Source organism: Aeribacillus sp. FSL K6-8210, from assembly GCF_037963925.1.
In the GTDB taxonomy this organism is placed as follows: domain Bacteria; phylum Bacillota; class Bacilli; order Bacillales; family Aeribacillaceae; genus Aeribacillus; species Aeribacillus composti.
Map to the genome: position 1 here is coordinate 1,606,102 of NZ_CP150172.1, position 115,343 is coordinate 1,721,444.

Genomic DNA, 115,343 nt, shown 5'->3' on the forward strand with positions numbered 1-115,343 from the left:
TGTTGAATAAAGCTAAGGTGGTAACATATGAACAAAAAAAGATCGGCATTAGATCAGCTGGAATTAAATTTTGATAACGGTTACATTTATATGGGGAAGTCCCGCTCGATGATTGTGGCGACAAATGCGCTCGGATTATTGCGCAGAGATTTAATTCGCGACATGGGATTTGAACGGATGAAAGGTTTTTTGTTTCGGTATGGATGGAATCTAGGTAGACAAGACGCGAAAGAATTGATGAATCATGCAAACTGTACAGTAGAGGAGTACATTCAAGATGGCCCAAAGCTGCATACGATGAAAGGTCATGTGAAAGCGAGATGTACTTTTTTAGAAGTCAGAAGGGAAAATGGAAAATATCAAGTCAGAATGGAAGGATATTGGTGTCATTCCTATGAAGCAGAAGAACATGTGCGCCATTTTGAGACATCATCCATCCCAGTTTGCTTTACCCTTTCTGGTTATGCCAGCGGTTTCGTTTCAGAAATTGTCGGAGAAAAGACGATTTTCAAAGAAATTGCTTGTCAAGGTATGGGAAAAGAAGAATGCCATTGGATCGGCCAAACGGTGGATCGATAGGGAGAAGAAGCGGAACAAGAGCTGTGCTATCTTGAAGAGTCCCCAATCGTAGAAGAGCTGGCGGCAACATACGAAAAACTTTTAGAAGAACGGAATAATTTAAAATTTGTGACGGATGTTCATAAGAAGCTCACTGAGGAAATCATTAAAGGAAACAATTTAGACTCCGTAGTTCGTCAAGTGTTTCAATCGACGAATATCCCAGTTTTAATTGAGAACCTGCACCTTCATCCGATGGCCTATGCTGGGATTACTTCCAATGAATTAGAACAATATAAAAACGAACTTATTGACTATGTAGGAAAAAATCCTTTTTGCCAGCCTCAAGCCATCGTCACATCAACACAACTTCTTCATTTGCGCCATCATGATCGCCTGATGACACCAATATTTTTGCAAAACAAAATTGTAGGATATTGTTCGTTTGTTTATCGCGATTTGCATCAATATAACGCCTCAATTTCTCCTATGATTTTAGAGCGGCTGGCCTCTGTCAGCTCGGTATGCTTGCTCAATGAAAAAGCAAAGCTAGAATCGTATGAACGGATTAAAGGATTTTTTTTAGAGGAAATCATTAATGCGGGACAACAAAGCAATGATCACGACTTAATCATGAAAGCTAGTTTAATAGGAGTGGATTTATCCAAGCCTTTTTATATCTGTGTGCTGGATTGCCGGTTTCAAGAAGATGATTTATCGAAAGAGCTGGAAATGCAAAAAGAAGTTTTAAGTTTTCTTTCCGCTTACGACAAAGATCAAAAACAAAACATGTTGATTGGCCAGCGTGCAAAACATCTTATTTTGCTGGTAACAGAAGATCAAGTTGCCAAAACAGGTATACAAACATGGCTGTCAAAAATCGTTGATTTACTATCTTCACAATTCTCTACTATTAAATTTTACGGGGGAATCAGCTCCAAAGTAAACAATGTGTCAAATGCCGGGGAAGCATATAAAGAAGCACTTACAGCGGTCAGGGTATCATCGAAGCACCAACAAATCATTTCGTTTGAATCGTTAGGGGTTGTTGGTGTGCTGATTAATGAAAAGAATGAACAAGAGGTAAAAAAAATGGCCAAAGCTTGCCTTGGAAACTTAAAACTGGATGATCCAAAAAATATCGAGTTCTTGCGAACATTGTACATCTTTCTAGTCAATGGAGGCAATTTGGAACAGACAGCGGCAGATTTGGCGTTATCCATCAGCGGATTGCGTTACAGGGTGAGCAAAATCGAAAGCATTATTCAGCAGGAACTGCGAAATCCTATGATTCATCATCAACTTCTTTTATCGATCCAGTCATTAATGATGATTGGAGAGATCGATATCGGCATTAAATAATGAAGGCACTAAAGGTACGGACATTTTCCTGCATGGGAATGGCACCGGTTGTGCTTTTGTATTCATAATAAAAGTTTCATATGGAAATTCTAAAATTTGCAGGAATCAAGTGCAAATTTTGAGTTAAATTCCATTTGGTATCCCCTACTCAGGTAGACAAAAAAAACAGATGCATTTCATATGATGTGTAAAGAGTCTGCCTGGGATGGGGGTTTTTAATGGCAAAGAAAAAACAAAACCTCAAATCAGGAACCTTTCATTTGAAGGAAAAGATTAAAGACACTTATATGAAGCACACCCCGAAACGATCGAACAGGTTCTCATTTTTTTAGCCTTAGCCGCTTTAAAAAATGCCTGTCCTGCGATCGAATCATTGTCCCGGCATAGTATTCCCTATTTTCATTGTTTTACTTGACAGAATATATGCACGACTAGATCTTTGTTAAATGAAAAATAAATAAAGAAAACTGGCGATTTGCCAGTTTAAAGTTCCGGATCCATCTCTGAAAGACAAGGCGCATATAAGATGTTTTTACAATTTAATCAATTCGGCAGTAGGAAACGGGGCAATTTTCACAATTGATTTCATCTTTTAAATATTGAAGATCATGAATGGTGATTTTTTTATTTTGAAAAGAAATTACGCCTTTTTTCCGCAAATTGCTCAACATTCGATTGATGCTTTCTCTAGTCGCTCCGCAAAAATTCGCAAGCTCCTGATTGGTCATGTCGATATTGATGAGAATGCCATTTTCAGTTTCTACTCCATAGGTGTTCGCCATTCGTATGAGTGTGGAGTATAAGGCACCTTTCTTCCCGTTTAAAATCAAATCGCGGAATTTTGTTTGAGTAATTTGATATTGCTCGCTCATCCATTTTAGGAACGAAAGGCTAAGATGCGGATTTTCAAACAGTTTGCATTCTAATCGTTCTTTTTTTATGAAATAAATAGAACTGTTTTCCAAAACTTTTGCGTTAAATATGTGCTTCGGGTCATTTGAAAAAATAGAAAATTCACCAATAAGGTCGCCTTTTTTGCAGATCTTTAGCGCCAATTCTCTTCCATCTGAAGTTGTTTTGCTTATTTGCACCAAGCCGGATTGGATGCAATATAATTCATGAACCTCCATGCCTTCTTGAAAAAGATATGTCCCTTCCCTCACGTTTATGATTCCGTCGAAATATTCATGCAAAGCACTCAATGGATCGGTTAAGAATGGATCCGCCACTTGTTTGACCATTATAAAACCTCCTTTCAAGAAGGAAACCATCTATATACCAATATTTTACCAGAACCTAGGAATCTTGATTGTGAAAAAATGGTGAATTGTGATGTAAAGCACATTTTTTTATGAATAAAAATTAGGTGATTACAAAAAAATAAAATGAATTTAAATGATAAGGAGGGAAAAAGAGTGCCGCAACGCATTCAATCGTATGTAAATCAAGCGCAGCAAGCATTGCAGCAGATTCAACAAATTGCCAAAGTACTGAAACAGCAAGAACAGCAAAACGCTAATCAAGCATTTAGCTCAAATCAATTTACAGCACAACAGACACAAGCATTTGGACAAAAGGAACAAAATGCGGTGCAAAATTTGCAGCAAATTGAAAATTTGGCTCAGTCGCTTCATAGTCAAGCACAGCAGCTGCAAAATTATCAACCGAAAAACCAGTATCAAGCAGTATACCAAGCTCAACAACCGCAAAATCAATATCAAAGTCAAGCATCCGGCTTCAGCTTCAATCCGTTAAGCGGACAAGCGAGCCAAACGAACATCAATGAAGTGCGCCAGCAAAATCAGCAATCAGCACAGCAAATACCGAACCAGTATCAATCGCAGCAATCATCCGGCTTCAGCTTTAATCCGTTAAGCGGACAAGCGAGCCAAACGAACATCAATGAAGTGCGCCAGCAAAATCAGCAATCAGCACAGCAAATACCGAATCAGTATCAATCGCAGCAATCATCCGGCTTCAGCTTCAATCCGTTAAGCGGACAAGCAAGCCAAACGAATGTCAATGAAGTGCGCCAGCAAAACCAGCAATCAGCACAGCAAATACCGAACCAATATCAAACGCAGCAATCATCCGGCTTCAGCTTCAATCCGTTAAGCGGACAAGCGAACCAAACAAACGTTAATGAAGTGCGTCAGCAAAATCAGCAATCAGCACAGCAAACCCAAACTCCGTTTTAAAAAAACGCGGCAAGCAGGAGCAAATTAGAGCTAAACAACATGCGGACAAAATGATAACCAAAGAGTTAATAACCTGTAAAAGACCGTAGAATGTATTTCTGCGGTCTTTTCATCATGTTAAGGGAAGTTTTTCAAAATATTTGTAAGAAATTCAAAAAATGTGAAACTTCATTCTTATCAATCTCGTAAAATAAATTGAAAATAATCATTATAATGGAGGAGATGACTTTAATGAGTGAGCAACTGAACATTCAGCATTCAAATGAAAAAGTGGATAAACCGTCGTTGTTAGGGATTGTGACAAGTCCGATTGAGACGCTTGAGCGGATCAAACAACAGCCAAAAGTATTGCTTCCATTAATTATTGTCATTATTATTTCATCTTTGGCAGCTTACCTTTCAGTGTTATCAGTCGACTATAGCATCGTGGAAGAGGAATTAGGTGCAGAAGGAGCAGCTTACGTCGGCGCATTTACAACAGTCGGTGCACTTGTGTCTGGTATCATTGGCGGACTTATTACACTATTGATTTCGGCACTCATTCTTTTTGCCATTGTAAAAATTGCCGGAAAACAAATTCGTTTTAAACAAATGTTTTCAATGACCGTTTTTATTTCTCTTGTTACTTCAATAGGAACACTGTTAAATGCGATTATTTTATATTTTGTCGGTGGAGGAGACATCACTAATCAAGTATTTACTAGTTTAAACAGTATTGTAGGAGCTGAAGGGGCGCTTGGATCATTTTTGTCATCTATCGAAATTTTTGGAATTTGGGGAACAATATTGACCGCTTTTGGGCTTCATCATGTAGGTCAACTGTCAAAAGGTGCATCATGGACTATTTCAATCGTTTTATTCATTCTTGGTAGTCTGCTATTGACATTATCTGGAGCAACACAATCATTAGTGGGGGCATAGTAATAGTATGAGAAAGAAAGTTTTGATCGGTGTAGGAGTAGCAGTTATCATCGCTTTATTTGTTGGGATCAGTATTTTTCGTGCTGCATCGAAGGAAAATCCGACTGTAGAAACAGTCAAATTGGAGCAAAAAGAAATTACCGGGAATGTTATGATTCCCGGTACTCTTCAATTAATGAATGAACAAAAAATTTATTATGATGCTGAAAGAGGAAAGATCAAAAAAATCCTTGTCAAAGAAGGGGACAAAATAAAAAAAGGAGCACCTCTCGTCATTTATGAAAACGAACAATTAGAGCTTGAAAAGGAACAGGCCAAGCTTTCGATTGAACAAAGCTATATCAAACTAGATCAAATCAATGAGCAGTTGGATGATCTGAAGAAAAAAGAAGAAGAATTGAAGAAACAAGTCGGTAAAGAAGAAGCAGAAAAGCAAATAGAAAATGAAAAAAATCAGCTGCAAATGGATAAAAAGATGACAAATCTTGAGCTTAAACAACAGAAGATTCAAAAGGAAACAGTAGAAAAGAAAATTTCAGAACTTGAAGTAAAAAGCGAAGTTGATGGAATTGTGATTACCGTAGATGAAGATGCATCAGTAGCAATGGGCGAAAATGTGAAACCGCTCATACATATTGGCAGTTTAAACAAAATGAAAGTGGAAGGGGTCATTTCTGAATACGATTCTTTAAAAATTAAAGAAGGTCAGTCTGTAGTTTTAAAATCTGATGTTGTACCTGATGCAAAATGGAAAGGGAAAGTATTGAAAATTGGCATTTTGCCTCAACAAAGCAGTGAGATGACAGAAACAGGAAATGAGGCTGTCCAGTATCCAGTGGAAGTTCTTGTCGAAGATCAGAACATCCCTGTGAAACCTGGCTTTAAATTGATTATGGAAATTGAAACGGAAAGAAAAAAAGCGAATGTTATTCCTCTTACCGCTGTTCAACAAGATGATGATCAACAATATGTTTATGTAGTGAAAAACGGAATAATAACAAGAAAAGAAATTAAAACCGGTACTTCAACCGATGAATATATTGAGGTAACGAGCGGTTTAACAAAGGATGACGAAATTGTTCGTGAGCCATCTGATGAAATTAAAGCCGGTGTGGAAGTGACAATCAAATGATCAAGCTGGAAGATGTGACGAAATCTTATAGAAACGGTAAAGAAACGATGGATGTGCTCAAAAGCATCAATCTAGAAATTCGGCAGGGGGAATTTGTGGCCATTATGGGGCCATCCGGTTCCGGAAAATCAACTCTCATGAATATTATTGGCTGTTTGGACCGGCCGACATCAGGAGCTTACTATTTTGAAGGTAAAGATATTTCGTCCCTTAATGACCAAGAACTTGCGAAAATACGTAACAAGAAAATCGGTTTTGTTTTTCAGCAGTTTCATCTCCTGCCTCGGTTGAGCGCCTTAAAAAATGTTGAACTGCCAATGATATACGCCGGTATTGGAAAAAAACAGCGGGATGAACTCGCTAAACAGGCTTTAATAAAGGTGGGGCTTGGCGATAGAATTCAGCATATGCCAAACGAATTATCGGGAGGCCAAAAACAACGGGTGGCAATAGCTCGAGCCATTGTGAATAATCCAAAGCTCATATTGGCAGATGAACCGACTGGAGCATTGGATACGAAAACAAGCGAAGCAATTATGGAACAATTTACAATGTTAAATAAAGAAGGGACAACCATCATTGTCGTAACGCATGAACATGAAGTGGCTCAATTTGCTAAGCGTACGATTGTAGTAAGAGATGGAGAAATTTTACAAGAAGATTTGGGACGGGGGAGCACATTATGAATTTGATGGAAAATTTTCGGATGGCGTTTTCCTCCATCCTTGCCCATAAGCTCCGTTCAATTTTGACAATGCTAGGAATAATTATCGGAGTCGGATCTGTTATTCTAGTTGTAGCAATCGGCCAAGGGGGCGAACAAGCCTTAAAAGCCCAAATTGCAGGCAGCAGCAATACGATAGAAGTGTATTATCAACCAAGTGAAGAAGAGTTGAAAGCAAATCCGAACGCAATGCTAGTGGATCCGTTTACACAAGAAGATGTTGAAGCGCTGAAGGGGATTCCTGAAGTCAAACAGGTTGTTGCTTCCACGACAAGTTCTTATCAAACAAGGTATAGAGAAGAAACAATCGATGCCACGGTTTATGGGATCAATGCGGCATATATGGATGTCAATCAATTAAACATTCATAAAGGCCGCCTGTTTACGGAAGCGGATTTTTTAGGCGGCAGGCGTGTTGCGATTATTAGCGACCAACTAGCAAAAGATTTATTTAAAAGTCAAAATCCGATTGGCGAGGTCGTTTGGGTATCGAATCAGCCGTTTGAAATTATCGGCATACTTGAAAAACCGACAGGAATTTTTGCCTTTGGCATGTCGGAAATTTACACTCCATGGACGGCCTATCGAAATGCTTTCGGCCAAACGAATTATACGCAAGTAACGCTTGAAGCAGTTAGTGCAGACGAAATCAAAGCTGCAGGGGAAAAAGCTGAGCAATTGCTAAACGACATGCATCAAACAGAAGATTCGTATCAAGTGGTGAATTTTGAAGAAATTGCAGAATCCATCGGCCAAATTACCCGTATTATGACCATGATTATCGGAAGCATAGCCGGAATTTCCCTCGTAGTTGGCGGCATCGGTGTCATGAACATCATGCTCGTCTCCGTCACCGAGAGAACGAGGGAAATCGGGATCCGTAAAGCGCTAGGGGCAACAAGAAGCCAAATTTTGCTGCAATTTTTAATTGAATCGATGACATTAACATTAATTGGGGGAACTTTAGGGATTTTATTAGGTGCAGGAATTGCATCCATTATTTCCATTTTTGCCGGTTGGCCATCATTAGTATCATGGCAGGTTGTCGTCGGCGGACTGTTGTTCTCCATGTTTATTGGGATTCTCTTTGGACTATTGCCGGCAAACAAGGCGGCAAGATTGGATCCAATCGAATCGTTAAGATATGAGTGATACAGAAAGCTGCTGGCTCTGCCTTCCATAGGCGAGAAAAATTCATGCTAATACAAACTGTTTTTTAAACAAAACAAAAAAGGTGTCCAACTTTATTGGACACCTATTCTTTTGAAAACATAGATACACGATGGTGCCATCGGATACTGAAAATCAATCCGATCGCCATCATGCTGCCAATAAGGGAGCTTCCTCCATAGCTGATAAAAGGAAGCGGTATACCTGTAATCGGCAGAAGGCCAATCGTCATGCCGACATTTTGAAATACATGGAAGACAAACAAGCTGATGACGCCAGTACAAAGATAGCTGTTAAACGGTTCAGTTGTTTCAATTGACACTTTAATGATGTGATAGATTAATAAGAAAAATAAACTAATGACAATACTAGTGCCGATAAATCCAAATTGCTCCCCAATCACACTGAATATAAAGTCGGTGTGGTTTTCAGGGATATATACTTGTCCATGCCCAACCCCTTTTCCGAAAATTTGTCCAGATCCGATAGCTTTTAGAGAATTGAGCAAATGATAGCCTTCAGCGCTTTTATATCCTTCGGGATTTAACCATGCATAAATCCGGCCGAACTGATATTGCTTGACACCTAAATATTTGGCAAGAAATTCAGGCATTCGCAATACAAGATAAAAAATTGTTGCAGCAAAGAGGGTTACGATGAGAAACCCTAATGTAAGAATCCGCCAAGATATACCTGAAACAAGAATAAGGCCGGCTAAAATGGCAAACATGACAAGCGCAGTCCCAAAGTCAGGCTGCAGTATAACGAACAATACCGGTACTGCTGTCGTCACACCCATTTTACATAACAAAATGAGATCGGTTTGAATGGTTCGATGCAAATACTTTTGATGATGCTTGCAAATAATATGGCTCAAAGCAATGATTAAGAAAACTTTCATGATTTCTGAAGGTTGAAACGAAAAACCGGGAAGAGTAAACCATGCTTTAGCGCCATTTATTTCTTTAGCAATTTTTGCCGGTGAAATCATTAACAAAAATAGAAGAAATATCCCAAAACCGTATAAATACCATGTCATTTTTTGAATTTGTTCTGAATCGAACAGCATGACAACTCCGGCAATAAGACAGCTGGCTGCATAGAAGGCAATTTGCTTAAAAATAAAGTTTACCGCATATTGCCCTGAAGTCATTTGCGCTCCGTAAATGGCCACGCAGCTCGCGCAAAATAGTAGAAATATAATAAATGCTAATTGATAATCAAACCGCGATTGCGCCTTTTTGTTAGAATCCATGAAGCCCACCAACTTTATGAAAATGATTTTTTTAGAAGAGTAGAATTTCCTTATGTTAGACGAATGGTAAAAGCGAAAGGTTTCAAGCGCAAGTACGTTTATTATAGTAGCACACTTTCATTTGTTTGCACACATTTTATTCATCTATTTAAGATACCTTTGCTTCATTATTTCGTCTAATCCATAAACTGTCATTAACTGGAGATGATGAAAATGAAGAAAGTCTTGATTGGTTTGTTGCTGCTCTTCTTGGTCGCCTGCAGCAATTCAGAACAAAAATCATCCGTAGAAAGTGCTAAAATGGATCAGACCATGATAGAGAAAAAAATTGAAAAAAAAGGAGAAATGGAAACAGTTGAAGCGAAATCAGCTGCCAGCACATACTCAAACGAACGAAAAGTTATGTACACTGCGAATATAACGGCAGAAGTGGTAAGCTATGATGAAACGATTGCAAACTTAACAAAGAAGGCCGAAAGCAGAGGGGGCTATATCATTCAATCAAATGCAGTGGAACAGGATGGAAAGATCGAGGCATATGTAACGTTCCGCATTCCTCAAAATGAACTTCAACGATTTATAGAGGAAGTGAAAAAGGCAAGCAAATCAGTCAAATCGGAGCAAATGACTGGTGAAGATCAAACAGAAGAATATGTCGATTTAAACTCTCGATTGAAATCGAAGCAAGCGGTTGAAGCTCGGCTCCTTAAATTTATGGAATCGGCTGAGAAAACAGAAGACTTGTTGAAAATTTCGGAAGATTTGGCAGCTGTCCAAGAAGAAATCGAACAATTAAAGGGCAGAATAAAATATATTGAAAATAGAACAGACTATGCAACAGTTGAACTGCAATTAACAGAAATAAAATCTCATGAAAATTTTTCAAAGGATTTTAATACGTGGGAAAAAACGAAAGAACAATTTTTGACAAGCATTCATTGGATTGTTCAGGCGGCATCTTGGATTGTTGTGCTCGTTGTAGGGAATTTACCAATTGTTTTATTGGCGCTTATTATATTTTTCTTCGTCTATCGAACATTTAAAAAGAAACAGGAGAAGACTGAGTAATCTTTTTTACTTATGGATCGAGCTGTTAAAATGATGAAGACCGCACAATTTATTAATGAAATTGTGCGGTCTTTTTCAATTTGAATTTTTTAACTCCGTCTTCAAAGAAGCTTGCGAGCCAAGGCATGTTTTTTTAGGGGTATCTTTAATTCGTTTTTTCGCATAATAGAGGCCCTCATTATTGTTTTAGAAACGTTGATATATTGAGGATTTCGCTTTCCGGAAAGCCCTGGAAATACCGATTGCAGCGCTTTTGCTTTCGTCATCGTTTGTTTATTATGGGCAGTTTCGGACTTCACGTACTAAAAATGTGAAGTCTCTTTGTTATGAATTCGCTGCGTTTATTCTGCATTTAATTAACTAAGTAGTATAAAATATATCCGCAAATGATCGATAAAAAAAGATGCTGAAGAAACCGCTGCAAACGATGTTCAAAAAATGTTTTTATTTGTAGAGCCGGCTTAGTTTTTTCTGCGTTCACCATGTTCACCTCTCATTTGTACAAATATATGCGAATTAGAAGGTTAAAATGAATAAACACCTTCAAATGATTGGAATGATAATTATTCAGCTTGACGATTTTGTTTTTTGGGAGAAGGATGATAGGAAGAATTCAGTTATTTAGGAGGACAAATGGATTAATAAACGTAGAATTATAGCAGACAAAAGAAGCTGTAAAAAGAATGAGTTTGGACGGCTTTAAAACATGTTGAAAAAATCGATCTTACTGCCTTAAGAAAAAATAGTGCGGGAAAGTAATGATGTTGATTCGGTCATTCATCTTCTAAACAAATGAAGTAGGGGGCAGAGTAAAAAAACTAGAGCGAAAAAAATTTCGCTCCTGACGTTCCCCCTCATTGTATCTACTAAATTTTTGTAAAAAGCAGCTTTCCGCCAAGAACTGCAAATAAAATAGATTTGCCGTAATGAATAGCAGAAACTGTTTTTTTAGATTGAAACAGAATTTTTATTTTGCCAGCTAATGCTGAAAATAAGGAAAACAATACCAATGCCTGTACAATGAAAATAAGACCTAGCACAAACATGTCGAGCTGAACATGGCCGCTGTTTGTTGATACAAACTGCGGCAAGAAAGCTAAAAAGAACAATGACACCTTCGGATTTAACAGGTTCATCAAGATGCCTCTTTTATATAAAGAAAAGAGTGAAAGACTTTTTACATTTGCTATTTTACCGGAAACTGCTGATTTCCCTTCCTTATAAGATTCCCATGCTAAATATAACAGATAGATCGCACCGACAGATTTAATAGCTGTAAAAATAACAGTAGATTGATAGAGTATGGCTGACAGTCCGAGAGATGCGATTAAAGTATGTCCGATAAGTCCGGTGCAAAGTCCGAGAGAAGTGATGAACCCCGCTCGAAAGCCGTAAGACATGCTTTGTGCAATGACAAATAAATTATCGGGTCCTGGTGCAACGGTTAATAAAATAGAAGCTGCAAGAAAACTTAAAATGATGGACAATTCCATTTTTTACGTTCTCCTTTTCGCATAGTGGATCATTATAAAGTTTGGCTGTTTTTTTCTTTGAATAAGAATGAAAAGGGCAAAGTCAAATGACCGCCCATTAGCATGATAAAGTACGATTCGATTCAAAGAAGACAAATACTATGATGATGTTGATGCAGCAAATAAGCAAAACGAGAAATATAGAGCTTTTACTGACTTGCCTGAAACAAACGTCAAGGATGTACGGTACAGTTTCAGATAAGTGTTGTGCAATATTTAAGCAAGGCTTTCATGAGAAACGATCAGCCGGTCCTTTTTTAAAACGCCCAATTTCCTTTTCGGAAGATTGGTTCACGTGTGCCGTCCGGAAGAATGCCGTCGATGTCCATTTCTGCACTTCCGATCATAAAATCAACATGTGTAATGCTTGTGTTGAGACCATGCTGTTTCAATTCATCCTCTGTCATCGTTTTTCCGCCTTCTAAGCAAAACGCATAGGCACTGCCGATCGCTAAATGGTTTGAAGCATTTTCGTCAAACAACGTGTTATAAAATAAAAGATTTGACTTTGAGATCGGTGAGTTATGAGGTACTAAAGCAATTTCACCTAAATAATGAGAGCCTTCATCTGTTTCGACTAATTGCTTCAAAATTTCTTTGCCTTTTTCGGCTGTTACATTTGTAATGCGTCCTTGTTCAAATGTGATGACAAAATTTTCGATTAAATTTCCGCCGTAGCTTAACGGTTTTGTGCTAGTCACATAACCATTTACCCCATCTTTTTTCGGAGCTGTGAACACTTCTTCTGTAGGCATGTTTGCCATGAAAGAAACGCCTTTTTCATTAACGCTTCCTGCTCCCACCCATAGGTGCTTTTCAGGCAGTTCAATAGTTAAATCCGTTCCAGGAGCTTGATAATGGAGCTTTCTATATTTTTTCGCATTTAAATAATCGACTTTTTGATGAAGGTTTTCATTATGTTTTTTCCATGCAGAAACCGGATCTTCCTCATTAATACGTGTTGCTTGAAAAATAGCATTCCATAATTTTTCAACTCGAAGCGATTTTTCTTCATTTGGAAAAACTTTCTCCGCCCATTCTTCGCTTGCGGCAGCGATAACCGTCCAGCTGACTTTATCCGATTGTATGTATCTGCGAAACGTATTTAAAGCCGTTCCAGACGCTTTCTGGAAATTAGCGATTCTCTCAGGCTGAATGCCTTTTAATAAATCAGGGCTTTGGGACACAATAGAAATAAAAGCTGCATTTCTTTCTGCTAGGGCAGTTCTTTCGAGAGACTTCCATTCAGGATATTCTAAAAACACGTCATCAGGAGCCTTTTCATATTTTAATCTTGTTAAAACATCATCTTGCCAGTCGATATGAATATTCCTTGCACCAACCTCATAAGCTTTTTCCGCAATAAATCGGACGAGTTCTTTTGCATCTATGCTTGCAGAAATGAACAATTCTTGTCCTTTTTGAACATTGACTCCGACCTTGACGGCAAGTTCTGCATATTTTTCAAGCTGCTGTTTGAAAGTTGTCATCATCATTCTCCTTTATTTCCTACATATTTTTTTCTGTATTTTACCAAAAAAATTAAAATAAAACCAATTGGATTGCTTAACGAAAATGAATAATAGAGCTACAATAGAGATAGAAAAGAAAGAAAAAGAAACAGGTGTGTGAAGAATATGAATTTTTTAGATGAAATGGTTATTGTCAACAAATCGCATCGAGAATTAAGAGAAAAAGCCGAAAAACTTGCGGAGAAGTTCGCGGAGCGAGCAGCGAAAAATGATCAGGAATCTTCGTTTCCATTTGAAAACTTTTCAGATTTAAAAACGGAAGGATTTCTGAAATTAACTGTGCCAAAAAAATATGGAGGAAATGAAATTTCTTTATATGAATTTCTGCTTGTGCAAGAAAAAATTGCAGAAGGAGATGGCGCAACAGGTTTATCGTTAGGGTGGCATAATGGAATCGTAATGGATTTATCCGAATCAAAAAAATGGGATGAACGCACGTTTGAGCGCATTTGCGAAGAAATTGTCGCTGAAGGAAAATTAATCAATAGCTGTGCATCAGAACCGGCTGCCGGAAGTCCTGCAAGAGGCGGAAAACCAAAAACAACGGCAAGAAAAGAAGGAAGCAGCTGGATTATTAATGGCCATAAATCGTTCACATCACTGGCCCCGATTCTAGATTATTTTATTGTAACCGCAACAATTGAAGAAACAGGTGAGGTTGGCGAATATTTAGTCCCAAAAGGAGCAGAGGGGCTTTCCATAAAAGAAACATGGGATACAATCGGCATGCGCTCGACAAGAAGCGACGATTTATTACTGCACAACGTAAAGGTCGAAAAAGACGCTCTCGTTTCGATCAGACAAGCTACATTCAGTCCTTCCACTCCGAAAGGATGGCTTTTACATATTCCTGCCTGCTACCTCGGGATCGCTATCGCCGCAAGAAACTTTGCTGTCAAATATGCAAAAGAGTATCAACCTGCCAGTCTTTCTCATCCAATTTCAGAACTTTCGGAAGTGCGGCGAAAAACAGCTGAAATGGATCTGGAGCTTACAAGCGCACGGCATTTTATGTACAGTGTGGCGAAAAAATGGGATGAACAGCCGCATTTACACGAACAAATGGGGCATGAGCTGGCTGCCGTAAAATATGTTGCCACAAACAGTGCGATCAAAGTCGTTGACCTAGCCATGCGAATTGCAGGCGGACAAAGCTTAAGAAAAGAATACCCATTGGAGCGCTACTATCGGGATGTCAGATGCGGTCTTCATAATCCTCCAGCAGATGATATAACGTTAAAAATTTTCGGTGACCGTGCTTTTCAAGAATAAAAGAACACAAAAGGCGTTTTCTCAGGCTGAAAAGTTGATGGACAGCCGAAAAACGCCTTTTATTATTTCTGTGTTCATTCGTTCCTTAGTACAAATAAAAGCTTTCATTTATTACATTTGAACAAAAAATTGTTCATTGGTTTTAACTTCATTCAATCTTTTTTTATTGTCAAAACAACTTTGTCTTTTGTTTCACATCAATTGAAAAGTAGCTGCTGTCTTGTAAAAATGTTAAGATGTCCATTCTTTCAGCTTTTGATCGGAAGGTAAAAGCATGGAGAGCATGCCGATAAATGGAAGAAAGCCGCACGCGATCATAACTGGCTTTAAGCCGAATAAGTCCGCGAGAGCACCGAGCACGACTGATCCTAAAGCGCCTAAACCGAAGGCAAGACCGACCATTAAGCCTGATGCAGTTCCGATTTTTCCAGGCATTAGCTCTTGTGCGTATACGACAACTACAGAAAAACTTGACAAAATAATAAAGCCGTTAATGAGCATTATTGGAATTGCCCAAAATTCATTCACATAAGGCAAAATGACCGCCAGCGGAGCTGATCCAAGCATTGAGAAAGCAATGATATTCCGTCTTCCGAAACGATCTGAAAGCGGCCCTCCTAAAAATGTTCCGATTGCACCTGCTGCTAAAAATATAAAAATATATAGCTGTGTTTTGCTGATGGAAAGTCCATGTTCATGAATTAAATAAAAAGGGTAAAAATTAGTGATTGCTGCATGATACCATGAACGAGCAAAAACTAAGAAGATGAGCAGCATAAGTCCAATTTTCACTTGCTTTTTTCGAGCGGCAGGAACTTGCACAACGGCTTTTTTTGCGCTTGTTTTTTTTCGGCTGTCGAGCTTTTCCTTATACCAATTTGCAATGTATAGAAGGACGATGACGGCCATGCCGGCAATTAAAGTAAACCAAATCGCGCCAAATTGTCCCATAGGGACGAAAATAAGAGCTGTCATAATGGGAGCAAGAGATTGTCCGGCATTACCTCCAACTTGAAAAATGGATTGGGCGAGCCCTTTTCGTTCTCCCGCTGCTAAATGCACCACTCTTGAACCTTCCGGATGAAAAACGGCTGAACCGATTCCGACGAAAAATACCGAAACTAAAACAATCCAATAATTAGGTGCAAAAGCAAGTCCCAGCATGCCGAAAAACGTACACGTAAGCCCGATGGGCAGCAAATAAGGCATCGGTTTTTTATCTGTATAAAACCCGACAGCAGGCTGAAGCAAAGATGCCGTTAGCTGAAGGCTGAATGTAATGAATCCAAGCTGCATATATGTAAGATTCATTGATTTTTCCAATATAGGGAAAACTGCTGGAATAACAGCTTGAATCGAATCGTTTAGAAGATGAACAAATCCGATAATAAATAATATTCTGTATAATGTAATTTGACCCATATTCTGTTTTTGAACAGCTGCTTCCATTTTGGTTTCTCCTCTCATATTTATTCGTATGTCTAAATATTTTACTTGATTTTACAAAAATATGAAATAAAAAAGTTTAACGATTTACAGTAGTTTTATTATGTAAACTTAGTATATATAAAGGTCTGTCTAGAAAGTCAAATTTCCATTGAAAACAAAAAACTCATAAACATCGATATAACAACGTTTTCTAAAGCATGAAAGGGGGCATCAATAAGCCAAAAAAGACTCATTGGACAGCCCCCTAAAAGCGTGCAAATAGTATTTAATTTAAAGCTTCAGATAACGTTTCAAGATTGCGTTTCATAATGCTGAAGTAGTCTTCGTTATTGTTTAAATCTGTTTCCGAAACACTTTCTAAATTATGTAGCGTTAATGATTTGGCACCAATTTCTTGTTGGATGATTTTTGCTACTTTTTCAGATACATTTTGTTCAAAGATCACATGTTTTAAATGATGTTTTTTCGATAGTTCAATGATTTTGACAAGCTGCTTTTGACTAGGCTCATCTGTTGGAGATAATCCCGATATTGGAATTTGTTCAATATCGTAGCGGTCTTCCCAATAACCATAAGCAGCATGAGCTACAAGAATATATTTTGTTTTCGATTTTTTAATTGTTTCTTGAAATGATTGATCCAGTTCTTCAAGATCTTGTTTAAGTTGAGCGAAATTTTGTTCAAAATATTCTTTTTGATCAGGAGCCGCTTCCGTTAAAGCGTTCTTGATGTTTTCCGCAAGAGTAATGGCCCTATTTGGATCAAGCCATACATGAGGGTCAACATCTCCATGTGCATGATCGTGTTCCTCTTCGTTTTGGTTCCCATGTTCTTCTTCATGATCTGAATCTTCTTCATGATGTGAATGCTCTTCTTCTCCACTTTCATGGTCATGTTCATCTTCGGACGCACTTAATAATGGGATTCCTTCAGCTGCTTTTACAATTTTGACATTGCCGTCTTTCAGCGTTTTTTCTGCCTTATCGGCAAATCCTTCTATACCAGCTCCAGTATAGATAAATAAATCCGTTTTCGCAATTGCTTCCAAAGTTTTTAATGTAGGTTCATACGTGTGGGCTTCTACATTCGGCGGGTAAACACTTTCGACGTGAACGTATTTACCGCCGATTTTTTTAGTGAAATCTGTCAGTGGATAGATTGTTGTATAAATTTCAATTTCTTTTTGATTGTTTTTGTCCTCATTATGATTGTTCGTTTCGGAAGCATTGTTGTTATTTTGGCCGCAGCCGATAGGAAAGATTGCAAGCATTGCCATTAAAAATGCAAAAAAGACTTTTTTCATCGATTTGAACTCCTTTCAAAATATATGTGTACCCCGTTGTATTAAATCGTAATGATTTCGATTTAATTATATATAACATTTTCTAAATGGGCAAGGCTAGAAGCACTAAAAACAAAAATATCACAAACTATAACATTTTGTTATACCCCATGTTGAATAAGCATTTCACACCAATCCTTCTCACTGGTACCCTTTAATTAGGATATTAACAGAGGTGAACTTGAATGGTGGAAATGGTTTTGCTGCTCGCTCTTGGACTTTTGTCAGGCGCTTATGGGGTAATGGTGGGAGCAGGGGGAGGATTTGTGTTTGTTCCTGCTCTCTTATTGCTGTTGAAATTGCCTCCTGAAATTGCAGCTGGTACGGGTCTTGTTGTGGTTTTTCTCAATTCCATATCAGGGTCGATGAATTATATACGGCAAAAGCGTGTTCATTTTTCTATCAGTTGGCCGATCATCTTCGGCTCCATCCCGGGAACGTTTATCGGCACTTGGCTGTTGGGAATTATTTCACCCGACTTTTTTTATTGGATATTTGCCGCTGCTTTATTCATGCTCGGGATGTTTTTGCTTTTAAAAAAAGCTCCGGAAGAGCCGGAACATAGTATGAAAGCAGGTTTTTTCAATGAGGGCAGAAACCGTTTAAAAGCTGTTTTTTTATTCATCATCGGACTTTTGTTGGGAACTTTATCGAATTTTTTTGGAATTGGCGGCGGATGGTTGCTCGTTCCCATTTTAATTTATTTATTGAAGATTCGTCCTCACGACGCAACTGCGATTTCTCTTTTTGCATTATCGATCTATTCACTTGTTGGTGCGCTGAATCAAATTGCATTAGGGAATGTTAATTGGACGGCCTGCTTGTGGGGCGGTATAGGAGTGATGATCGGCTCTCAACTGGGAGCTATCTTATCAACAAAAGTGCCTGGAAAATGGATTTTGCAAATGTTGTCTTTTTTGCTGATAGGTGTTAGCATGAAGTTGTTTTTAAGTGTTTAAATTGTAAGGAAGTGATTCCGAATTGGATTTGGAAAGTTTAAAAATGTTTTGTCTTGTTGTTGAGGAAGGGAGCATCAGCCGTGCTGCAAAGCTTGTCTATGTGTCCCAGCCGGCTGTTACGAGAAAAATCCATCAACTAGAGGATTATTATGGAACCCCATTGTTTGACCGTTCGAACGGAAAAATGACTTTGACAAAAGCCGGCAAAATGTTATATCCGATTGCCAAAAATATTGTGGAAGAAATTCAACAATCAAAAGAAGCAGTAAAGGAAATAACCGGACACAAAGATTTTACACTAAGTGTCGGAGCGACGTTGACAATTGGGGAATATCTTTTGCCTAGTCTGCTCGGAAAATTTAAAAAAGAAGTGCCAGATGTAAAGCTTTCATTAGCGATTTCTAATACTCCGGGCATTATTGATCGGCTTGTTGACCGCAAAATTGATATCGGATTTGTAGAGGGAGTTGTAGAAAACAGCATTTTTCATGTAAAAAAGCTTGTCGATGACGAGCTTATTTTAGTATGCGGAAGAGAGCATCCTTTGAAGGAGAAAAAACAAATTGACATTGAAGAGCTGGCAAAAGAAAAAATGATCTGGAGAGAAAAAAATTCAGGAACCCGTCTCATTATCGAAAATACTTTAAAAAAATATGGGGTGTTAGATAAAATAAATTATTATATGGAGCTAGGAAGCACGCAGGCTGTAAAAGCTGCTATAGAATCCGGGCTGGGAATCGGCTTTTTGCCGAGGATTACGGTGTCAAGAGAGCTGAAATACGGCTACTTACATGAATTGAAAATAAAAGATGTGGAAATTAAACGGCATTTATCGATATTGTCTCGGACTGAACGGTTCCGCAAAGAAATTGTTGACGAATTTATTGATTTCATTTATAAAAAAATGGTAAGTTCAGGTTAAAATAATTGTTTTCACAATTAATAAAAAAGGATGAAAAAAGATGGCTTTGATATCCGAAATCGCTGATCTTTTGCAACAATCTGAACATGCTGTTGTATTTACTGGCGCAGGGATGTCCACTGCCAGCGGAATTCCGGATTATCGTTCAAAAACTGGTTTGTGGCGCAAAAAGGATCCGAGTAAATTGGCAAGCATTGAAGCGATGGAGACAAACCGTGATGAATTTATTCAATTTTATAAAGAACGCCTTCAATTATATAAAAGCAAATCTCCGAATGAAGGACACTACTTGCTGGCAAAATGGGAAAAGGAAGGGAAGATTCAATCGATTATTACTCAAAACATTGATGGGTTCCATCTCTTAGCAGGAAGCAAAAACGTAATTGAACTTCATGGAACACTTCAAACGTTTCACTGCCACAATTGCGGCCAACGCTTTCTAAATGATGTATACTTGAAAAATCAATATTATTGCGGCTGCGGAGGCTTTATTCGTCCTTCCATTACACTGTTCGGAGAGCTGCTTTCGGAAGATGCTTTTAGAGATGCGGAGCTTGAATGTGAAAAAGCAGACGTTATGATCGTGCTTGGTTCATCTTTAACAGTTCGGCCAGCGAACGAAATACCGTTTTTGGCAAAAAGGATGGGAGCAGTATTAGTGATTGTCAACCAAGAACAAACAGACTTCGATGAATGGGCTGATTTTGTTTTTCATAACGATATTTTACAAATTTTGAATGAATTGAATAATCGATTGAACAGGTGAAATGTTAAATGAGAAGGATTTGTGTCATACCTTGCGGAACAAAAAAAGTATGGGATAAAGAGCCCAGTGCAGGTGCTGTTTCCGCAGAAAAAGCGTATATAGGAGTTTTTCACCGCCTTTGCCAGGCGTATGCTAAAAAATTTTTCGATGAATGGGTGATTTTGTCTGCCAAGCATGGCTTTTTGCGGCCAAATGATTTTGTGCCTGGTCCTTACAATGTTTCCTTTAGCATGAAAAAGCATCCTGAATTAATTACAATCAACCAATTGAAGGAACAAGCGGTTGAAAAAAATTTGTTAGATGTAGATGATATTGTTCTTTTGGGAGGAAAGAAATTCCGTCCATATATAGAACAAGTGTTTACAAATAAGACAGCTTTTCATTATCCTCTTTCCGATTGCAAAGGAATAGGGTTTATGCAGCAAAAGTTGAAACAAGCGATTGATTTTGGCCAAGAAATACAAGAATAATGTCATTCAAGTTGTAATGGGGGAGTATTGATGAAAAAGGAGTTTGCCGTAATCGGGTTGGGGCGGTTCGGCGGAAGCATTTGCCGAACGTTATCGGAAGAAGGAGCAGAGGTGCTTGCCATTGATGTGGATGAGGATCGAGTAAACGAATTTGCCAATATTGTTTCACATGCTGTTGTAGCGGATACAACGGATGAAGCCGTATTAAAAAGCTTGGGAATCAGAAATTTTGATCATGTAATCGTAGCCATCGGCGACAATATTCAAGCGAGCATTTTGACAACCATTATGTTGAAAGAACTAGGAGTTAAGCATATAACGGTGAAGGCTCAAAACGACTATCATGAAAAGGTTTTGTCAAAAATAGGAGCAGATACAGTTGTTCACCCTGAACGGGATATGGGGCGGCGGCTTGCCCATAATCTTCTTTCGAACAATGTGTTGGACTATCTTGAGCTGTCGGAAGAGCACAGCATTGTTGAAATTGCTGCTAACCGCAACATTGCCGGCCATTCTCTCATCGAGCTCGATATTCGTGCGAAATACGGAATCAATATTGTTGCGATTAAACGAAATAACGAAATTATCGTATCGCCGCAAGCTACAGAAGTAATCAAGGCAGGAGATATTTTAATTGTCATCGGAGCTGACGTCGATATTGATCGGTTTGAAAAGAAAGTGCTAGGAGAATAATGAAAACTTATATACATTCGGAGCTTTAAATGTTTCATCCGCATGGGCAAAATCAAAATCTACTGAAGAATGAACTGAACTTATCCAGTCAAGTAAAAACAATCATTTGAAGCTTACATGGTAATTGAATGAGAAGCAGCTGTCTAGAATGCCTCAAGACAGTTCTTCTCATTCTTTTTTTGTTTGCCGGCTCAAAATCCTTCCTTATTGCAAGAATGTCGTTGTTTTTTCTGGCAATCGAATACATGTCTTCTTTAACTACAAATTGATTTCTTTATTATCTCCCTTTACTGCTGCCACTTGCAGCACCTGCTCCTGAAAAATTCTGATTATGACATTATCCAAGTCGAATTTTTTCATCAAATGTTTTTCAAATGATTGCGTATAAATTTATACAGTAGCGTTGCATAAAAAAATTTAATGTTTGTCAAGCTCAATAAAAATTCCAGTTATTTCATGTAACTGAATATTCAGACATACAATCTTTCTAAGCAAGCTTAAAAGGACAATGACGTCTTAATCGGCAGTCCATTTCCACAATTTGGTAATATATTACAGAAACATTGGATCATAAACTAAATCGTCTAGGTGTTCCACCTCCCCTTCTTCAAATTGGTACACGATGGTTTCAAAATCTTTTTCCCAATGGTATTTTTTCCGACCGTTGGACGTTCGAATTGGCTTTTTAAAAAGGGAGCGAACAAAACAGTCAAAACCTTTAAAAAGCAGATTCTGTAAAGTTCGCTTGATCTCTAATAAAGGACCATCGTGATTCACTTTTAATTGGAGCATGGCCTGTAAGCAATAGGTGATTAGGGCGATCCAAATTTGATTGTAAACGGCATTTTGACTTTTTCCATAAAATCTTTTTATCTTAAGGTGCTGTTTCATCCATTTAAAGAAGGTCTCTATCTTCCAGCGATATCGGTATAAATCTGCAATCTCTTCCGCAGAAAGATCAAAGCAATTGGTTATGATGATCACGGGATTCCCTTCGCTGTCGACCGTTTCGATCAATCGGAGAGGATGAGTCATTTTGGTATGATTACGGTCATTTCCTAAAATGACAATCTGATCCCTATAAATCAAACGTTCTGGATTGGGAATCCGTTCCGATAAAACTTCAATCTCTGCGTTCTTTTTAAGCCGGGTAATGAATCGCACCCCTTCTCGGCATAAGCGGTCGAACTGTTTGTAATCGACATACCCTCGATCAAACAAGTAAATCGCATTTGGATCGATTTCAATGAGTTCGTCCATCTGTGTGCGATCGGCATGTTTCGCGGGTAAGATAATCCCTTGATCCGGAACAGTGATATCCTTCGTTACAACAACCTTTAAATGGAGTCGAACACCAGCCTTTGTCTTACGAAAAGTTGCCCATGGATATTGGCTCAAACTCATGCTCATCGTGGTAGAATCAATGACCAGAAGACGACCAATGTTTCGGATGATCGGGGCATTTTTCATTTGCCCTTGGATCTTTAAGACCAGATATTTAAATACTTTTTCAAACAGTTGAGGGGATAATTGGCCTAATTTGCGAGAAAGTTGCGAAGTACTAATTGCATCAAATTCCAGATATGTCTGCAACTCTTCCTTGTCTTTCAAATGTTTGGCCAATTTTGTTAAGCTTTCCAATTCGTTTAACTGAGCGATGATACAAAGTTGTAAAAACTTATACGCCGTTAATTTTTTAATGTATTTGTCAACGTCAATCACATTAATTAGTTTTGAAAAAGTTATTGGATCGATCTCTTTAAATAGTTCATTTATTGTGGATTCTGTGGTATTCTTATCCATAATGGTTTCTCCTTATTCTTAGGATTTGGATAGGACTGCCAATCCTAATTATAAGGAGTTTTTTTATATCCAAAAAGATGAAATTTAACATAAAATTGGGCTTGACAAATTAAAATTAACTTAATGCAATGCTACTGAAATTTATATGATGGCACAAACGTACATAAAATGTCTTTCTGCTCTTCTATTAAACACTTGTATATTGGGGAAATTAACCACAAAACTTTTCGGTTTTTTCATTTACATGTTTTGACATCCGTCTTTCTCCTCTTCAAGCACTCACTTTTTCGTTTTTTATAAGAACTTTTAGCTGACGGCTGTCCGCTTTAAAACCATCTACCTAAAAAAGCAAGAGCGGCCGGACGCTGTATGTTATGAGCCGACAAAATAACAACTGGACATTTTTCCAAAATAAATCCCTCTTATGTTAAACAGTATGTTCCACTGTCAACACAAGAGGGATCGATCACAAGTTATTACTTAAATTTCCATTATAATTGGCAAGATCATCGGTCGGCGTTTCGTTTTTTCATATAAAAACGGAGCGAGTGTATCGGCGATTTCATTTTTGATTTCCGACCACTGCGTAGTTCTTCTTTCCAATACTTTATTTAAGTGCTTAGTAATCAGTTCTTGGGCATCTTTAATTAAGTCACTGGATTCTCTCATATAAACAAAGCCGCGCGATATAATGTCAGGGCCTGCAGCAATTTTGAACTCTTTCATATTGATGCTGACGACAACGATTACGAGTCCTTCTTCTGATAAAATTTTTCGGTCTCTTAACACAATGTTTCCAATGTCGCCAATTCCGCTTCCGTCAATATAAACGGATCCGGACGGAATTTTACCGGCAATGGATGCTTCGCGGTCGTTCATCGCCAGCACATCCCCGTTATCCATAATAAAACAGTTTTCCTTTGGAACTCCACAATCGACAGCTAGTTTCATATGCATGATCTGCATTCTATATTCTCCATGAATCGGCATAAAATATTTTGGCTTCATTAACCGCAGCATTAATTTTTGCTCTTCCTGTCCGCCGTGGCCAGATGTGTGGATGTCATTTAACGACCCGTGAATTACTTCCGCACCGGCGCGGAAAAGCAGATTGATCGTTCTTGAAACCGATAAAGTGTTCCCTGGGATGGGCGATGATGAGAAAACGACCGTATCGCCGGGAATAATTTGGATTTGCCGATGAGTTCCATTTGCAATTCGGGACAGAGCGGCCATTGGTTCACCTTGGCTTCCTGTACATAAAATCACGACCCGATGAGCGGGCAGACGGTTTATTTCATTTGCATCAACAAACGTATCTTTCGGGCAGCGAATATACCCGAGTTCTTGACCAATTTGGATAGCTGCTTCCATACTTCTTCCAAAAACAGCTATTTTTCGATTGTTTTTAACAGCTGCTTCAGTTACTTGCTGAAGTCGATGAATATTGGATGCAAATGTTGCAAAAATGATGCGGCCGCTTACTTTTCGGAAAATGTCGTGAATGCTTTCGCCGACCCGTCTTTCAGACATTGTAAATTCAGGAATTTCGCTGTTTGTGCTGTCCGATAAAAGACAGAGCACACCTTCTTTGCCGATTTCCGCCATTTTAGTTAAATTTGCAGGTTCCCCGACTGGAGTAAAATCAAACTTAAAATCTCCTGTATGAACGATATTTCCTGCGGGAGTTTTGACAACAATTCCATATGAATCTGGAATGCTGTGAGTTGTACGGAAAAAAGTTACGGCAGTTTTTCTGAACCGAATCACATCATCCTCCTGGATGATGTTTAGTTTAGCTTGTCTTAAAAGTCCATGCTCTTCAAGCTTATTGCGAATCAGTCCGATCGCCAGTTTACCGCCGTAGATTGGTACATTAATTTCCCGCAGCAAATAAGGTATACCGCCTATATGATCTTCATGACCATGTGTGATGAACAAGCCTTTAATTTTTTCTTGGTTTTTTACTAAGTACGTATAGTCCGGAATCACATAGTCAATCCCTAGAAGTTCGTCTTCTGGAAACTTAATTCCAGCATCAATTAAAATGATTTCATCTTGAAATTGCACACCGTACGTATTTTTTCCGATTTCACCCAATCCGCCGAGGGCGAATGCTGCTACTTGGTCTCTTTTTACAAATTTCATATACTATCATTTCTCCAATACAGAAAAATTTTCGCTTTGTTTTTCAAATTCATAAAACGGACCGCTGATCGGTTGAATATATTCTATGTTTATGGAGCGGCCTTTTAATTTTTCACGAACTTCTCTTTCTGATTCCGCTTCAACGAAAAATGTTTTCGTTCTTTCCCGAACAGGCGGTTCATTCGGGTTTTCCTGATAAAAAACTTTAAACATCATTTGCGTAATCTCTCCTTACTTTCCATGTTAAACTAGCTTTTATTATTATAGTCGATTCTGATGGCAAATCCAACCTTCATTGAAAATAACGAAAACCGGGCTAAAGCCGCCCGGTTTCTTTAAGCAATCGATTTTCTGCGAAGCAATTGCTTCCACTGTTTTTTAATTTTTTTCTTTAAACGTTTTAACATATCAACTCCTCCTTCATTAAGATGTCAAAGTCGAGTCCGATTGTATTTACTTATATTATATGCTATTTTTTTATTTTTTTTATGGCTAAACGTGGAAAAGCTCTATTGACATAAAGCGTTTGCATACTATACCGTTTTGTTTAGTGTAAATAAGGTTTCACGAAAGAGAAAAGGAGATTGAACATGGGGAAAAAATTTATTTTTTTTGATATAGACGGTACTTTATTGGATCATGATAAACATTTGCCGGAATCTACTCTTGACACGGTCTCCCGTTTGAAAAAAGCCGGACATCACGTCGCCATCTCAACCGGCCGCGGCCCTTTTATGTTTAAAAAGCTAAGAGAAGAGCTAGGAATCCATTCTTATGTCAGCTATAACGGACAGTATGTTGTGCATGAAGGAGAAGTCATTTATGAAAATCCTTTGAAGGTCGATGCGTTGGAGCAATTAATCGAAGCGACTGAAAATACTGATTACCCGCTTGTATTTTTGAGTGAAGAAGATATGAAAGCAAATGTGGAAGATCATCCGTTTATTCATGAAAGTTTGAAATCTTTGCACCTCTCGCATCCTGAGTGCAGACCTGATTATTTTCAAGAAAAACCTATTTACCAAGCGCTTTTGTTTTGCAAAGAAGGAGAAGAAGAACAGTTCAATATTTCTGAAGAGATAAAATTTGTCCGCTGGCACCAGCTTTCAACTGATGTTGTTCCAAAAAAAGGATCGAAAGCAGAAGGGATCAAAAAGATAATGGATATGCTTGGCGTTAGCCGTCAAGATGTGGTTGCTTTTGGAGACGGTTTGAATGATATAGAAATGATCTCGTTTGCTGGAACAGGCGTTGCTATGGGTAATGCTGTTTCGCATGTGAAAAAAGTAGCTGATTTTGTTACAAAGCCTGTTGATGAAGATGGAATATTTTATGCTGCAAAGCAATTGCAGTTGATATAAATCAGAAGTCAAAATCAAAAAAAGCCTTGCAAAGGCGATTTCAAATGGTAGTGTGCACAAAAAATTTCTCTTTATGAACAAAAAATCCCGAAAGAACTATTCGGGATTTTTTGCATGGATTTTCGTTTTGCTTCAAAATATTCCGCGGCTTGGATGCCGGGCGCTAACTTCTGGCTTCATCTGTCAATTGGAGTTGCATTTTCCGGTTCTTTAAAAGGATTCTCTTTATTGATCCGATCATAAAACATAATGCCGTTTAAATGATCTATTTCATGCTGAAACACAATAGCGACAAGACCTTTTAAACGAAGGTCGACTTCATTGCCTTCAAGGTCAACCCCTTTGACGCGGATGCGTGCATAACGCGGAACATATCCTGGAACCTCTCTGTCAACGGAAAGGCATCCTTCACCGCTTGTTAAATAACTTTGTTCCACCGAATGGCTTACAATTTTTGGATTGAACAGGCCGTACGAATATAATTTTCCTTTTTCATCCGTCACATGAACGGCAATCATTCGTTTTGATACATTAATTTGCGGGGCGGCAAGACCGATCCCAGGCCGCAATCCATATTTTTCTGCAATCTCTGGATCTTGACTGTTTTTTAAGTATTGAAGCATCTCCGCTAAAATTTTTTTCTCCTCTTCAGAAGCGGGCAATTCCACTTCCTTGGCAACTTGACGAAGAGTTGGATGTCCTTCCTTAATAATATCTTCCATTGTAATCATGGCTAATCACTCCTGAACCTATATCAACAAATTTCATTATACATAAATCTTTTAAAAGAAACAAAAAAGAATTGCCCGAAAATCGGACAATCATCAATTAATAGTTTAAGCAGACAGCGCCAACAATAATGAGCAAAATAAAAAGCACAGCGATCAATACAAATGTCCAGTTTGAAACTGGAAAATATCCGTATGATGGGTAATGATAAGACGGATTGGAATAATAATGCATCTCTTTCACCTCCACATAAGGACTCCATATCGCCTTATTTAGGTCAAATGTCTATATCATCGTATGATGAAGCAAAATAAAGGTATAGACGTTTGCCTAGAAGCCTTCCTTATTTATATAAATTCTTCTGTAATTTATATAGAGAAGCAACACGCTCTCCAGATAAATGATTCGCTTCCGTCTGTATCTGTAATAGTGATACAGAATTATCTGTTGTATTAGTACAGATTTAAAAGTAAAAATATTTCCAATTATCTTGAAAGCGTTTTATATATTGTTTTAAAAATAAACAAATTAATTGACGCATGTGAAAAAAGGGTGTACACTATGAAGTGAAATCGATGTGTATTACTATTTTAAATAAAAAAATTAATACAGTTTGTAAAGCGATCTTGCAATGTACTTGACGATTTTGGCAATTAAAGATCCGCAATGTGTGTCTCCATGAACAATTTGGGGTAATCTAGTTTTATGGATGAATTTAAAGGCTGAGAAAATGAAACGAAGAGGTGTGTTGAATGGCAAAAAAGGCGAAAAATGTTGTCGTTGACAGCGAAAAGCAATTTGATGCGATTCGCAAGGAATTCCAAACGTTCCAAATTTTAAACGAAAAAGGCGAAGTCGTGAATGAAGATGCGATGCCTTCCCTTTCTGATGAAGAATTAAAGGAATTAATGAGACGAATGGTATTTACCAGAGTGTTGGATCAGCGTTCAATTTCTTTAAATCGTCAAGGTCGTTTAGGTTTTTACGCACCGACTGCCGGACAAGAAGCATCACAAATTGCTTCTCATTTTGCCTTGGAAAAAGAGGACTTCATTCTCCCGGGCTATCGTGATATACCGCAGTTAGTTTGGCATGGATTGCCTTTGTATCAAGCATTTTTATATTCCCGCGGGCATTTTCATGGAAACCAAATGCCTGAAGACGTAAATGCTTTTTCACCGCAAATTATTATCGGCGCCCAATATGTGCAAGCTGCAGGGGTAGCATTAGGTTTGAAAAAACGCGGCAAAAAAGCAGTTGCTGTTACGTATACAGGAGATGGAGGAACGTCTCAAGGCGACTTTTACGAAGGAATAAACTTTGCTGGGGCATTTAAAGCACCTGCTATTTTCATCGTTCAAAACAACCGGTTTGCAATTTCAACACCTGTAGAGGTGCAAACTTCAGCTGAAACACTTGCACAAAAAGCTGTTGCAGCTGGAATCCCTGGTATACAAGTAGATGGAATGGATCCGCTTGCTGTTTATGCAGCTGTGAAGGAAGCGCGTGAACGGGCAATAAACGGTGAAGGTCCGACATTAATTGAAACATTATGCTACCGCTACGGTCCGCATACAATGGCAGGAGACGATCCAACGAGATATCGGGCAAAAGAGCTTGATGACGAGTGGGAGGCAAAAGATCCGCTTGTTCGTTTCAGAAACTTCCTTCAAGCAAAAGGATTGTGGAGCGAGGAAGAAGAAAACGAAGTTATCGAAAAGGCGAAAGAAGATATAAAAGAAGCAATCAAAAAAGCGGATGAAACTCCAAAACAAAAAGTGACAGACTTAATCAACATTATGTTTGAAGAAGGAAGCTGGCCTTATAACCTAAAAGAACAATATGAAATTTATAAAGAGAAGGAGTCGAAGTGAGCATGGCGCAAATGACAATGATTCAAGCAATCACTGATGCGTTGCGTACGGAACTGAAAAACGACGAAAATGTGTTAGTATTTGGGGAAGATGTTGGTGTAAACGGCGGTGTGTTCCGTGCAACAGAAGGACTTCAAAAAGAATTCGGCCCAGACCGAGTTTTTGATACACCTCTGGCAGAATCAGGAATTGGCGGCTTGGCAATCGGTTTAAGCACACAAGGCTTTCGTCCGGTAGCTGAAATTCAATTCTTCGGTTTTGTTTATGAGGTTATGGATTCCATTTCTGGACAAATGGCGCGTTTGCGTTATCGCTCCGGGGGCCGCTGGCATGCTCCGATCACCATTCGTTCTCCTTTCGGCGGCGGCGTTCATACCCCTGAGCTTCATGGGGACAGCTTGGAAGGCTTGATGGCGCAGCAGCCTGGTTTAAAAGTCGTTATTCCTTCCACCCCTTATGATGCAAAAGGGTTGCTTATTTCAGCAATTCGGGATAATGATCCGGTCATTTTCTTGGAGCATATGAAGCTTTATCGTTCCTTCCGTGATGAAGTTCCGGAAGAAGAATATACAATTCCGATCGGCAAAGCGGATATAAAACGTGAAGGGAAAGATATTTCGATCATCACTTACGGGGCAATGGTGCATGAATCTTTAAAAGCTGCTGACGAACTTGAAAAAGAGGGCTTTTCAGCAGAAGTGATCGATTTACGAACAGTAAGTCCGCTGGATATAGAAACGATTATTGCTTCAGTAGAGAAAACAAACCGCGCGATTGTCGTGCAGGAAGCCCAAAAACAAGCAGGAATTGCTGCTAATGTTGTTGCAGAAATTAATGAAAGAGCGATTCTTAGCTTGGAAGCTCCAGTTTTCCGCGTGGCAGCTCCGGACACTGTCTATCCATTCTCACAAGCGGAAGATGTATGGCTTCCAAACTACAAAGATATCGTTGAAACGGCTAAAAAAGCATTGAATTTCTAATTGGCTAAAAAGAGGAGCATCATCTTTTCTTCTTTTCGGCCATCAACTGAAAATTATTTAGGAGGTTGAAATCTGTGGCTTTTGAATTTATAATGCCGGATATCGGTGAAGGCATTCATGAAGGTGAAATAGTAAAATGGTTTATCAAACCTGGTGATGAAATCAATGAAGATGATGTTCTTTGTGAAGTGCAAAATGACAAAGCAGTTGTTGAAATCCCTTCCCCTGTAAAAGGAAAAGTATTAGAATTAAAAGTGAATGAAGGGGAAGTTGCAACTGTCGGTCAAGTATTAGTCACAATTGATGCTCCAGGTTATGAAAATCAATCAAAAGGCGATGAAAGCGGTGAAGCAGCAAAAGAAGAAAAGCCTTCCACAGAAGAGCAAAAAGTGGAAAGCAACGCTTCACAGTCTGCTTCAGAAGACGTAGATGTTAACCGACGCGTTATTGCAATGCCATCCGTCCGAAAATATGCGCGTGAAAAAGGCGTTGATATTCGATTGGTACAAGGCTCAGGAAACGGCGGACGCATATTGAAGGAAGATATTGATGCTTATCTGAAAGGTGGACAAGAAGAAGCAAAACCTGTTGAAAACGTGGAAAAAGAAGCTGCAACAGGCGTATCGGCAGGAGAAAAAGCAGCGCCGGCTCCGGTTGTCCTTGAAGGAGAATTCCCAGAAACCCGCGAGAAAATCAGCGGTATTCGAAAAGCAATTGCAAAAGCGATGGTTAAATCGAAGCAAACTGCGCCACATGTAACATTAATGGATGAAGTCGATGTAACAGAGCTTGTTGCACATCGGAAGAAATTTAAAGCTATTGCGGCAGAACAAGGCATTAAGCTTACATATTTGCCTTATGTTGTCAAAGCTTTAACATCGGCACTTAAAAAATATCCAGTATTAAACACGTCATTTGATGATGAAACAGAAGAAGTTATTCATAAGCACTATTACAATATCGGAATTGCAGCTGATACGGAAAAAGGACTTTTAGTTCCTGTTGTCAAACATGCAGATCGAAAATCGATTTTTGAAATCTCGGCAGAAATTAATGAATTGGCAACAAAAGCGCGTGAGGGCAAACTTACTCCAAATGAAATGAAAGGCGCATCATGCACGATAACCAATATCGGTTCCGCTGGCGGCCAATGGTTTACTCCTGTCATTAATCATCCAGAAGTAGCCATTCTAGGTCTCGGACGTATTTCTGAAAAACCGGTTGTGAAAAACGGAGAAATCGTTGTAGCCCCTGTTTTAGCGCTGTCTTTAAGCTTTGACCATCGAATGATCGACGGTGCAACTGCACAAAATGCGCTTAACCATATTAAGCGTTTATTGCATGATCCCCAATTATTACTAATGGAGGCGTAATAAATGGTAGTAGGAGATTTCCCGATTGAAACTGACACTCTCGTCATAGGAGCTGGTCCCGGCGGCTATGTGGCTGCAATAAGAGCTGCGCAATTAGGGCAAAAAGTTACGATCGTTGAAAAAGGATCTCTTGGCGGCGTCTGCCTCAATGTTGGATGTATTCCTTCTAAAGCATTAATTAGTGCAGGACACCGTTATGTAGAGGCTAAAGAATCAGAAGATATAGGAATAAAAGCTGAAAATGTAACACTAGACTTTTCTAAAGTGCAAGCTTGGAAAGAAAGTGTCGTCAAAAAACTTACAGGCGGTGTTGAAGGCCTTTTAAAAGGAAATAAAGTTGAAATTGTAAAAGGCGAAGCATATTTTGTTGATCGCAACACCGTCAGAATCATAAACGAGAATTCAGCTCAAACGTATAAATTTAAAAATGCAATCATTGCAACTGGCTCCCGTCCAATTGAAATTCCAAGCATTAAATTTTCTGAGCGAGTCATTGACTCAACAGGAGCGTTGTCCCTGCAAGAAGTTCCGAAAAAAATGGTTATCATTGGCGGGGGAGTCATTGGCATAGAGCTTGGAACTGCTTATGCGAATTTCGGCACTGAAATTGTGATTATTGAAGGAGACAAAGAAATTCTTCCAGGATTTGAAAAACAAATGACAGCTCTTGTAAAAAGAGCGTTGAAGAAAAAAGGAAATGTCGAAATTCATACTAGCGCACTTGCAAAAGGTGTTGAAGAAACAAAAGACGGAGTAAAAGTGACATTTGAAGCGAAAGGAAAAGAGCAAGTAGTGGAAGCGGACTATTGTTTAGTTACAGTAGGACGCAAACCAAACACTGATGAACTTGGTCTCGAACAAGTCGGAGTAGAAATCGATGAAAAAGGCTACATTAAAATTGACAAACAGTGCCGGACAAATATTTCAAATATTTATGCTATCGGCGACATCGTTCCAGGACCTTCTCTTGCTCATAAAGCTTCATATGAAGGGAAAATTGCTGCAGAAGCGATTTCTGGAAAACCTTCTGAAATCGATTATAACGGAATTCCTGTCATTGTCTTCTCAGAACCTGAGTTGGCTTCTGTCGGATATACGGAACAACAGGCTAAAGACGAAGGAATTGACATTGTGGCAGCTAAGTTTCCATTTGCAGCAAACGGCCGCGCATTGTCATTAAATGCAACCGATGGATTTGTAAAATTGATTACACGAAAAGAAGACGGCCTTGTTATTGGGGCTCAAATCGCAGGTGTCAGCGCATCAGATATGATTGCTGAACTTGGACTTGCGATCGAAGCAGGCATGACGGCAGAAGATATTGCCTTGACGATTCATGGCCACCCGACATTAGGAGAAATTGCAATGGAAACTGCCGAACTTGCACTTGGAACACCGATTCATATTATAAATAAGTAATGCAGCCCAAAGGGGCAGTCTAATAAGTCGTTTTTTCGGCTTATTGACTGCCCCTTTTAATGTTTAATAACGTTGATATATCGGTGTTTATGATTATTTGTTTTCAATGGGGATTTGACTTTTTGGACAACCCCTTTTTATGATGAAAAATAAATGATGGAACAATTCTCTCACTGTTGTGAAAGTTTTTTTCACAAAAATATGTTGTGCAGAGATTTTGAGCACAAATCCTATTTAACTAAAGAATCTTCTCAGCGCTTAATTACCTCAAACCGACATTCTCATTATTCGGAAAGCACTTCTGAGACCGGCTCTACAATTTCATCTTTTGTTGAAACTGATCCTTTAATATGCAAAATGATGCCGTCATGATCCATCACGATAATGGAAGGATATGTTTTAATATTAAACCGCTTAGATTCAGGGTTATCAGCTTGGTAGATCATCATATTGTCCATTTCCTCTGGAAATTGTTTTTTTAAATCTAATAAAGCATCGTAGTAAATTGATTCTTTTTCCATCATTTTTTGGTCGGTAAAAAAAAGAATTTGTTTTTTGTCGAAGCTTGAAATCGAGTGATCGTCTTTCGGATCAGCAATACAAGAAGACAATAGAAGCAGTACGGCAACGGTATAGGTATATGCAATAAATTTCACCATTGTCCTACCTCTTTCGTTTAAAGAAAACTGGTAAAATGTGTTCATTTTTTCTTAACGCCATTTTAACATATTTAATTCCGTCACTTTTGAATGTTATGCAAATGTTACAAAAATAAAATATTATTTAAACAAATTAAAAAATTCAAATCGTGTACGAGAAGTATGATATCTAGAGCGAATGTTTGAGTTGTTGGGTTGTAGACTTTAGATGCACGTAATGGATCATACTCAGCATCATGTAATGCTAATGATCATAAAGATAAAGGTCATTTGAAAGCTACTTTGAACCAAAAAAATGTCCCCATCCCCATATAAAACATTTCCTTGTTTAATTAAAAACTTTTTTCGCATAGATTTCATTGATATGGCCAAAGGATTCCAGGTAGTAATTTTTCCTTTTGTGGAATATATTCGGAAGAGTGAGCAGCAAAGACTTTAAAATTGGTGGAATAATAGCAAAAGATATTAAAACTGGAAACAAAGTAAAAATACCTGTTATTTTTTACGATATTAAAACTGGAAAAACAAAAAAGGAAAAGTGGTCGCAAAGCGGAAAAGAGGTGGACGAACTTATTTGCATTTTAATAATAAAGGTATTTTTCCCGAAAGGTTGCTAACGGGAAAATGTTGGATTTTTTCAAGTGGATGGGAAGGATGGCTTAAAACCCATTTGCAGCCGCGTAAGATTTTTTAAAAAAGGTTGGTCGTCATCCAAAAACGACCAAGGAGGGATTTTTACGAAGAAGAAAGTGATTGTCAGTACATCAATTGTGGCCATGCTGGTCTTAGGTGGAACTGGAGCTTATGCATTTAATTCTCATGTGCAAGAGCAAAAACGTCAGCAAAGCGTTGAGCAAACATTGTCTTCTTTGTACCGCAATGTTGACGAGTTGACGGAAGGGAAAATTCAATCCGTTAAAGCAAAAATTGCAAAAGTGAAGAATGAAGAAAAGAAAAGAGAGTTTTCCGAAGATTTGAGAGATCTTTCCACAATGTTTAAAATTAGTACATTGGTCAACTCTCTTATGGATGATAAGCAAGTGATCAAAGACGGAGTAACATTAAAGCAAATCAATGATGCAAAAAGTAAGTTGGAAAACATTAAAACAATCGACAAATCCTTCTACGAAAAACAAAAAGGCCTTTTAGATATAGTTATTGCACAATATGAGGACATTCAAAAAGCTCAAAAGGCAGTAAGTGCTTTGGAAAAACAGCCGAAAGAATCGAGATACAAAGCATCGAAAGCCCTAGTTGAAAAAATTAAAAATGAAAAGACCAAGCAAGAGTTATCAAAGAAACTTGCAGCTGTCTATAAAATGATTGAAGAAGAGAAGGCAAAAGCTAAAGCTCTTGCAGAAGCAAAGAAAAGAGAACAAACTAAATTGGCTCAAGCTACACAGAAATCATCCACGAACTCAACATCAGGTAAAGTCGGATCATCTAGCTACTCGGACTCATCTACTTCATCCAGTAAATCAACGAGCAAGTCATCATCCAGTAGTTCTGCAAAATCATCTGTAAAATCTAGTAGCTCAAAATCCAGTAGTTCTACTAAGTCGAAAAGCACAGCTAGTTCAACAAAAAAGCAAGGGTCATCTTCCGAATCATCTAAAAGCAAATCGCAATCAAAAGATCCTTATGCTGGAGGTAAGGATTGGGATAAAATCGGTGAATATTTTGAAAATACCGAGTGGGAAAAAGTTGATTCTGGTTACATTGAAGGGGAAAACGGAAATACATGGGAACATTATGAACCTAAAAAGTAAGACAATCATAAAAAATTATGATTGTCTTTTTTTATTTGTTAATTCGCATGAAGGGAGGAACATTCATGAAAAAAATAAAGGTTGTATTTATCTTTCTCTTATCTTTTTTAATAATTTTTCCATCTTTGCAAATGGAACAAGCAGAAGCTGCACCTAGAATTGAATATTTAGGACAGGCACACTATGGAAATTATACGGTTGGAGTATTCAGAGTAGACGGACGAATTGCTTTTTGTATGGATCACTATAAGGGTAGTCCTCCGACTGGTTCTTCATACAAAACAGGCGATATTTATAGAAATGAAAGTGTCCTAGCGATATTGTATTACGGCGCAGGAGGTCAAGAGCCTATTGTTGGCACGAATGATGTGGGATTGTCGCTACCACTTTAGCCCTTGATTCCGTTGTAAATGGAAACCATAGTAGTGGACGCAATTCTATACCTGGATACAAAGAATTAATGGCTCATGCAGAAGCTAAAGATGCTCCTTCCGATAATATTGATTTTAGTAAATATTCTTTGAACAGCAGTGTTTCAGGGAATAGACAAATTTCTGAAAGAGTTACTTTTGAGGCAGATTCAAGAAACTCTATTAAAATTCCTGTTCCTCAAAATGTCACCCTCCATATTGTCGGAGGGGGCAGCTATACAAATAGAACGGTAACAATTAAAGGTGGACAGACATTTTACTTCTCTGCCGGACTAGACTATGGAAATACAATTCAATTTAAAGATTTAAGACCATCAATTGGTCCATATCAAGCTATTTTATTCATGCCAAATAATTCGGGATATCAGAGATTAGCTCAGGGAAAATTTGATCATGACCCACCTGTAATGAAAACCTTATTCTGGTTTCTAACCAAAAGGTTACTGGAAAAGTACCAAACAAAGATATACCATCAATTTTTATTACAATTTAGGTGCAAAAAAAATAAATGTGTTATACAATTTCTGCTTGACGAATATAATGTGACATATTAATATATAACTATCAGGTCATTTTGTCTCCACTTTATTCTTAATGACGCTATATGGAAAAGGGGAATACAGGATGGGAACAATTGTCTGTCAAGACTGCAATTCAACAATTCATTTCTTTGATGATGAAAAAGTTACGGTATTGTATGGTAAATGCAACAATTGCTGTACAGAAAAGAATCGTAAAAAAAGCAATCATCAATAACATATTGAATAACACGTGTAACAAAGGGGTTTAAGATAAATGGGCTGTCTTTAAGGCAGCTTTTTTTTATGTAAAGCAAATGCTGGTGATCTTAATGGAATGGATGCTTGCAGGATTGTGATTGAGAGCTAAGACAGAAAAACATCGTTTGAATTCATTTTTTATCAATTCACCTTTGTCTTTTTCAGTAAGTACGGTCATTGCGGTTTTTAAGTGTTAAAATGACAGCGATGCGGTTTGTAAAGATTGATGAAACATATACCAAATGTCACTTGTGCATAAAAGGTTGGATGAAAAATTTATTGGAGTTACGACAAATTTCGCAGCCAATATTGGAACTGGCAGCAATTCGATATAGCGAAGTTTGTTATCGATGTCTTTTCAATAAAAGTATAAAAAGTGGTGTCTATTCCATTCATTAGGCGGTAAAATGTAGCTAAAGGACTTTTGTGAAAGGAGCTTTACAATGGAGGTAATGGCAGCAAGCGTCTTTTCGGCAATTATTATATTTATTACTGTCTTTTCTATGATAAGGGTATTCATCATCGCTTTTAAGAGGAAAGAAATAACGCTTCGGAAGTTCATCATCTTCACCATATCTTCAATTGTTACAGGTTTAATCATTGCTTCCGTTTTACCGTTTGTTTATCAAAAAATATTTCATTACTTCTATTAACTGTTTTTTTAATGAAAGACCTTCCCTACGAAGCAGGAAGGCCGTCGTCCATATTTTAGTTATGTATTAGCACTTTTTACAGAAGCATTCGTAGTCAATTCCTTATTTGAAAGTCCTTTATTTTTCAAAAACATACTGACTCCAATTAAAGATAGCGCTCCGCCAATCATTTGGGAAATAGATGTAGCTTCTCCTAAAAATAAGTATGCTAATATAATTGCCCCTATTGGTTCACCTAAAATACTCATTGAAATCGTCGTAGCATCCAAATTTTTTAAAAGCCAATTAAATAATACGTGACCAAAAATATTGGGGACTAGTGCTAGAAGTACAAATATGCCCCAATCATGAACTGAATAATGAATCAGCGGGACCTCGTAACTAAGATTGTAAATCAATAATACAAATCCACCTATAAAGAACACACAAAAACTATATATTGATGTTGGAATTTTTTTGCATAATACTTGTCCAAAAAGCATATGAATGGCTACTGCTAACGTTCCTGCTAATGAAAGGAAATCTCCATATAATGCTTTTGTAGAAAGATTAATATCTCCCCATGCAATAATGATTGAACCGCTAACAGCTATAAAAATACTCACAATCCCAATAAGGTTTGTTCTCTCTTTAAAAATAAAATAAGCTCCTATCATAACAAATACAGGCTCTAATGTAGTTATAATCATTGAACTTGCTACTGTTGTATATCTAAGGGAATCCATCCAAAATAAGAAATGAAAACCTAGGAAGATTCCAGATAAAAGTAGTTGAATCCAATCCTTCCATTGAATGTTAATAGCTCCTGTTTTGATTTTCTTCCAAGGGAGAAACGGCAGCATAACGATCACCGTAAAAAGCAGTCTATACATTCCTAATATAGATGCAGGCGCATCAGACCATTTAACAAAAATAGAAGAAAATGAAATAGAAATAACACCAATTAGTAAAATAAAAATAGGCGGAACGGGAAATTGATATTCTTTCATTGTTGTCGCTCCTTTTAAAAGAATTGAATATTATTATAAATTAAATACGGTAATGGTTTTAGCCATTACCGCAGCAAAATTATTTTATGATCGATCTTCAGCAAAATTTGGTTTCATCCGTTTTTCGACTTGTCCTCGAATGTATGGATTTATAAAGCTTCTTCAGCGATTTCTCATTTAATCGGTTTATGCTCTTTAATAACGCGAAGGTAGGAAAGAGTTGGATCTTCTGTACCTTGAACAGGCAGGCCGGCATCTAAATTTTTTCGGATGTAATGTAAATTTTCTTTAGTGATGATTTCTCCTGGTATGAAAATCGGTATGCCCGGTGGGTACACCATGACAAATTCTGCAATAATGCGTCCAACAGATTGTTCAAAAGGCACCATTTCCGTCTCTGCATAAAAAGCATCTCTAGGTGTCAGCGCCAAAACAGGAATATCGGGCAGAAGGACAGAGACTTCCGCTTGCTTGTTTGCCTGATGGGAAAATTCTTTTGACAAAGCACGAAGCGCTTTTATTAAAAGTGATGTTTCATATTCTGTATCACCGGGCGTGATCAGACAGAGCAGATTGTACAGATCGGAAAGCTCCACTTCAATGTTGTAATGTTCTCTTAACCACAGCTCTGCATCATATCCCGTTATGCCTAGTTCCTTCACAGAAATAATTAATTTTGTCGGATCATAATCATACGTTGCATTCGTTCCCAAAATTTCTTCTCCTACACAATATAGATGATCAATTTTGTTAATTTCGTATCTTGTCTGATTCGCCAATTGAATCGTTTGCTCTAATAATTCATAGCCCTTCGTTGCCAGCTGCTTTCGAGCTGCATCCAGTGATGCAAGAAGCAAATAGGATGTCGATGTCGTAGTCAGCATGCTTAAAATCGATTGAACACGGTCAGGAGACACAAGACCTTCCCGAACATTTAAAATAGAGCTTTGCGTCATCGATCCTCCCAGCTTATGAACGCTAGTTGCCGCCATATCTGCCCCTGCCTGCATGGCGGATAATGGCAGCTTGTCATGAAAATGAATGTGGACGCCGTGCGCTTCGTCTACAAGAACAGGGACATCATATGAATGAGCAATATTTACGATTTGTTTTAAATCAGCTGAGATTCCGAAATACGTTGGATTAATGACTAAAAGCCCTTTTGCATCAGGATATTGCTGAAGAGCTTTTTCAACTGATTCTGTCGTTATTCCGTGAGAAATGCCGAGGTTTTTATCCACTTCAGGATGTATAAAAACGGGGGAAGCCCCTGAAAAAATGATTGCTGACATGACCGATTTATGAACATTTCTTGGAACAATAATTTTATCTCCAGGTCCGCAAACCGACAGGACCATTGTCATAATGGCTCCGCTCGTACCTTGTACCGAGAAAAAGGTGTGATCGGCCCCGAAAGCTTCAGCAGCCAATTTTTGTGCTTCTTTAATAATTCCTTTTGGCGAATGAAGATCATCCAAAGGACCGATATTAATTAAGTCCATCGCGAGAGCATTATGTCCGATAAATTCTCGGAATTTTGGCTCCATTCCGGCTCCTTTTTTATGGCCGGGAATGTGAAATTGAATTGGATTTTTTTGAATATGTTCTAAAAGACCTGTAAACAATGGTGTATCATGCTGTGACAATTTTCCTTTTCACCTACTTTTTAAAGGTTCCCCAAAATTAAAAACAAATGAAATTATAGCACTTTCCTATAAAACCTGCAAAAGGCACTGAATATGGTTTTGAAAATCTTTGTGCTTCTCTTTGTTTTGAGCTACGTTTTTATAAAGAAGGAATTTAATGCGTGGAAAAAGAATAATACGAAATGGGGAGGGGGAAACATGGTATTTTCAACAAAAATTACCGAATTGCTAGGGATTAAATATCCGATCATTCAAGGGGGACTTGCTTATTTAGCGTATTCAGAATTAGCAAGTGCAGTAAGCAATGCAGGAGGGCTCGGTCAAATCACGGCTATGTCTCTTCCGAATCCAGCTGCGCTTCGAGAGGAAATACGGAAGGTGAAACAAAAAACGGATAAGCCGTTTGGAGTGAACTTCGCCATCGGTCAGCATGGCCGTCCATTTTCCGATATGCTTGATGTGGCGATTGAAGAAAAAGTGCCGGTCATTTCCATCACTGGCGGGAACCCGGCTCCGCTTTTTGACCAATTAAAAGGTGTCGATGTAAAAAAACTAGTTCTCGTTGCGGCAAGAAGACAAGCGGAGAAAGCGGAAGAGCTTGGAGCAGATGCAGTGATGGTCGTCGGACAGGAAGGCGGAGGTCATTTAGGAAAAGACGATATCGGCAATTTCGTATTAATTCCACAAGTAGTGGAAGCTGTCTCCATTCCGGTGATTGCTTCTGGAGGCATTGCGGACGGGAGGGGACTAATGGCAGCATTGGCTCTTGGAGCTGAAGGGATTGAAATGGGAACTCGTTTTATTGCAACGAAGGAATGCGTTCATGCACACCCGTTATATAAAGAAGCAATTGTCAACGGTACTGAACTTGATACCGTCATTATTAAAAGGTCGTTAGGGGCACCAGGTCGGGCGCTTCGAAATAATTGGACCGAAAAAATTTTGGAAATTGAAAGAGAAAGAGGAGATTATGAGTCGCTAAAAGATTTCATTAGTGGAGAAGCGAACAAAAAATATATTTATGAAGGCAAAATCGAGGAAGGATACGCATGGGCCGGTCAATCTGTAGGGCTGGTAAAAAATATTCCGTCCGTTGCGGAACTGTTTGACGAAATCATTGAACAGGCGAAAGAGATAAGGCGGAAATGGTCCAGCATTGCTTAATTGTTTTCAAAAGAAATAATGGTCAGCGATGCAGCGCATCCTGACCATTTTTAAACAGTGCTTTTTTGTGTGATTTGATAAAGTGGCATTAACGTTTTAAACGTCTCGTCAACCTTTTCCAAAAATTGCTCCCTGCTCATGGAGAGAACTTCATTTTTTGGAAGGTTGATGCCGCATAACATTTCTGCCTTTTTCACCGATTGCAGACGTTGAAAAATTCGTTGAAATTCTTCATCAGATAAATTTTTTTGTTTTTCCGCATCTGGTTTTGTATGATCGGCTGACCAGAAATAATCTTCAGGAATTTGCTTTCGGATTTGCTGCCAATTCTGTAGAAATTGTTTTCCGATTTCTTCTTTCACAGGGGATTCATAAATAATGGCAAACCAAACAAAGACGTGTGTGCTCCATAATCCGATTTGAAAATGAGGGAGCTTCTTATAACCCCGTTTACTGTTTGCAAATGCAACCCATGTGTCATTGGGAGGATGAACGGTACGGCGGGCATGTTTTGCTACATGATAAAATATTTCATCTCCCGTCAAAGCAGACAAAGTAGGTGCAAAATGCTGTCCCAGCGCTTCAAGTTTTGGGCGCACCCGTTTTTTTAGCTCATCCATTCTCGCTTCTAAACCGTCTATTTGAAAAACTTCAAAATCTTCCTTCACAAATGGCACAAAATCCATAAAAATCCTCCTTGTGTTGTTTGTCCACATTGTAGCACAAACCGACAGAGAAAGAAAAATAATGTGGGTGAAATATTGCAATGAAAAAGGTGAAAAACTTGATTTTCTCCATTTCTTTACAGTATGCTAAAAAAGGTGATTGAATAGAAAGTGGGTAAGATAGATGAACTGGCATGAAATAGATCAAAAAGCAAAGCAATGGATTTATGAGGCTGGTGAAAGAATTCGCCAATCATTTCAACAAAAGCTGGTCGTTGAAGCGAAATCAGGTCCAAACGATTTAGTGACGAATATTGACCGGGAAGTAGAGCATTTCTTTTGGGAAAATATTCGCAAAACGTTTCCGGAACACAGCATTTTAGGAGAAGAAGGTTCCGGTCATGAATTGAAATCATTGGACGGTATCGTTTGGATAATTGATCCGATTGACGGCACAATGAATTTTGTACATCAAAAGCGGAATTTCTGCATTTCGGTTGCTGTTTTTGCGGATGGTGTCGGTCAAATAGGACTGATTTATGATGTCGTCAGAGATGAAATGTACCATGCGATAAGGGGGAACGGCGCCTATTTAAACAAAACGGAGCTTCCGCCGTTACAAAAGAAAACAATAGAAGAATCCATCATCGGCTTGAATGCATCATGGCTGGTGGAAAACAGACGAATTGATCCAGCAATATTAAGTCCGCTTGTCAAACGTTTAAGAGGAACGAGATCATTTGGTTCAGCCGCTCTTGAATTTGCCTATGTAGCTGCAGGCAAGCTGGACGGCTATATTACAATGAGACTTGCTCCTTGGGATTTTGCGGCAGGTTTAATCCTTGTCGACGAAGTAGGCGGGGTTACGACAACGCTTGACGGAAAACCAGTCGATTTGCTTAAAAAGCAAAGCATTTTCACCGCTAACCAAACCATTCATCAACAAATTATCGAGGAGTATATTAAAGGGAAAATATAAAGCTGCAAATGCTGTTGACAGCTTATAGATCATCATAGCTTGCTAAAAAACAAGCATGAAGAAAGCAGTATAAAAAGTCTCTTATAAAAATATGAAAGAATTGGTATCGTTCGGCAAACTTCACATCGTGATGGCAGGCGAGAAAAATGGAACAAGTGTGGAGCAATGAAATGTTGTAGCAATCAACGTTTTGTAAATAGGGCTAAAAATCGGGTTGTTTAAAAATTTACATAAAATGGAACTTTTTTGTATCCATTCCATTTCTGGCTGGTCTTTTGAAAAAGGCTATTGTAAATGAATTTTAGCTAAAACCGAACATATTGTGAAACAAAAGATGGGTCTTTGTAGGTTTGAAAGAAACTAATGCCATGTAATAAAGCCCCTCTATCAGTAGAGGGGACGATCTATGTATCATAAACCGTTTGAAAGTATAAAATGGCCGATGCCAAGATGTAAATTCTTTATAATAATCCTCTCTCTCGCATTTTCTTTTTCTGGGTAAAGCCGAGTCCAAATACAATAATAATTCCAATGATGCTAACAACTACTCCCAACAGGCTGCCAGCCCCTATTGCAAAGCCGACCGACACAATAAGCAGCGCCGCAATGGTGGCGAGAACCCAAAATATCCATTTTCCGTTGCCCATTCCCATCCTCCTTTCATCAATCCAAGACGAAAACCATTAATAGCCTTTAAGCCTCTTTCCATCTTTAGTTTATCGAAAAACGTTCAACGTTTCCACAGTATTTATGGTATAATAGCCTAGGTTCAGTTTAGCAAATAGGAGATGACAGTGTGAAAGTTAGAAACGACTTACGCAATATTGCTATTATCGCGCACGTAGACCATGGGAAAACAACATTGGTTGACCAATTGCTTCGCCAATCAGGAACGTTCAGGGAAAATGAACAAGTGGCGGAGCGCGCATTAGATTCCAATGACTTGGAGCGCGAGCGCGGAATCACCATCTTAGCCAAAAATACGGCGATTGAATATAAAGGAACGACCATTAATATTTTAGATACGCCTGGTCATGCCGACTTTGGCGGAGAAGTAGAACGAATTATGAAAATGGTCGATGGCGTGCTGCTAGTTGTCGACGCCTATGAGGGCTGCATGCCGCAGACAAGATTTGTTTTGAAGAAAGCGTTGGAACAAAACTTAACACCGATTGTCGTCGTGAACAAAATTGACAGAGAGTTTGCCCGGCCTGAAGAAGTTGTCGATGAAGTGCTTGAGCTGTTTATTGAGCTTGATGCAAACGATGATCAATTAGAATTTCCGGTTATTTATGCTTCGGCCATCAACGGAACGGCAAGCACAGATCCAACTAAACAGGATGAAAATATGGAAGCTCTATTTGATGCGATTATCGAACATATTCCTGCACCTGTTGATAACAGCTCAGAACCCCTTCAATTCCAGGTGGCGCTGCTGGATTACAACGACTATGTTGGGCGGATCGGCATCGGCCGCATTTTTCGCGGAGAGATGAAAGTCGGACAACAAGTCGCATTAATGAAGCTTGACGGAAGTGTGAAGCATTTCCGTGTTACGAAAATGTTTGGATTTAAAGGATTAAAACGATTGGAAATTGAACAGGCAAAAGCTGGTGATCTTGTCGCTGTTTCTGGAATGGAAGACATTAATGTCGGGGAAACGGTTTGTCCAGTTGATCATCAAGAGGCGCTACCTGTTCTTCGGATTGATGAACCGACGCTGCAAATGACGTTTTTAGTTAACAACAGTCCTTTCGCAGGCAGAGAAGGAAAATATGTGACGGCGAGAAAAATCGAAGAAAGGCTGCATGAACAACTGCAAACAGATGTTTCGCTAAGAGTGGAGCCGACGGATTCCCCGGATAAATGGATAGTATCAGGGCGAGGCGAGCTTCATTTATCCATATTAATTGAAAACATGCGCAGGGAAGGGTATGAGCTGCAAGTTTCGAAGCCTGAAGTAATTGTAAAAGAAATCGATGGAGTACTTTGCGAACCGGTTGAACGGGTGCAGGTGGACGTTCCAGAGGAATACACAGGTCCTGTCATGGAATCATTGGGCGCGCGCAAAGGGGAAATGGTCGACATGATCAATAACGGAAATGGACAAGTCCGCTTGATTTTTATGGTGCCATCGCGCGGATTAATCGGCTACACGACCGAATTTATGTCTTTAACAAGAGGATACGGCATCATAAACCATTCGTTTGACTCGTATCAGCCTATGCAAAAAGGACAAGTTGGCGGAAGGCGTCAAGGGGTTCTTGTTTCAATGGAAACTGGAAAAGCTACCTCTTATGGCATTCAACAGGTCGAAGATCGCGGAACGATTTTCGTTGAACCCGGAACAGACGTGTACGCTGGGATGATTGTCGGTGAACATAATCGTGAAAATGACCTTGTTGTGAATATATGTAAAGTAAAACAACAAACAAATATCCGTTCTTCGACGAAAGAACAAACGGTCGGAATGAAAAAAGCTCGGATCATGTCGTTGGAAGAAGCACTTGAATATTTAAATGATGATGAATATTGTGAAGTCACGCCTCAATCGATTCGTTTAAGAAAGAAAATCTTGGATAAAAACGAGAGGGAAAAAGCAGCGAAAAAGAAAAAACTGTCAAGTCAAAGCTAATGAGTGAAAGGGGGAGGGACGTAGTGACAGAAGAACAAGTAATTGAAAGGCTGTCTTTTTTTGCGCGTCTTTTCCGTGTTCATGAGCAGCATGATGTCGGAATGTGGTATTTGTATATTACCATTCTGATTTTATCAATTATTGTATATAAACTGGGATTTGCTAAGAAGCTCCCGATTTTAAAGTCTGCTATAATCTATTTATTTCTCGCTTTCGGCTGTACGGTGCTGACGTTTTTGGCAATTTTTCTGCCGATTGCAGAAGGATTGGTAGTCGCTGTTCTTATTTTAAGCATATATAAAATTCGGCTTTACTATTCGAAAAAAAATGAAAACAACACATAGCTTTAAAGAAAATCAAAACAGATGTCGGTATGTGCCAGCGCGCACCACCTTCATCTGTTTAACTTTTTTCTGAGTATTTTTCTGTTCTCAAAAAAGCTCATTCCTTTTTCTTTCGCGGTACAAACGGAACTTTCCGGTTGATAGTCTTTTGTTTGTTTTTTCCGTAATTCGATTATAGCAAGTATTGCACATATATGTATGAATCGGTCTATTCCTCAGCTGTTTTGCCTTCAATGATTCGTCATCAATTGTTTCGATTTTATCGCATAAAACACATTTGACTTTCATCTTGCTTCTCACACTTTCTAATCAAATTTTTAAGCTTTGTACAACGTTGTTCGTCTCAGCATCAAAAGGCTTCGATGATAGTTTGGATTGCTTCCAGACAACACGCCTCTATACTCACTCGCCTCTCGCATAGTATATCACGTTTTGCTTCCGCTCACACAATTTCTTTTGCAACTTTGCAAAAGAATCAAGCCAGCAGCGGCTTTATACGACTTACACACAATACAATTTCTATAAGAAAAGACAGAAAAATAAGCTATTGAGCCACTTTCGAGCATTGCAAAAAACATTGTGAGACAGGTCAATACTCTTTATCCAAACCAGAGCCATTTGCATTTCCGTTCCGACTTGGGATCGTGAATCATCCGGCGATAGTCAAGCTATTAAAATGAATAGACATACTGATCTTCAGCCGCGCAGGTCGATAGTGAAACAATGTTTTATGAGTTGTTATTTTATTAAATATGACAAAATATCATCGGATTTTGACTAAAAGGTGTTGAAAGCAATGAAAAACGCTTAAGCTTCGGACTTAAGCGTTTTAATGTCTTTATTGTTGTTTTTGGTTTGATTGATCACGCTGTTCTTTATTCAGCTCTTGATTTTTTGACTTCGGAAGCTGATCTTTTTCATTCATCGGCTGCTTTTGTTGATTGTCTGTCGCGTCACCAGGAAGATCAGGCATCAATCTTCCGACAATTTGAGCGAGCTCATCTAGAATGCCGCCAATGGGCCGGCCGTTTTGAATTTCCTCTCCAATTTGGCGGATTCGTTCATTTGTGTCTGGATCGGCAATAACTACAGCATAAGCCCCGTAAGGATCGTTTTTTAATGATTCTGCAACGGAATACTTAATCGATTCAACTTTTGAACGATCCAGCTTTTTGTCGACATCAATTCCGACGACTGCATAATTTCCAAGAACAACTGCAGTTGCATCATTTACATCTGGAACATTTTCGGCTATTTTTGCCAAGCGGCGGGCGATTTCCTGGCCGGATTTGCGATCAACATTTTCCCGCACGGAATCTTTGACAGTAATTGTTCTTGAATAGTTTTCACCACGATTTTCCTCTCGTGCATTTTCGTTTGTGGAACAACCGTTTAAAATAAAGCCGACAAGCAAAATAAACATCAAAAAGCTGCGCATGCTATCACTCCTTTTCTTACAAGTATGGTGTAAAGTAATCCATTACTTATTTCGTGCTTCCGTCTTTGACGAATAACATTGGTTCTAGTTACAAAACTTATAAAGAAGCCTGAATCTTTCGGAGTTTACTCCCGACTGGATTGTAGAAGACATCGGCTTAGGCAGCATCTTTCTTTATTTATTGTTTAATAAACCTTCTATCTTTATTCATAAAGACATATATTTTAGCTAAGGAAGCCTCCAATAATTTCGGATGAGGGAGGAAGAAAGATTGGGCAAGATATATGTGCTGGATACGAATGTTTTGTTGCAGGATCCGAATTCCATTTTTTCCTTTGATGAGCACGAAGTTGTAATACCTGCCGTTGTTCTTGAAGAGGTGGATTCCAAAAAAAGATATATGGATGAAGTTGGACGAAATGCGCGCCAAGTTTCAAAAATCATTGATCAGTTGAGGGAACAAGGGAAATTGCACGAAAAAATTCCTCTGCCAAACGGCGGATCTTTAAGAATTGAATTAAATCATCGTTCGTTTCATGATCTGCAGGAGATTTTCGTGGAAAAAACAAATGATAACCGAATTTTGGCAGTAGCCAAAAATTTATCATTGGAAGAGCAATCAAAGAAAGATGGAAAATCGGTAATTTTAGTCAGCAAAGATACTTTAGTGAGAGTGAAGGCAGATGCGATTGGACTTCATACTGAAGATTTTCTGAGCGATCGTGTAGTAGAAATTGACCATATCTATACAGGGTTTCTTGACCTTTACATAAGTATGGAAAACTTAAACCGATTTTATGAGAAAAATGAGCTGCTGCTGTCGGAAATAACCAATCATCCTTTTTATCCGAATCAATTTATTTTGCTGAAGGATGCTTTAGGAGGCAAATCATCTGCCATTGGGATTGTCGATAAAACAGGGAAAAGATTGAAAAAGATTGTTTTTCAGCATGACCATGTTTGGGGAATTCAGCCGAGAAATGTTCAACAAACGATGGCATTCGAACTATTAATGAGACACGATATTCAGCTCGTGACTTTGATCGGCAAAGCAGGTACAGGAAAAACGCTTTTGGCTTTAGCGGCCGGGCTGATGCAAACAGAAGACATGGAATCATATAAAAAGCTTCTTGTCGCCAGACCAATTGTTCCAATGGGAAAAGATATCGGTTTTTTGCCGGGAGAAAAAGAAGAAAAACTGAGGCCTTGGATGCAGCCGATATGGGATAATTTAGAATATTTATTTAATACGAAAAAAGCTGGCGAGCTTGATGCGATTTTAGCAGGTATGAATTCGATTGAGGTGGAGGCGCTGACTTATATTCGCGGCAGGAGCATCCCGGAACAATTTATCATCATCGATGAAGCGCAAAATTTGACGAAACATGAAGTGAAGACAATTTTAACAAGAGTTGGTGAAAAAAGCAAAATTGTGTTGATGGGGGATCCAGGACAAATTGATCATCCTTATTTAGATGAATATAACAATGGGTTGACCTATGTAGTGGAAAAATTTAAAGATCAAGCAATTGCCGGGCATGTAAAATTACTGAAAGGCGAACGATCCCAATTGGCGCAAATAGCAGCAGATTTGTTATGAAAAAGTGAGATGTTGTAGTTTTTAAAAGCCTCAGGGGTCAGAGATAAAAGTGTGAGCTTTGCAGAAGCTGATTTATCTTAAGCTCTTTGCAGCATCCAAAAAGATTTTTTGCGCTAACATTTGCGATTCTACTCAAATTGTGAGCAATGGAAAAAAAGGGATTGTCCAGAAAGTCAAATCGCCATTGGTAATAAACACCGATATATCAACGTTTCTAAAACATTAATGGGGGCGTCAATAAGCCGTAAAACGACTTATTAGACACCCCCAAAAATTATTTTACGATTATTGCTCTCACCTTTTTAATTGGATCATTGCGGTTCGAGCCATCTCCGTAAATGATGTGGACAGGGCCGTCTTCTTTTAGCGGTTTTCCTTCCTTGCTGAATGCCAAAATGCATTCTTCTGCTTTTTCAATCGGCATTTCGACTTCGCCGTTTTCGGTTTCAAAAACGACCGTTTTGGCGTTCGTTAACGGTTCAGCATTTGATAAAAACGGTTTAAGCGGCATGCCGAAAGTCCCGGTAAGCACCTTTTCTTTTTCAAATTTTTGTTCCGTTTTTAAAGTAGGCGGAAATACAGCTCCCTCCTGAATCTCCCGTTGCCATTGATTTGCTGTTTTTTGCACATAGTCCTCTTCTATGTTTTCCTCTTTGCGGCCTTGATCAAAATATGTATTTAAATCAATGCGGCGGTCATCAAAGATCCAAACACCTGGGTCCAAAGTAATTGGAAATTTTACATTCCCTTTTATTTGAATAATATCGCTCATGAGCATCCCTCCACGTTAAAGTATAAGCGCTTTTATGGATTTTGTCACATTCCGTTGCCCATTTCAGTTCAAAAAGGCGACAGTCAGGCGGCTGAGTCCAGACGCGGCAAATCAATCAGACGAATTCTTCTAGCATTTTTTTGGAAGGTTCATACATATATATGAACAACTTTAAAATTATTAGGGAAGGAGGGTGCGTGTTTCCTTGCAATTTTCCTTTATAACATTTAATATTAATAGATAGAATAGGGATTCCTTAATGGGGAACGGAGGGATTCAGATGGCATCATTTGAAATGGTTCTTAGTCACCGGGAAAAGGCTCTTTCGCTTTTAAAGGCGGATGCAGATAAAATCATGAAATTGATTAAAGTACAAATGGACAATTTGACAATGCCTCAATGTCCTCTTTATGAAGAGGTTTTAGATACGCAAATGTTCGGATTATCTCGGGAAATTGACTTTGCTGTCAGACTAGGCCTGATTGAAGAACGCGAGGGAAAAGCTCTGCTTGATGAGCTTGAGCGTGAGCTGTCAGCTCTGCACGAGGCATTTGTACGAAAATAAAAAGCTTGCTCAAACCGGTAAAAAAAAGGTTTGGGCTTTTATTTTATCTTTTCCATTTCTCATATCGACCTTCCACAATAGGTGTTCCTTCGCAATTTTTATTTTGCCATTGAGAAAATGAATTGTTCAAAGTATAATAGAAAATAAATTTTCTTTACACTTATGAAAACAATGACTGTGTATTTATTTTGCAACAAGAAGAGCAGCAAGTCGTAAGGAAGATGAACATGTTGAAACGAATTTTAAAATCATATGATTATTCGCTTATTTTAGCAGTTTTCTTATTATGCGGTTTCGGCTTGGTCATGGTGTACAGTTCAAGTATGATCATGGCAGTCACGAGGTATTATACGGAAAGCGATTATTTTTTTCGCAAGCAATTGTCCTCGCTCCTGCTTGCAACGATAGCTTTTCTAGTAATGATGTTTTTTCCGTACCGCGCTCTGCTGAACGGAAAATTTATAAGAATTTTGTTTTTTGGATCGATTGCTATTCTCGGGCTGTTATTTATTTTTGGACATGTTGCCGGCGGTGCGCAAAGCTGGTTTAAAGTTGCCGGAAGAGCCATTCAGCCGGGAGAATTTGTCAAGCTTTCCGCCATTATTTATTTATCAGCTGTATACGAAAAAAAGCAATCGTACATATGGCACTTCGGAAAGGGAGCATTGCCTCCGGTAATCTTTACCGTATTGATTTGCGTTTTTGTTATGCTTCAGCCTGACATTGGGACATCATTCATTATTGGAATGATTGCCTTGTCTATTATTTTATGTTCAGGTATGGGCATCAAAAACATGTTAAAGTTAGTATTGCTTGCTTTATTTTTCTTATTGCTGCTAAGTCCGCTCATTTTATTTAAGGCCGATGATATTTTTAGTAAAGAACGTCTTTCCCGCTTTACAGGGTATACGGATCCATTTGAACATGAAGACGGAGCAGGTTATCAGCTCGTCAATTCATATATTGCGATCGGATCCGGAGGTCTTACTGGACTGGGGCTGGGGGAAAGCGTGCAAAAATACGGATATTTGCCGGAAGCGCACACTGATTTTATTATGGCCGTTGTAGCGGAAGAGCTAGGTATTTTCGGTGTATTATTTGTTCTTACGCTTTTGGCGTTTATCGTTTTAAAAGGCCTCTATATTGCAAGAAAATGCACCGACCCGTTTGGTACATTGATTGCTGTAGGAGTTTCAAGCATGATCGCTATTCAAACGGCCGTCAACTTGGGAGGAGTGACAGGACTGATCCCGATCACTGGTGTTACATTGCCGTTTGTCAGCTATGGAGGCTCATCGTTATTAGTACTTTTAATATCGATGGGATTGTTAGTGAATGTTTCAATGTTTGTCAATTACCGGGAGCAATATAAAAAAGAAAAAGAAATTGCAAGCATGTAATCGTTCCGCCATATGCTGCTCTAATTTTATTTTCTTGAAAATCTAATATACACTGCAAGGGGGATTTATATGACGAACAGAAAAATTGAAAAAATCTTAGTAGCAAACCGTGGAGAAATCGCGATTCGGGTATTTCGAGCTTGCAATGAATTGAATATCCGAACTGTTGCAATTTATTCCAGGGAAGATTCAGGTTCTTATCATCGATATAAAGCAGATGAAGCTTATTTAGTTGGCGAAGGAAAAAAACCGATCGAAGCATATCTCGATATTGACGGTATCATTGAAATTGCAAAAGCTCATGACGTGGATGCTATTCATCCCGGATACGGTTTTTTATCTGAAAATATCGAATTTGCTAGAAAATGCGAAGAAGCCGGAATCATTTTTATCGGCCCTAGAACAGAGCACTTAGATATGTTTGGCGATAAAGTGAAAGCTAGACATCAGGCGGAAAAGGCCGGAATTCCAGTCATTCCAGGCAGCAACGGTCCAGTCAAAAGCTTGGATGAAGTGATTCAGTTTGGTGAAGAATACGGGTATCCGTTTATCATTAAAGCTGCTCTTGGCGGCGGAGGCCGGGGTATGCGCATAGTCCGTTCAAAGGCTGGAGTAAAGGATTCTTATGAACGAGCTAAATCGGAAGCAAAAGCTGCATTCGGCAGCGACGAAGTGTATGTAGAAAAGCTGATCGAAAATCCGAAGCATATTGAAGTGCAAATCATTGGTGACCACGATGGAAACATTGTTCATCTTTATGAGAGGGACTGTTCTGTCCAACGTCGTCATCAAAAAGTCGTGGAAGTTGCTCCAAGCGTTTCTTTAAAGCAGGAATTAAGGGATAAAATTTGCGAAGCGGCTGTACGGTTAATGAAAAATGTCAACTATGTCAATGCAGGTACGGTGGAATTTTTAGTTTCCGGAGATGACTTTTATTTCATCGAAGTAAATCCGCGTGTTCAAGTAGAACATACGATTACTGAAATGATTACAGGGATAGATATCGTTCAAACACAAATTCTTGTGGCAGAAGGCCACTCAATTCACAGCCCGGAAGTTGGAATTCCAAGACAGGAAGACATTAAAACATGGGGATATGCTATTCAAGCAAGGGTGACGACGGAAGATCCGCTGAACAATTTCATGCCGGACACTGGAAAAATTATGGCGTATCGTTCCGGAGGCGGCTTTGGCGTTCGATTGGATACCGGAAACAGCTTCCAAGGCGCTGTTATTACACCTTATTATGATTCATTGCTTGTAAAAGTATCGACATGGGCGCTATCGTTTGAGCAAGCTGCCAGAAAAATGATTCGAAATTTAAGAGAATTTCGAGTTCGCGGAATAAAAACAAATATTCCTTTTTTGGAAAATGTCATTAAACATGAGAAATTTTTATCTGGAGAATATGATACGTCCTTTATTGATTCATCACCTGAGCTGTTCGTTTTCCCGAAACAACGAGATCGGGGAACAAAAATGCTCACATATATTGGGAATGTGACGGTGAACGGTTTTCCAGGCATCGGGAAAAAGAAAAAACCAGTATTTGATGAGCCACCAATTCCGCACGTAAAATTATCGGAGCCTATTCCAGAAGGAACGAAACAAATTTTAGAGAAAGAAGGAGTCGACGGCCTTGTTAAATGGGTAAAAGAACAAAAACAAGTGCTGTTGACGGATACGACTTTCCGAGATGCTCATCAATCATTGTTGGCAACTCGCGTGCGTACAAATGATATTAAAAAGATTGCTGAACCTACTGCGAGATTGCTTCCAAACCTGTTTTCGCTTGAGATGTGGGGAGGAGCAACGTTTGATGTTGCCTATCGCTTTTTAAAAGAAGATCCGTGGGAAAGACTTCAAATTGTCAGAAAGCATGTGCCAAACTTGCTTCTGCAAATGCTTTTGCGCGCATCGAATGCTGTCGGATATAAAAACTATCCAGATAATGTAATTAAAGAATTTGTCGAAAGATCAGCGGAAGCAGGCATTGATGTGTTCAGAATCTTTGACAGCTTAAACTGGGTAAAAGGGATGACCCTTGCCATCGATGCTGTCCGAAAAACCGGAAAAATTGCCGAAGCAGCCATCTGTTATACAGGGGATATTCTCGATCCAACAAGAAGAAAATATGATTTGAATTATTACAAACAGATGGCAAAAGAATTGGAAGCATCAGGCGCACAAATTTTAGGCATTAAAGATATGGCAGGATTGTTGAAGCCACAGGCGGCATATGAGCTTATTTCAGTGTTAAAAGAAACGGTCGATCTGCCAATTCATTTGCATACACATGATACGAGCGGAAACGGCATTTACACATATGCCAAAGCGATCGAAGCAGGGGTCGATATTATAGATACGGCGTTGAGCTCAATGGCCGGTTTAACTTCTCAGCCAAGTGCCAATTCTTTATATTATGCGCTTGAAGGTTCGGAAAGAAGACCGAATGTTAACATTCAATCATTGGAAAAGCTGTCTCAATATTGGGAAGAAGTGCGCAAATATTATCAAGACTTTGAGAGCGGCATGAAAGCTCCTCATTCAGAAGTTTATGTACATGAAATGCCTGGCGGACAATACAGCAATTTGCAGCAGCAGGCGAAGGCTGTAGGTTTGGGTGACCGCTGGGAGGAAGTGAAAGAAATGTACAGCCGCGTCAACCAAATGTTTGGTGATATTGTCAAAGTAACTCCGTCATCAAAAGTTGTTGGTGACATGGCGCTCTTTATGGTTCAGAACAATTTAACGGAAGAAGACGTATATGAGCGTGGAGAATCGCTTGACTTCCCAGATTCAGTCATTGAATTTTTTGCCGGATATCTCGGCCAGCCGTACGGAGGCTTTCCGAAAGAGCTCCAGCGCGTGATTTTAAAAGGCCGTGAGCCGATTACAGTTAGACCTGGTGAGCTATTGGAGCCGGTTAATTTCCAAGCATTAAAAGAAGAGCTGGAGCAGCTGCTCCATCGTGAGCCGACGCCTTACGAGACGATCGCTTATGCACTGTATCCAAAAGTGTTCACGGAATATTTGAAAACATATGAACAATATGGAAACATTTCTGTTTTAGATACACCGACATTCTTCTACGGAATGCGTTTAGGCGAAGAAATTGAAGTGGAAATTGAAAAAGGAAAAACGCTGATTGTGAAGCTAGTTTCCATTGGCCAACCGCAGCCTGATGGAACGCGGATCGTGTACTTTGAATTAAACGGCCAGCCGCGTGAGGTTGTCATTAAAGACGAGAGCATCAAATCAACTGTTCAGCAAAGAGTCAAAGCAGATCCGCAAAACCCTGAACATATTGGAGCATCTATGCCTGGAACAGTAATTAAAGTCTTGGTAGAAAAAGGCGAAAAAGTAAATAAAGGCGATCATTTAATGATCACTGAATCAATGAAAATGGAAACGACTGTTCAAGCTCCGTTTGCAGGTGTTATTAAAGATATTTATGTGAAGAGCGGAGAAGCTATTCAAACAGGTGATTTGTTAATCGAAATCACTAAATAATAAATTTTGTGCCAGCCATTTTTGGCTGGTTTTTTTATGTAAAATTTTAAAATTTAAAACTTCGTTTCGAAAAAACTATTGAAAATGATTTTCACTCATGTTATTCTTTAATTAATGATGAAAATCATTCTCAAGAAAGGCTGTGACGACATGACAATGCTTTTTGTCGGTAGTACGGTTTTGATTTATAGCATTTTAATCGGATATGTTTTGAAGCGAGTCGATTCAAATTCATAAATAAATTTTTCATATATTACATAGCGGGGATTGGCAAAAAACAGTCAATCTCTTTTTTATGGGAAAACTGAGCTTTTTAACAGTCGCTTGGGAGGAAGCGAAGCGGGTTTTTTCTTGTCCAGGCTCCTGAAAATAATTTTTTTGCCTTCATTTACGGGCAATATGGTAAAATCAACATGAGGAATTGACGAAAAGGAGCCTGAGGTATGGGAAATGTAGTTGAGCAAGAACGAATCAGCAGCTTGATTCAAATATTTGAAAAGCTTCCTAAAGAAGTCAAAGCTTCCTATAAACAAAAATGGAAAGAATTAATTGAAAAAGAAATGCAGGATCAAATCCAAATTGCATTTATGGGCCATTTTTCGGCAGGAAAATCATCGCTGTTAAACAAGCTTGCAAACGGAACCATTTTGCCTTCGAGTCCGCTTCCGACCAGCTCCAATATCGTCATGCTGGCGAAAGGCGAACGTTTGACCCGTGTGCATCTGTTTAATGGCAAAATGTATGAATCGAAAGACGATTTGGATAATGAGCTGATCAGCAAGCTGTGCAAACAAGAAAATGAAATTGAAAAAGTATTTATTCAACGGCCTTATTTTACGATTCGTGAACATCTGATTTTAACAGATTCGCCGGGAATTGATTCGACGGATGACGATCATCGCAAAAGAACAGAATCGGCGCTCCATTTAGCGGATTACATCGTATATGTGACGGATTATCATCACGTTCAGTCGGAGCTGAATTTTTCTTTCTTGTCAAAGCTGAGGGGGATGAATAAACCGATCATCGTCATCATCAACCAAATTGATAAGCATCAAGAAGATGAAATACCTTTTTCAACGTTTAAAACAAACATTGAAGCCTCGCTGACAGCTATCGGAATTGAAAAGGAAAATATTTATTATACGACAACGAAATCGCCTGAGCATCCTTTAAACGAATTTAAGCAGTTAGAGGAGCGGTTAAATGGGCTAGTCGATAATAAAAAGCATTTAGTGCGAAAAAATGTATTGGAGCAGGCAAAAATTTTGCTTCAACAAATGAAGGAGGATTTGTCTAAAGAGAAAGCGGAGAGCCTTCATCTCTCATTGGATGAATGGAATCAGCTTGATCAGCTGCTTCAAAACAGCCAGCAAAAATTGTCGGAAATAGAACAGAAGCTCAAACTGATAGATGAAGACATTAAACAGTTTGAAGCAGCATTTGATCAAGAACTTGATGGTTTGTTGAGAAACGCCAATCTTATGCCTTATGATACAAGGGAAAAAGCGGCAAAATTAATTGAAACCCAGAAAAAAGATTTTAAAGTTGGTTTGTTTTTCTCAAAAAAGAAAACAGAAGAGGCAAAACGAAATGCACTTATTCAATTTTATGAAGAGCTGGCCAAAAATGTGGAATCGCAAATTGTATGGCACATCATCAATATGGCGAAAAAATATTACGAAAAGCATCATATCGACCAACCTTCTCTTTTACAGCAAATACTAAGCTTTTCGATCGAATTTGATGAAAATATGCTGCTTGACGTGATCAAACCAGGGGCTGAATTAAACGGTCAATATGTGCTCCAGTATGGGAAAGATGTTTCAAATGCTGTACAGCAATTGTGCAAACGAGAAGCTCAAAGCTTGCGCGATCACATGATCAAAGCGTTACACAAGATGAATCAAACAGAAAGAGAACGGATGAAGCAGGAGCGGGAACAGCTTACAGTCAAACTGATGCAAATGTCTAAAGCGATTGATGAGAAAGAACAATTTATGAATGAGTTTAAACAGCTTTCCGACATATTAAATGGTCAAGGAACTGTTGACAATATTGATATCGAGCGATGGAAAGCCGAACATCTGCAAAAACAAATCATGGAATGGAATTCTCTTCAATTCCTTATTTCGAATGAAAAGCAAAGAAAAGATAAAAAAATAGAGAAAAAAGAAACCGAACGAAAACATGAAGCGGCGAAGAAAGATCAAATGATAAATAAGCTGCAAAAAGGGATTGAAATTTTAAATGAGACTGGGCTGGAGCATTCAGCCAACCGCTTAAAAGAAAAACTTTCTCAAATTGAGAACCGCTCCTTTCAAATTGCAATTTTTGGCGCGTTTAGTGCAGGAAAATCGAGCTTTTTAAATGCCTTGATTGGTGAAAAAATTTTCCCTTCCTCGCCAACTCCAACAACCGCTGTTATCAATAAATTAACCGGTGTTAAAGATGGCAAAAAACACGGGGATGTGGAAGTAGTCTTTAAAAATGAGCAGCAAATTTTAGAAGAAATTAATGAATTGCTAGCACCGCTTTCTCTTAAGGCGGAGCGATTTTCCGGTTTGCGCGAAGCGATGCTTCAAGCAATGAAACGAACGGAAGATGAAATGGTTCAACGAAGGCTGAACACCTTTTTAGAAGGAATCTCATTTTATGAAAAAGAAGATCAAAAAGTGAAATGGATCAAGGCAGATGAGCTTGAGTCATTTGTTGCAAAAGAAGAACGGTCATGTATGATTCAGGATGTAACGATTTATTATGATTGTGATCTGACTAGAAAAGGGATTACTCTTGTTGATACTCCAGGTGCGAGTTCATTTCACGGCCGGCATACAGAACTTGCTTTCCAATATATAAAACATGCGGATGCCATTATCTTTTTAACTTACTACAACCATCCATTTTCAAAAGGAGATCAGCAGTTTTTGGATCAGCTTGGTCTTGTAAAGGACGCCTTTACGTTAGATAAAATGTTTTTTATCATCAATGCAATTGATTTGGCGGAACATGATCAAGATGCAGAAGATGTTCGAAATTATGTCGAGCAAATGTTATTGTCCCATTCAATCCGAGAGCCGAAGCTTTTTCAAGTTTCAAGCTTACAGGCATTGGAAAAGAAAAAGATTTCAAAGGTTCGAGACGAGTTTCCGCATTTTCTTAAGTCGTTTGAACATTTTATCCATCATGAATTGATGACCGTTTTAATTCAAGCGGCTGAACATGAATTTCAACAGGCGGTCTCAGAACTTTCAGATATGATCAAGCTTTTGGAGCTTGATGAAAGCGAACGCGATCAGAAAATTCGCGAATTGAAGGATCAGCTCAATCGCATGCAGGAATTAATTCGTACGCAATCAGTTGATGAATACGTTATAACATTCCAACAGGAAACGGAAGAATTGAACTATTACGTAAAACAGCGGCTTCTTCATAAACTTCCGGAGCTGTTTAAAGAGGCGTATCATCCTGGCAAATTTACAAACAACACAAAGGGAGAAGCAGCCATTTTAATGGATTGTTTTAACGAAATGATAGAAGGACTGAATATTCAGCTCCAGCAGGAAATGAACGCTACAACACTTCGTATTGAAAATTATTTAAACGGAATATTGCAAAAAATCAATCAGAACCTTTCCGACATGGTTGCTAAACAATGTGAAGCAGTTCCGTTTTCAAATATAGAAGAGGTTCAATGGGAAGAAATCCGGATCCAAGTTTCCGTTTTCCCTTACATTCAATTTGATGTTTCAAAAGCACATAAAGTGTTCCGAAATACGAAATCATTTTTCGAGCAGAACGAAAAGCAAAAGCTGTTTGATATTTTAGAACAGAATTTGAAAGATACGATTGACATGTCGGTGAGAGCTTTTGAAGAGCATCTGGCTCGCCATTACGAAGCATTATTGAAAAAGGAAATCGAACAGCTGAAGGAAAAAATGATTCAGGAAGGGGAACAATTTATTCAAGCTAGATTAAAAACGTTGACAGCACCAAATGATGTACAATGGATGAAAGAAAAATTCAATGAATTAACATCGCTTTCATAAAGAGGGGCAGAAGCTCCTCTCTTCCTTTGAAAGTGCTCGAACTTAAAAATTAGGGGGAAAAAAGATGGCAGAAGTACATAAAGAGATAACAAAGCATTCAAACCGACAGCACGAGATCGTGAAAAGGTTTTTGCATCTAGAAGAAAAACGGGAGCAGGCAATCGATGAAGCTGTAATGCTTTGCGAAAAGGGGCTTCATTTTTCCGTGCAAACGATTAACGAAATTACAAAAGAAATGAATGAGCTGGCCAGAACCACCGGAATCGTTCCGCAGCGAAAATACGTAACGGAAGAAATGGTAAAAGAATATGTAAGTCGGAAGCAAAGCTAAAAGGAACTGGATGACCCAGTTCCTCATAAAATTTATGGAAGAGTCTTTATTTTCTGGATGCTAACAGAACGTGCAAAATGGTTTGTGGAAATGTTTTTTGCCGGGAGAAGCCGCAAAAACAAAGCTCATCCCTCTGATCAAAAAGCGGATGATCTCATGGGGCCCCGCTCTTGATGGAACGCTCATAAACGTTGTTAGTATATTGTGTTCTAATATTAAAGGTCCCGGTGAATGTTCACAAACGTTGTTAGTTTATCGCGCTAATACATTAAGGTCCCGCTGAACGCTCCGAACGTTGTTAGTTTATTGCGTGCTAATACAATAAAGGGTTCCAATGAAAGACCAGAACGTTGTTAGTTCTTCTTCAATAATATGAGTTAACACATAAAGCCCTCCGAACGATAAAAAATGCTGTTTCCAAATATAAGCAACGCGAAAAAACTTAAAATCAGCCGCTTGTTGTTCCTTCATGATCAATCCCTTTTTGAAGCTGCAATGCTTTTTTGGCTAATTCATCAGCCGTTTTGTTTTGCTTTTCGGGAATCCATTTAATAAAAAACAAATCCAATTGATCGATGAGCTTTAACGCTTCTTGAAGATGGCTGTTATAGCGTTGATTTTTTGCATAACGTTTAAGCACTGCTTGCTCCACTGCCTGTGAATCGGTTCTGAAAGAGACGATCTTATATCCTTTTTCAAGGCAGATCATAAGTCCTTTGACTAATGCAGCAAATTCAGCTTCATGATTATCCATGACGCCAAGGGGGAAAAAATATTTTTCTTGAATGTTCGATCCTTTTATATAAATACCGGCGCCGGAAAGTCCGGGATTTCCTTTTGCCGCACCATCTATGTAGACTTCTACCAATCAATTTCACTCCCTTAGAGGAATTTTTTTAAAAATGAAGAATATAACATGTCATCAAGATCATGATATGGATGAAAAAAGCTTAAAATAGATGTGAGGAACTTTTGATCTTATTAAGTAAAACATCTATTTGACTGCCTTTTTCTTTTTAAAAAAATCGATGTGATTATACCATACAATTCGATCAATGTCTGTAAAAACCCTTTTGAGTGAATCGGTTGCAAGGTTGAACAGAATATGGTATAAAAAATTAGTCTCTTCAATTGAGAATGCGAAAGATACATTTTCGAGAAAGTACAATCTCTTTTTGTGAAACAGCATAATGATAAATAAAAAACAGTGGAGATGGAATGATGAAAGATCGTGCGGCTATATTTGAAAAAGTGACTGAATTAATGGATGAATATTGCGTAAATTGTTTTTTAAAAGCTCATTTTCGAAAAGAATACGGAAAAACATATGCCCATTCATTTTGTATTAATAAATGCACGGTGGGACAGCAAATTAAAGAGCTGGGGAAAAATTTGAGGGGGACACGCAAACGCGTCGATCGAAAATTCAGTAATAAATAAAAATTCCGAAAATAAAAAATAAAAAGAGGCAAAAGCCTCTTTTTATATTTGAAGATCAAATGATCATCGATTATAATTTTACAACGTTCGCTGCTTGTGGTCCACGATTTCCTTGGACAATTTCAAAAGATACCGCTTGACCTTCTTCTAAGGTTTTGAAACCTTCGCCTTGAATTGCAGTGAAGTGGACAAAAACATCGTCTCCGCCTTCAACTTCAATAAAACCATAACCTTTTTCATTGTTAAACCATTTTACTTTACCATTTTGTTGCATATTTCGATTTCCTCCTAATACTTTCCGCACAAAGCCGTGCTTAAAAAATTTTTTATCATTTAACAGGAATATAATGCAACAAGCAAGGTCTCAAAACCTTAGGCTGCCTATATTCAGCTAAATGATATATCTACTATACACTAACCAATTATTGAAAGTCAAGTTTATTCCAATGATTCGAATTTTTGTCAAAACGCTAAGATGGAAATTGATTGGGAATAAATCAGCTTAATTGCCGGCTACATGACAAGGATGCTTTCACCGTGAAAATCGGTGCTGTTTTCTCGTAAAAAAAAGCATTTTCCAGGTAATACGAGGAAGTTAATACGATAAAGCGACATCATTTTATAAAAAAACGAATGTCTTATTGACACTCGTTTATGAAATATGTTCATGAATATATTTAGACATTCGTTCACTTTCTAACTTTATGTCGTCTAAAATGGTGTCCACAGCGTTTGGATGGTACAGTTGAAAAATATTTTTACGCATTCGTTTTAATTTATCAGGTGAATGCAATAATTTGTTCACCTCATCAATCATATCAGATACATTGTTGACGATGACCGCAGCGCCGTGTTTTGCAAAGAATTCCGCGTTTTCTTTTTCCTGCCCAGGAACCGGGTTGTATAAAACGAGAGGAACCGAAAGGGAAGAAGCTTCTGTTAACGTAATTCCTCCGGGTTTTGTAATCAACAAGGAAGCAATTCGAAACAGCTCGTCCACTCTTTCGACGTAACCCAAAACTTTCAATTGATCTCTGCTTGCTTTAGCAAGAGGGGCTAAGCGGTCTTTGAGCGCATGATTGTTTCCGCATACAACAACGGTTTGGACGTTTTCTGAATAGCGCATCGCTTCGCAAATTTCTTTCACATTTTTTAAGACGCCGTGAGCACCTGCCATAATAAGCAAAATATGTTTGTTCTCACTTAATCCATATTTGCGGTACAACGGTTCTATCTCAATATTTTCTTCAAATCGGCTGCGTATAGGAATTCCGGTAACTTTTACGTCTTTTTCGTCGATCCCTAAGCTGAGAAGTTTTTCTTTTACATCTTCACATGCAACATAATATTTATCTATGTTTTGATGCACCCAAATTTTATGTAAACAAAAATCTGTCATGACATTAAAGGTCGGAATCACGTGACCGGTGCGTCTCCGGTATTCGGGTACGACGATCATTGGAAACGTATTGATGATGATATCGGGTTTTTCAGCAGCAATCACTTGTTCGAGTTTTTTTCTGCCCATTGTGTAATAAACATTCATGACTCGTTTATTGTACATTTTATCTACACCATAATAAAACAAACGGTAAAACTGTTTTCCAAACGAAAAGCTCTTTAAATACAGGTATTTTGTGAATTCAGTAATGAGTGGATGAGACTCTTGATATAGATCGCAAACGATGACGTCCATACCCCGTTCCATACATCGCTTTTCCAGCGTCTTTGCCACTTGAATATGCCCGTTTCCGTACTTTGCTGTCAAGATCAAAATTTTCTGCTTATTCATAAACGATTTCATCACCTCAATTTCAGAACGTCGTATTTTAATCCGACCAGGTTGCTATTATTATTCCCAAATATAAGGAGTTTCTTGATATACATAATAGTTAAGCCAGTTGACAAACAGCAAATTCGCATGTGACCGCCAGCGATTGTAAGGCGATTTCGTCGGGTCGTCATTAGGGAAATAATTTTTTGGGATTTCGATGTCAAGTCCTCTCGCCAAATCTCGTTCATATTCATCTCTTAATGTTGTTGCATCATATTCAGGATGTCCGGTTAAAAAAATAAATCTCCCGTCTTTCGAAGAAATAAGACATACACCCGCTTCATCCGAATAAGACAAAATCTCTAAATCTTTTTGTTTTTTCACTTCTTCCACATCGATGTCCGTATGGCGAGAATGGGGAACGTAATAGATTTCATCGAAACCTCTTAACAGCTTGACGGAAGGATCTGATATTTTATGTTCAAAAACGCCGAAGCATTTTTTCGGCAGCATATATTTATCGATGCCGTAATGATAAAATAGGCCTGCTTGAGCACCCCAACAAATATGCAAAGTAGATGTCACATTTTCTTTCGTCCATTCAAAAATGTTTGTCAACTCTTCCCAATAATTAACAGCATTAAAAGGCATTTTTTCAACAGGAGCCCCTGTTACAATCAACCCGTCGAATTTTCGATGCTTGACTTGATCAAACGTTGTATAAAATTGTTCTAAATGCTGCTTTGCCGTTGTTTTTGGCGTATGGGTTTTCGGACGCAAAAACGTGATATTAACTTGAAGCGGAGAATTTCCTAAAAGTCTGAGAAGCTGGGTCTCCGTTTTTTCTTTTTCTGGCATTAAATTTAAAATGGCAATATTTAATGGGCGGATATCCTGAGTGTAAGCCCTTTTTTCATCCATCACGAAAATGTTTTCCTTCTCCAATATTTCTTTTGCCGGCAAATTTGCTGGTATATTAATTGGCATGTATGTGCACCTCCGGAATGTAATCGAAAAACAAAAAAATGAATCATGTGCAGAGCGAAACAGAACATGATCAGACTAAGTTTTGCTAATATTATAGATAGTTTAAAATGATATTTCAATTTTAGATTTGTTATTATTATGACTGTAATGTAAAATCAACGTAAATGGAGGGGGAGGCGTGATGACTGTTTATGACTTTGATGTAAAAACCGCAGATGGGCAAACAATATCACTATTACAGTATAAAGGAAATGTCATGCTCATTGTCAATACTGCAAGTTATTGCGGCTTTACGGAGCAATACAAAGATTTGCAAAATTTATATGAAACATACAAAGAAAAAGGATTTGTCGTACTGGCGTTTCCGTGTAATCAGTTTGGCAATCAGGAGCCGGGAACGGACGAAGAAATCCAAACATTTTGTGAAAATTATGGTGTGACATTTCCCGTCTTTTCAAAAATTGATGTGAGAGGCCCGAATGCCCATCCTTTATTTGTGTATTTGACCGAACAAATTCCAGGCGTGTTTGGAACAAAGATGATTAAATGGAATTTTACAAAATTTTTGATCGACCGCGACGGCAATCCGGTAGAGCGATTTGTTCCGCAAACAAATCCGAAAGACATCGCTCCTTATATCGAAAAGCTTTTGTAAATTCTCCATTATTTCACTGCAAGTGCTTTTGGAAAGAATTTTGCAGACTGGCATGTTAAAATGGAACTAGCTAAGAGGAAGTAGGGAGTGACATCTTGTGAACATTAAGTCGATTGAACCTACCCCAAGCCCTAATACGATGAAAGTAATTCTCGACCAAGAGCTTCCGGCAGGTAAAAGGAACAATTATAAAAAAGAAAATGCTCATGAAGCACCAAAGGAAATCCAATCCATTTTAGCAATTGAAGGGGTGAAAGGGGTTTATCATGTTGCAGATTTTATGGCCATTGAACGAAACAGCAAATATCATTGGCAGGATATTTTATCAGAAGTAAGAAGCATTTTCGGTGAGCAGGTTGAAGATAACAGCCAGGACGCCTATTCTCCTGAAGAAGGATATGGCGAAGTAAAAGTGTTTATTCAAATGTTTCACGGCCTGCCGATGCAAGTAAAGCTGACAGACGGACATGAGGAGCGCCGCTACGGGCTGCCTGAACGCTTCCGAAACATGATCATGGAAGTTCAAAAGCATGCGAACAACGTTGTTTTAGAAAGGGAATGGAAGGAGCATGGCGTCCGCTACGGAGATTTGGATGCAATCGGCCAGGAGGTTGTCGATGAAATATCAGCAGCCTATCCGGATGACAGGCTGGAACGCATAAAAAATAGAATCATTCATCAAAAGGATGAAAAGGAAACGTTTAAGCGATTCAGCTACAAAGTAACGGTTGACATGCTTGATGATCCTGATTGGCAAAAGCGGTTTGCCCATTTGGAGCAAATGGATCCAACGCTTGAAGATTTAGATGTGCTGGAAAAAGCGTTGAATGATGAGAAAGCATCGATACGAAGACTTGCAACGGTCTATTTAGGAATGCTCGAAGATCCGGCTGTCCTTCCTTTGCTCTATAAAGCGTTAAAAGATAAAAGCGTTACTGTTAGAAGAACAGCAGGTGATGCGCTATCTGACATCGGGGACAAAGCGGCTATTCCTGAAATGGCGAAAGCATTGAAGGACAAAAGTAAACTTGTTCGTTGGCGAGCAGCCATGTTTTTGTACGAAGTAGGAGATGAATCTGTTTTAAAGGAACTGAAGGAAGCGGAAGACGATCCAGAATTTGAAGTGAAAATGCAAATAAAGATGGCAATAGAAAGGATCGAAAAAGGAGAAGAAGCAAAAGGATCCGTTTGGAAGCAAATGACCGAAAGCCGGCAAAAGTAGCATATTTCTGTTTCATAAACGAATAATGTTAAATATAGTAAAAATTAGGGGGATTGAAAATGTCAATGGCTTATGAAGAGTATATGCGTCAGCTCGTTCAACCGATGAGAGATGAGTTGACAAATGCCGGATTCCGCGAATTAGTTACACCTGAAGAGGTGGATCAATTTATGGAATCAGCGGAAGGGACAACGCTCGTCTTTGTGAATTCCGTTTGCGGCTGCGCAGCGGGACTTGCAAGACCAGCGGCAACACAAGCTTTAGTAAGAAGCGAAAAAACTCCTGACCATCTCGTAACAGTTTTTGCGGGTCAAGATCGGGAAGCGACGGCAAAAATGAGGGAGTATTTTATCGGTTATGAACCGTCGTCGCCGTCAATGGCTCTTTTAAAAGGAAAAGAAGTTGTCCATTTTATCCCAAGACATGACATTGAAGGCAATACGCTGGAAGGAGTTATGGAAAATCTTCTTCAAGCATTTGAAAAGCATTGCTAATGATATTCAGCTTCTTAAAAGTAAAAGAGGGGCTGTCTAATAAGTCGATTTTCCGGCTTATAGACGCCCCTTTAATGTTTTAGAAACGTTGATATATCGACGCTTATGATGCTTCGATTTCAGTGGATTTTGACTTGCTGGACAGCCCCTTTTAGTCTGTAAGTTCCATTACAATTAAATATGCAAGTGTAATAAAGCTACCTATTATGAACATTGCATCATACATATGTACTTTCCTCCAATCAACTAGAAAAAATTTTGCAGGATGAGTTGAACGGTCATTTTCTGCCGGTTTCCCAAATTGTCGGCTTCCGATCTGCTGCCTCCAACTTCTGATTTTTATTTTACCCTTTTTTCTCGTTTTTTTGAACCCATTTCTTTTCAGTCAAAAAACTCTATCAAATATCTATTTTGATTAAAATATGATAGAATGATAGTATCGTTTGTTCATTTGGCGGAAAGGATGTTGGGAACTTGAAAAATTGGATTCGAAAATCGCTTGTCGTTTTATTTACACTCGCAACATTCGGGCTTGTAGCGCCTCCGTCCGCCTTAACCGTCAATAAACAGGCTCCTGACGCAAACTATGCACCGGAGGCCGAAGAGAAAAAACTATTACTGCATCGTGATTCACAAGATCAGTCAGCAATAGAACAGCCAAACATTGTCGATCAATTTTTGTTTGAAGCGGAAAAACAATCATTTGAAAAATTCGGTAAAAAAATCAGCGGTGTGATAGAAGATGAGTTTCGCAACTTAGTTTTGCCGCAAATGGAAGAAGTGATCAAAACCTTCTTGGCAACGGAGAAGGAAAAATTTGCAGATTTGGCTATATCCCAAAAACCTGCGAATGGAAAAGGAGAAAAAATTTTTCACATTTATGATCGTATGAGCGGAAAAGACTTGATACGATTTCATGTTCGCGTCGATCATCCGCCAAAACAGGGCTATTGGTTTGATTTTCATTACCATACATACCATGACCACTTTCAAACCCATTATGCATTGGGGAAAATTTATTGGGACACAAACACACCTCCAAATTGGTTGCAGTAAAGGAAGTGATTGAATATGGCGTATTCACTTGAAAAGCTCCAAAAAAAAGCGATTGAATTGTTGGAAGATCGGGGAGTAACATTAAAAGACATTGGACAAATCGTGTTGGAGCTGCAAAAAAAATACATTCCCGATCTGTCTCTTGAAGAATGCACATACCATGTTGAAAAGATTTTAAGAAAACGAGAAATCATTCATGCTGTCTTGACAGGAATTGCTTTAGACAAGCTTGCGGAACAAAAATTGCTTCCTGAACCGCTTCAGCAAATTATCGAATCAGATGAACCGCTATATGGAATTGATGAAATTTTATCGTTATCGATTGTAAATGTTTATGGGTCAATTGGATTTACGAATTATGGCTATTTAGACAAAGAAAAATTTGGAATCATCAAAGAGCTGAACAATAGCCATGACGGGAAAGTCAATACATTTTTAGACGATATCGTGGCAGCCATTGCTGCAAGTGCAGCTAGCCGCATTGCTCATAATAACGAAGATGTAAATGATAAGCTGGAAGAGATAAAATAATTTCAGAAAGTGTGCAGCGGGAAATAATTGGCGATTCGCCAATTTTTCCATTTTTAAAGATGGAGATTGCAAAAATAAGCTGCATGAGACGGCTTTTTCGATCCGGATTTTGAAAAAATTTTTTCGTTTGACAAACGGTTTAATAGCAATGGGAGAACGAGCCGATTGTAAATTAAAGTAACATTTCAACTAAAGGATGTGTCATCAATGGAACAATACTTAAATTTATGCAGACATGTGCTTGAGCACGGGGTTAAAAAACAGGATCGGACGGGGACAGGAACCATCAGCACATTTGGATATCAAATGCGTTTTGATTTGGCTAAAGGGTTTCCTCTTGTTACGACGAAAAAAATTCATCTAAAATCGGTCATTTATGAGCTGTTATGGTTTTTAAAAGGTGATACAAACGTAAAATATTTACAAGAACATGGCGTCCGAATTTGGAACGAATGGGCAGATGAGAACGGCGACTTGGGCCCCATTTACGGCTACCAATGGCGTTCGTGGACAGGTGCAGACGGAAATACCATCGACCAAATCTCAAATGTAATTGAACAAATTAAAACGAATCCACATTCACGGCGATTGATTGTAAGTGCTTGGAACGTCGCTGATTTAGATAAAATGGCCCTCCCGCCGTGCCATGCGTTTTTCCAATTTTATGTTGCGGAAGGAAAGCTTTCGTGTCAGCTTTATCAACGATCCGCAGACCTTTTTTTAGGTGTGCCGTTCAATATTGCTTCCTATGCGCTTTTAACGATGATGATTGCTCAAGTTTGCGACTTGGAGCTCGGGGAGTTTATCCATACATTCGGCGATGTTCATATTTATAACAACCATATTGAGCAAGTAAAATTGCAGCTGACGAGGGAGCCGCGGCCTCTTCCGACAATGAAATTGAATAAAGAGGTAAAATCCATTTTTGATTTTACTTATGAAGATTTCACGCTGGAAGGGTATGATCCTCATCCTCACATTAAAGGTGAGGTGAGTGTATGATTTCCTTTTTGTTTGCGATGGATGAAAACCGGCTGATCGGAAAGGACAATAAGCTTCCTTGGCATCTTCCGAATGATTTAAAATATTTTAAAGAAACAACGATGAACAAAAAGATCGTCATGGGCCGTAAAACCTTTGAATCGATTGGACGGCCCCTTCCCGGAAGAGAAACGATTGTGTTAACAAAGAATGAAAAGTTTTCTTGCGAAGGCTGTCTCGTTTTTCATTCGATAAATGAATTTTTGCAATTTGCCCAAAACAATAAGGAAGAAGAAATGTTTGTAATTGGCGGAGCGAAGATTTTTGAAGCGCTGCTTCCGTTTGCCGATCGACTCTATGTAACAGAAATTGAGGGGGAGTTTGAAGGCGACACATATTTTCCAAAAATTGATTTTTCTGAATGGAAGCTTATTTCCCAAAAAGATGGAGTAGTTGATGAAAAAAATGTTTATCCGCACCGCTTCCTTGTGTACGAGCGAAATAAATAAGAACGGTCTGAGTCAATTTGAAGTCAAGGAAGCATTGCTTCTTTCGCAGGCTTCTATAGGACATTAAAAAAGGCGCTCAAGCGTCTTTTTTAGTTGTGCCATATCTTGCAAGTAATACATATAAGAATCATATAATTTCACATGTAAAATTGGATTCAATCGGTCAAAAAAGCCGATTTCTAAATAAAAACAATAGATGTAATTTTATTTTTATTTGAATCGTGTTATAATTTAAAAATTAAGAAATTGTTTAAGGGCAGGGATGTACGATGACGAATTTGACAAAAGTTGAAGCATTCGTCCAAGTAGAAGATATATTAAAAGCGCATCAATCATTAAAGGATGTTGTGACACATACTCCATTGGAATTTAACCAAAGATTATCTGAAAAATATGGTTGCCGGGTATACTTGAAAAGGGAAGATTTGCAAGTTGTACGCTCTTTTAAAATAAGAGGAGCTTACAACAAAATGAAACATTTGACTCCTGAGGAAACGAAAAATGGAGTTGTCTGTGCAAGTGCTGGAAATCATGCGCAAGGAGTCGCATTTTCGTGCAGAGCGTTAAAAGTGCATGGAAAAATTTTTATGCCTTCCACAACTCCAAAACAAAAAATATCTCAGGTGGAATTGCACGGAAGAGAGTACATTGAAATTGTGTTGACAGGCGATACATTTGATGATGCGTATAAAAAAGCGCTTGAATGCGCCGAAAAAGAAAACCGTACGTTCATCCATCCGTTTGACGATAAAGATGTCATTGCGGGCCAAGGCACCATTGCTGTTGAAATTTTAAATGACAGCGATGAGCCAATTGATTTTTTGTTTGCTGCTATCGGCGGCGGAGGGTTAATGTCTGGCATCGGCACATACTTTCAAAGCGTATCGCCGGAAACAAAATTAATCGGCACGGAACCTTCCGGAGCACCAGCTATGGCGAAATCACTCGAAAAAGGCGAAGTAGTCGAACTGGATGAAATTGAAAAATTTGTGGATGGAGCGGCGGTCCAGCGGGTAGGAAATCAGACATTTTCCATTTGCCGGACAATTTTGGACGATCTTTTACTTGTGCCGGAAGGAAAAATTTGTACAACGATCTTGAACTTATATAATGAAAATGCAATTGTAGCAGAACCAGCAGGTGCGCTTCCAATCGCAGCGCTTGATTTTTACAAAGATCAAATAAAAGGAAAAAATGTCGTTTGCATTCTTAGCGGAGGCAATAACGATATTGAGCGCATGCAGGAAATTAAGGAGAGATCCTTAATTTATGAAGGCTTGCAGCATTATTTTATCGTTAATTTTCCGCAGCGTGCGGGTGCTTTACGTGAATTTTTAGATGAGGTATTAGGTCCGACGGATGATATCACTCGCTTTGAATATACGAAGAAAAATAATAAAGACAGCGGTCCTGCGCTTGTCGGCATCGAAGTCAAGCATCGGGAAGATTACCGCGGATTAGTCGAAAGAATGAAAAAGAAAGGTTTTCCTTTTACAGAGGTTAACAAGGACAGCAACTTATTCAATTTGTTAATTTAAAATATTTTTGTATATGACAAATTTTTGCAAAATTCGCTCCTATTTTGTTGTATAATAGAAGAAACGGGTAAAAAGAGGATTGATACTTTGCTATTTAAAAGCCTAGAGTTCAAACTTGAAAATGGACAGAAGGTGAAGATTGTTGAAATCCCAGTATTGGAGGAGGATAACTCTTACCGTTTCATGTTAAATATTCATTTGCAGCTTTTTATAGCGAACATTTGCAAAGAATCAAAGCCAAAAAGCCTTTATAATTTTCGAAGCTATTTGAAGCATGCTTTAAAGTGGAAAGATTATGAATCAATTTTTCAAGACAACCGATTAAAACATAACGCTTAAAGAAATATCCCTTGCAGATATTTGATTATCGGCAAGGGCTTTTTATTTTTTTAAGCGTTTTGGAGAAGAAGGAGAGATCTGCGAAATTAACCGTTTTTGAATTTTTAAGTTTCAAAATATGTTAGGACGGGTAAAGATTAGAGACTGTTTCTTTTCTTTTGATCAGAAACGTGATAAGGTTGAAATATTATTGTTTGATAGGAAGTGAATATATTGACACAAAAGGTAAGGATCGTTACCGATTCAACAGCAGATTTAGATAAAAATATTTTGGAGGAATACAATATTGAAGTTGTTCCGTTAACCTATACATTGAATGGTGTATCTTATACGGACGGCATTGATTTTGAACCAGCGGAATTTATTGAAAAAATGATGGAATCAGCAGAAATACCGAAAAGTTCTCAGCCTTCTCCGATCCATTTTAAGGAAGTGTATGATCGCCTTCATGCAGAAGGTTTTCAAGTGCTATCCATTCATATGTCCGGTAAACTGAGCGGAACAGTGCGCGCCGCACAGCAGGGGGCAAGCCTGACCGAGGGAGAAGTTACGGTCATAGATTCCAACTATATATCTAGCGCTTTAGGTTTTCAAGTGATTGAAGCGGCAAAAATGGCAAAAAAGGGAGCAATGTTAGACAAAATAATCTCTCATATAGAACAAGTACGAAAAAACACTTTTCTTTATGTATCAGTAGACACTCTCGAGCATTTGGAAAAAGGGGGACGGATTGGAAAGGGAAAGGCTCTATTAGGATCGTTATTGAATATTAAACCGATCGCTTCTTTACAAGATGGGATCTTTACGCCAATCACAAAAGTTAGAAGCCATTCGCAAGTTGTTAAATTTTTTATGAAGCAATTGATTCAAGATATAAAAGATCGCGATTTGCTGAGGATTGGGGTGGCGCATGCCAATGCATTAGATTTGGCGCTGCGCTTAAAAGAGGAATTGTTGAAGATCACAACCGCCGATAAAATTGATATTTGCACAACGACACCAATCATTTCCATTCATACCGGCAAAGGAGCTTTAGGAGTTTCTTACTATGTGAAGCCATAAGTAAAAGCTAGTTTTTTGAATCTTTTATGAATCATTTTGGAATTTGTTTTCACTTGAATGAAAATTTGATACACTTTCGATGAGAATAGGTGAAAGGTGAATGATCGATGAAGAAGAAAATGTTCATTTCCTGTTTTCTGTTATTGATCTTTTTAACGGCTTGCAGCGGAAATAAAATAAAAGATCCGTTGAATTATAAAGTGGAAAATTTTGAATTTACGGATCAAAACGGACAGCCCTTTGCTTTAGCAGATTTAAAAGGGAAGGTTTGGGTAGCTGATTTTGTTTTTACAAGCTGTGAAACCGTTTGTCCGCCGATGACAGCCCATATGGCTCAATTGCAGGAAAAAGCGGAAAAAGAAGGTGTTGAAGTCGAGTTTGTATCATTCAGCGTTGATCCGGAAGTAGATACACCAGAGAAACTGAAACAATTTGCAAATCAATTTTCCGATTCTCTTGACAACTGGCATTTTTTAACCGGATACAGCCAAGAGACAATTGAAAACTTTGCAAAAAACAGTTTTAAAACGATCGTTCAAAAACCGGAAAGCGATGATCAGGTCATTCATGGAACGAGCTTTTATTTAGTGGATCAAAACGGAGTTGTTTTAAAAAGCTACAACGGTGTTGAAAATACGCCGTATGACGAAATCATCAACGATATAAAAGCTGTTCAATAAAGTTTAAAGTTGGCCTAAAGCGTCTGACAGCAGGGGGAAAGGACCCTCTGTACATGATGCCTTTGGGTCAATTTTAAACTTTTTTTCGTATGATATAATAAAAAGAAAGAGATCGTCACAAGGTGATAGGAATGCTGTCGAAAAAATTTTCTCTTCTTATTATGACTTTTTTCTTATTAACCGGATGTGTCCAAAAATCCACTGCTTCTCCTTCAAATCAAGCGAAGGCGGAAGAGGAAGAGAGCAAACCGATTGAAACTGAAATCGCTGTCGCGGGGAATGAAAGTAGGTCCAGCTCTTTTCAATTGCAAGGAGATATCAAAATTGTTGCACTTGGCGACTCCCTGACAAAAGGAGTGGGCGACCGAACAAAAGAAGGCTATGTTGGTCTCGTTTCAGATGAATTAGAAAAAAAGGAAGACATTTCATCTGTTTCAACAGTCAATTTTGCAGCGATGGGGCATTCAACGGAAAATTTGTTAAAAAAGCTTGATGAAGATCAAGTAAAAAAGGAATTGGAAGATGCCGATCTCATTTTCATGACGATTGGTGCAAATGATTTAATGAAAGTCGTGCGGGAAAATATTTTTGAATTAACAGTTGAACTTTTTCAAGAAGAACGCCTTCTTTATGAACAACGTTTAAGAGACATTATGAACAAGATCCGGTCGACAAATGAACAGGCAGTGATTGCGTTTATTGGGCTTTATAATCCGTTTGCGTGGAAATTGGCAGAATTTCCGGAAATTGATATGATTATTTCGGAATGGAACGAGCGGACGAAACAAATTTTGCTCGGAGATGGACGTGCGGTATTCGTTTCAATTCAGGATATTTTTCAAGAAGGAGAGGACAAAAACCTCTTATATACAGATGAATTCCATCCGAACGAGAACGGATATGTATTGATTGCGGCAAGGGTTATGGAAACATTGGAAAATGGAACAAAAAAGGATTGAAGTAAATGAATAAATGGAAGCTTGCATTTTTTATCTTGTTGTTTTCCAATTTTTTGATTATTCTCATCTCCTCTGGTCTTCTGCTTATGCCTGGGGAAAAGCCGCCTCTGAAAAAGGAAGCGGAAGGTAGTAAAGATTTTGCTGTCTTTAAAGTGGAAACAGATAAACAGACAGTAACTAAGGTCATCAATGATTATTTAAAAAAGGAAGCCGTTCATCAGCCTCTCACATACTGGGTTGAAATTACGGATGATATTAAACTGTACGGCAGCCTTCTCGCTTTCGGCCGGGATTTGGACATGGTCATGTCTTTTGAACCGAGTGTACAGCAGGGAAACGTCATTTTAAAGGTGAAAAGCTTATCGGTTGGGAGACTTTCCGTTCCGGTTTCTTATGTGTTGAAATATATTGATTCCCAATACCACTTTCCAAAAGAAGTGCAGATTGATGCAAAAAATCGCCAGATTGTAGTCTTTCTTGATCAGCTGTCATTGGAAAACGGGTCTAAAATTCAAGCTGAAAAAATTGATTTGGAGGAAGGGGTAATTTCAGCAAATTTGTATGTTCCGCTCCCTCTCAAATAAGTAAGCGGGTATCAAAACCCGCTTTTGTTTTGTCAAAATTGAACACGAAGACCTTTTGGATAAAAGTTTTTAATGGTTCCTTTCGTTTCTTTTCCCCAACCGATCGATTCGCCGTCTATTGTCATTAATATCCATCCCCTGTCTACACCCAATGGAGATGAAATCGTTTCTCCCGTTAAATAAGCCTGCCAATCTTTTTCGTTCGTTGAGAAGGAATAACTGTATTTCACATCATTTGGTGTGAGTGACAGGGCAAGATGATGATTCGGTTCAAATCGTTTCTTTTTGATTTCTCCAAGATGGAGACCCGCCCGCAAAACGTTCAACGAAGTAATATCTGGGCATTTTTCAGGTAATACATACAGCTGTTGTTTTTTCAAGAAAAATGCCCCGGTTATTCTTTTCTTTAAAAAAGAATGTTCGAATTGCTGAAACTCAGCTAATTGCTGTTTTTTGACATTTGATTTTAAATATGAAACGCTGCTTCTCGTATTGTTTTCGCCATTTTTGATTAATTTCGCAACGAAATGCCCTTCACCTTTGATTTTATGCGGCCAAAGGCGGATGCATTTTGAAATTTCTTCAAAATTCGTTTTTGTCCATTCCACTCTTCCTCGATCAAAACCTTCACGTTTAGGAATTTCAACAAGAGACATTTCTGGATGCATGCTTACAAATGCCTCAATAACCTGTTCATTTTCTTCAGGAGAAAACGTGCAGGTGGAATAGACGAGAGTTCCGCCGGGTTTTAACATTTGAAACGCTAAAGATAACAGCTTTCTTTGCGTGTACGAGCATTTTTCAACAAGATCCTCGCTCCAAAATTCGATGGCGTTATCATCTTTTCGAAACATTCCCTCTCCAGAGCACGGGGCATCAACTAAAATTTTGTCGAAATAATTCGGAAAGTGTTGAACCAGTTTTTCGGGCCGTTCATTTATCACAATAGCGTTTTGAATTCCGAAACGTTCAATATTTTCCGATAGTGCTTTCGCTCGTTTGAAATGAGTTTCATTTGAGATAAGAATTCCTTCATTTTCCATCGCCGTGGCAATTTGCGTCGATTTTCCTCCTGGCGCAGCGCACAAATCTAATATTTTTTCTCCGGGTTTTGCCTGAAGCACTTCAGCAGGAACCATAGCACTCGGTTCTTGTATATAATAGAGCCCAGCTGCATGAAAAGGGTGTTTTCCGGGCTCGTCTTGTTTTTCATCGTAATAAAATCCGTCTTCACAAAAGGGAACTGAAGAAAGAGAAAAAGGTATTTTCCGAATGAACGTTTCTTTTTCTATTTTTAGACGATTGAAGCGCAGTCCCTTGATCGGTTCATCTCGCAAAGCAGAAAAAAAATCATCTGCTTCATTTTTTAACAATTGTTTCATTTTCCGGCAAAAATCATCAGGTAATGCCATATTTCAGATCTCCTTTCCTAAAATATTATAGCGGAATATGAAACATAATGGCGAAAATTCTTTCTGGCGAATTCTTGACGGAGAGGTGAAGATAAGAGAAAATAAATTGTTAGAGATGAAACATTTTTATAGAAAAAGAAAAGCAAGGGAATTTGGTGTAGGGGTGATGTATTTGAAAAAAATATATTTAATTGCTAGCATCGTCATGTTCCTCCTTGCTGTTTATTTTGGCGGTATGGCATATAAACAATACCTTGCTGGAAACTTAGATTACAATTTAGACAAAGTTTACATAAATGTCGGTTACTGCGCCTTGTTTTTAAGCATTGCTGTATATGTACTTCATTTGCGCGAGCATAAAAGTTAAAGAAAAGCGAGATAGAAAGGGGATCCAGAAGGATGAAAAACGTCCTTTGATGGATCGCCTTCTTTCTTTCCTGTGAAAGTAAAAATTTTACATCGTAGTTGATTCTTGATACATAAAAATTTAAAGTCAAAGATATGCAGGTGAAGTTATCATGTTACGTTCAAATAAACAAAATATCTCCCTCATATTGCTGCTTTGCAATGTTTTTATCGCTTTTTTAGGAATCGGACTCGTTGTTCCGGTTTTGCCTGCTTATATGAATGAACTAAATTTATCGGGCGTTTATATGGGATATCTCATAGCAGCATTTTCAACTGCCCAGTTGTTTTCCTCGCCGGTCACGGGGATTTTTACTGACCGTTTTGGCAGAAAGATTATGATTGTCATCGGTTTAGTTTTGTTTGCTGTATCCGAATTTTTATTTGCAATAGGTTCTGCGTTCTTCTTGCTTTTGATTTCAAGAATAATTGGCGGAATCAGCGAGGCATGTATTATGCCCGCTGTTACTGCGTTTATTACAGATATCACCACTTTAGAGGACAGGCCGAAAGCGCTTGGATATTTGTCTGCCAGCATTAACGCAGGTTTTATGATCGGGCCCGGCATCGGAGGATTTGCAGCAGAATTCGGCATTCGGGTGCCGTTTTTTCTTGCGGCATTTATTGCGCTTGTCGCAGCCGTTTTTTCCATTCTCCTTTTAAAAGAACCGCTTCCAAATGATAACATTCAACAATTAGATGAAAAACAAACTCGTCTTCAATTTTTCAGCGAATTAAGCAAATCGATCAAACCTCCGTATGTTGTACCGCTATTGATCGTGTTTGTTTTAGCATTTGGTCTTTCCGCATATGAAACGATGTTCGGTTTGTTTGTCGATAAAAAATTCGGTTTTTCACCGAAAGATATTTCCATCGTCATAACAACAGGAACGATTTTTGGACTCATCGCCCAAATCGTTTTCTTTGACAAGCTAGTGAAGTATCTTGGCGAGAAAAGGTTGATTGAAATTTGTTTATTAGGCGCTTCCGTCTTTATTTTTCTGTCAACCTTAGTTGACGGCTACTTTTTCATTATGGCTGTAACGTTTGCTGTATTTTTAGCATGCGATCTTCTTCGACCAGCTGTCACCACTCTATTATCCAATATGGCAGGAGATGAACAAGGGTTTATTGCCGGCATGAACTCTACTTATACAAGTTTAGGAAACATTGTCGGTCCTGCGATTGCAGGAATTTTGTTTGATATCGACGTCGATTTTCCATACGTTTTAGCTTCCATCGTTTTGCTTTTAGCCTTCATGATGGCAGCGTTATGGCCATTTCGTGATAACATGGAGCAAAAAAGGAAAAATTCTTAATGGAACGAATATACTAGTTTTTGCACTTCGCTATGCTTGAGTTGCAAATCAATTGTTTTGTTCTTTTTAATCGTTTTATAATGTATTGTAGGAAGGACAAGTTGATCTTTACTTTTGCGATGAGAATGAGCAGGCAGGAAAATTAGCTAAAGGGAGGGAAAAATGATGAGCAATGAAAAATATGAATTGGCTACTTTTGCGGGTGGCTGCTTCTGGTGCATGGTCCAGCCTTTTGATGAGCTTCCGGGAATTATTAAGGTTGTTTCCGGATATACGGGAGGACATAAGGAAAATCCGACATATGAAGAAGTGTGCTCGCACACGACGGGTCATGTGGAAGCTGTGCAAATTACCTTTGATCCGAACGTGTTTCCATATAAAAAGCTTCTGGATATATTTTGGCAGCAAATTGATCCGACTGATCCGGGCGGACAATTTTATGACAGGGGAGAATCTTACAAAACGGCTATTTTTTATCATTCGGAGGAACAGCGCGAGCTCGCGGAACAATCGAAAGAGCTTTTAGAAAAAAGCGGACGTTTTGAAAAACCGATTGCGACCGAAATATTGCCGGCAAAACCTTTTTACCCAGCCGAAGACTATCATCAAGATTACTACAAAAAAAATCCTTTTCACTACAAACGGTATCGTCAAGCGTCTGGACGGGATGAATTTATACGCAAGCATTGGAGCGACTGGGATAAAGAAGAGCTGAAGAAACGATTGACTCCGATGCAATATGAGGTGACGCAAAACAACGGGACGGAGCCTCCATTTCAAAATGAATATTGGGATCATAAAGAAGAAGGGATTTATGTCGACATCGTCTCGGGAAAACCGCTTTTCAGCTCGCTCGATAAATTTGATTCAGGCTGCGGATGGCCAAGTTTTACAAAACCGCTTCATCAGCATGAGATCGTCGAAAAATTAGATACATCTTACGGCATGATCCGAACAGAGGTTAGAAGCAAAACGGCGGATTCGCACCTTGGACATGTTTTCCCTGACGGTCCAGAACCGACAGGCCTTCGCTACTGCATTAACTCGGCTGCGCTTCGCTTTATCCCGAAAGATCAGCTCGAACAAGAAGGCTATGGTGAATATAAAAAACTGTTTGAAGACGATCAAACAGAGTAAAGATTATATGTAAACGAATGGGCACAAAAACATGTGCCCTTTTTTTATTAAATGTTCAAATTTATGTAAAATTCCGTTAAAACCTATATACATCGTAAAACAAAATTAGTATCATATATTAGGTTGAATTTTTATGGATGAAGGAGGGTGAAAATCGTTTATGAATAGCGGTTCTTTTTTAGATCCGGACGGACCCGAGATAGGTAAGGCAGTATGTATGCGGAAAGAGGCGCTGTTCGTAAGCGATGACACTCTTGCGCGTGCAGACTGCCTCTAGCAAAGGAGGTTAAAGCATGCTGAACATTTATATGTCAAGCGCGAACGGCCAATTGAAGGAAATTGAAGATATTCAAAACGGTTGTTGGATCAACATGGTGGCACCGACTGAGGAAGAAGTTCATTTCGTGTCAGAACGGCTGCAAATTCCAATAGACTTTTTTAAAGATGCACTGGATGATGAGGAAAGATCCCGGATTGAAAAAGAGGACCACAATGTGTTGATTATTGTTGACATTCCAGTTATCACGGTAGATGACATCGGGCAAACGTTTTATGAAACGATCCCGATCGGAATGATCATTACTGACAGTTGTTTTATTACAGTATGTTTGCAAGGAAACCCAATCTTTGAACAGTTTGCCAGAAACAAAGTTAAAGGTTTTTATACGTTTATGAAAACGCGTTTTGCTTTTCAAATTTTATATTTAACTTCAACATATTATTTGCGATATCTGAAACAAATTAATCGCAAAACGAGCGAAGTAGAAAAAGAGCTTCATCAATCGATGAAAAATAAAGAATTTTTTTCATTGCTCAGTCTGGAAAAAAGCTTAGTTTATTTTACGACATCGCTGAAATCCAATAATATTGTCATGGAAAGGCTGCTGCGATTAAATTACTTGAAAATGTATGAGGAAGATCAAGATCTTTTGCAAGATGTCATTATCGAAAACAAACAAGCAATTGAAATGACAGAGGTATATTTAAGTATTTTAAGCGGAATGATGGACGCATTTGCATCAGTCATTTCCAACAATGTCAATATTGTCATGAAATTTTTGACGGCAATTACGATCGTCATCTCTATTCCGACATTAGTAGCGAGCTTGTATGGAATGAATGTGCCGATACCGTTTCAAAATCATCATTTTGCGTTTTTTATTCCCATTTCCATTTCATTGCTCATGTCAAGCTTAACAGCTTATATTTTTTGGAAAAAAAGATATTTTTAAACTTGTACAACCATAACTGGTCAGATGACTCTGAACTAATAGTAGCAGCTTATGTCGGAAAAAGACGAATTTGCCCACTCCTTTTCTTTCGTTGACCGCTGCCATGTCTATAGTAATCTCAAATAATCTAAAATTTGTAAAATTGATTTTTTAAGACAATCACAATGCGGTCGCAGATGAAGTTCCTCCTCATGTTTCTTATAGGACGATATCATCTGCCCGCTTGCACAACTGGTGTTTCCAATTTCCAACTGCAGGGCGTTTGTTCCAAAGAATTTGGAAAAATAGGCATGTGCACATACCTGAAAGTCCAAAAAAACATAATGTAAACTGAAACCTAGATTAAAAAATGAGGAGTGGGGCAAATGCATTTTCACCATCACGATTTTCACCATTGTGGACATGGATACGGTTATCCGGTACATGGTGCCGGATATGGCTGCGGATCTTCATTCGTTTTGATCGTAGTATTATTTATACTTTTGATCATTGTCGGCTGCGCTTATGTAAAATAAAAAAATCCTGCCTGTTCGGGCAGGATTTTTATCTGTATTTTATGTAAACTTAATTCAAAAAATAGTTGACATATATCCTTTCTTTTTTTACCATTTAAGTATTACAGAAAGGTAATATGTCAACTACCAAAATCAAAGGAATTGGAAATTCTAAACCCCAAAACACCTAAAAAAGGCAATACTTAAGAAACCCAGTAAAATTTATAACATTTACTGGAAAATATAGAAGGATTTAGGGTAAAAAAGTATCCTATTTATCCACCTTCCTTCTAGGCGTGTAGATTTGGTCGTTACGTAGCAGCACATCGACCAAACGCACAAGTTTTCTTGCTGTTAAGACGAGGGCTCTTTTATGTTGGTGCTTTGAAACTTCATGATACTTTTTCAGGTAGTATGCCCGAAATTCAGGTTCATTCCGTTGTACCGAGTTGGCAGCTTCAACAAGGTAATAACGGAGATAACGATTTCCTGAACGTATCATGTTAGTTTCCTCCGCCTGAAACTTCCCTGATTGATGCTTGGACCATGTTAAACCGGCGTATTTAGCTAGAGCTGCCTGATTATCAAAACGGTCAATCTGCCCGATTTCAGCTAATATTCCAGCACAATAAACAGGTCCTATACCAGGAATGGTTTGTAACGTATTCGGAATACCATCTAACAGCTTTTGGATGGCTTTATCCAACTCCTTGATCTGTTTGTTAATACTGCGAATGGACTCAATAGAAGTCGCTAACAAAAGGTCAATGGAATCTTCTACACATTTGGATAAACGGTAGGAAGATCGTGCGGCCTTTTGAATAGATTTCGCCACACATTCGGCGTCAGCGAATCGATTTTTGCCCTTTTCTTGAAGGTATTTGGCTAGTTCCTGTAGATCCATTGTGCTAATTTCATCTAAGCTATACTGCTCAAGTAACAGTTCCATCAAGGCGTTGCCGAATACCGAGCTTTCCACTTCAGCAGTAAAAGAACTGCATTTGTAAAAAAGGTGTTGAAGAAAATATTGTTTTTCTCGTATTAAGTTGTGCACGAGATGATATCTCATCCTCGTTAATCTTTGAAGGGCAATAAATTGTTCTTGCATAACAGCTGAAAGGCGAAGACGACCAAAACGAAGGCGATCCGCAATAATCCAAGCATCGACATGGTCTGTTTTATCTAGGTCTGTATAGGACTCCTTAAACTTTTTAATTAGTTTTGGGTTGATAGTAAAAACTTTGGTTTTATACTTCTTCAGAGATTCATCCTCATGAAAGAACATAGCTGGATGCCAACTGTAAACCGATGTGGCCTCCATTCCTATTTGAATCTCTTGAATCATATGTTTTTGGGCGATATCTACAACTTGATCACGTAGATAAGAAGCCCCTGGTAAATTGTTATCAACAGTAAGAGAAGTTAGTACTTCTCCATCCAAATTCATCACACAAGCTTTCATATCTTGAGAGCTCACGTCGATACCAACAAATAACTTCATAGGGGAAACCTCCTTTCTATTTAGGATCAGGGGAAGGACTCTTCGGGATGTCCCCAGCGCACTTGTTGATCAATCACCCTCGCGTATGAGAACTCGCTCTGATCCATGAGCTGCCTGGAAGCTGCTACTTCCAGCATGGGTTGCCAGAGGGAACAGCCTGCGGGTTAGAAGTTCAAACAAGAGCTGGGGAAACAGACTTTTTAAGTAGTCAAAGCTACAAGGGGGATGAGAAATTCCCCAAATGATCCATAAGACCATTATCTAGAGACATCACGAAAAGTCCACCCCTTAAATGCGAATTTTTATATAGTGGGGGCAATAGCCTCCCACTAAGTGAACTAGCCTCTATGAAGTTATCAAAGAACAATTATTGAACTGGGAATTACCTTTAAAAAGGATTCTAAACTTACTATACGAGGGGGATTACGAAATGAGAATCGATTGGGTTGAATTAGCCGAAAACGTACTATTTGGACATAAAATAACTTATGAGGAAGCTGCTGCAATTTTGGACTGTCCTGATGAAGAATTGCTGCTTCTTCTGCATGGTGCTTACAAGATTCGAAAAGCATTTTACGGGAATAAAGTGAAGTTAAATATGATCATGAATGTAAAATCAGGATATTGTCCTGAAAACTGTTCCTACTGTTCCCAATCTTCCGTATCAACGGCTCCAATCAACAAATACCCGCTGCTTTCAAAAGAAGCCATTTTAGAGGGGGCCAAACGGGCACAAGAGTTGAAAGCTGGAACTTTCTGCATCGTTGCAAGCGGAAGAGGGCCGACAAACCATGAGTTAGAAAAAATATGCGAATCTGTACGCGAAATAAAAGATACATACAACTTGACGGTTTGCGCATGTTTAGGAATTTTAAAAGACGAACAGGCGGAACGATTGAAGGAAGCTGGTGTCAATCGATACAATCATAACTTGAACACATCAGAAAGATATCATGAACATATAGTCACTAGTCATACATATGAAGATCGCGTAAACACAGTTGACAAAGTCAAACGTGCAGGGATTTCTCCTTGCTCCGGTGTGATTATCGGGATGGGTGAATCGAAACAAGATGTTATTGAAATGGCTGCTGCTTTAAAGAAGATCGACGCAGATTCTATTCCGGTTAATTTTCTTCATCCTATTGAAGGAACTCCGTTGCAAGGAGAAAATAATCTAAATCCTCGATATTGTTTAAAGGTGCTTGCCTTATTCCGCTACATGCTGCCGACAAAAGAAATACGCATTTCCGGAGGAAGGGAAGTAAACTTGCGCTCGCTGCAGCCTTTTGGGTTATATGCGGCTAATTCTATTTTTATCGGAGACTATTTAACAACTGAAGGACAGGAAATGTCAAAAGATCACGAAATGTTAAAAGATTTAGGCTTTGAGATTGACTTAAATCCGCTTCCAGAAACCGTTCAATAAGGAAACGGTGTCTTGGCATAATGGATCGTTGTTTTTTAATCAGTGGAGAATAAATATGGTCCATTCTATAAAACAATAAAAAATCTTTTTCCAACTGCAGCTGAAGAAAGAGCATTTTTTCTCTTTAAAACCGCTCCATAAAAAGGCGGTTTTTTTATTTTCGAAAATTTATCAAAACGTTATAATGAAACAAGCAAATTTTTTAGGAAGGTGGAAATATGACTTCTTTTTATCATTATTTGATGACGTTTAGACATCCTAAACCGAAGGACAAAATCAGCAAGTTTGCAAACGATGCTTATCTTGACCACAGCTTTCCGAAAAATTCAACTGATTATGATGAACTCAGCACTTACTTGGAATTAAATGGATCATATTTGGAAAACATGTCTGTTTTTGATGAAGCTTGGGAAAAATATGTTCAATTGATTGAACAAAAACATTGACTGAGCCTTCAAGATAGTCCGCCCAACTCAAACAAGTTGATGATGCATATAATGTGATAATCGAAAGAGTGATGGCATTAAAGGGGGTGCCTTCATACTGAAAAGAAAAAAACCGAAGTTCAATATTGGCGATCAAGTCGTTATTACTTTGTACGGTACTTTGGGGACGATTACAAACATCCATACGATGGACGAAGAGTTTTTATATGAAATCAATTACAGTGAAATTTTATATTTTGAACATTCATTACAGTTTTTATCAGAATATGATGGGACTGTGTTTGAGTCAGAAACGGTTGAAGTGGAACTGATGTTTGGAATTGGCGACCTTGTTTATGTGAAAGGCTATGGTGATGAAATTTTCAAAATTGTCGGGTACCGGACGGAATTGTGGAGATATAAAGACGATGCGTGGGAGGAAGTGATTTATGAATTAGTGCGGGTGCGCGACGGGGAATGGATGGAATCATCTGCGGATGAATTAAAGCTGGCCGTTTCGAAAAAAGAAGCAGATCAACATTTGCAAAATATTCATATTATCCAACATATTGCTGGGATGGGCGCACAGAAAAATGCTTCTGCTCCGATGAACAGCCAAAAAAACGAAAAGAAAACAAAGCCTATGCAGCAGGAAATCATTGATTCCCTCCTTGATCTGTATAATGATTACAAAGGTCTTTACGATTTATTTGGGGATAAAAAATATAAGGAAATGATGGACGTTGTCATTCAATATTTGAAAAAAATGAGCCGCTTACCATGATCTTTTTTTGAAAAATTTTCTAATGAAAAAACTGCAATGGATGACAAGTAATAGAAATAGAGGAATGGAAGATTACCAGGTCTTCCAATCTTTTTATTCAAAAAATTTTTTAAACTGAAACCAATACAGATTTTTTTCGTAAAAACAAGTAATACAAGAAGGAGGGAAAAGGTGTATGTTGAAAAAATTCATCAAATCGTTTTTAGGCCATCGCCCTTACCATTATTCCAGCAGCAGCCACTACCACAAAAAGCATTATCCTAAGTCAAAATACAAACATGATCCAACTTCTTACGGCCATCATTATTATAAAAGAAAACATCGCTCTGGGTTTGGATTCTTTTCCGGTTCGTATAGCAGCTGATGATGGAAGTATGGAAAAAGTTTTGGAAGCCGTTTCCGCTTTGGGGTGAGCGGCTACATAAACCAGGATCTGTTATCGAACGATACGTAGTCCAAAAATTTTTAGGAGTAGGGAGCTACGGAATCACGTATCTTGCAGAAGATTTGTCCACACATCAAAAAGTCGTTTTGAAGCAGCTCCGAAAGCGAAGAAAAACAACGGGTGAACGGCCTTTTCAAAAAGAAAGGGAAATATTGCAAAAATTAAGTCATCCTGCCGTTCCAGCTTTATACGCTGAAATCAATGATGGTAGCCATCAATATCTTGTCATGGAATACAAAGAAGGGCTAACATTTGAGCAATTAATCTTTCAATTTGGAAAAAAATATTCCGAAAAAGATGCTTTTCATTATTTAACAAAAATTCTCGAAGTTGTCCAGTATATACATGATCAAAACGTTGTCCACCGTGATTTAAGAATACCGAACATTCTTCTTTACAACGACAGTATTTCCATCATTGATTTTGGCTTGTCCCGTTTGATTACAGATGAAGAAGAGGAGAGTTTTCATAAATGGGAGCCGGAAAAGCAAAGGATGCGTAAAATTAGCTTTCAGACGGATTTTTATGCGCTGGGGCATTTCGTATTGTTTTTGCTTTATTCATCATTTGATCAAAAGGGAAAAAAAGAAAAAAGTTGGGAAGAGGAGCTAGATATTTCCGTAGAATCAAAGAATATTATAAAAAAGCTGTTTGGAATGGATGGTTCATATAGATCAGCAGAGGAGATTCTAGAGGATATTCAGAAAAATTCCGAAATAGGGGGAGAATAAATGTCTCTATTTAATAAAATTTTCGCGGGCATTGGGATTGGAGCGGCAAAAGTAGATACGAAGCTTACCTCCTCAACGTTCTATCCTGGCGAAGAGGTGAAAGGCATTGTTGTCATTAATGGAGGAAACGTTGAACAAAAAATTGACGAAATTTACTTGTCCGTTCTTACGCATTATATAAAAGAAGTAGATGATCGTAGAGAGAAGAGGCAAGCAGAAATCGCTAAAATACAAATCAATAAACCTTTCGTCATACTGCCGAATGAAACGAAAGAAATTCCGTTTTCATTTCAGCTTCCGCTTGATACTCCAATTACTATCGGAGCATCCAAAGTATGGATTCATACCGGATTGGATATTAAAGGAGCGATCGATCCGAAAGATACGGACTATATCGACGTTGTTCCCGGCGGCTTAATGAAGGAAGTATTAAACAGTATAAACCGAATCGGATTTAAGCTCCTTCAAGTTGAAAATGAAGCAGCGCCATATCGTTTAAGAAAAAGGCTACCGTTCATTCAAGAGTTTGAATTTTATCCGACTTCCGGTCCTTTTAGAGGCCGTTTAAAGGAGCTTGAAATTATTTTCTATTCGATAGGCGAACACGATATTGAAATGATTATGGAAATTGATCGAAGAGCAAGAGGACTTTCCGGGTTTCTCGCCGAAGCGCTAGATTTGGATGAAAGCTACGTTCGAGTTCGTGTAAGCAGGCAGGACGTGCCGAATCTTGATAGCAAGCTTATCAATATCATTCGCCAATATAGCTGATAAACAAGGAGAGCCTAGTTTTTTTGTATGAAAATTTTTCAATCATGTCCAATTTAAAAGGCTGTTGTCATAAAATCCGACGGGGAATAGAATCAGTCGGTTATGGCGTAAGTAGGTGTATAACAAAGCTCTCATATTAGCGACAACGGAGAAGACTATTCCGTTTAGAAAAGCTGTCAAAGTAGCTGTGCAGTCAAATTACGCGGCATTTTTAACTAGCTAAATTTATTGTGGCCGCGATAAAATCGGACCAACCCAAAATGGGAGGAAGAGGGCGCATTAAGGCTGCGAAAATGGAAGGGGTGTTGGGCAGCACATATCGTCACCCCTCTGCTTTTGCTGCTCAGAAATAGAAGCCAGCTATCAAAAATTTATGGCGATGAAGGACTTAAAAATCAAAGCTCTCTATGTATATAAAGACGGAAGGAAATGTATCCAGTTCACACACTCTCTTGAAAAGATGAATGAACGGATTTATCAATGCGCGGCAACAGTAAACTTCTTAACTTGAATAAGAAAATACCAGCAGCACGCAAAGGAAATTCTCCTCCACCTTATTAAAAGGCGGCCATCACTACTATTTAACATCAAAAAGAAGCATCATTCTTTTATTGCTTTGCTCGGTTAATTTTACTATTGTTCATGAACCCATAAATAGTTAAGAAAACAAAAAATATACATAAGACTGTAAAAGTGATGCTATAACCTATATTATGTTCGCTGTAATTGTCATAAGCAAACATCCTCAACACGATCGAATTGATCAACAAATTTAATAGTATGAATGGATGTATTTTTTATCCACTGTTTTCCACCACCTCCCCAACTATCATTCTATCATAGGTTTCAGCAAAAATTGTTTCGAATATCAGCGATAAAAAGAATAAGACGTTTTAAACGATTTGCGTTTTTCCTATTTTTTACTATACTAAGAAATACAACGAAACGAAGGGAGGAAAAAGCGATTACCTTTCCCACTTTCGCTAAAAAGTGGCATATCTTCGCTGCCTTAGATGAATAAAACATATATATTTTTCATCCTGCTTTTTTATTTGATAACGAGTTCCTTTGCGATTAAAAATGAGACAGTTCGCCATGTTGACGATACAATTGTTCAATCAATCGAAGGGGTTCGAAATGATCCATTCACTTCCGTTATGTTCTTTTTTACAGAAATTGGTTCATATCATATTCTTCTCCCTGTCACTATTTTCATAAGTATTTATTATATATTTCGAAAAAAATGGATCACGTTCATTATTCTTTACATAAATTTATACGGAGTTCGTTGGATGAATGAAATGATAAAAGAAATGGTGAAAAGAGAGCGCCCTGATTTTGATCGACTGACCGATATTTCCGGCTACAGTTTTCCAAGCGGTCATACGATGAATTCAACAGCTGTCTACGGTTTGATCGCTTATTTAATCAGCACCCGCATAAAAAAAGGAAAGCGGGTCGTTTTTGCTGTTTCCAGTATTTTATGTCTGTTGATTGGATTAAGCAGAATTTATTTGGGAGTTCACTATTTAACAGATGTTTTGGCGGGATTTGCGGTTGGATTGTGCTGGCTTATGTTTATCTTGACAATATCAGAAAAGGTTCGACAAAAGTAGTTGACATTCGCAGCAGGAATTCCCTCCATTGACAGCAAATAAGTTTGGAAAATTGTATTTGGAGGGGACAAGGTTGGCACTGAATCTTCTTAAATTGTCTAATCCATCGACCGATTATGATGTGACGATCTTTCAAACACCAAACATCGGGGAGAAAAAAGGGTATCGACCCGTATACCGCTTAACTGTCCGTGCAAAAAATCATCAGGAAGTGCTCAAAAAAATTTTTCGGAAATTTAATATTTCGGAAGCGATCCCTCCGGATTATAACGGACGTTATATTTGGACAGGAGACATTGTTTTTATTGATGAAGGAAAAAATGGAACAAAGTATTATAAATTAGTGACCGGTGGGTGGGAAAAAATTCACCGCATTCACGTCCGGTGATTGGAGGATGCAAAATATGCTGCACGGATTCTCATGAAAAATCTGCTATGTTATGATAATATTACTTCAATTATTTTTAAATGAAGGGGCTTGATAACATGAGCATTCATATTGGTGCGAAAAAAGACGAGATTGCTGACAAAATATTGCTTCCCGGTGATCCCCTTCGGGCCAAATATATTGCGGAAACTTTTTTAGAAAATGCTGTATGCTACAACAAAGTTCGAGGAATGTACGGTTTTACCGGAACTTACAAAGGAAAGCGCATCTCTGTCCAAGGAACAGGAATGGGGGTTCCATCGATTTCGATTTACATTCATGAACTCATGCAAGAGTACGATGTGCAAACGCTTATTCGCGTTGGCTCCTGCGGTTCCATTCAAAAAGACGTCCACATCAGAGACTGCATTTTAGCTATGAGCGCATCAACGAATTCCCAAATGAACCGCATAACGTTTGGCTCTGTTGATTATGCGCCTACCGCTAATTTTGATTTGTTGAAAAAAGCTTATGATGCTGCAGTATCAAAAGGAATCGACGTCAAAGTCGGAAGCGTGTTCACGACGGATTTATTCTATAATGATCAAGCGGAGCACGAAAAATGGGCTGAATACGGAATTTTGGCACTTGAAATGGAAACGGCTGCTCTTTATACACTTGCTGCGAAATTCGGCAGAAGAGCATTATCTGTTTTAACGGTCAGCGACCATGTCCTGACTGGGGAAGAAACATCTGCTGCCGAAAGGGAATCGACCTTTAACGAAATGGTTGAAATCGCTCTTGAAGCTGCTATACAGGAATAAAACGGCATGTGCGGCGTCATGCCGCTTTTTATTTTTTAAAACATGTTCACAAAAATTGAAGGAAACGGCTTAGCTCCATTTATTACATCCACTCTCTTGTTTTAGTTTTTGAAAGATCGTCATCTGCTCCTTTCTTTTATTGAACGTTATGATAAGTTATAATGTAAGAACCGTTTTTCTTCTGTTTGGACAAGTGTTAAAATAGGAGTGAGAGATTATACAAGGTGGGAATTTTTATGCATAAAATCATCGCAGTCACGATTCTTGCAGCTTTGATGCTTGCCGGATGCTCAATGCCATTTGATAAGCTTCCCTTTTTTCATGGAAGCGACTATGTTGAAGAGAATGAACCGCAAGCAAAAACAGTAGAAAACAAAGAACTAGTCCAAACAACGGAAAAAACCGTCCAAACAGAACAAATTGATCCGGAATTTTTGCTTGAGGAGCAATATTTTAATGTCGTACAAACGGTTAACGGTCAACCCGTTATTCAAAATCCTGACAATATTTTAGTTCTTGTCAATAAAGATTTTTTCCTTCCTGTCGACTATAAACCAAATGATTTGACAGTGCCAAACATACAGTTTTCATTCGGGGACGCGGATGTTCCGAAGCGTTATTTGCGCAAGGAAGCAGCTGCGGCACTTGAACAGCTTTTTCTAGCTGCGAAAAAAGACGGCGTGATTCTTTTCGGAGCCTCAGGCTTTCGTTCGTACGATCGGCAGGTTGAGCTGTTTGAAGCAGAAAAAAAACAAAAAGGGGAGCAAAAAGCAGTTCAAGCAGTAGCAAAACCTGGTCAAAGTGAGCATCAGACAGGGTTATCTATTGATGTGACGAGTGAAAGTGTAGATTTTCAAATTACTGAAAAATTTGGGGAAACGAAGGAAGGAAAATGGCTTCAACAAAACGCCCATAAATTTGGCTATATTATCCGCTATCCGAAAGGGAAAGAAGCGATCACAAAATATAAGTATGAGCCTTGGCATATTCGCTACGTCGGAAAGAAAGCTGCAAAAGTCATATATGAAAATAATTTAACACTTGAAGAATATTTCCAAAAAGTAAAGAAAATTTAACCGAAGCTCTCCCGCTGAAGCGGGATTGATTTTTTCATAAACAAGAGATGAAGGATGAAAGAGCGTTGATTTAACGTTTTGACTTGCCATTTCTTTGCCGACAGAAACACATAGATCGTTTGACGATATTGTAATTGTCGGACATAATGAAATGGATGGATTAAAGGGGGAGTTGTGTTGTATATTAAAAAACGAAATTTTTTCATCGCTATTGTACTGACGGTCATAATAACTTGCGGTTTTACGCTCACATTACTCAACTTTACGTCAGCATCTGAAAAAGAAAATGATAGTTTTGAGAAGCTTTATTCAGCATATGATACGTTAAAGCAAGAATATTATAAAAAAATAGATGATGAAAAATTGGTAGAAGGTGCTGTCAAAGGGATGGTAGAATCTCTCGACGACCCGTATACGTCATATATGGATTTGAAAGAATCAGAAGGATTTGAAGAAAATATATCTTCAAGCTTTGAAGGAATCGGTGCAGAAGTAACAGAGACGAACGGTTATATCATGATCGTCTCACCGATAAAAGGCTCGCCTGCCGAGAAAGCAGGGTTGAAGCCGAGAGATAAAATTTTAAAAGTTGACAATAAAAGTGTTGAAGGAATGTCTGTGAATGAAGCGGTATCTCTTATTCGTGGCGAAAAAGGAACGAAAGTAAGCCTTGAAATTGAACGGGATGGCGTCGGCACGCTGACCTTTACGATTACAAGAGATACGATTCCGATTGAAACAGTTTATAGTGAAGTAGTAGAAAATAAAATTGGAAAAATACAAATCACAAAATTTTCCGAGAACACTGGAAAAGAATTGGCAGATGCATTGACAGAGCTGAAGGAGAAAAAAGTAAAAGGAATTGTCCTCGATTTAAGACAAAATCCTGGGGGACTGATGGACCAAGCCATAACGATGTCAAATATGTTTGTAGACAAAGGCAAAAAGATTTTGCAAGTTGAAGCAAAAGACGGATCAAAGGATATTTATAAAGCGGAAAATCAACCAATCGTTGATGTTCCGGTCGTAGTCATCACAGATAATGGAACAGCCAGCGCAGCCGAAATTATGGCCGCGGCTTTGAACGAATCGGAGGGAATTCCGATTGTAGGAGAAAAAACGTTCGGAAAAGGAACCGTTCAAAGCGCTAAAACGTTTGAAGACGGTTCGTCGATGAAATATACGATTGCCAAATGGCTGACACCTTCAGGCAAATGGATTCACGAAAAAGGAATAGAACCTCAATATAAAGTGACTTTGCCTGAATATGCTCATTTACCATATTTAAATCCGGAAAAAACGTTGCAGGAAGGCGACGTTTCAACAGAAGTGAAAACAGCTGAGAAAATGCTTCAAGCTTTAGGCTATAAAACAGATGTGGACGGATATTTTGATAAAGCATTAAAAAATACTGTTGTTGCTTTCCAAAGAGACCATCAATTAAAACAAACGGGGAAAATCTCACAAGATACGACAATCAAACTGATGGATTTAGTAAGAGAAAAAATTGAAAAAAATGATACCCAAATGAAAAAAGCAATTGAAGTATTGAAATCGAAGATGGAATAAAATTGACAGCAGCGGCTTGGTCTTCCGGCCGCCTTCTTTATTTTCAGATTTGTTCAAGCATATTGTTGACATTGAAAGGACTTTATTTAGGGAAAGTCCTGTTGCAAAAGCTTTACTTAACTGATTTTTTCTATACGATAAAGCAAGAGGGAATGATTGCTAATACAACTAAGGCATCCAAATATATGTAAAGTGATCGCAAATAAAAAAGGGCAAGTGACAAATATTTTGCTTTTAAATTCTTGCCTACCTTCTCCACTTTTCATTTCATTTTAAAAAATTTAATAATCATAGACCTCCCTATCGTTCTGCCATTTTCATTTCATTTTTGTTGAGCTTTCATATAATGCGGCGAACGTTCGCTTCGATATTTTTGAATTGGTGTTAAGAAAAGGGATTAAAGTAAAATGCGGAATCGGATTTGTCTGCATTTCATCTTCAGTTTCAGGAATATGTTGAAGATCCCTTTTGGCAGTGCGGAGTTTATCCATACGAAAATTGGATGAGTGGAGGCTGGTTAACAAAACCGGCCTCATTTTACTCAGATGGGAAAAGATCAATTTCCGTATAATGATGATCTTTTAATTTCACGAATTTAATTTCAAGAATTCCGTCAGAAAAAACGGCTTTTGTCCCTTTTCTTTTCACAGGTGCAGGAAATACAAATTTTTTTTGTTGATTTTTTTCCGGATAATTCATAAGATGCAAATGGTGTTGGTTATGTTGGATTTTTATCATTTTTTTTAAATCATCATTCATCGGAAGTTTAATATAGATAAATTCATCTGTCTCATAAAATTCAGGTGAAGGAGGAGCTTCTTTATGATTCATAATAGGAAAAGGACTGGTGAATGGGAATTGCTCCGTATAGTGTGAACCAAACGCTTGCTTCATTACTTCCTGAATATATTGTTCAACATGTCCGGCATTCATGTTTTTCCAAAGATTCATTGCTCACACATCCCTCTTCGACCCTAATTGTTACATTGTAATATATGACTGCTGCGGAAAGATCGTTCAAAACAATTTCTTGGAAAAAGCGATCGAAACAGAATATAATGTGTGATATGGGAAGGAAGATGATCTAGCATGAGATCAGGAATCATGTATATTAGTCTATCTTATATTTTATGGGGGATATTCCCTATTTATTGGAAAGTATTAGACCATGTGTCATCTGAGGAAATTTTGGCTCATCGAATCATATGGTCTTTTGTTTTTGTGTTGCTGTTGCTTTTGTTCCAAAAACGATTTGCTGATTTTTTATATGAGTGCACAAAAATCGTTAAATCACCCAAGATTTTGTTAACGTTGGCTCTTTCATCCTTCTTAATCAGCGCCAATTGGTTTGTTTATATTTGGGCGGTGAATCATGACCGTGTACTTGAGACAAGTCTTGGTTATTACATAAATCCATTGGTGAGCGTACTATTAGGAATGATCTTTTTGCATGAAAAACTAAACAAAGGGCAGCAGACCGCGTTTTTGTTTGCGGCTTTCGGAGTGCTCATATCAACTGTCCATTATGGCCATGTCCCGTGGACATCGTTTATTCTTGCGAGTACATTCGGGTTTTATGGACTGGCTAAAAAAGTGATAAAATTAGATTCTGCTTTTGGTCTGGCGCTTGAAACGTTTGTTGTGTTTCCAATTGGAATCATTTATGTGCTATACTTAGAATCGTTAGGAAGCAGTGTTTTTTTTGAATGGGATGCATCGACCAACTTTCTTCTAATGGGAACAGGCGTCATTACGGCGATCCCTTTATTGCTGTTTGCGAAAGGTACGCCTAAAATTCCGATGTATTTTCTCGGAGTCTTGCAATATATTGCGCCAACGATCACTTTTTTTCTCGGCGTTTTTCTTTACCACGAGCCGTTTACTGTTGTAGAATTGATCACCTTTGTTTGCATTTGGACAGGCATCATCATTTTTACAATGAGTGAACCTTCTTTCAAAACGATATGGAAGACTAGAATCTCAAAGTAACCTCATGCAAGCAGGTTCCTCGAGGTGAATAAATGTGAATGATAACGAACTTCTTCATGCATACAGAAAACTTTGGTCAAACCGAACTCTTTCAGTAGGGTCAGATGAGAAAAAAACGTTGGAAGAGGCGATTAAAAAAGAACTCCTCGATGAAATGACTCACCCTAGAGTAAGAAAAAGTCCAGATAAAAAATTACTAGATGCGCTGAAACGCATTATAGCAGCCGACATTTCACCGGAAGAGAAGCTTGAATTAATCAGCAAGCATATGGAGATGTATGAGAAAATCTTAACAAAATAAAGAAGGTGGAAGCTTTGAAACCGATTGATCCGATAAGGGTTCAAAAAATCATTGATTCTTTTTTACATAAAGAGGTGTATATTCATCTTGAAACGACAACCGGTGCTTATACTTCACACCACAATCAAAACAGCATGACTATTGTCGCGTTTGTCCGAAATGCAAAAATTACATTTTCACAAGGTAAAATAAAAGGAACAGGACCATACCGTGTCGGATTAAAAACAGAGGAAGGCTGGGTGTATGCTGAAGGTCTTACCGATTATACCGTTGATGAACAAAATCGCCTTCTCATGGCCGGCCACGATCGAGATGGAAAGCTTGCCATTGCATTACAAATTAGTGAAACTCCATTTTCTTAAAAAGGAGAGAGGAATAAATGGAAGAGAGGATATTAGTGATCCTGCCTCATCCCGACGATGAATCGTTCGGAGCAGCAGGACTGATCGCTTTAAAACGGAAAGCAAACGTACCTGTCACGTATGCTTGCTGCACTTTAGGCGAAATGGGCCGCAGCATGGGAAAGCCTTTAATCGCCAATAGGGAGACATTAAAAGATATTCGAAAAAAAGAATTGGAGCAGGTCGCAAAAATTTTAAATATAAACGATTTACGAATGCTCGGCTATCGGGATAAAACATTAGAATTTGAAGATGAAGAAAAATTGGCAGACCACTTTGAACAGATCATCCGGGAAGTCAAACCGACCCTTCTTGTCACGTTTTATCCCGGTTATGCTGTTCATCCAGATCACAACGCTTGCGGCGAGGCGGTTATTCGTGCGGTGAAACGCTTGAAAAGGGAGGAGCGTCCAACCGTTTATTGCATAGCTTTTTCAAACGATCGATTTGAACATATAGGCGAGCCGGATGTAGAAATCGATATATCTGAAGTTGCAGATATAAAAATACAGGCATTGAAGGCTCATCGATCGCAAACGTATTCCATCGTAGAAAAAATAGAAGAAGGAGGAAAAGACCTCCCTCAATTTCAACAATTTTTTCATAAAGAAACGTTCTGGATTTACCCATTTGATGATGAAAAATAAACGATCGAATAGGCTGCTTTGAAAATATTTACAATACAGGTCTATCATCCTCTTTTTTGAAAAAATGATGAATTTTATCTTATAATATAGTAAAATATGAAGAAAGTTGTCGATATAATAAGTAAGAAATTTTATTGTACGATAAACGAACATAGGATGTCTCATATGAGGAGGAAAGGCTGTATGAAGAAAAAAGTGTTGGGATTAACGACATCCGCGGTTCTTGGATCTTCCGTTTTCGCAGGAGTCGCTTCCGCTGAAACGATTCGAGTAGAAGCCGGGGATACTCTTTGGGGAATCTCGCAAAGATATAATACTACTGTTGTAAAGTTAAAAGAAGCAAATAGACTTACAAGCGATACAATATACATAGGTCAGGTTTTAAATATTCCTTCAGAAGCATCGTCTTCTCCGAAAGCGAAAGTAACTGCTAATAATCAAACAGAGGCGGCTCCTAAACAAACTGGTTCGACATACACAGTGAAAAAAGGTGATACGTTATGGGGCATTGCCAAAAACAACGGAACGTCTGTCAGCGAATTAAAAAGGCTGAACGGATTAACCAGCGATTTAATTTATCCTGGCCAAGTGTTAAAACTATCTGGATCCAGCCAAGCTGTATCTAGCGAAAAGGTTAGCGCCAAAGAACAGGTGCAGGCGCCCAAACAAACCTCACAAACTTCAAATAAAGCAAGTTCACAAAATACATATACCGTCCAAAAAGGCGACTCTCTATGGAAAATTGCTGTAAAATTTAAATTAACCGTCAATCAATTAAAAGCTGCGAATAACCTTTCATCTGACGTTATTTACCCCGGCCAAGTATTGAAGCTGTCAGGCTCTTCAGCCGATAGTGCACGTCAAGTGAATTCCGGCACAAAAACGAATTCTGATTCATCTACTCAAAACGGCAAAGTTTTAGTAATGATTCGAGAAGCCAAAAAATTAGTTGGAGTTCCGTACAGATGGGGCGGAAATACGCCATCTGGTTTTGACTGCAGCGGATTTGTTTACTATGTATTAAACAAAGTGACATCCGTTTCTCGGTTAAGTACAGCCGGTTATTGGAACATGATGAAACCAGTAAGTTCACCAGATGTCGGAGACTTTGTATATTTTTCAACATATAAAGAAGGTCCTTCCCACATGGGAATCTATCTTGGAAATGGGGATTTCATTCATGCCGGATCAAGTGGCGTGCAAATATCGAATTTAAACCAAAAATATTGGAACGATCGATATTTAGGAGCCAGATCTTATTTTTAAAATTATATTTTGCGAGAATGAGAAACATGAAGCAATCAGCCGTTTGTTGGCTGATTGCTTTTTTAATCGGAAGAATGATAGAATCGTCTAATTTGCCGATACATCCATCTTCCTTATAATAGGGATTTTGCATGAGTATGAAATTTGAACAAAAAATATAAGTTTTTTCTAGTAAAAGATTATTAATAAACCCGTGGTGCTAGTTGAGTCTTAACGCTCAACTAGCCCAAGAACAACAAGGGAGTAAGCCAGTAAAATACCATCCAGTGCCGTTTCAAATCCAGAAACCGAGTTCGCTCGAATCTCGGTGATCCGATACGAATCGACTAAAATCGAAAACACGGTTTCAATCACTTTGCGTTTTCGTTTCATCCACTGTTTCCATGCGTCGGATTGGAGAATTCGCTGATTTTTTCGAACGGGCGTCCAAAAAGCGACTCGATGCTCTTCGTACAGCTTCTTTTGCAGTTTTTGGCTGATGTACCCTTTGTCACCTAGGTTATATGGATGTGGAATTTGCGTCATGACGGTTTCAGCGGCCACCCGATCGTGACAAGACGCTTCAGTGACGACATATCCCATCGGAAGCCCTTGGTCGGTGACCTGCAGATGAAGTTTCAACCCATAGAAAGCGATCTTTTTCGAAGCACAATAGCCAATATCCGCAATTCCACGAAACCGTTTGGCGCGATACATTCGGGATGAATGACACAGCTCGATCGGCAAACTGTCCACGACCGCATACGCATGGTGTTGTCCACGCTTGGCCAGCTGGTGCCGCATCCACTTGATCGCAAAGCCAAGCGCTCGGCAGCGACGGTTGTATCGAGAACGTTCAGGGAACAAGTCCTTGGAAAACAAATTCCCGATCACAAACCGGTGCCAAGCCCGTTCGGAAGTGAAGCCTAACAACTTTCCAAGGACATGGACGGCGATGATGACCTCGTCCTTCTGTTTCAACAAATGAAGATTTCGACGTTGAAGATGAATCTGGATACTCGATAGTTGAGCTGATACAAAACACAAAATCGATACATATTGTTTTTGAAGTTTGGCTCGATCTGTTGTAAAATGAAAGTGCTCTTGCATGTGAATTCTCCTTTTAAATGTTTGGTCGCACTTTCATTTTAAGGAGATCCTCATGCAAGGGCTATTTTTATGCTTGTCTGATTTTATCTAGCACCACGGGTTATTAATAATAACGTACTTTTCGGTACTATTTTTAAGAAATTAGTAAAATTAAAAGGTTTTAGTGATATTTTGAAAAATTTATTTAATGTCTATTTAACGACACTCAACAGATGTTTCAATAGATGTAAATTCAATCAATGAAGTACTAGAGTTTATGAAAGCATACTATAATATAATGTAAATGATGATATGGTTTGGATGGATGAGTTATTGTTAACAAACATGAATGGTAGAGTGATTGGATGTACATAATATTGTGTGATTGGGTTAGATTTTTTGGTGAAAATGAAGAAATTAGTAGAGTTTATTTTTAGCTAGATCTGCTATGGTCTGATCAGCTCTAGTTAAGTGTTTTGCCACTCTTTCCGCAACGTCTACCTAGTTTTAATATATACATGAATAAAAATAATATCATTTCAATATGTAGATATGATATAATTTAGCTAAAACTTGCATATACTGCATCTGAGGAGGTGTAGTATATGTGTCGAGAGGATGATAAAAAAATGTTAGCAGCTACTAATAAGAATAAACTTAAAAAGCCTATTATCACAAAAAATAAATTTTTAAATTTATCTAAAAACATCCATGAGTAATTTTACTCCCCACCCATGCATGAAAATCCATCATTCCTTCCCATAATGGATATGAACGCAAACAGTTTTGAAAGACGTTCTCTTTAATGGTGGTTCGACCCTGTAATAAAAACTGTTTGAGTCCATTTGGTGTTCCACCCATTGTCAGCCCTTTTCGTGTGAAAAGGTGACTACGAACAGAAAAATGCCTAACGTGCAAATGGACTCCCTGTTTGCGAATTTATCGATGGAAGGAGTAAGAATCATGGATGTTCTTTATCATCGTTGTGCAGGATTAGATGTCCATGCCGAAACAATTGTCGTTTGTGCTCTTCTTGGAGAGGAAGAACACGTTCAAAAGGAAGTTGAAACATTTCCTACTTTCACGAAAGACTTGTTTCGTCTTCTGAAATGGTTAGAAGATCGTGGTGTCACTCATATTGCGATGGAGAGTACGGGCGTTTACTGGAAACCTGTGTTCAATATTTTGGAAGATTACTTTGACATTACACTTGCCAACGCTCAGCGAATCAAAAATGTACCGGGGAGAAAAACCGATGTTTCCGATGCAGAATGGATCGCCAAATTGTTGCGTTACGGATTGATCGAGAAGAGTTTCGTACCTCCTGAGAACATTCGAGAATTACGGGATTTAACTCGCTTGCGCAAAAAATGGATCGGGCAGTTAACCGCGGAGAAAAACCGCATTCAAAAAGTGTTGGAATGTTCCAATATCAAGTTAAGTTCCGTGATTTCGGATGTATTTGGTGTATCTGGGCGAAAGCTACTGGAACGTTTAATGAAACAGGGATACATCGAAGAAACCGAAGTCGATGCTTGCATTCACAGGAGTATGAAGAGGAAAAAACAACAAATTCAGGATTCTCTCTTTGGTACATTGACCAACCATCAACTGTTCATGATTCGCCAATCGTGGAAGCACATCGAATCGTTGGAAAGTTTACTTCGAGACATCGAAGAACGAATCGACCAACTCTTACAAGTATACAAACAAGAGATGGAGCTTCTTGTGACCATACCGGGGGTCAAGAAGGAAACCGCTGCCGTGATTATCGCTGAAATCGGAGTCGATATGGGACAATTTCCAACGTCTCAACACCTCGCTTCATGGGCGGGAGTCGCGCCGGGAAATCATGAAAGTGCTGGAAAACGAAAAAGTACCCGAACGACGAAGGGGAATCCGCATATCAAATCGGCGTTATGTGAGGCGGCTTGGGCTTTGTCTCGATGTAGGAATCAACGTTTGGCAGCGAAATATTGGTCATTGGCGGCACGCAGGGGAAAGAAAAAAGCACTCGTTGCGATCGCGCACCGAATGCTTACCATCATTTACTGCATCATTTCTCGAAAAGAACCGTTTCGAGAGCAGTAAATAAATTAGTATAACCAAAAAGGTTCAGAAATATACGAGATACCTAAAAATAAGGTAGCTCTGCTTTCCTATTTCCTTTTTTTGGTCGTTAATAGGGTATCCAATTTGATTGTGGGGTATACCGCTTCAGCCATGGTTAATTGATTTTCACAGAAAAAGATTGGAAAGAAGCAAATGAAGTAAGTAAAAACACAAGAGGAATTTCAAAAATAACTTATAGGGATTTATTTGGAGGTAAATAAATTGACTGGTTTTTTAAATAGCCTGAATCCGTGACAAAACATCTTTACAATGGTCGCAAACCGTTGATACGATAAGGGAAAACGACGTTGACGATTCTTCATCAAGTAGGTGATGTGATGAAAGATTTCCCGATTCGGTTTGTATTGACAGATGAAGCGATTACCCCAAGTGCTGGGCTTGCTCTCGTTGGCTACTTACTCCATCGAACGAAACTGGATAAACGGGTAAACGCACTTCGGCTTCCAACGGTTCGTCGAGAAGTGCACATTTCCCATAGCGATGTCATTCGCTCGATGATTGGCTTGCTTGCCACAGGAAAAACGGATTTCGATCATATCGAAGCGTATCGTCAGGACGATATCTTTTCGGCATCGATGGGGATTCAGCACGTGCCTTCCTCTCCAACCTTGCGACAACGACTCGATCAGCTCGCTTGTCTTCCGATGACCGAAACGATTCTTTGGGAGGAGTCCATACGTCTGTTGATTCAACGACATGCCACTTTGTCCCCTTGTTGGACCAAAGGAAAGACGACATGGCTTCCCCTTGATATAGATGGTTCCCCATTTGACAACTCCGATACGAAAAAAGAAGGAGTCAGTCGAACGTATAAAGGATTTGACGGTTTTACACCGTTGTTTGCGTATGCAGGGAAGGAAGGGTATCTCGTTCATGCCGAGTTGCGTCCAGGGAAACAACATGTGCAAGACAACATGCCCTCGTTTTTAGTCACCGCTATCCGTCGAGCTCGTCAACTGACTTCATCTCGTCTGCTTGTTCGCATGGATGCAGGAAACGATGCAGAAGCGAATGTGCACGTATGCCTAAAGGAAGACGTGGACTTTGTCATCAAGCGAAACTTACGCCGAGAATCGACAGCGCTTTGGTTCCAGATCGCTTCGCAAAAGGGCAAACGTGTCGATGATGGACAAAGCGAAGGAGTACAAACCTATGAGCTATGCCTTCCACAGAAGGCAGCGATCGATGGAAACACGTATACGTACGTTCAAGTCACCCAAGTGACGGAACGGACGATGGAACGCAATGGACAGCTGATGCTCGTTCCTGATTATGAAGTGGAAAGCTATTGGGTGCGGCTCAAAGGATACGAGCATGTTCGAATGAGCGATGTGCTCGCGTTGTATCATGACCATGCGACATGCGAACAGTTTCATAGCGAACTGAAGAGCGACTTAGATTTAGAGCGGCTTCCATCTGGGAAGATGAAAACGAATGCGCTCGTGTTGGTCATGGGAGCCTTCGTTTACAATCTTCTTCGTCTGATTGGACAAGATCTATTAAGCGATCCGAGACATCCGTTGCACCACAAAGTGAAACGCCGCCGCATCAAGACGATTATTCAGACGGTGATCACGATGGCAGGGCGACTCGTCCGTCGATCACGACAGATCTGGATGAAACTGACGCGAAGGAGTGGCTATAGCGAGCCCCTACTGAACGTCTATCAGAAATGGAGAGAGGTAAGATAACGAACGAATGTTCGGGCACTGATGTCCAACGTCACTCCCTGGGCTTTTTTGTCTATTTTTTTGGTTCGTATACCTAAAAAAGAGATTTGTTCCATTTTCGGAAATAGAGATGACATAGGTCATAAGCATAAAAGGGGTTTTATGGATTATCAATCCATCAAAATTACAACAAAATCAAAGTCGATTTCAATTCATCACGGATTCAGGAATAGAGAAAACTGGAAACAAATTGAAAGAGGTTATGAATTTGAAGCTGCCATCCTTTATCCGTCAGATACAAAAAGACCTCTTTCGTTTTTTATTCCTAATAAAAACAATCCATTAGAAGGAAAAATAGTTGATCAAATAGGTAATTTTTCTCCAGAAATAATTGAAGGAAGACCTAGAGCCAGAGAACAACAAGTTGTTGTTACTATTAAGCCAAGAAAAGTAATTATTGTAACTAATAATATAATAAATCAAAATGAAGAATTTGAATATATTTTAATTGCTCCAATAAATACTATTAAATTATCAGAAAAATCTAAAGATTGGTATGAAAAGTTAATTTATGATGAACATCCAATTTTCACATATATTCCCAAAGGAAATATAGAAAGATATGTGGATTTAAGTCAGATTATGACAATACATAAAAGTTTATTGCTGACAAAATATGATAAAATTCCAGATGAAAGAATGGAATTAATTGATGAAAATTTATTGCAGTGTTTATCTCTTGGAATTATAAAAGAAGAAGCTGAAAATATAATAAAAAATCAAAATATTGAAATTTAACAAAAAGTCATCATTAATAAAATAACATGATGGCTTTTTGTTTTGGTTACAGTACTTCTACCACCTTACATAGGATTTGTGAACAATTAACCAGCAAAAAACACCATTATATTATTATGCTTTTAGGCTGAGAAGTGATATCCAAGCTGTAAAGAATGCTTTACTTCCCCCTAAAACATCGGTCTGCTTGAGGGTCAAATCAATCGCTTGCAAATAATAAAACGAGTGACTTGCGGACGAGCTGGATTATTTTTGTTAGAGAAACAGGTGCTTTATCGATTGTGATAACTATTGCGAAATAACAAATATAAACTTGTTTTCAACCCTTACTCGTTTTTATAAAAAAAATTCGTAAGAACCATATTTAAAATCATTTTTAAACAAAAGATCGAAGTCATCACGAGAAACCATGTCTTCTATCTACAACAATCATCTGGTAGACCGATTGATCATCCCTTGAAAGCAATGGTTGGATTTAAAAAAAATCTATACGAAAAAATCTTGTCTCAATCGAGGTGCAAATAGATATTGTTTTTGCACAAAAATTGTTTTATAATCATTATGGAATTAAATAAATAGCATCCTCATTCACCCGATGAGGTAGAGGTTGCGGCTTTTATGAGTACTGCGAACGAGATGCAGAGAACATTGAAGACTTCGCTGGAAAGGGAAAGCCGCCGAAGTTCGCACATTTCTCTGGATGTGCGGACTGGGGTTGCCACCGAACAGGGGCAGCACTGTCACGGTTTGCCTGAAGAAAAGCAGCCGTGGAGCGCTATCTTCACGGAAGGGTTGATACGGGTAATGTTTGTATTGCCGCCGAATCACCTTCGGCGGCTTTTTTGGTGCGCCCAGCATGGGTGTAATCTCTAGGGTGAAAGTCCCGAGCTGCAAAGGCAGAAGAGCAGTTAGCTTAACAGAAGGGGATGGTGCGGCTATTTTGCCTTGGCAGATACACCAAGTAAGTTCAAAGAATTTGGCGAATGGATCAGACGAAGACTTCGAATGTGTTTATGGAAAGAGTGGAAAACGCCGAAAACAAAAATTCGGAAACTCAGAGGATTAAGTGTTCCAACGCATAAGCCATTCGAGTGGGGTAATACGCAAGAAATACTGTCGGATTGCCTGCAGTCCCATTCTACACAAAACCCTCGACAACTCCTACTGGAGTCGACAAGGGTTAAGAAGTCTATTCGAAAGATATCAATTTCTGCGTCATCTTAATTGAACCGCCGTATACTGAACGGTACGTACGGTGGTGTGAGAGGTCGGGGGTTAGTCACCCACTCCTACTCGATTATCACCCGGCTCCTTTCCATGACAAAGAAAAAAGGAGCGATGAAAACAATGGAAAGCGTTATTAAAAAGAAGGAAACAGCTACGACCGACCATTCTTCGCCTAACCAGCTTCGACGCAAGCTAAAAACAAGGCATTTAACGATGATTTCTCTTGGTGGGACGATTGGCACTGGATTGTTTTTAGCCAGCGGTGGAGCAATTCATACTGCTGGGCCGGGCGGAGCGCTGGTAGCGTATATTGCAATTGGTATAATGGTGTATTTTTTGATGACCAGTCTTGCAGAAATGGCAGCTTATATGCCAGTTACTGGAACGTTTAGTACGTATGCAACTAAGTTTGTCGATCCTGCGCTCGGATTTGCTCTAGGATGGAATTACTGGTACAACTGGGCCATTACGATTGCCGCAGAGCTCTCTGCTGTGACTATCATTATGAAATTTTGGTTTCCTGATAGTCCTTCACTTTTATGGAGCGCTTTATGCTTAGTGGTTATGTTTCTGCTTAATTATTTATCCGTAAAAGGATTTGGCGAAGCAGAATATTGGTTTTCGCTCATTAAAGTAGTAACAGTCATTATTTTTCTTATTGTCAGCTTTTTAATAATTGTAGGTATTATGGGTGGTGAAGCGGTTGGATTTAAAAACTTCACCATCGGCGACGCTCCATTCCATGGTGGTTTCATGGCGACTCTCGGCATTTTTATGGCGGCGGGTTTTTCTTTCCAAGGAACAGAGCTGCTTGGAGTTGCAGCAGGTGAAAGCGAGGATCCGAAACGTAACATTCCTCGCGCCATTCGGCAAGTATTTTGGCGCATTTTGCTATTTTATATATTGGCTATTTTAGCAATCGGACTTCTTATTCCATATACGAATGAAAATCTAGCGAATAGCGATGTTACGGTCAGCCCGTTTACTCTCGTTTTTGACAAAGCTGGCATTGCGTTCGCTGCATCCGTTATGAATGCTGTCATTTTAACAGCGGTTTTATCAGCCGGAAACTCTGGTATGTATGCGTCTACTCGGATGCTTTGGGGGCTAGCAAAAGAGGGGAAAGCGCCAAAATTTTTGGCTAAGTTGAATCGCCGGGGAGTCCCTGTTAATGCATTACTGGTTACTGCTTCATTAGGAACGCTTGCTTTCTTGGCTTCGTTTTTTGGGGATGGGATCGTCTATGTATGGTTATTAAATGCTTCTGGTTTGTCGGGGTTCATTGCATGGCTTGGCATTGCAATCAGTCACTATCGTTTCCGCAAAGCGTATGTTGCGCAAGGGAGAGATCTCCGTGATCTTCCTTACAAAGCAAAATGGTTTCCATTCGGACCGCTGTTCGCTCTGGTACTTTGCGCGGTCGTCATTTTGGGACAGAACTACAGGGCCTTTATGGGAGAATCAATCGACTGGTACGGTATTCTCGTTTCTTACATTGGATTGCCATTGTTTTTAGCAGTTTGGTTTGGCTATAAAATCGTGAAAAAGACAAAGGTCGTTCCTCTCGATGAATGTGAATTAGACTAAAAAGCCGCTTGAAAAGACGCATTAGTATCCAAAATCTACACGCTCGGTGTTCAACGGATTTTGTATGCCATCACAACGACGAAAATGCTCGTATGGTGCAGGACAAGTGTAAACGAATGATGGTCCAATCAGAAAAGCCGCTCTTTCTTGATACGGAGCGGCATTCATCAGTTAAAGGGAAAGCTTCATCTTTTCCATCAAATGATTTGTTCTTTTTATTCCGATAATTAAGATTGTCTGTTCAGAGCTCCCAACATCCAGAGATGGGGGAATGGCGGAAAGGCGTCTTTCATTTGGTAAGATAGAAAACGATTGGATTAATCCATTCCTCCCTATATATAACTTGACATGTTAACATCTGCATGGATATGTAGCTTGGACCGTTTTTCGACGGTCTGAAAATAGGTGTCTTTCTTAATGTTGCCAAAATGTTAAATGATACATTTGAATTACAAGATCTATATATATATAAAATTTTAACTAAGCTACTGGTATGCGAAAGTTGAGTTCAATATAAATAAATTTCTATATAATTTATTGATTTATAGGGGGCTGTCTAATAAGTCGATTTTTGGGCTTATAGACGCCCCTTTAACTTTTTTTAAAACGTTGATATATTCATGCTTATGATTTGATGGATTTTGACTTTCTGGACAATCCCAGTAGTACAAACCACGTCTATGGTTTGTGCTGTCTGTAAAAATTATAATATTTTAAATTCAAAAGAATCTTAAAAATTAATGTGTTAAAAAAGGATATGATATAGTTATGTAGTGAAACAATATAAAAAAGAACGTGATGATTAGAAAGGAAATTTTTATGATGTCTTTAGAGCTTCATTTGCCAAAAGAAATAATAAATGTAATTGAATCTCGCAAAAAGCGGGTGCATTCTGATCAAGATCAAAGATTAATTGGACAAGGCGGTTTTTTGTCTGACGATCCAGTCATTTTGTATGATGCGCTGGTGGCATTGGCCCTTGGAAAAAATGTTTTGTTAAAAGGACCGACCGGTGCTGGGAAAACGAAACTTGCTGAAACGCTGTCATCATTTTTTTCTCAGCCGATGCACAGCATTAACTGTTCAGTTGATCTTGATGCCGAAGCATTGCTTGGATATAAAACGATTGTCAATTCCAGCAATCAAACAGCCATTGAGTTTGTCGAAGGACCTGTTATTCAGGCGATGAAAAAAGGGCATTTTTTATATATAGATGAAATCAATATGGCGAAACCTGAGACATTGCCAATTTTAAATGGGGTGCTAGATTACCGGAGGCGGATCACGAATCCATTTACACAAGAGGTTGTGGCGGCGAAAGAGGGATTTGGTGTCATCGCAGCTATTAACGAAGGGTATGTAGGGACGGTTCCGTTAAACGAAGCGTTGAAAAACCGATTCGTCGTGATTGATGTTCCATATGTACAAAATGAAAAGTTAAAACAAGTGCTCACTGAGCAGTCTTCTTTAAAAGATGAAAAGCTGATAGAAAAGTTTCTCACATTATCCAGCGACATTATTACACAAGTAAAAATCGGGAAGGTTTCGGAAGAAGCAGCTTCCATCCGGGCTTTGATCGATGCCTGCGATTTGTCGGTTTATTTGCCCCCTTTAAGAGCGATTGAACGGGCCATTGCAGCAAAATTGGATGATGAGCTGGAAAAAAGAGCGATCATGAACATTGCAGAAACCGTTTTTGAGTGAGGGAAATCCGATGCATTATATAAAATTTAATGATGAAATCATAGATTCAATGTTAATGATGGAGCTGTCCGATTTAGCGCAAACATTGACAAAACGAAGAGATATCGATATCGCTTTTGCCGTTCAGTCTTACTTTCATCCAGCAGAACAAAAAATTTATATCAGCCATTTTTGGAACGATCGTGCGGAAGAAGACAAGCTTGCAGGATTTAAATCAGACATTTATTTGCGCGCAATTGGCAGCTATTATTATACGGATTTTCATCAAATTGCTGCATTTCATGATCTCGTTCGGATATTACATCATCAAAAATTTGCAAAACAGCTGTTGATGCTGCTTGAAGATGTCCGGATTGAAGAACTGGTTAAACGCGATCGTCCCGGGACAAAGCGCTATTTCCGCAAGCGGCTGAATATTTATAAAAAATATTACCGTGATCAGCTGAAAGCAAGCCTTGATCGGGGATTTGCAACCGATGCGCTCTTTGCGGCCCTGTATGAAATGGCTACGGCCACATCACCTGTTTTGAATGTACCAGAAATAAGCGTCCAAATAGATGAACTGCTGCCTTTCGTGAAGGAACAAGTGATGAACGTATACGATGCAAATAGCACGAAAGAAGTTTCCGATATTGTCCTGAAGACGATGGGGCTGTTGGATGAAGTGTTGAAAAAAGATTTGATCCATACTTATTTCATTTTGCCTGATTTATCGGAAAAAGATCTCCATACCTTGACTTTTGACGACATGAAACGAAAAGACCGGCTTCAAAATCAGGATGCACTGGATAATGTAAAAAAGGGCGATGAAGATCTTCATGATGAAAAAATGGCCATATGGCATCGTGAAACATCCACACCGACGAAAAGCTTTTTGCAATTTGATTTAGAACAAGGAACGCAAACGAATTTAATAGATGAACATGCAAGGCAAACTGAGACGGGAGATCAGGCGCTTGTGATTGTGGAAGGTTCAGCTAGACAGACTCAAAACAATTATTATGACGAAGTAAATGCTGATGAAAAGCTGCAAAAAGAAGCAGAGCAAGAAATACAACAACAACTCGGGAAGGAAAACAAGCATGCAAAAGCATATTTCCTGACGGCAAACATGCCAAAGGAAGCAGAAAAATCTGCGTATGAAAAGGAATTGCAGCAATTGATCGTGTACAAAAAACGTTTGCAGCGAATCATTCAAAAAACGCTTGAACATAAAAAGACATATCCAAAACAAGATGAACATTTCGGCAGATTGAATAAAAAGCTGTTGCGTCTATGGACGGATGAAAACCCGAAGCTTTTTTTCAAAAAAAGGAATCCTGCGAATGATCTTGACGGGGTGTTTACACTGCTCGTCGACTGCTCTGCATCCATGCACGACAAAATGGAAGAAACAAAACGAGGCATCATTTTGTTTCATGAAACGTTAAAGTCCGTTCGGGTTCCACATCAAATTGTCGGTTTTTGGGAAGACTCGGCAAACAGTACAGAAAACAACCAGCCGAACTATTTCAAAAAAGTAATCAACTTCGAAACTTCACTTAGCTCCAGCTCAGGACCAGAAATCATGCAGCTTTTGCCTGAAGAAGATAACCGCGACGGTTTTGCGATCCGGCATATGACAAACGAACTGCTTGCAAGAAAAGAGAAGCAAAAATTTCTTCTTGTTTTTTCAGACGGTGAGCCTGCTGCCTACGGATATGATCAAAACGGAATTGTCGATACACATGAAGCCGTAATGAATGCTCGAAAGCACGGTATAGAGGTGCTGAACATATTTTTATCCGCCGGAGCAGTTGAAGAAAGCAAAAGAAAGGTAATGAAAACGATTTATGGAAAACACAGCATCATGGTGCAAAATATCACAGAACTCCCGGACGTCTTGTTCCCGCTTTTGAAAAAATTGCTGCAAAAAACAATCGAATAAACCGCCAAAACATGGCAGAATACAACATGTATTCAAAAAATCAAGAAAATTATTATATAAAGATGCTAATTTTTAAGTAAATACTATTGGTCAATCTGATGAATAGTGTTAAAATAGCGGTGGAAGCGGTTATTTAAAAAAATATAGCTTGCTTCTTGTGGGATGGTGATGAGAATTTAAAAAAATTTTTTGTGGGGAAACAAAGCAGAAGAATTCTAATGATTAGTGATCATTGGGGGTTTTTAAGAAAATGGAAGAAACTTCGTCAAATTTAAAAATCTCATGGCGTGATTTTCACGGACCTAATTTAGGGTATGTCATGGACTTATATGAACAATATTTAGAAGATCCGAATTCTGTTGATGAAGAATTAAGAAACATGTTTGATGCTTGGGGGGCTCCTGAGGCTCTAACTGAACAATCTTATGTAAACTCCTCATCCACTGTAAGCAGAAATTTGTCTTATACGTTTGAAAAGCTGCAAAAAGTAGCAGCTGCTGTAAGGTTTGCAGAGGATATTCGGACATTTGGACATTTGGATGCTTCTATTTATCCTATGGGGATAAAACATAACGAAGAAGATGTTTTGAATGAATCAAGATACGGTCTGACGAAAGAGGACTTAATTGAAATACCGGCCAAATTGTTGAGTCCGTATACTCCTGATCATGTACACAACGGGTACGAAGCGATCCAATATTTAAAAGATGTTTATTCAAAATCGATTGCATTTGAATTTCAGCATGTCCACAATTTTGAAGAGCATGAATGGCTAAACGAAATGGTGGAATCTGGGAAAATTTTCAAAACACTTTCAAAAGAGAAACGCATTTCTCTTTTGAAGCGATTAACAGAAGTTGAAGGATTTGAATCTTTTCTCCATAAAACATTTGTCGGCCAAAAGAGATTCTCCATTGAAGGTGTTGATATGCTCGTTCCGATGCTTGATGAGCTGATTTCTGAAGCTGTGAAAAGCGGAACGACAAATATAAACATCGGAATGGCGCATCGGGGCCGACTAAGCGTGTTGGCTCATGTGTTAGGAAAGCCATTTGAGCTTATTTTCTCTGAGTTCCAGCATGCACCGAACAAAGAATTGGTTCCGTCTGAAGGTTCAATCGGAATCAACTACGGCTGGACCGGAGATGTGAAATATCATTTAGGTGCGGACAGAAAAATTAAAGATCATAATGTTGTTCGTGCACGGCTCACGCTAGCGAACAACCCTAGCCATCTAGAGTTTGTGGATCCGATTGTGGAAGGGTATACACGTGCAGCCCAAGATAATCGTAATGTGCGCGGATATCCTGAACAAGATATTCACAAATCCATGGCTGTGCTGATTCACGGCGATGCAGCATTCCCTGGCGAGGGAGTCGTGGCAGAGACTCTTAACCTTAGTCAGTTAAACGGTTACAAAACCGGAGGAACAATCCACATTATCGCCAATAATATGATTGGATTTACGACGGAAAGCCATGATTCTCGATCAACAAAATATGCCAGCGACCTAGCCAAGGGCTTCGAAATTCCGATCGTTCATGTGAATGCGGATGATCCAGAAGCATGTTTGGCAGCTGTTTATATTGCCATTTTGTATCGCAATAAATTCCATAAAGATTTCTTAATTGATTTAATCGGATACCGCCGTTACGGGCATAACGAAATGGATGAGCCGATGGCGACAAATCCGTTGCTTTATGAAAAAATTAAGAAACATGAAACAATTTGCAAATTATATGCTAAACAGCTTGAAAGCGATGGAATTATTTCCTTAGAAGACGCAAGAAAGTTTGAACAAGAAGTGCAGGATCGGCTGAAAAAAGCATACGATAAAGTTCCAAAAAACGAACACCAAGAAGAGGAAATTCATATTCCAGAAACGGTCAGCCATGGTCTGCCCAAAATCGACACGACTGTGCCGGTGGATGTCCTTGACAAAATTAACAAGGAATTAATTACGTTCCCAGAAGGATTCACCGTTTTTAATAAATTGCAAAAAATTCTAGAACGCAGGGCAAAAGTATATGAAGAAGAAAGAAAAGTAGATTGGTCGCTTGCAGAAGCGTTCGCTTTTGCGACAATCTTGAGAGATGGAACTCCGCTTAGAATTACTGGACAAGATTCGGAACGCGGGACTTTTGCTCATAGACATTTAGTCTTGCACGATGTGAAAACAGGCAAAACCTTCTCGCCGCTGCATCGTTTGTCGGATGTTCAAGCATCGTTTGCGATTCATAACAGCCCGTTGTCTGAAGTTTCTGTATTGGGATTTGAATACGGATATAACGTATTTTCTCCGGAAACGCTTGTCATTTGGGAAGCACAATTCGGTGATTTTGCAAACGTTGCACAAGTCATATTCGATCAATTTATTTCAGCCGGCAGGGCAAAATGGGGACAAAAATCTGGACTCGTCATGTTGCTGCCGCATGGATATGAAGGCCAGGGACCGGAACATTCCAGCGGGCGTTTGGAACGGTACTTGACCCTTGCTGCAGAAAACAATTGGACGGTGGCAAATGTAACGACTGCTGCTCAATATTTTCATTTGCTAAGAAGACAAGCAGCGATTTTAACAAAAGAAGAAGTGCGTCCGCTCATCATTATGACGCCAAAAAGCTTGCTGCGTAATCCAAATACGGTTTCCGACGTTACAGAGCTGACTGAAGGTCAATTTCAACCGGTTATTGAACAGCCTGGTTTAGGTCAAAATAAAGAAAAAGTAAAACGTTTAATTTTGTGCACTGGCAAAATATCGATAGAATTGGCGAATGGTCTGCAAAAATTAGATCAAAAAGATTTTCTTCATATTGTACGGGTGGAGGAAATTTATCCGTTCCCTGAAGAAGAAATTAAAGAGATTATAGAAAGATACCCTAACTTGCAGGAAATCGTCTGGGTGCAAGAAGAGCCGAAGAATATGGGATCGTGGATTTTCACATATCCGCAATTAAAATCTATTGTGGGTGATAAGCTCGCTGTTAAATATATTGGACGTCCAAGACGGTCAAGCCCTGCAGAAGGAGACCCGACAATTCACAAAAAAGAGCAGAGCCGAATCATAACAGAAGCGCTTACATGGAATGAATGAGGAGGAAATTTAAAAAATGGCTGAAATTAAAGTTCCAGAACTAGCAGAATCCATTTTAGAAGGTACAATTTCTCAATGGTTGAAAAAACCTGGCGATAAAATTGAAAAAGGCGAATACATTCTTGAGCTGGAAACCGATAAGGTCAATGTTGAAATTACTGCTGAACATGCTGGTGTTTTAAAAGAAGTATTTAAAAATGAGGGCGATGTTGTCGAAGTTGGCGAAGTCATCGGAATCATCGATGAAGGCGCAAGTGAAGCTCCACAGGCAAGCAGCCCTCAGCCAGAACAAAAAGTAGAAGCCGCTCCAGAGCAAAATCGAGAGGAGCAAACAGTTCAAGTGGAATCGGAAGAACAGTCTGCAGGCAAACCGCGCCCAATCGCAACGCCTGCAGCAAGAAAGCTTGCACGTGAAAAAGGAATCGACTTATCGGCCGTGCCGACGGCTGATCCGCTCGGTCGTGTTCGCAAACAAGATATTGCATATTATGAAGCGCCAAAAGCGGAAGAAAAAGCCCCTAATAAACCAAAACCAGAACCGCAAGAAACACAAAAGGCAACGGTTGCAGATCAGAAGCCTGTGGAACGGATCAGAATGTCCCGCAGAAGACAAACCATTGCCAAACGTCTAAAAGAAGTTCAAAATACAGCAGCTATGCTGACAACCTTTAATGAAGTGGATATGACAGCAGTTATGAACATCCGCAAACGGAGAAAAGATCAATTTTTTGAGGAGCATGATGTTCGTTTAGGCTTTATGTCCTTCTTTACAAAAGCAGTTGTCGCAGCCTTGAAAAAATTCCCTCTACTGAATGCGGAAATTCAAGGCGATGAAATTGTGTTGAAAAAATATTATGATATTGGAGTAGCTGTTTCTACAGATGAAGGTTTGGTTGTTCCTGTTGTAAGAGATGCAGATCGCTTAACATTTGCTCAAATCGAGCAAGAAATTGCCGATTTTGCAGCAAAAGCGAGAGCAAATAAACTTGCGCTTTCGGATCTGCAAGGAGGAACATTTACGATAACTAACGGCGGTATTTTCGGATCTTTATTGTCAACACCGATCTTAAATGGACCTCAAGTCGGTATTTTAGGGATGCATAAAATCCAGCTTCGCCCAGTTGCGATTGACGAAGAGCGCATTGAAAACCGTCCGATGATGTATATTGCTTTATCATATGACCACCGTATTATTGACGGAAAAGAAGCTGTCAGCTTCTTGGCAACTGTCAAAAAGCTGTTGGAGGATCCAGAGCAGCTGCTGCTGGAAGGGTAAATCACTAATGAAGGAAGAACGCATTCCGCGTTCTTCTTTTCATATGAAAACGAGCGATTGAAGGAGTGGCAAACATGAATCATCTATCATGGAAAAACAAAAAAGCGAATAAAAAAGTTGTATGTTTACATACAAATGCAAAAAAGTATATGGTAAATAATGTATTGACACCTGGACAAACTTATGATGTCTTGAACGAAACGGAAGAGTATTATTTTATTATCGACAATTCCGGAAAAGTAGGCGGGTTTTACAAAGAATATTTTGAAGAAGCAAAATAGCTAATCATCCCTTTATTTTTTCTTTCCTTTTTGAGAGGAGGTGTTGTTCGTGTTCGTTTATACTGAAGAGGATATTCGTAACATTGACAATCTGGCAGAAAAAAATGGCCTTTCTTCTATTGTGTTGATGGAAAACGCCGGGCGCTCTTTATTTCAAAAGCTTGTTTCGCACGTAAAAAAAGATGATCGCATTTTAATATTGTCCGGTAAAGGCAACAACGGCGGAGATGGAATTGTTTTGGCCAGATATTTAAAACAAAACGGCTACCATGCCGATCTTTCTTTTCCGCTTGGGGCACCGAAAAGTGAAGCAGCGAAGCATCATTTCGCTTTTTATAAAAACAGCGGTTTTCTCGAAACAGCCGAATATGAACAAAATCATTACCAAGTCATCGTTGACGCTTTGCTGGGGGTCGGTGCAAGGCATCCGCTAAGAGATGATGTGAAAAACATCATTGAATGGATTAATGGACAAAACGCTTTTGTCGTTTCCGTTGATGTTCCTTCAGGAGTTTTATCCGACTCCGGAGAAGCGCCGATAGCGGTTAAAGCAGACGTCACCATCAGCATCCACGGATATAAGCGATCAGCCTTTTTGCTGCCTTCTTCATCTTTTTACGGAAAAAAGGAAGTTGTGTCCATCGGCCTGAAGGAAGAAGGGAAATGGAAGGTCTGGACAGAAATAGATGTGAAGCAAACATGGCCGAACCATCCGTCTTTTTCCCATAAAGGCACTTTTGGAACAGGCTATTTAATTGCTGGCTCCGACGAAATGCCGGGAAGTGTGCTTCTTGCTGCGAAAGGAGCTATGAGGGGAGGAATTGGCAAGCTTGTGATCGGCACAACACCATTTGTAGCGGGGGCCATCGCCGGGCAAATTCCTGAAGCAACTTATTTTTTTGAAGGTCTCATAAAAGCAGGGGATGGTGAATTCCCGGAAAAGCTGTCAGTATGTGCAATTGGACCAGGTATCGTTCCTGGAGAAGAGACCGAAAAAGCCATTCAATCCATCTTACAAAACGATTGGCCTGTTGTGCTGGATGCCGGTGCGTTACAAAAACGCACATATCCGAAAAATAGACAACATCCTATTGTGTTAACACCGCATCCGGGGGAATTTAGCCGTTTAATCGATCAGCCGATCAGCTATATACAAAAGAACAGAATCGAAGCTGCTTCTAAATTTGCCGTTGAAGAAAATGTCATTGTTGTTTTAAAAGGCCAATATACAGTGATTGCATTTCCGGATGGAACAGGAATGATCAATCCAACTGGAAACATTGCTTTGGGCAAAGGCGGGAGCGGAGATGCATTAACGGGAATCATCGCTGCTTTTTTGTCCTATTATGAGAACAAAAAAGCAGCTGTGGCAAATGCAGTCTATTTACACGGTTTATGTGCAGATCTGTTTGTAAAAACGAAAGGTGTAAGATCAATGCTTGCGGGCGATATTCCAGACATTTTGCCGGAAGTGATGAAACGATTCGAATAGCCTTATCAATATGGCTTCCAAATGACTTTTTTTGCAGTTTGAAATCTTTGTTCCACTTCTGGCCAGTTGACGATTTTCCAAAAATTATCGATATATTTTTGCCGATCGTTTTTATATTGCAAGTAGTATGCATGCTCCCAAACATCTAATACAAGAAGAGGAATGACATCCCATTGGCTTAAGTTTTGATGCTTTTCCGCCTGCAATATTTCCAATCTTCTTGAACGGGGGGACCATACTAATATCGCCCAGCCTCCGCCTTCGACTGCTTTTGCAGCTTCACTGAAATGCTTTTTAAATGCTTGAAAGCTTCCAAATGAATTTTTGATCGCTTCCTTTAATTCACCTTTCGGCTCGCCCCCGCCTTTTGGGTTCATGATATTCCAAAAAATTGTATGCAAATAGTGGCCTGCCCCATTGAAAGCTGCTTCCCGTTCCCAATGTTTAATCAATGAAAAATCTCCTGTTCTCCGTGCTTTTTCCATTTCGATTTCCGCCTTGTTTAAACCGTCTACATAGCTTTGATGGTGTTTCAAATGGTGAAGCCTCATGATTTCTTCTGAAATATACGGCTCAAGCGCATTGTATCGATAGGGAAGAGGAGGGAGCTTATGTTGTCCTATCGGCACAGCCAAAGACCGGTCATCTTCACCTTCAATAAATAATCTGAATTCATCATACAATTGATTCGCCTGTTCATAAAGTTCGCTTTCTGAAACGGACTCGGCTTTGTCCAGCTCT

Annotated in this window: 110 protein-coding genes, 1 pseudogene and 1 riboswitch (2 of these 112 only partly in view); of the genes and pseudogenes, 81 read left to right on the forward strand and 30 right to left on the reverse strand. The window is 38.9% G+C overall.

Going from position 1 to position 115,343, the window contains the following annotated elements:
* The 3 genes from NSQ41_RS07765 to NSQ41_RS07775 all read left to right on the forward strand — a co-directional run.
* Positions 1-10: the final stretch of a 2Fe-2S iron-sulfur cluster-binding protein gene (locus NSQ41_RS07765; protein WP_063389622.1), read on the forward strand. The gene continues 260 nt to the left of window position 1, outside the view; the window shows 10 of its 270 coding nt (coding positions 261-270); the start codon falls outside the window, past its left edge; the stop codon is at positions 8-10.
* A gap of 17 nt (positions 11-27) precedes the next feature.
* A complete protein-coding gene (locus NSQ41_RS07770; RefSeq protein ID WP_339199748.1) occupies positions 28-579 on the forward strand; it encodes a XylR N-terminal domain-containing protein in 552 nt (183 codons plus the stop codon).
* 108 nt (positions 580-687) lie between these two features.
* The gene (locus NSQ41_RS07775; protein WP_339211364.1) at positions 688-1,920 is read left to right on the forward strand and encodes a helix-turn-helix domain-containing protein; all 1,233 of its coding nucleotides are present in this window, start codon (positions 688-690) and stop codon (positions 1,918-1,920) included.
* Between the two features lie 539 nt (positions 1,921-2,459).
* Here NSQ41_RS07775 and NSQ41_RS07780 read toward each other — a convergent pair.
* Positions 2,460-3,161, reverse strand: coding sequence for a Crp/Fnr family transcriptional regulator (locus NSQ41_RS07780; protein WP_082829469.1), 702 nt, complete (start codon positions 3,159-3,161; stop codon positions 2,460-2,462).
* A gap of 174 nt (positions 3,162-3,335) precedes the next feature.
* Between NSQ41_RS07780 and NSQ41_RS07785 the strand changes: the two genes are divergently transcribed.
* The 5 genes from NSQ41_RS07785 (at position 3,336) to NSQ41_RS07805 (ending at position 8,047) form a co-directional block, all read left to right on the forward strand.
* Positions 3,336-4,118, forward strand: a complete 783-nt coding sequence (locus tag NSQ41_RS07785) for a hypothetical protein (protein WP_339211366.1) — start codon at positions 3,336-3,338, stop codon at positions 4,116-4,118.
* Positions 4,119-4,349: 231 nt separating this feature from the next.
* Positions 4,350-5,039 (forward strand): Yip1 family protein, encoded by a 690-nt coding sequence (locus NSQ41_RS07790; protein ID WP_066248517.1) that lies wholly within the window; start codon positions 4,350-4,352, stop codon positions 5,037-5,039.
* A gap of 7 nt (positions 5,040-5,046) precedes the next feature.
* Entirely contained in the window at positions 5,047-6,171 is a 1,125-nt protein-coding gene (locus tag NSQ41_RS07795) for an efflux RND transporter periplasmic adaptor subunit (RefSeq protein WP_339211368.1), read from the forward strand.
* A complete protein-coding gene (locus NSQ41_RS07800) occupies positions 6,168-6,857 on the forward strand; it encodes an ABC transporter ATP-binding protein (RefSeq protein WP_339211370.1) in 690 nt (229 codons plus the stop codon). The genes NSQ41_RS07795 and NSQ41_RS07800 overlap by 4 nt, the downstream gene beginning before the upstream one ends.
* A complete protein-coding gene (locus NSQ41_RS07805; protein WP_339211372.1) occupies positions 6,854-8,047 on the forward strand; it encodes an ABC transporter permease in 1,194 nt (397 codons plus the stop codon). Before NSQ41_RS07800 ends, NSQ41_RS07805 begins: the two co-directional genes overlap by 4 nt.
* Positions 8,048-8,150: 103 nt before the next feature.
* On the opposite strand, the gene NSQ41_RS07810 is transcribed toward NSQ41_RS07805, so the two are convergent.
* Positions 8,151-9,320 (reverse strand): FtsW/RodA/SpoVE family cell cycle protein, encoded by a 1,170-nt coding sequence (locus tag NSQ41_RS07810; RefSeq protein WP_339195358.1) that lies wholly within the window; start codon positions 9,318-9,320, stop codon positions 8,151-8,153.
* A gap of 213 nt (positions 9,321-9,533) precedes the next feature.
* On the opposite strand from NSQ41_RS07810, the gene NSQ41_RS07815 reads away from it, so the two are divergent.
* Positions 9,534-10,388 (forward strand): DUF4349 domain-containing protein, encoded by an 855-nt coding sequence (locus NSQ41_RS07815; protein ID WP_157727941.1) that lies wholly within the window; start codon positions 9,534-9,536, stop codon positions 10,386-10,388.
* Between the two features lie 352 nt (positions 10,389-10,740).
* Here the strand turns inward: NSQ41_RS07815 and NSQ41_RS07820 are convergent, their stop codons facing one another.
* The 3 genes from NSQ41_RS07820 to NSQ41_RS07830 all read right to left on the reverse strand — a co-directional run bounded on the left by NSQ41_RS07820 (position 10,741) and on the right by NSQ41_RS07830 (position 13,410).
* Positions 10,741-10,872, reverse strand: a complete 132-nt coding sequence (locus tag NSQ41_RS07820; protein WP_339199760.1) for a hypothetical protein — start codon at positions 10,870-10,872, stop codon at positions 10,741-10,743.
* Positions 10,873-11,254: 382 nt separating this feature from the next.
* Positions 11,255-11,881, reverse strand: a complete 627-nt coding sequence (locus NSQ41_RS07825; protein ID WP_339211374.1) for a LysE family translocator — start codon at positions 11,879-11,881, stop codon at positions 11,255-11,257.
* 296 nt (positions 11,882-12,177) lie between these two features.
* Complete coding sequence (locus NSQ41_RS07830; protein ID WP_339211376.1) at positions 12,178-13,410, reverse strand: aminopeptidase; 1,233 nt, start codon at positions 13,408-13,410, stop codon at positions 12,178-12,180.
* Between the two features lie 147 nt (positions 13,411-13,557).
* Here NSQ41_RS07830 and NSQ41_RS07835 point away from each other — a divergent pair, with 147 nt between their 5' ends.
* Positions 13,558-14,724: an acyl-CoA dehydrogenase family protein gene (locus NSQ41_RS07835; RefSeq protein ID WP_339211379.1), complete on the forward strand. Its 1,167-nt coding sequence runs from the start codon at positions 13,558-13,560 to the stop codon at positions 14,722-14,724.
* A 231-nt stretch (positions 14,725-14,955) separates the two neighbouring features.
* Here NSQ41_RS07835 and NSQ41_RS07840 read toward each other — a convergent pair whose 3' ends face one another.
* Positions 14,956-16,173: an MFS transporter gene (locus NSQ41_RS07840; protein ID WP_066251268.1), complete on the reverse strand. Its 1,218-nt coding sequence runs from the start codon at positions 16,171-16,173 to the stop codon at positions 14,956-14,958.
* A gap of 265 nt (positions 16,174-16,438) precedes the next feature.
* Positions 16,439-17,476, reverse strand: a complete 1,038-nt coding sequence (locus NSQ41_RS07845) for a metal ABC transporter substrate-binding protein (RefSeq protein ID WP_339211381.1) — start codon at positions 17,474-17,476, stop codon at positions 16,439-16,441.
* 224 nt (positions 17,477-17,700) lie between these two features.
* Between NSQ41_RS07845 and NSQ41_RS07850 the strand changes: the two genes are divergently transcribed.
* The 5 genes from NSQ41_RS07850 to NSQ41_RS07870 are packed head-to-tail and all read left to right on the forward strand — an operon-like array spanning position 17,701 to position 21,325.
* The gene (locus NSQ41_RS07850; RefSeq protein WP_094245630.1) at positions 17,701-18,474 is read left to right on the forward strand and encodes a sulfite exporter TauE/SafE family protein; all 774 of its coding nucleotides are present in this window, start codon (positions 17,701-17,703) and stop codon (positions 18,472-18,474) included.
* A 22-nt stretch (positions 18,475-18,496) separates the two neighbouring features.
* Positions 18,497-19,396 carry a LysR family transcriptional regulator gene (locus tag NSQ41_RS07855; RefSeq protein ID WP_063389634.1) on the forward strand — a complete coding sequence of 300 codons (900 nt, stop codon included), beginning with the start codon at positions 18,497-18,499 and terminating at the stop codon, positions 19,394-19,396.
* 40 nt (positions 19,397-19,436) lie between these two features.
* Complete coding sequence (locus NSQ41_RS07860; protein ID WP_339211383.1) at positions 19,437-20,162, forward strand: NAD-dependent protein deacylase; 726 nt, start codon at positions 19,437-19,439, stop codon at positions 20,160-20,162.
* An 8-nt stretch (positions 20,163-20,170) separates the two neighbouring features.
* Positions 20,171-20,632, forward strand: coding sequence for a DUF6884 domain-containing protein (locus NSQ41_RS07865; protein ID WP_130157983.1), 462 nt, complete (start codon positions 20,171-20,173; stop codon positions 20,630-20,632).
* A gap of 27 nt (positions 20,633-20,659) precedes the next feature.
* Positions 20,660-21,325, forward strand: a complete 666-nt coding sequence (locus NSQ41_RS07870; protein WP_269467019.1) for a TrkA family potassium uptake protein — start codon at positions 20,660-20,662, stop codon at positions 21,323-21,325.
* A 552-nt stretch (positions 21,326-21,877) separates the two neighbouring features.
* Here NSQ41_RS07870 and NSQ41_RS07875 read toward each other — a convergent pair.
* The 3 genes from NSQ41_RS07875 to NSQ41_RS07885 form a co-directional block, all read right to left on the reverse strand.
* Positions 21,878-23,128 carry an IS4 family transposase gene (locus tag NSQ41_RS07875; RefSeq protein WP_339192832.1) on the reverse strand — a complete coding sequence of 417 codons (1,251 nt, stop codon included), beginning with the start codon at positions 23,126-23,128 and terminating at the stop codon, positions 21,878-21,880.
* Between the two features lie 480 nt (positions 23,129-23,608).
* Positions 23,609-25,276: a ribonuclease J1 gene (gene rnjA / locus NSQ41_RS07880; RefSeq protein ID WP_339211385.1), complete on the reverse strand. Its 1,668-nt coding sequence runs from the start codon at positions 25,274-25,276 to the stop codon at positions 23,609-23,611.
* A 6-nt stretch (positions 25,277-25,282) separates the two neighbouring features.
* Entirely contained in the window at positions 25,283-25,492 is a 210-nt protein-coding gene (locus NSQ41_RS07885; protein ID WP_063389639.1) for an RNA polymerase epsilon subunit, read from the reverse strand.
* Positions 25,493-25,866: 374 nt separating this feature from the next.
* On the opposite strand from NSQ41_RS07885, the gene NSQ41_RS07890 reads away from it, so the two are divergent.
* Entirely contained in the window at positions 25,867-26,637 is a 771-nt protein-coding gene (locus tag NSQ41_RS07890) for a Cof-type HAD-IIB family hydrolase (protein ID WP_339195374.1), read from the forward strand.
* A 176-nt stretch (positions 26,638-26,813) separates the two neighbouring features.
* On the opposite strand, the gene def is transcribed toward NSQ41_RS07890, so the two are convergent.
* Together def and NSQ41_RS07900 are read right to left on the reverse strand one after the other, a co-directional pair.
* Complete coding sequence (def, locus tag NSQ41_RS07895; protein ID WP_063389641.1) at positions 26,814-27,368, reverse strand: peptide deformylase; 555 nt, start codon at positions 27,366-27,368, stop codon at positions 26,814-26,816.
* A gap of 97 nt (positions 27,369-27,465) precedes the next feature.
* The gene (locus tag NSQ41_RS07900) at positions 27,466-27,600 is read right to left on the reverse strand and encodes a YjcZ family sporulation protein (RefSeq protein ID WP_339195380.1); all 135 of its coding nucleotides are present in this window, start codon (positions 27,598-27,600) and stop codon (positions 27,466-27,468) included.
* Between the two features lie 518 nt (positions 27,601-28,118).
* Here NSQ41_RS07900 and pdhA point away from each other — a divergent pair.
* The 4 genes from pdhA (at position 28,119) to lpdA (ending at position 33,012) form a co-directional block, all read left to right on the forward strand.
* The gene (gene pdhA / locus NSQ41_RS07905) at positions 28,119-29,240 is read left to right on the forward strand and encodes a pyruvate dehydrogenase (acetyl-transferring) E1 component subunit alpha (protein ID WP_063389642.1); all 1,122 of its coding nucleotides are present in this window, start codon (positions 28,119-28,121) and stop codon (positions 29,238-29,240) included.
* A gap of 2 nt (positions 29,241-29,242) precedes the next feature.
* Positions 29,243-30,220: an alpha-ketoacid dehydrogenase subunit beta gene (locus NSQ41_RS07910; RefSeq protein ID WP_063389643.1), complete on the forward strand. Its 978-nt coding sequence runs from the start codon at positions 29,243-29,245 to the stop codon at positions 30,218-30,220.
* A 74-nt stretch (positions 30,221-30,294) separates the two neighbouring features.
* A complete protein-coding gene (locus tag NSQ41_RS07915) occupies positions 30,295-31,593 on the forward strand; it encodes a dihydrolipoamide acetyltransferase family protein (protein WP_339199770.1) in 1,299 nt (432 codons plus the stop codon).
* A 3-nt stretch (positions 31,594-31,596) separates the two neighbouring features.
* Positions 31,597-33,012 (forward strand): dihydrolipoyl dehydrogenase, encoded by a 1,416-nt coding sequence (lpdA, locus tag NSQ41_RS07920; RefSeq protein WP_339211388.1) that lies wholly within the window; start codon positions 31,597-31,599, stop codon positions 33,010-33,012.
* A 284-nt stretch (positions 33,013-33,296) separates the two neighbouring features.
* Here lpdA and NSQ41_RS07925 read toward each other — a convergent pair whose 3' ends face one another.
* Positions 33,297-33,671, reverse strand: a complete 375-nt coding sequence (locus NSQ41_RS07925) for a hypothetical protein (RefSeq protein WP_339195389.1) — start codon at positions 33,669-33,671, stop codon at positions 33,297-33,299.
* 641 nt (positions 33,672-34,312) lie between these two features.
* On the opposite strand from NSQ41_RS07925, the gene NSQ41_RS07930 reads away from it, so the two are divergent.
* From NSQ41_RS07930 to NSQ41_RS07950, 5 genes are all read left to right on the forward strand, one after another.
* A complete protein-coding gene (locus tag NSQ41_RS07930) occupies positions 34,313-35,440 on the forward strand; it encodes a hypothetical protein (protein WP_339211390.1) in 1,128 nt (375 codons plus the stop codon).
* A 65-nt stretch (positions 35,441-35,505) separates the two neighbouring features.
* Complete coding sequence (locus NSQ41_RS07935; RefSeq protein WP_339211392.1) at positions 35,506-35,832, forward strand: thioester domain-containing protein; 327 nt, start codon at positions 35,506-35,508, stop codon at positions 35,830-35,832.
* A 68-nt stretch (positions 35,833-35,900) separates the two neighbouring features.
* Positions 35,901-36,425: a hypothetical protein gene (locus NSQ41_RS07940; protein ID WP_339211394.1), complete on the forward strand. Its 525-nt coding sequence runs from the start codon at positions 35,901-35,903 to the stop codon at positions 36,423-36,425.
* Positions 36,426-36,495: 70 nt separating this feature from the next.
* Positions 36,496-36,627, forward strand: coding sequence for a GapA-binding peptide SR1P (locus NSQ41_RS07945; protein ID WP_082830423.1), 132 nt, complete (start codon positions 36,496-36,498; stop codon positions 36,625-36,627).
* Positions 36,628-37,093: 466 nt separating this feature from the next.
* Positions 37,094-37,303, forward strand: a complete 210-nt coding sequence (locus tag NSQ41_RS07950; protein WP_339211395.1) for a hypothetical protein — start codon at positions 37,094-37,096, stop codon at positions 37,301-37,303.
* 59 nt (positions 37,304-37,362) lie between these two features.
* Here NSQ41_RS07950 and NSQ41_RS07955 read toward each other — a convergent pair whose 3' ends face one another.
* Both NSQ41_RS07955 and NSQ41_RS07960 read right to left on the reverse strand, forming a co-directional pair.
* Positions 37,363-38,292, reverse strand: coding sequence for a DMT family transporter (locus tag NSQ41_RS07955; protein WP_339211396.1), 930 nt, complete (start codon positions 38,290-38,292; stop codon positions 37,363-37,365).
* Between the two features lie 173 nt (positions 38,293-38,465).
* Entirely contained in the window at positions 38,466-39,938 is a 1,473-nt protein-coding gene (locus NSQ41_RS07960) for an aminotransferase class I/II-fold pyridoxal phosphate-dependent enzyme (RefSeq protein WP_339211397.1), read from the reverse strand.
* A gap of 198 nt (positions 39,939-40,136) precedes the next feature.
* Between NSQ41_RS07960 and NSQ41_RS07965 the strand changes: the two genes are divergently transcribed.
* Positions 40,137-41,102, forward strand: coding sequence for a nitronate monooxygenase family protein (locus tag NSQ41_RS07965; protein ID WP_339211398.1), 966 nt, complete (start codon positions 40,137-40,139; stop codon positions 41,100-41,102).
* A gap of 50 nt (positions 41,103-41,152) precedes the next feature.
* Here NSQ41_RS07965 and NSQ41_RS07970 read toward each other — a convergent pair whose 3' ends face one another.
* On the reverse strand, positions 41,153-41,788 hold the full coding sequence (locus NSQ41_RS07970; protein ID WP_339211399.1) for a DUF1054 domain-containing protein: 636 nt from the start codon (positions 41,786-41,788) through the stop codon (positions 41,153-41,155).
* Between the two features lie 163 nt (positions 41,789-41,951).
* On the opposite strand from NSQ41_RS07970, the gene NSQ41_RS07975 reads away from it, so the two are divergent.
* Positions 41,952-42,746 carry an inositol monophosphatase family protein gene (locus NSQ41_RS07975; protein ID WP_311067229.1) on the forward strand — a complete coding sequence of 265 codons (795 nt, stop codon included), beginning with the start codon at positions 41,952-41,954 and terminating at the stop codon, positions 42,744-42,746.
* Positions 42,747-43,207: 461 nt separating this feature from the next.
* Here the strand turns inward: NSQ41_RS07975 and NSQ41_RS07980 are convergent, their stop codons facing one another.
* Positions 43,208-43,393 carry a DUF5325 family protein gene (locus NSQ41_RS07980; RefSeq protein WP_063389653.1) on the reverse strand — a complete coding sequence of 62 codons (186 nt, stop codon included), beginning with the start codon at positions 43,391-43,393 and terminating at the stop codon, positions 43,208-43,210.
* 149 nt (positions 43,394-43,542) lie between these two features.
* On the opposite strand from NSQ41_RS07980, the gene typA reads away from it, so the two are divergent.
* On the forward strand, positions 43,543-45,381 hold the full coding sequence (gene typA, locus NSQ41_RS07985) for a translational GTPase TypA (protein WP_094245652.1): 1,839 nt from the start codon (positions 43,543-43,545) through the stop codon (positions 45,379-45,381).
* Positions 45,382-45,404: 23 nt separating this feature from the next.
* Positions 45,405-45,725 (forward strand): YlaH-like family protein, encoded by a 321-nt coding sequence (locus NSQ41_RS07990; RefSeq protein ID WP_242009277.1) that lies wholly within the window; start codon positions 45,405-45,407, stop codon positions 45,723-45,725.
* An 87-nt stretch (positions 45,726-45,812) separates the two neighbouring features.
* Here NSQ41_RS07990 and NSQ41_RS07995 read toward each other — a convergent pair whose 3' ends face one another.
* Positions 45,813-46,013, reverse strand: coding sequence for a YlaI family protein (locus NSQ41_RS07995; protein WP_063389656.1), 201 nt, complete (start codon positions 46,011-46,013; stop codon positions 45,813-45,815).
* 550 nt (positions 46,014-46,563) lie between these two features.
* A complete protein-coding gene (locus NSQ41_RS08000) occupies positions 46,564-47,163 on the reverse strand; it encodes a YhcN/YlaJ family sporulation lipoprotein (RefSeq protein ID WP_063389657.1) in 600 nt (199 codons plus the stop codon).
* A 271-nt stretch (positions 47,164-47,434) separates the two neighbouring features.
* Between NSQ41_RS08000 and NSQ41_RS08005 the strand changes: the two genes are divergently transcribed.
* Entirely contained in the window at positions 47,435-48,763 is a 1,329-nt protein-coding gene (locus NSQ41_RS08005) for a PhoH family protein (protein WP_339211401.1), read from the forward strand.
* A 274-nt stretch (positions 48,764-49,037) separates the two neighbouring features.
* Here the strand turns inward: NSQ41_RS08005 and NSQ41_RS08010 are convergent, their stop codons facing one another.
* Positions 49,038-49,535 carry a peptidyl-prolyl cis-trans isomerase gene (locus NSQ41_RS08010; RefSeq protein WP_327855915.1) on the reverse strand — a complete coding sequence of 166 codons (498 nt, stop codon included), beginning with the start codon at positions 49,533-49,535 and terminating at the stop codon, positions 49,038-49,040.
* Between the two features lie 280 nt (positions 49,536-49,815).
* On the opposite strand from NSQ41_RS08010, the gene NSQ41_RS08015 reads away from it, so the two are divergent.
* From NSQ41_RS08015 to NSQ41_RS08035, 5 genes are all read left to right on the forward strand, one after another.
* Positions 49,816-50,100 carry a YlaN family protein gene (locus NSQ41_RS08015; RefSeq protein ID WP_063389660.1) on the forward strand — a complete coding sequence of 95 codons (285 nt, stop codon included), beginning with the start codon at positions 49,816-49,818 and terminating at the stop codon, positions 50,098-50,100.
* A 227-nt stretch (positions 50,101-50,327) separates the two neighbouring features.
* Positions 50,328-51,500, forward strand: a complete 1,173-nt coding sequence (locus NSQ41_RS08020) for an FtsW/RodA/SpoVE family cell cycle protein (protein WP_311067232.1) — start codon at positions 50,328-50,330, stop codon at positions 51,498-51,500.
* A 69-nt stretch (positions 51,501-51,569) separates the two neighbouring features.
* Positions 51,570-55,013 carry a pyruvate carboxylase gene (gene pyc / locus NSQ41_RS08025; RefSeq protein ID WP_063389662.1) on the forward strand — a complete coding sequence of 1,148 codons (3,444 nt, stop codon included), beginning with the start codon at positions 51,570-51,572 and terminating at the stop codon, positions 55,011-55,013.
* 443 nt (positions 55,014-55,456) lie between these two features.
* Positions 55,457-59,062 carry a dynamin family protein gene (locus NSQ41_RS08030; protein ID WP_339211403.1) on the forward strand — a complete coding sequence of 1,202 codons (3,606 nt, stop codon included), beginning with the start codon at positions 55,457-55,459 and terminating at the stop codon, positions 59,060-59,062.
* Between the two features lie 64 nt (positions 59,063-59,126).
* Positions 59,127-59,393, forward strand: coding sequence for a YpbS family protein (locus NSQ41_RS08035; RefSeq protein ID WP_063389664.1), 267 nt, complete (start codon positions 59,127-59,129; stop codon positions 59,391-59,393).
* Positions 59,394-59,696: 303 nt separating this feature from the next.
* Here NSQ41_RS08035 and NSQ41_RS08040 read toward each other — a convergent pair whose 3' ends face one another.
* Positions 59,697-59,864, reverse strand: coding sequence for a hypothetical protein (locus NSQ41_RS08040; protein WP_157727946.1), 168 nt, complete (start codon positions 59,862-59,864; stop codon positions 59,697-59,699).
* On the reverse strand, positions 59,842-60,261 hold the full coding sequence (locus tag NSQ41_RS08045; protein ID WP_339211405.1) for a reverse transcriptase-like protein: 420 nt from the start codon (positions 60,259-60,261) through the stop codon (positions 59,842-59,844). Before NSQ41_RS08045 ends, NSQ41_RS08040 begins: the two co-directional genes overlap by 23 nt.
* A 353-nt stretch (positions 60,262-60,614) precedes the next feature.
* Here NSQ41_RS08045 and NSQ41_RS08050 point away from each other — a divergent pair, with 353 nt between their 5' ends.
* Positions 60,615-60,833 carry a zinc-finger domain-containing protein gene (locus tag NSQ41_RS08050; protein WP_339211407.1) on the forward strand — a complete coding sequence of 73 codons (219 nt, stop codon included), beginning with the start codon at positions 60,615-60,617 and terminating at the stop codon, positions 60,831-60,833.
* A gap of 70 nt (positions 60,834-60,903) precedes the next feature.
* Here the strand turns inward: NSQ41_RS08050 and cspD are convergent, their stop codons facing one another.
* From cspD to metA, 3 genes are all read right to left on the reverse strand, one after another.
* Entirely contained in the window at positions 60,904-61,107 is a 204-nt protein-coding gene (gene cspD / locus NSQ41_RS08055) for a cold-shock protein CspD (protein ID WP_063389667.1), read from the reverse strand.
* Positions 61,108-61,485: 378 nt separating this feature from the next.
* Positions 61,486-62,625, reverse strand: coding sequence for a diglucosyl diacylglycerol synthase (locus NSQ41_RS08060; RefSeq protein WP_063389668.1), 1,140 nt, complete (start codon positions 62,623-62,625; stop codon positions 61,486-61,488).
* 60 nt (positions 62,626-62,685) lie between these two features.
* Positions 62,686-63,594, reverse strand: a complete 909-nt coding sequence (gene metA, locus NSQ41_RS08065) for a homoserine O-succinyltransferase (RefSeq protein WP_063389669.1) — start codon at positions 63,592-63,594, stop codon at positions 62,686-62,688.
* A 181-nt stretch (positions 63,595-63,775) separates the two neighbouring features.
* Here metA and NSQ41_RS08070 point away from each other — a divergent pair, with 181 nt between their 5' ends.
* From NSQ41_RS08070 to NSQ41_RS08130, 13 genes are all read left to right on the forward strand, one after another.
* Positions 63,776-64,249, forward strand: a complete 474-nt coding sequence (locus NSQ41_RS08070) for a glutathione peroxidase (protein WP_063389670.1) — start codon at positions 63,776-63,778, stop codon at positions 64,247-64,249.
* 97 nt (positions 64,250-64,346) lie between these two features.
* Positions 64,347-65,471: a conserved virulence factor C family protein gene (locus NSQ41_RS08075; RefSeq protein WP_066250259.1), complete on the forward strand. Its 1,125-nt coding sequence runs from the start codon at positions 64,347-64,349 to the stop codon at positions 65,469-65,471.
* Between the two features lie 59 nt (positions 65,472-65,530).
* The gene (locus tag NSQ41_RS08080) at positions 65,531-65,965 is read left to right on the forward strand and encodes a BrxA/BrxB family bacilliredoxin (RefSeq protein WP_063389672.1); all 435 of its coding nucleotides are present in this window, start codon (positions 65,531-65,533) and stop codon (positions 65,963-65,965) included.
* Between the two features lie 474 nt (positions 65,966-66,439).
* Positions 66,440-67,021 carry a YpjP family protein gene (locus tag NSQ41_RS08085; protein ID WP_339211409.1) on the forward strand — a complete coding sequence of 194 codons (582 nt, stop codon included), beginning with the start codon at positions 66,440-66,442 and terminating at the stop codon, positions 67,019-67,021.
* Between the two features lie 15 nt (positions 67,022-67,036).
* The gene (locus NSQ41_RS08090; protein WP_063389674.1) at positions 67,037-67,552 is read left to right on the forward strand and encodes a phosphatidylglycerophosphatase A; all 516 of its coding nucleotides are present in this window, start codon (positions 67,037-67,039) and stop codon (positions 67,550-67,552) included.
* A 207-nt stretch (positions 67,553-67,759) separates the two neighbouring features.
* On the forward strand, positions 67,760-68,554 hold the full coding sequence (locus tag NSQ41_RS08095) for a thymidylate synthase (protein ID WP_066250264.1): 795 nt from the start codon (positions 67,760-67,762) through the stop codon (positions 68,552-68,554).
* Positions 68,551-69,042: a dihydrofolate reductase gene (locus NSQ41_RS08100; protein ID WP_066250267.1), complete on the forward strand. Its 492-nt coding sequence runs from the start codon at positions 68,551-68,553 to the stop codon at positions 69,040-69,042. Before NSQ41_RS08095 ends, NSQ41_RS08100 begins: the two co-directional genes overlap by 4 nt.
* 269 nt (positions 69,043-69,311) lie before the next feature.
* The gene (gene ilvA / locus NSQ41_RS08105) at positions 69,312-70,580 is read left to right on the forward strand and encodes a threonine ammonia-lyase IlvA (protein WP_063389677.1); all 1,269 of its coding nucleotides are present in this window, start codon (positions 69,312-69,314) and stop codon (positions 70,578-70,580) included.
* 87 nt (positions 70,581-70,667) lie between these two features.
* Positions 70,668-70,919 carry a DUF2535 family protein gene (locus tag NSQ41_RS08110; protein ID WP_063389678.1) on the forward strand — a complete coding sequence of 84 codons (252 nt, stop codon included), beginning with the start codon at positions 70,668-70,670 and terminating at the stop codon, positions 70,917-70,919.
* Positions 70,920-71,132: 213 nt separating this feature from the next.
* Positions 71,133-71,981: a DegV family protein gene (locus tag NSQ41_RS08115; protein WP_063389679.1), complete on the forward strand. Its 849-nt coding sequence runs from the start codon at positions 71,133-71,135 to the stop codon at positions 71,979-71,981.
* Positions 71,982-72,088: 107 nt separating this feature from the next.
* On the forward strand, positions 72,089-72,661 hold the full coding sequence (locus tag NSQ41_RS08120) for an SCO family protein (protein ID WP_094245660.1): 573 nt from the start codon (positions 72,089-72,091) through the stop codon (positions 72,659-72,661).
* A gap of 131 nt (positions 72,662-72,792) precedes the next feature.
* Positions 72,793-73,620 (forward strand): SGNH/GDSL hydrolase family protein, encoded by an 828-nt coding sequence (locus NSQ41_RS08125; protein WP_339199787.1) that lies wholly within the window; start codon positions 72,793-72,795, stop codon positions 73,618-73,620.
* 5 nt (positions 73,621-73,625) lie between these two features.
* Positions 73,626-74,204 carry a YpmS family protein gene (locus NSQ41_RS08130; protein ID WP_327855922.1) on the forward strand — a complete coding sequence of 193 codons (579 nt, stop codon included), beginning with the start codon at positions 73,626-73,628 and terminating at the stop codon, positions 74,202-74,204.
* 32 nt (positions 74,205-74,236) lie between these two features.
* On the opposite strand, the gene NSQ41_RS08135 is transcribed toward NSQ41_RS08130, so the two are convergent.
* Positions 74,237-75,616 carry an RsmF rRNA methyltransferase first C-terminal domain-containing protein gene (locus tag NSQ41_RS08135; protein WP_339211411.1) on the reverse strand — a complete coding sequence of 460 codons (1,380 nt, stop codon included), beginning with the start codon at positions 75,614-75,616 and terminating at the stop codon, positions 74,237-74,239.
* A 172-nt stretch (positions 75,617-75,788) separates the two neighbouring features.
* Between NSQ41_RS08135 and ypmT the strand changes: the two genes are divergently transcribed.
* The 5 genes from ypmT (at position 75,789) to NSQ41_RS08160 (ending at position 80,224) form a co-directional block, all read left to right on the forward strand.
* Positions 75,789-75,983: a protein YpmT gene (gene ypmT, locus NSQ41_RS08140; RefSeq protein WP_063389739.1), complete on the forward strand. Its 195-nt coding sequence runs from the start codon at positions 75,789-75,791 to the stop codon at positions 75,981-75,983.
* A 151-nt stretch (positions 75,984-76,134) separates the two neighbouring features.
* On the forward strand, positions 76,135-77,340 hold the full coding sequence (locus NSQ41_RS08145) for an MFS transporter (RefSeq protein WP_339211412.1): 1,206 nt from the start codon (positions 76,135-76,137) through the stop codon (positions 77,338-77,340).
* 165 nt (positions 77,341-77,505) lie between these two features.
* Positions 77,506-78,477: a peptide-methionine (R)-S-oxide reductase MsrB gene (gene msrB / locus NSQ41_RS08150; protein ID WP_063389685.1), complete on the forward strand. Its 972-nt coding sequence runs from the start codon at positions 77,506-77,508 to the stop codon at positions 78,475-78,477.
* A gap of 293 nt (positions 78,478-78,770) precedes the next feature.
* A complete protein-coding gene (locus NSQ41_RS08155; RefSeq protein ID WP_063389686.1) occupies positions 78,771-79,709 on the forward strand; it encodes a magnesium transporter CorA family protein in 939 nt (312 codons plus the stop codon).
* A 365-nt stretch (positions 79,710-80,074) separates the two neighbouring features.
* Positions 80,075-80,224, forward strand: coding sequence for a YjcZ family sporulation protein (locus tag NSQ41_RS08160; protein ID WP_082829556.1), 150 nt, complete (start codon positions 80,075-80,077; stop codon positions 80,222-80,224).
* 250 nt (positions 80,225-80,474) lie between these two features.
* On the opposite strand, the gene NSQ41_RS08165 is transcribed toward NSQ41_RS08160, so the two are convergent.
* Positions 80,475-81,704 carry an IS110 family transposase gene (locus tag NSQ41_RS08165; protein ID WP_339211413.1) on the reverse strand — a complete coding sequence of 410 codons (1,230 nt, stop codon included), beginning with the start codon at positions 81,702-81,704 and terminating at the stop codon, positions 80,475-80,477.
* Positions 81,705-82,134: 430 nt separating this feature from the next.
* Here NSQ41_RS08165 and bioB point away from each other — a divergent pair, with 430 nt between their 5' ends.
* From bioB to NSQ41_RS08220, 11 genes are all read left to right on the forward strand, one after another.
* Positions 82,135-83,133: a biotin synthase BioB gene (gene bioB / locus NSQ41_RS08170; protein WP_063389687.1), complete on the forward strand. Its 999-nt coding sequence runs from the start codon at positions 82,135-82,137 to the stop codon at positions 83,131-83,133.
* Positions 83,134-83,351: 218 nt separating this feature from the next.
* Positions 83,352-83,579 (forward strand): YozE family protein, encoded by a 228-nt coding sequence (locus tag NSQ41_RS08175; RefSeq protein ID WP_339211415.1) that lies wholly within the window; start codon positions 83,352-83,354, stop codon positions 83,577-83,579.
* Positions 83,580-83,727: 148 nt separating this feature from the next.
* Complete coding sequence (locus tag NSQ41_RS08180) at positions 83,728-84,342, forward strand: hypothetical protein (RefSeq protein ID WP_235600520.1); 615 nt, start codon at positions 83,728-83,730, stop codon at positions 84,340-84,342.
* 175 nt (positions 84,343-84,517) lie between these two features.
* Positions 84,518-84,706 (forward strand): hypothetical protein, encoded by a 189-nt coding sequence (locus NSQ41_RS08185; protein ID WP_327855925.1) that lies wholly within the window; start codon positions 84,518-84,520, stop codon positions 84,704-84,706.
* Between the two features lie 2 nt (positions 84,707-84,708).
* Positions 84,709-85,518, forward strand: a complete 810-nt coding sequence (locus NSQ41_RS08190) for a protein kinase (RefSeq protein WP_063389691.1) — start codon at positions 84,709-84,711, stop codon at positions 85,516-85,518.
* Positions 85,519-86,289 carry a sporulation protein gene (locus NSQ41_RS08195; RefSeq protein WP_339211417.1) on the forward strand — a complete coding sequence of 257 codons (771 nt, stop codon included), beginning with the start codon at positions 85,519-85,521 and terminating at the stop codon, positions 86,287-86,289. It begins immediately after the preceding gene.
* A 1,292-nt stretch (positions 86,290-87,581) separates the two neighbouring features.
* Positions 87,582-87,905 carry a phosphatase PAP2 family protein gene (locus NSQ41_RS08200; RefSeq protein WP_158640156.1) on the forward strand — a complete coding sequence of 108 codons (324 nt, stop codon included), beginning with the start codon at positions 87,582-87,584 and terminating at the stop codon, positions 87,903-87,905.
* A gap of 73 nt (positions 87,906-87,978) precedes the next feature.
* Complete coding sequence (locus NSQ41_RS08205; RefSeq protein WP_066250298.1) at positions 87,979-88,293, forward strand: YodL domain-containing protein; 315 nt, start codon at positions 87,979-87,981, stop codon at positions 88,291-88,293.
* A gap of 98 nt (positions 88,294-88,391) precedes the next feature.
* A complete protein-coding gene (gene deoD, locus NSQ41_RS08210; protein WP_066250301.1) occupies positions 88,392-89,096 on the forward strand; it encodes a purine-nucleoside phosphorylase in 705 nt (234 codons plus the stop codon).
* 236 nt (positions 89,097-89,332) lie between these two features.
* Positions 89,333-90,172 (forward strand): M15 family metallopeptidase, encoded by an 840-nt coding sequence (locus NSQ41_RS08215; RefSeq protein WP_063389695.1) that lies wholly within the window; start codon positions 89,333-89,335, stop codon positions 90,170-90,172.
* 225 nt (positions 90,173-90,397) lie between these two features.
* Positions 90,398-91,741: a S41 family peptidase gene (locus tag NSQ41_RS08220; RefSeq protein ID WP_232515754.1), complete on the forward strand. Its 1,344-nt coding sequence runs from the start codon at positions 90,398-90,400 to the stop codon at positions 91,739-91,741.
* A gap of 537 nt (positions 91,742-92,278) precedes the next feature.
* On the opposite strand, the gene NSQ41_RS08225 is transcribed toward NSQ41_RS08220, so the two are convergent.
* A complete protein-coding gene (locus NSQ41_RS08225; RefSeq protein ID WP_063389698.1) occupies positions 92,279-92,692 on the reverse strand; it encodes an Hsp20/alpha crystallin family protein in 414 nt (137 codons plus the stop codon).
* A gap of 138 nt (positions 92,693-92,830) precedes the next feature.
* Between NSQ41_RS08225 and rarD the strand changes: the two genes are divergently transcribed.
* From rarD to NSQ41_RS08250, 5 genes are all read left to right on the forward strand, one after another.
* Positions 92,831-93,730: an EamA family transporter RarD gene (gene rarD / locus NSQ41_RS08230; protein ID WP_339211419.1), complete on the forward strand. Its 900-nt coding sequence runs from the start codon at positions 92,831-92,833 to the stop codon at positions 93,728-93,730.
* A 34-nt stretch (positions 93,731-93,764) separates the two neighbouring features.
* The gene (locus NSQ41_RS08235) at positions 93,765-94,031 is read left to right on the forward strand and encodes a hypothetical protein (protein WP_063389700.1); all 267 of its coding nucleotides are present in this window, start codon (positions 93,765-93,767) and stop codon (positions 94,029-94,031) included.
* A 14-nt stretch (positions 94,032-94,045) separates the two neighbouring features.
* The gene (locus NSQ41_RS08240; RefSeq protein ID WP_063389701.1) at positions 94,046-94,393 is read left to right on the forward strand and encodes a YojF family protein; all 348 of its coding nucleotides are present in this window, start codon (positions 94,046-94,048) and stop codon (positions 94,391-94,393) included.
* Between the two features lie 17 nt (positions 94,394-94,410).
* Positions 94,411-95,079 carry a bacillithiol biosynthesis deacetylase BshB2 gene (gene bshB2 / locus NSQ41_RS08245; RefSeq protein WP_339211420.1) on the forward strand — a complete coding sequence of 223 codons (669 nt, stop codon included), beginning with the start codon at positions 94,411-94,413 and terminating at the stop codon, positions 95,077-95,079.
* Positions 95,080-95,262: 183 nt separating this feature from the next.
* On the forward strand, positions 95,263-96,345 hold the full coding sequence (locus NSQ41_RS08250) for a LysM peptidoglycan-binding domain-containing protein (RefSeq protein WP_327855929.1): 1,083 nt from the start codon (positions 95,263-95,265) through the stop codon (positions 96,343-96,345).
* A 210-nt stretch (positions 96,346-96,555) separates the two neighbouring features.
* Here NSQ41_RS08250 and NSQ41_RS08255 read toward each other — a convergent pair whose 3' ends face one another.
* Positions 96,556-97,434, reverse strand: a complete 879-nt coding sequence (locus NSQ41_RS08255) for an IS982-like element ISGth1 family transposase (protein ID WP_311066496.1) — start codon at positions 97,432-97,434, stop codon at positions 96,556-96,558.
* 942 nt (positions 97,435-98,376) lie between these two features.
* On the opposite strand from NSQ41_RS08255, the gene NSQ41_RS08260 reads away from it, so the two are divergent.
* From NSQ41_RS08260 to NSQ41_RS08310, 11 genes and pseudogenes are all read left to right on the forward strand, one after another.
* The gene (locus NSQ41_RS08260; protein WP_339211600.1) at positions 98,377-99,504 is read left to right on the forward strand and encodes an IS110 family transposase; all 1,128 of its coding nucleotides are present in this window, start codon (positions 98,377-98,379) and stop codon (positions 99,502-99,504) included.
* A 359-nt stretch (positions 99,505-99,863) separates the two neighbouring features.
* On the forward strand, positions 99,864-101,237 hold the full coding sequence (locus tag NSQ41_RS08265; protein WP_339211605.1) for an IS1380 family transposase: 1,374 nt from the start codon (positions 99,864-99,866) through the stop codon (positions 101,235-101,237).
* 141 nt (positions 101,238-101,378) lie between these two features.
* A complete protein-coding gene (locus NSQ41_RS08270) occupies positions 101,379-102,014 on the forward strand; it encodes a type II toxin-antitoxin system PemK/MazF family toxin (RefSeq protein WP_339211421.1) in 636 nt (211 codons plus the stop codon).
* A gap of 593 nt (positions 102,015-102,607) precedes the next feature.
* Positions 102,608-102,800: riboswitch (Lysine riboswitch) on the forward strand.
* 126 nt (positions 102,801-102,926) lie between these two features.
* Positions 102,927-103,242: pseudogene (locus NSQ41_RS08275) on the forward strand (group II intron maturase-specific domain-containing protein); the annotation flags it as partial.
* A 119-nt stretch (positions 103,243-103,361) separates the two neighbouring features.
* Positions 103,362-104,828: an amino acid permease gene (locus tag NSQ41_RS08280; RefSeq protein ID WP_339211422.1), complete on the forward strand. Its 1,467-nt coding sequence runs from the start codon at positions 103,362-103,364 to the stop codon at positions 104,826-104,828.
* Positions 104,829-105,650: 822 nt separating this feature from the next.
* Positions 105,651-106,532, forward strand: a complete 882-nt coding sequence (locus NSQ41_RS08285) for a MoxR family ATPase (protein ID WP_066250323.1) — start codon at positions 105,651-105,653, stop codon at positions 106,530-106,532.
* 10 nt (positions 106,533-106,542) lie between these two features.
* On the forward strand, positions 106,543-108,459 hold the full coding sequence (locus tag NSQ41_RS08290) for a hypothetical protein (RefSeq protein ID WP_339195453.1): 1,917 nt from the start codon (positions 106,543-106,545) through the stop codon (positions 108,457-108,459).
* A 250-nt stretch (positions 108,460-108,709) separates the two neighbouring features.
* Positions 108,710-111,553: a 2-oxoglutarate dehydrogenase E1 component gene (gene sucA, locus NSQ41_RS08295; protein WP_339211423.1), complete on the forward strand. Its 2,844-nt coding sequence runs from the start codon at positions 108,710-108,712 to the stop codon at positions 111,551-111,553.
* A gap of 16 nt (positions 111,554-111,569) precedes the next feature.
* Positions 111,570-112,829, forward strand: coding sequence for a 2-oxoglutarate dehydrogenase complex dihydrolipoyllysine-residue succinyltransferase (gene odhB / locus NSQ41_RS08300; protein WP_339211424.1), 1,260 nt, complete (start codon positions 111,570-111,572; stop codon positions 112,827-112,829).
* A 74-nt stretch (positions 112,830-112,903) separates the two neighbouring features.
* Positions 112,904-113,110: a DUF6501 family protein gene (locus NSQ41_RS08305; protein ID WP_063389709.1), complete on the forward strand. Its 207-nt coding sequence runs from the start codon at positions 112,904-112,906 to the stop codon at positions 113,108-113,110.
* 49 nt (positions 113,111-113,159) lie between these two features.
* Positions 113,160-114,602, forward strand: a complete 1,443-nt coding sequence (locus tag NSQ41_RS08310) for an NAD(P)H-hydrate dehydratase (protein ID WP_339211426.1) — start codon at positions 113,160-113,162, stop codon at positions 114,600-114,602.
* Positions 114,603-114,607: 5 nt separating this feature from the next.
* Here NSQ41_RS08310 and NSQ41_RS08315 read toward each other — a convergent pair whose 3' ends face one another.
* Positions 114,608-115,343, reverse strand: partial view of a superoxide dismutase gene (locus tag NSQ41_RS08315; protein ID WP_339211427.1) — the 3' portion only. It continues 116 nt past the right edge of the window; the window shows 736 of its 852 coding nt (coding positions 117-852); its start codon lies off the right edge, out of view; the stop codon is at positions 114,608-114,610.

Coding starts and splice junctions, on each gene's coding strand:
- NSQ41_RS07770 (WP_339199748.1), top strand. CDS start 28: ATGAACAAAAAAAGATCGGCATTAGATCAGCTGGAATTAAATTTTGAT.
- NSQ41_RS07780 (WP_082829469.1), bottom strand. CDS start 3,161: ATGGTCAAACAAGTGGCGGATCCATTCTTAACCGATCCATTGAGTGCT.
- NSQ41_RS07790 (WP_066248517.1), top strand. CDS start 4,350: ATGAGTGAGCAACTGAACATTCAGCATTCAAATGAAAAAGTGGATAAA.
- NSQ41_RS07795 (WP_339211368.1), top strand. CDS start 5,047: ATGAGAAAGAAAGTTTTGATCGGTGTAGGAGTAGCAGTTATCATCGCT.
- NSQ41_RS07800 (WP_339211370.1), top strand. CDS start 6,168: ATGATCAAGCTGGAAGATGTGACGAAATCTTATAGAAACGGTAAAGAA.
- NSQ41_RS07805 (WP_339211372.1), top strand. CDS start 6,854: ATGAATTTGATGGAAAATTTTCGGATGGCGTTTTCCTCCATCCTTGCC.
- NSQ41_RS07810 (WP_339195358.1), bottom strand. CDS start 9,320: ATGGATTCTAACAAAAAGGCGCAATCGCGGTTTGATTATCAATTAGCA.
- NSQ41_RS07815 (WP_157727941.1), top strand. CDS start 9,534: ATGAAGAAAGTCTTGATTGGTTTGTTGCTGCTCTTCTTGGTCGCCTGC.
- NSQ41_RS07820 (WP_339199760.1), bottom strand. CDS start 10,872: ATGGTGAACGCAGAAAAAACTAAGCCGGCTCTACAAATAAAAACATTT.
- NSQ41_RS07825 (WP_339211374.1), bottom strand. CDS start 11,881: ATGGAATTGTCCATCATTTTAAGTTTTCTTGCAGCTTCTATTTTATTA.
- NSQ41_RS07830 (WP_339211376.1), bottom strand. CDS start 13,410: ATGACAACTTTCAAACAGCAGCTTGAAAAATATGCAGAACTTGCCGTC.
- NSQ41_RS07835 (WP_339211379.1), top strand. CDS start 13,558: ATGAATTTTTTAGATGAAATGGTTATTGTCAACAAATCGCATCGAGAA.
- NSQ41_RS07840 (WP_066251268.1), bottom strand. CDS start 16,173: ATGGAAGCAGCTGTTCAAAAACAGAATATGGGTCAAATTACATTATAC.
- NSQ41_RS07845 (WP_339211381.1), bottom strand. CDS start 17,476: ATGAAAAAAGTCTTTTTTGCATTTTTAATGGCAATGCTTGCAATCTTT.
- NSQ41_RS07850 (WP_094245630.1), top strand. CDS start 17,701: ATGGTGGAAATGGTTTTGCTGCTCGCTCTTGGACTTTTGTCAGGCGCT.
- NSQ41_RS07860 (WP_339211383.1), top strand. CDS start 19,437: ATGGCTTTGATATCCGAAATCGCTGATCTTTTGCAACAATCTGAACAT.
- NSQ41_RS07865 (WP_130157983.1), top strand. CDS start 20,171: ATGAGAAGGATTTGTGTCATACCTTGCGGAACAAAAAAAGTATGGGAT.
- NSQ41_RS07875 (WP_339192832.1), bottom strand. CDS start 23,128: ATGGATAAGAATACCACAGAATCCACAATAAATGAACTATTTAAAGAG.
- rnjA (WP_339211385.1), bottom strand. CDS start 25,276: ATGAAATTTGTAAAAAGAGACCAAGTAGCAGCATTCGCCCTCGGCGGA.
- NSQ41_RS07885 (WP_063389639.1), bottom strand. CDS start 25,492: ATGATGTTTAAAGTTTTTTATCAGGAAAACCCGAATGAACCGCCTGTT.
- NSQ41_RS07890 (WP_339195374.1), top strand. CDS start 25,867: ATGGGGAAAAAATTTATTTTTTTTGATATAGACGGTACTTTATTGGAT.
- def (WP_063389641.1), bottom strand. CDS start 27,368: ATGATTACAATGGAAGATATTATTAAGGAAGGACATCCAACTCTTCGT.
- NSQ41_RS07900 (WP_339195380.1), bottom strand. CDS start 27,600: ATGCATTATTATTCCAATCCGTCTTATCATTACCCATCATACGGATAT.
- pdhA (WP_063389642.1), top strand. CDS start 28,119: ATGGCAAAAAAGGCGAAAAATGTTGTCGTTGACAGCGAAAAGCAATTT.
- NSQ41_RS07910 (WP_063389643.1), top strand. CDS start 29,243: ATGGCGCAAATGACAATGATTCAAGCAATCACTGATGCGTTGCGTACG.
- lpdA (WP_339211388.1), top strand. CDS start 31,597: ATGGTAGTAGGAGATTTCCCGATTGAAACTGACACTCTCGTCATAGGA.
- NSQ41_RS07925 (WP_339195389.1), bottom strand. CDS start 33,671: ATGGTGAAATTTATTGCATATACCTATACCGTTGCCGTACTGCTTCTA.
- NSQ41_RS07935 (WP_339211392.1), top strand. CDS start 35,506: ATGAAAAAAATAAAGGTTGTATTTATCTTTCTCTTATCTTTTTTAATA.
- NSQ41_RS07940 (WP_339211394.1), top strand. CDS start 35,901: ATGGCTCATGCAGAAGCTAAAGATGCTCCTTCCGATAATATTGATTTT.
- NSQ41_RS07945 (WP_082830423.1), top strand. CDS start 36,496: ATGGGAACAATTGTCTGTCAAGACTGCAATTCAACAATTCATTTCTTT.
- NSQ41_RS07950 (WP_339211395.1), top strand. CDS start 37,094: ATGGAGGTAATGGCAGCAAGCGTCTTTTCGGCAATTATTATATTTATT.
- NSQ41_RS07955 (WP_339211396.1), bottom strand. CDS start 38,292: ATGAAAGAATATCAATTTCCCGTTCCGCCTATTTTTATTTTACTAATT.
- NSQ41_RS07965 (WP_339211398.1), top strand. CDS start 40,137: ATGGTATTTTCAACAAAAATTACCGAATTGCTAGGGATTAAATATCCG.
- NSQ41_RS07970 (WP_339211399.1), bottom strand. CDS start 41,788: ATGGATTTTGTGCCATTTGTGAAGGAAGATTTTGAAGTTTTTCAAATA.
- NSQ41_RS07975 (WP_311067229.1), top strand. CDS start 41,952: ATGAACTGGCATGAAATAGATCAAAAAGCAAAGCAATGGATTTATGAG.
- NSQ41_RS07980 (WP_063389653.1), bottom strand. CDS start 43,393: ATGGGCAACGGAAAATGGATATTTTGGGTTCTCGCCACCATTGCGGCG.
- NSQ41_RS07995 (WP_063389656.1), bottom strand. CDS start 46,013: ATGAAAGTCAAATGTGTTTTATGCGATAAAATCGAAACAATTGATGAC.
- NSQ41_RS08000 (WP_063389657.1), bottom strand. CDS start 47,163: ATGCGCAGCTTTTTGATGTTTATTTTGCTTGTCGGCTTTATTTTAAAC.
- NSQ41_RS08010 (WP_327855915.1), bottom strand. CDS start 49,535: ATGAGCGATATTATTCAAATAAAAGGGAATGTAAAATTTCCAATTACT.
- NSQ41_RS08015 (WP_063389660.1), top strand. CDS start 49,816: ATGGCATCATTTGAAATGGTTCTTAGTCACCGGGAAAAGGCTCTTTCG.
- NSQ41_RS08020 (WP_311067232.1), top strand. CDS start 50,328: ATGTTGAAACGAATTTTAAAATCATATGATTATTCGCTTATTTTAGCA.
- pyc (WP_063389662.1), top strand. CDS start 51,570: ATGACGAACAGAAAAATTGAAAAAATCTTAGTAGCAAACCGTGGAGAA.
- NSQ41_RS08030 (WP_339211403.1), top strand. CDS start 55,457: ATGGGAAATGTAGTTGAGCAAGAACGAATCAGCAGCTTGATTCAAATA.
- NSQ41_RS08035 (WP_063389664.1), top strand. CDS start 59,127: ATGGCAGAAGTACATAAAGAGATAACAAAGCATTCAAACCGACAGCAC.
- NSQ41_RS08040 (WP_157727946.1), bottom strand. CDS start 59,864: ATGAAGGAACAACAAGCGGCTGATTTTAAGTTTTTTCGCGTTGCTTAT.
- NSQ41_RS08050 (WP_339211407.1), top strand. CDS start 60,615: ATGAAAGATCGTGCGGCTATATTTGAAAAAGTGACTGAATTAATGGAT.
- cspD (WP_063389667.1), bottom strand. CDS start 61,107: ATGCAACAAAATGGTAAAGTAAAATGGTTTAACAATGAAAAAGGTTAT.
- NSQ41_RS08060 (WP_063389668.1), bottom strand. CDS start 62,625: ATGAATAAGCAGAAAATTTTGATCTTGACAGCAAAGTACGGAAACGGG.
- metA (WP_063389669.1), bottom strand. CDS start 63,594: ATGCCAATTAATATACCAGCAAATTTGCCGGCAAAAGAAATATTGGAG.
- NSQ41_RS08070 (WP_063389670.1), top strand. CDS start 63,776: ATGACTGTTTATGACTTTGATGTAAAAACCGCAGATGGGCAAACAATA.
- NSQ41_RS08080 (WP_063389672.1), top strand. CDS start 65,531: ATGTCAATGGCTTATGAAGAGTATATGCGTCAGCTCGTTCAACCGATG.
- NSQ41_RS08090 (WP_063389674.1), top strand. CDS start 67,037: ATGGCGTATTCACTTGAAAAGCTCCAAAAAAAAGCGATTGAATTGTTG.
- NSQ41_RS08095 (WP_066250264.1), top strand. CDS start 67,760: ATGGAACAATACTTAAATTTATGCAGACATGTGCTTGAGCACGGGGTT.
- NSQ41_RS08100 (WP_066250267.1), top strand. CDS start 68,551: ATGATTTCCTTTTTGTTTGCGATGGATGAAAACCGGCTGATCGGAAAG.
- ilvA (WP_063389677.1), top strand. CDS start 69,312: ATGACGAATTTGACAAAAGTTGAAGCATTCGTCCAAGTAGAAGATATA.
- NSQ41_RS08120 (WP_094245660.1), top strand. CDS start 72,089: ATGAAGAAGAAAATGTTCATTTCCTGTTTTCTGTTATTGATCTTTTTA.
- NSQ41_RS08125 (WP_339199787.1), top strand. CDS start 72,793: ATGCTGTCGAAAAAATTTTCTCTTCTTATTATGACTTTTTTCTTATTA.
- NSQ41_RS08130 (WP_327855922.1), top strand. CDS start 73,626: ATGAATAAATGGAAGCTTGCATTTTTTATCTTGTTGTTTTCCAATTTT.
- NSQ41_RS08135 (WP_339211411.1), bottom strand. CDS start 75,616: ATGGCATTACCTGATGATTTTTGCCGGAAAATGAAACAATTGTTAAAA.
- NSQ41_RS08145 (WP_339211412.1), top strand. CDS start 76,135: ATGTTACGTTCAAATAAACAAAATATCTCCCTCATATTGCTGCTTTGC.
- msrB (WP_063389685.1), top strand. CDS start 77,506: ATGAGCAATGAAAAATATGAATTGGCTACTTTTGCGGGTGGCTGCTTC.
- NSQ41_RS08155 (WP_063389686.1), top strand. CDS start 78,771: ATGCTGAACATTTATATGTCAAGCGCGAACGGCCAATTGAAGGAAATT.
- NSQ41_RS08160 (WP_082829556.1), top strand. CDS start 80,075: ATGCATTTTCACCATCACGATTTTCACCATTGTGGACATGGATACGGT.
- NSQ41_RS08165 (WP_339211413.1), bottom strand. CDS start 81,704: ATGAAGTTATTTGTTGGTATCGACGTGAGCTCTCAAGATATGAAAGCT.
- bioB (WP_063389687.1), top strand. CDS start 82,135: ATGAGAATCGATTGGGTTGAATTAGCCGAAAACGTACTATTTGGACAT.
- NSQ41_RS08175 (WP_339211415.1), top strand. CDS start 83,352: ATGACTTCTTTTTATCATTATTTGATGACGTTTAGACATCCTAAACCG.
- NSQ41_RS08185 (WP_327855925.1), top strand. CDS start 84,518: ATGTTGAAAAAATTCATCAAATCGTTTTTAGGCCATCGCCCTTACCAT.
- NSQ41_RS08190 (WP_063389691.1), top strand. CDS start 84,709: ATGGAAGTATGGAAAAAGTTTTGGAAGCCGTTTCCGCTTTGGGGTGAG.
- NSQ41_RS08195 (WP_339211417.1), top strand. CDS start 85,519: ATGTCTCTATTTAATAAAATTTTCGCGGGCATTGGGATTGGAGCGGCA.
- NSQ41_RS08200 (WP_158640156.1), top strand. CDS start 87,582: ATGAATGAAATGATAAAAGAAATGGTGAAAAGAGAGCGCCCTGATTTT.
- deoD (WP_066250301.1), top strand. CDS start 88,392: ATGAGCATTCATATTGGTGCGAAAAAAGACGAGATTGCTGACAAAATA.
- NSQ41_RS08215 (WP_063389695.1), top strand. CDS start 89,333: ATGCATAAAATCATCGCAGTCACGATTCTTGCAGCTTTGATGCTTGCC.
- NSQ41_RS08225 (WP_063389698.1), bottom strand. CDS start 92,692: ATGAATCTTTGGAAAAACATGAATGCCGGACATGTTGAACAATATATT.
- rarD (WP_339211419.1), top strand. CDS start 92,831: ATGAGATCAGGAATCATGTATATTAGTCTATCTTATATTTTATGGGGG.
- bshB2 (WP_339211420.1), top strand. CDS start 94,411: ATGGAAGAGAGGATATTAGTGATCCTGCCTCATCCCGACGATGAATCG.
- NSQ41_RS08250 (WP_327855929.1), top strand. CDS start 95,263: ATGAAGAAAAAAGTGTTGGGATTAACGACATCCGCGGTTCTTGGATCT.
- NSQ41_RS08255 (WP_311066496.1), bottom strand. CDS start 97,434: ATGCAAGAGCACTTTCATTTTACAACAGATCGAGCCAAACTTCAAAAA.
- NSQ41_RS08260 (WP_339211600.1), top strand. CDS start 98,377: ATGGATGTTCTTTATCATCGTTGTGCAGGATTAGATGTCCATGCCGAA.
- NSQ41_RS08265 (WP_339211605.1), top strand. CDS start 99,864: ATGAAAGATTTCCCGATTCGGTTTGTATTGACAGATGAAGCGATTACC.
- NSQ41_RS08270 (WP_339211421.1), top strand. CDS start 101,379: ATGGATTATCAATCCATCAAAATTACAACAAAATCAAAGTCGATTTCA.
- NSQ41_RS08280 (WP_339211422.1), top strand. CDS start 103,362: ATGGAAAGCGTTATTAAAAAGAAGGAAACAGCTACGACCGACCATTCT.
- NSQ41_RS08285 (WP_066250323.1), top strand. CDS start 105,651: ATGTCTTTAGAGCTTCATTTGCCAAAAGAAATAATAAATGTAATTGAA.
- NSQ41_RS08290 (WP_339195453.1), top strand. CDS start 106,543: ATGCATTATATAAAATTTAATGATGAAATCATAGATTCAATGTTAATG.
- sucA (WP_339211423.1), top strand. CDS start 108,710: ATGGAAGAAACTTCGTCAAATTTAAAAATCTCATGGCGTGATTTTCAC.
- odhB (WP_339211424.1), top strand. CDS start 111,570: ATGGCTGAAATTAAAGTTCCAGAACTAGCAGAATCCATTTTAGAAGGT.
- NSQ41_RS08305 (WP_063389709.1), top strand. CDS start 112,904: ATGAATCATCTATCATGGAAAAACAAAAAAGCGAATAAAAAAGTTGTA.